The sequence below is a fragment of the Panacagrimonas sp. genome (assembly GCF_965216805.1).
In the GTDB taxonomy this organism is placed as follows: Bacteria; Pseudomonadota; Gammaproteobacteria; order Nevskiales; family Nevskiaceae; genus Panacagrimonas.
Genome location: NZ_CBDCGN010000002.1, coordinates 2,206,241 through 2,320,518 on the forward strand (window position 1 = coordinate 2,206,241; position 114,278 = coordinate 2,320,518).

Genomic DNA, 114,278 nt, shown 5'->3' on the forward strand with positions numbered 1-114,278 from the left:
CGATGTCCTCGAGCGGGATCGCGTAGGCGGGGTTTTTGTGCTGCGGCGTAACGGCGGTGTCTGCGGCATTCATCGTGTTTTCTCCTCGTTGTGGGTTTTCTGACCCGCGGTTCCGGCATCAAGCAGACCGACGACGTCGGCCATCGGGACTTTTGTCGGCGATCCGAAGTACTGACCAATCTTGCGCTGGTGCATCAATCCGAAAAGCGTGTTGAGACCTGGGATCACGATATCCAGAATCTTTTCCGCTTCCTCCGGCGTCATGGAGCGAAACCGCTCCCCCAGAACGTCTAGTTCATGCGCAACGGCCTTGTCTGCCCATTCACTGATGTGCATCAGAAATTCGGGCGGAAAACCGACTGCATCGCGGATCAAGACCCACTGCTGGACGAGAGCGGTATCGGGTTCGTACCCGTTGGGCTCAGGGTCGCGGTCCAGCCCTCGCAGGGCGGTCCGCTCCTTCTCCGTCAAAGGCCCTCGCTCCGCCAAGACAGGCGTTGCAGTTACCGCAGCCGACACCGTCGGGCCGGATTGCAGACGCAGGCGCAGATGTTCCAGCCGCTCATCGTCATCGCCGGTGAATTCCAGACTCTCGTTGGCCTGCACCAACGTGCGTATGGTCTTGAGCGGAAGAAATCGTTCGCGTTGCAGTTTCTGAATCAGCTCGAGCAAACGCGCGTGACTGTCCGAGTACCAACCCATGTTGCGCGACGTCTTGACGGGCGCAGGTAAAAGTCGCTGAGTAACGTAAAAACGGATCGTCTGAACAGAGACGCCGCTGAGCCTCGATAACTCGCCAACCCGGTAAGCGGTCCCCGAAGGAGGTTTGGCGCGTCGGCTTTTCACTCGGCTCCTCGCAGGTTTGACGGCTTTATGTCATCAGCCTGTCGCCGCCCCGTCCGGGGCCACTTCAGGCGGCTCTTTAGTTCACCCGGCATCGGGGATTTTCCGGGGATTTTCTTGCGCTTGAGTGCGTTCTCGAAGTAGGCCTGGACGTAAGCGTTCAGACGGCGCTCGTGCAAGATCGAGAAAATTGAATTGATCGACGGAATGACCACATCAAGGAGTTTGCGCGCCTCAGTCGTAGACATGTGATCGATACGGCGCTGAAAGATCTCCAGCTCACGTGCAACGGCCGATTCAACCAGATCGATGATGTACCCCAGGTCGCGCGGGCTAAATCCACGCTCCTCGGTGAGCCCAGCTTCCTTCATCTGCAACCAGACACGGGTGACCTCCACGTCGGAAAACGTGGCGACACCGGATTCCGCAAAGCCCAGTGCACGCAATTCTTTCTGCTCTCGCCGTGAGAGCCCCATTTCCAGTGCGAGCTTGCCCGGATCTTCGCTGACCACCAGATCGCGATGGTCGGTGACGAGGAGTCGGCGCAACTCGCCGAGCACTTCCATCTGCTGTTCGGAAAACTCGAATTCCTCCGTTGCCCCCTGCATCAGGCTCTTGATCGCCTTGAGGGGCAGGAAGCGCTCGTTCTGCAGTTTGCGGATCAGCGACAGCAGTTCTAGGTGGCGGTCGGTGTACCAGCCCATGTTTAGGGAGGTCTTGACCGGCGGAGGCAACAGCCCCTGAAGAATGTAGAAACGGATGGTTTCCCGGCTGAATCCGGATGACTCGGCCAAGTCCTTGATGCGATACGGCGCATCCGCCGGTGCCTCTGCCTTCTTTCTTGCCACGTCGATATTCCTTTTGCTAACAGCCCATTATAGCCCCAAGTAAGTTGCAGACCGTGGCCTTTCCCTCTCAATAAGACAAGTCAAGGCTGCGTGTAGACCACCTTCACGCCACGATCCGTCAGGCCGAGCAGCTGCCCATTCCAGAACGCGAGTCCGCCGTAGGCCGTTGACAGCGACAGCTCCGCTTCCTTGGGCGGCGTCAGAGCCTGCGGGGGCTTTCCCGGCGCGAGCAGCGTCAGGGCTCCGCTATTGCCGCCGATAGCTACGCGACCGCCGCCAAGGTCGGTCAGACCGAACAGGGACTTGTCGGTCCCCGTATCGATCTTCTTCCACTCCGGGCAGCTCACGTCGGCTGCTTCCATGGCATTGCCGCGCATCCCTACGACCATGACGCCGCGCTCACCGCGTGGAATGGCCGAAAACAGCGAGCCCTCGTAGCCCGTAGGCCGCACCGTCCATGCCTGTCCGTCGGACGATGTCGCGACCAGACCCGCCTCGCCGACGAGGAGCAGGCTCCCATCGCTGATGCGAGTCAGCCCATTGAGGTGCGGATTATTTTCTGAAAACGCCGGGTCGGAGAAATCGCTCCAGGTCGAGCCACCGTCCTGCGTGATCTTGAACAGGCCATACGCACCGATTGCCATCCCGCGCTGGGCGTCAAGAAAAAGCACGTCCATGAAGGGCCGGTTATCCGCCGCCGAATAGGTCTGCACCGACCAAGTGGCGCCACCATCCTTGGTATGGATGATGGAAGCGTCGTGCCCGACCGCCCAGCCCGTCTTGTCGTCGACGAAGTACACCGCGTTCAACAGCACGTCCACCGGCGACTTCGATTGCTTCCACGTCTTGCCTTCGGCGGATGTGAGGACTACGCCCCGATCGCCAACCGCGACCAGAGTGCTCCCGGCCACGGCGAGATCGTTCATCTGCGCCGATACGGCCTTGGGCGCAATCTCGGCAGGCAAGGGTACTGAATCCGCCGCATCCGCAGCGCTTACTGCCTGCCCTGCCCCAAGCAACATCAATGTGACGGCCACCGCCACCACTGCTTTTGGCCTGAAAGAAGAATGATGTTTCATGAATCCTCGTATTTGGAAGGCAATTCGCTGCTGGTGGTAAACGGTGGTTGCCATTTAGAACTGGTACTTGACGAAGAACCCGGCGTTGTCGCGATCCTGGTAGACATTGTCCTGGCCGGCACCAAAAAATGCGTTGTAGATGATGTTGAAGGAGAAGGCATCCTGGTAGCGAATTTCCAGAATCGAAAACAGCGTCTTGCGACCCTCGACGAAATTTCCGCCCGGTCCCGGCGCGTTTCCGCCCACGTCGTGCTGCCAGATGAACAACGGAGCAATGCTGATGCCCGGCAGCACGGACTCGTAACGGGTCAGTGCGACCAGGCGATACCTATAGGAGAAGGCGTCCGCGAACGCATTCCTTCGCGCCTGGAAGGGGTTGAAGCGCAGGCCATCGGGTCCGACCGTGCAGGTCCGCGTGTTGTTGGCACAGGCCTGGCGCGAGCCGTCCGCGCCGCTGCCGTCCGCGCCGGCGCTGGCGTGCGTGTAGGAACTCAGCGGTCCTTCGATCTGCAACTCGTCGAAGTCCGGCATGTTCAGCACATGGGTCGCCGCGATTTCCGGCAGCAGGATGATCTGGTCGGCACCAAACCAGTTCTCGGACGCGCCGAGCACGCGGGTTGCTCCGAAGGTGTACTGCATGACCTTGCCCGGAATCCAGCCCTGCACGTAGCTGCGTGGCGCCGTTTCGCCCATCGGCACGCCGCGATACGCCTCTAGATAGCTTGGGAACGATCGTCGCGATCCGGGGAGCGAGCCCACGAATAGGTTGATCGTGTCCGGGAACGGGTTGGCACCACTGGCATCTACGAAGTCATTGCTCGGATACAGCGAGTACTGACCGCCGCCGTCTTCGGTGAAGCCGAGCGTGTTGGTGGTGCCCTGGCACTGGATACCCTCGTGATCACAACGAGTCAGCGTTGGGCCCAGCGATGTGAACAGGACATCCACCAGCGCCACCTGCAACGGCACGTTGGGTCGATACGCCAGTTCTCCCTGGAATGAATACTCGCCAAACGTGGTGTTGAAGCTGAAGCCGTACATCTGACGGTCTTCCGGGTACTCCAGGAAGATATCCGGCGAATCGAGCTGAACGGCGCTGCTGAACGGCTGCCCGGGCTTCGGAACCAGCAACCCGGCCAAGCCGTTGATCACCTCAAGCGGGGTCGTGAGTTCCCCCAGCCCAAAATCCGCGGCGGTCGCGGGGCTCTGCGCCAGCAAGCTAACAACATCATTGAGAAGGAGATTGGTCACACCCAAGGTGGAACTGGATAAGGGGAAATTCGGGCAGTCGTTGAGGGCCTCGAAGGTATTGACGGAATCACGTCCCAGCGCGTTGCCTTCCCGGCGCGCGCAACTCGCGTCCGCCGCAATCGCGCTCACGTAGGGCAATTTCGAATGGTAGTTGACGAAATAGACGCTGAGATCGGTGCCGTTGTTCAACCAGTCTGCGTAATACTTGAGCGAGATACCGTACTGACCCTGGTCGCTGGGGTTACGGTCCTTGATACGGTCGATGGTCGCGCTGGTGTTGGCCACCGTGGTCAGAGGGTTATTGAGCGGAAACCCGACGCGCTCGGTATCCACGGCCGAGCCGCCGAAACTCGCGTTGACATTGTCGATCAGGTTGTAGGAGCCCACGTCAGCAAAGGACATGAAGCTGCCCGGCGTCGGAATCTCGATCGGCTCCCACTCGTACTGGTAATAGACGTCGATACCGACACTGTCGACGAGCTCGGTGGACAGCCTGAGCATGCCCACCGGCGAGAACAGTTCTTCCAGCAAGCCGAAACCGACGCGATACAGGCTGTTGGCGTTGACGGGATTGACCTGGTTGACGCTGTTGATCACCGCGACGGTGCTTTCGCCCCAGTTGATCTGCTGACGCCCCAGGCGGACCAGCAGCTCGCGGTCGCCCGCAATCTCGAACCTGCCGAACACGTTGAAGTCCAGGATGTCGTAGCGCAGACCCAACTGGTCGAGTGCCTCGTCATCGGTCCGCTCCTCGCGCGTCGCAGCGCCGGCACCGAACACCCTCGGCAGGTAGCGGTTCTCGATCTGCTCACCGCCGAGGCCCACGACACCATCGAACGCCACGTCATCGGCGTTCTCGGGGGTGATCGCATTGGGCTGGTTCTGGATGAAGTTGTGGTAATTGGGGTGGTCATAGATCAGGACGGTGCGAAAAAACAGCCCGTAGTTGCCCGAGGTCAGCGTGAGATCCTGATTGAACTTGAACGGCGCCTGGACAATGTCGCCCTGGGAATAGTTGAGGTTGCCGTCGTCGAAGTTGTTCGACGCCGCCCCGCGCGAGCGCCGGAGCTGTTCCGCTGGATAGTTCTGAAGCCGCTGCAGGCCTTGGCAGGCCTGATAGACCCCTGCGCACACATCCGGATCCAAACTGCCCTTGCCGATCAAGTAATCCTTGCGGTTCTCCAGCCGCCATGCAGCCCCTAAGGTCGCGGTATTGTTGAGCACCGTTTCCACAGTATGGCCACCGACGTCGAAATTGAAATCGATCGCCGATCCAAGCGTCGGCCACAGCGCCGACGAGGTTACCAAGGCCATCGCCGTGTTCCTGAAACTGCTCCCGATCCCCAGTTCTCTCATTGGTCAGCTCCTCGCACTGAATTTTTTGGTTGGGCTGATGCCCAGGCTCATATCCGCGGTCCGCTGCTCGCGGGTAACCATGGCCCGCCGACGCCTCAGCGCCGACGGACCACGCCTGCTATATGTCTGTATGGACGACGAAGCGAAACTACGCGCGATTACTTCGATGCCTTCTTCTGCACAGAATCCGCCTCGAAGAACTCACCCGAGTAATCCACCGTGGTGTCGAAGGGTTGGTCTTCGTTGAACATCGCAGTGACGAAGTACCGGCCGGAGTTAAGGTGGTAAATCACCTCGGGCACCGTCGACGACGCCAGGGTTGCCGAGAATTGCACCAGATGACCTTCCTGGAACTGCATGATCTGACCCTGCTGGTCGTAGTCCGCGATCATGGTGATGTTCCAGGTGTCCTCATCGAAATACATGATTCGCTTCTTGAAGGTATGCCGGGATTCCGGCTTGTTGTCCGCCTCCAGCACCCACATGCGATGCAGCTCGTAGCGCGGCAGTTCCTGGTTGATGTGCTTGGGCTTGGCAATATCAGCGTACTTGATGGAGTTGCCGGCGATCTTGTGAGAGTTGTATGGCGTGTAGATTTCCTTTTTGCCCACCAGCTTCCAGGTGAAACGCTCCAGCACGCCGTTGTACATGTCCACCTGGTCGTAGAACTGGTGTCCGTCGGTGCCTTCGTATGGGTTGTCGCAGCACACGGCCGGAGCGCGCCGGATGCGCTTCAGCGCAGGGGCATACAACCAGGCCGCACGACCTTCCGGCCCGAAGCCCGCCTTCTCGTGCACCAGAATGTAGGTGCCCGCGATTCGCGGCGGCGAGATGGTCTGCGACAGGTACTTGATGAAGGTAACGCCGGGCTTAAGTTCCGCTGGGCTGTCTCGCTTGATGCTCGAATAGTCGAACTGCACGTCCTCGACGATCTTGGTAAGCGAGAACTTGCCGTCCTGCTGCACGATCATCTGGTTGTTGTAGCGACGCACATTCTCTCCACGCCACTTGGAGCGATGATTCCAGGGCAGCTCTGCTCCAGATGAGGGAATCGGGAACGGGAAACCCACATAGGCACCCTTCGGATTGTCCACCCCATTGAGTTCGGCACGGGTGGCGTTCTTGATGGTCTCTTCGTAGATCTTGTCCGGGAAAGCCGCGACACGACGGCTCGGATACACGATCATCTTGTACGTGTCCGGGTAACGCTTGAACAACTCCTTATGGCCTTCGGAGAGGTTGTCCGCGTACTTGGCTACGTCCTTAGCGGTGATGGTAAAGAGCGGCTTGTCCTTCTCCACCTCGGGGTTTTTCGGGAACTCGCCTTTGGGATCGCCGAACGCCTTGATCGGCGTCCACTCCGGAATCGTGCCGGCCTTGTTGCCCGCGCGCTCCGCACCCACCGGCGTCAACCCTTGCCCAGTTTCGCAGCCTCTTCGGGCGATGCTTTTGCGGCGACCATCTGCGGAGAGCTCAGCAGCAGCGACGCTACCGCTGGAATCCACCATCCTGCGTGTTTCATGTATTTCTCCTGCTGTGTTCCGAAATGATTTGAGATGCTCACGACGCCGGCGGCCACCGCTCTCCACGCCATGCCTTCAGTCAACGCTACGCGCATACCGCATAGCGACACTATGCACTTTACACTCTTTGAAAAGCAGAACGCAACAGGAGCTGCATGGCGGGGGTTTCACTGCCCGCCCCTCGTTTTGCGAAGGCAGTACGCGCGTTGATTCCGGCGGGCAAGCCGGACATTTGAGCCCAATGACTAGTGCAATCTGGCAGGTGTAACGCAACCGCGATGTGCGCGCTGATGGCGCCACGCTGCGCCCTGGAAACCTCCGCACCCCGATCCCAAAGTACCCGACAGGGCGTCGTCATGCGGATTGCAGACACACGCTTGACGGCGAATCGTATGCGGAATAGCCTTGTGTGGTTATCTGCACTCTGCACTATGCACTATGCACATACGAAGTGCTGTTTTCCGAATGCGCATCACCCGGGGCGCCAATGATGGCCAGCACGGGTGAGAGCGCGACTATTCAAAATTCTGTCGAGAGGCGCGTCAATGCACGGTGAAGCCAAGCGCGGGTTCGCGAAGTGGTATGTCGATGTCACGGTCCCGATCATCTTTCACAAGCGCGCGCGAACGCTGATCACCATCATTCTGGCCACCCTCTTCCTGGGCTGGCAGGCCACGCAACTTCGGCTTGATGCCGGTTTCGAGAAGCAGCTGCCGCTCGGCCATCCTTATATCCAAATCTTCAAGCAGTACCAGAAGGAGTTTGGCGGTGCGAACCTGGTGCTGATGGCCATCAAGCAGAACGAGGGCAAGGGCGACATCTACAACGCCGAGTTTATGAGCACCTTGCGCAAGGCCACCGATGCGCTCTACTTCCTGCCCGGCATGGACCGTTCGCGCGTCAGCTCGATGGTGACACCGGACGTGCGTTACCTGGAAGTGGTGGAAGACGGCTTTCAGGGCGGCAACGTGGTGCCCGCGGATTTCACGCCGACGCCCGACATGCTCGACAAGGTGCGCCAGAACGTGGAGAAGGCGGGCATCATCGGCCGCCTGATCGCCAACGACCAGACCGGCGCCATGATTTTCGGCGAGCTGCTGGAACGCGATCCGGTGACTGACGCGAAGCTGGATTACTTCGTGACCGCCGACCGAATGGAAGAGATTCGCCAGCGGTTCATCAGCCCCAAGCGCTGGGAGTACAAGCTCAAGCAAGATTCTGAGGTACTCAAGGCCGGATCGGTCGTTCACCTGGGATACCACAATCCAAACGGGATGCTGTTCTCGTTCGCTGATGTTGAAGTCGTTTATAAGGACGACACCGGCAAGCTGCTGTCGCAGGTGTTTAAGGGGCGTGACTTCGAAATCACCGAAGCGACCAACCCAGAGTACAACCCCAACATCGACATCCACATCATCGGCTTCGCCAAGATCGTAGGCGATGTCGCAGACAAGTCGACCGAAGTCGTTGGATTTTTCGGTCTGACCATCGTACTGGTATGGGCCGTGCTCTGGATGTACACAGGTTCCGCCCTGGTTGCGCTGATTCCGCTGTCCTGCGGCCTTCTCGCCGTCGTCTGGGAATTGGGGCTGCTGCACCTGTTCGGCTTCGGGCTTGACCCCTTCGCGATCCTGGTGCCGTTTCTAGTCATGGCCATCAGCGTCTCGCACGGCATCCAAATCGCGAGCTTCTGGCTACTAGAGATCGCCGATAATGGGAGGACTAGCTATGACGCCTCTATGGCGATGTATAAGCGGCTGGTCATTCCCGGCATCACTGCGCTGATCACCAACGTCATCGGTTTCGGCACCCTGCTGCTAATCCCCATTGGCATCGTGCAGGAAATGGCCATCAATGCTTGCTTTGGCCTTGTCGCGGTGGTGGTCTGCAAGAAGATCCTGCTGCCATGCTTGCTGACTTACATACCGATCAAGGACCCGGAGAAATTTCGCCGGCACCAACACGCACGTGACAAGGCGCTCGCGCCAATCTGGAATGTCACCTCCTACCTGGCGCTCAAGCCCTATGCGGCAGCAGTGTTGGCGGTCTCGTTCCTGGTCTGGGGCGCGGCGGAGTACATCAAGAAGGATCTGGCCATCGGCGAGCTGCACCCCGGCACCCCGGAGTTACGCCCTGACTCCCGCTATAACCTCGACACCGATGTGATCGTGAACAATTTCGCCATTGGCGTCGACGTACTCAAGATCATCGCTGAGAACGAGGCCGACGGTTGTATCGATCACTCCGTCATCAGCACCATCGATAAGCTGGCCTGGCGGATGGAGAACACGCCCGGCGTGCAGTCCACGCTGTCGCTGCCGAAGCTGCAGAAGATGGTCTTCAACAGCTACAACGAGACCAATCTGAAGTGGCGCGCGCTGCCGCGCGAGCCCGGCGCGCTGGTGGTGACGGTGCAACCCTTCCCCAGTTCCACCGGACTGCTCAACGAGGACTGCAGCGCGATGCCGCTGTTCGTCTTCACTGCGGACCACAAGGCCAAGACCATCGATACAGTCATCGAGGCGTTCGACAAGTTCGTCGCCGAACAACCTGCGGACGCCCCGGTGAAGTTCAAACTCGCCACCGGCAACGTCGGCGTGATGGCGGCGACCAACGATGTGGTCGAGGAAACCGAGCCGCGCGTGCTGCTGTGGCTCTACCTCGCCATTGCCATCAGCGTCTACGTGTCGTTCCGGTCGATCGCGAGCGTGATCTGCATCTTGGTGCCCCTCGCTGCCGTGTCGGTGTTCACCTACGCGATCATGGTGTTCCTGGAAATCGGCGTGAAGGTGTCGAACATCGCCACCGTGGCCTTCGCCGCGGGTATCGGCGTCGACTACGGTATCTACATCTACTCGGTGCTGGAGGAGAACGTCAAGGAAAAAGGCATGGCCATGCGCGAGGCCTATGCCAACACCCTGCATCAGACCGGCAAGGCGGTGGTGTTCACCGGCCTGGCCCTGGCGGCGAGCGTGTCGACCTGGATGATGTCGGGCCTGCAGTTCCAGGTGGACATGGGAATCCTGCTCACCATTATGTTCCTCGCCAATGCGATGGCCGCCATCTTCATGCTGCCGGCATTCGCGGCCTTCCTGCTCCGCCCGTCAAAAACGAGCACCTCCGATGAGGCCCCGGCGGCGCCTACGACGGTCGCGACCCGCACCGCATGAGCGGACGACGCCGACCCGAAGTCCTCTCAACTGCGTACATACCGTCATACCAAGGGGAGTCGAATGAAGAGTGGATCCATGCTGCTGGCAGCGATCATCGCCGGGATCACCGGCAACGCCTGGGGCCAGGAGGACGCATCCAATCCGGCGGGCAAAAGCGCCTCGACGGCGATTGCGAATCGTTTCTATATTTCACCCATGGCCTCCTATGTACTGGCGGACACGAACCGCGGTACCGATGACGGCCTGGGTGCCACGATAACGTTCGGCAAGCTGTTTCAGGACCGATTCGGGTTCGAACTGGAAACGCACTATTCGGCCTACGACGCGGAGAACGGCGGAGGTTCCGCAAAGCTCCTGTCCGGCGGCGTCCGCGGCCTGCTCTTCCCGGTCGAAAAGGGCAACGCGTTTGTCGTCGGCGGGCTGGGCTACGGCCGCTTCGAGGACCATCCCGGTGACGATGCCGACTACGACACCGTGCTGTGGTCCTTGGGTGGTGGTTATCTCTTCGGGCCGTTCGACGTCCTGGTACCCGACATCTCGATCCGGACCGAACTCCTGTTCCGTAGCGACTTGCACGATGGGGATCGGACCAGCGAGACCAACAACAACGCGCTCAACGAGTTCGTCGCGAGCGTCGGCCTGCTGATTCCGATTGGTGCCGGCCCGGTACCGCCGCCCCCGCCCCCGGAAGCGGCACCGGTAGAGGTGGTTCCGGTCGTCGAGCCTATCGACAGCGATGGCGATGGCGTCACCGATGACCTGGACAAGTGCCCGGATACGCCTGCCGGTACAGCGGTCGATGCGGACGGGTGCCCGCTGCCCGCGCCGAAGCCGGAGTGCAAGACGCCGGAGTCGGGTCAGCCGATCACGCTGGAGGGCTGTGCGGCGGGTGACAAGATCGTGCTGCGTGGCGTCAACTTCGAGTTCGATCGCGACGTGCTCACGGTCAACGCCAGGACCATTCTCGACTCCGTTTCCGATGCCATGAACAGTGCGACGAATGTTCGTGTCGAGGTGGGCGGTCATACCGACGCGAAGGGCACCGACGAGTACAACCAGGCCCTGTCGGAGCGGCGCGCTGCGAGCGTCGTGCGATACCTGACTGGCAAGGGCATCGCGGCGGACAGGCTGGCGTCCAAGGGCTACGGCGAGGCTGAGCCGATTGCCGACAACGAGACCGACGAAGGTCGCGAGTTGAATCGCCGCGTCGAACTGAAAATCGCCGAGTAGTAGTCAGGACAGGCTGGCGACCGGGCACTACCCGCGTCGCCAGCCCATCCGGCGTTACATCGGTTTTGAGCTGAAATCGCTGGCCACCCCGCGCATGGGAGCCACGCACGCACCCGGAGCACGCAAGAGATGAGTACTCGCCTGGTTCCCGCTCTCGATCTGGGCTGGCTGTTCCTCGAGACGCGCGACACGCCCAATCATGTCGGCGCGCTGATGATCTTCGAGCCGCCTGCGAGCGCGGGACCGACCTATATGCGCGATCTGACCGACCATCTGCGGTCGATCGATACGCTGGTACAGCCCTGGAATCTGCATCTGCGCGAGGGCCCGATGTCCGGCCTGGTGCCCATGCTGGACACCTCCGGCAAGCCCGACATGGAGTACCACGTCCGCAGGCTGGCCCTGCCGCAGCCCGGTGGGGAACGCGAACTCGGCGAACTGGTGTCTCGCCTGCACGCCAACGCGCTGGACCTGCGCCGGCCGATGTGGGAGAGCCACGTCATCGAGGGTCTGGATGGCAATCGCTTCGCCCTGTTCGTCAAGATTCACCACGTCCTGATCGACGGCGTGGCCGGCATGCGCATGTTCCAGCGCGCGATGTCGCCGACGCCCGGTGAAATCCGGCCCGCACCTTGGGCCTACGTGGACCCGAGCCGCTCGAGGGGGAAGAAGAAGGCGGCGAAGGCTCCCGTGACGGAGGCGCCCGTCCCCACACGCCGCGGCCTGGTGATGAAATCGGTCGCCAACCTGTACCCCATGCTGATGCCACGGGCGCGGCGCGTGCCTGATCTGGTCACCGCGTTCTCGGCCCCCAGCACCGTGCTGAATGGACGGATCACCGCGCAGCGGCGCTTGTCCACGCAGCGCTACCCGCTGGCGCGTCTCAAGCGCGTGGCGGATGCGGCCAAGGTTTCGGTCAATGACGTGGTGCTGGCGATTTGCGGCGCCGGCTTGCGCCGGCTGCTGGCCGAAGCCGGCGAATTGCCCGAGAAGAGGAGTCTCAATACCTGCATCCCGATCAGCGTCCGCGCCGCGGACGAAATCAGCGTCGGCACGGCGATCAGCTTCGGCTTTGCCGACCTCGCGACCAACGAGAGCGATCCCCTCGTGAGGCTCGAACGGGTCCACGCCTCCACACGCGCGCTCAAGGAGCAGGTCAGCGCGCTGCCGCGCACCACGGTCGGCGCGTTCTCCCTGGCCGTGATGGGCCCTTATGCCTTGCAGCAGGCCCTGGGCCTGGCGGGCCGCACCCGGCCGATGTTCAACGTCGTCATCTCCAACGTGCCAGGTCCACCCGAGCACCTATATCTGTTCGGTGCCCGTCTCGATGCGATGTACCCCGCATCGGTGCTTTATCACGGACAGGCCTTGAATATCACCTGCGTGCGCTACGGCGAGGATCTGAATTTCGGTTACACCGCCTGGCGCGACGCCCTGCCCCACGTCCAACGCATCTCGGTGTACTGCGCGCACGCGCTGGCCGAACTGGAAAGGGCGTTGGAACTGCCAGCCGCAGTATGACGGCGCGGGAAGCGGTCCTGAACCACTCGGGCCGGGCACGAACTTCATCATTGCTTTAGGAGAGCCTCTGTGACACGTTTTTCACCTTGCGACGGTCGCCGCGCAAGCTTACGTTTCCTGCTGTTGCTTGCGATCAGCAGCACCGCTGCGGCCGGCGGCACCGCGGTGGACGCCGCGCGCCTTGCCGCGGCCGGGGCCGAGACCGCGAACTGGATCCAGCATGGCCGCACGCAGGACGAGCAGCGCTACAGCCCGCTGAACCAGATCCGTGGCGACAACGTCGAGGATCTTGGCCTCGCCTGGTACCTCGACCTGGGCACCAAGCGCGGACTGGAAGGCACGCCCCTGGTCGTCGACGGTGTGCTCTATTTCACCGGCGAATGGAGCAAGGCGTACGCGGTGGATGCCCGCAGCGGCAAGCTGCTGTGGGAGAACGACCTGGACGTAGACCGCGACCGCGGCCAGTATGGCTGCTGCGACATCGTCAACCGTGGCATGGCGATGTGGAACGGAAAGGTCTATGTCGGCACCTTTGACGGGCGACTGGTCGCGCTCGATGCCGCAACCGGTGAGGTGGTCTGGGACACGCTCACCGTCGACCTCTCGCGCCCCTACACCATCACCGGCGCACCGCGCGTGGTGAAAGGCAAGGTCCTGATCGGCAACGGCGGCGCAGAACTGGGCGTGCGCGGATATGTCAGCGCCTACGACGCCGAGACCGGCGAGATGGCCTGGCGGTTCTACACGGTGCCCGGCGACCCGTCGAAGCCCTTCGAAAGCCCGATCCTCGAAAAAGCCGCGGCGACCTGGGATCCGAGTGGCAAGTACTGGGAAGTCGGTGGCGGCGGCACGGTCTGGGATTCGATGGCCTACGACCCCGAGCTGGACCTGCTTTACATCGGCGTCGGCAATGGCTCGCCCTGGAACAAGTGGATTCGCAGCCCGGCGGGCGGCGACAATCTGTTCCTGTCCTCCATCGTCGCGCTGCGCCCGGAAACCGGCGAGTACGTCTGGCACTACCAGACCACGCCCGGTGATGGCTGGGATTACACCGCCACGCAGCACATGGTGCTGGCCGATCTGGAGATTGAAGGCCAGACACGCAAGGTCATCATGCAGGCGCCCAAAAACGGCTTTTTCTATGTGCTGGATCGCGCCAGCGGCGTGTTGCTGTCCGCCGAGAACTACGTGCATGTGTCCTGGGCCGAGCGCATCGACCTCACGACCGGACGGCCCGTCGAAACCGACAACAGCTACAAGACCAGCCCGGTGTACCAGTTCCCCTCGCCCATGGGCGGACACAACTGGCAGCCGATGTGCTTTCACCCCGGCACCGGCTACGTCTACATCCCCGCGCGCGAACTGGCGATGATCTTCCGCCAGGACGAAACCTTCGAGTACAACCCGAAGTTCTGGAACGTGGGGATGGACGTGATGAAGGATCTCACCGTGCCGGCCTGGCTGGACCTGGAGCTTGTCAAGAAGGTCGGGGCCGCGACGGCGCAGGGGTTCCTGCTGGCCTGGGATCCGGTGAAGCAGGAGGAAGTCTGGCGCCACAACAGCGAAACGCCCTGGAACAGCGGCGCCCTTTGCGCCGGTGAAGACCTGGTGTTCGAAGGCACCGGGCGCGGCTATCTGGACGCCTACGACGCGCGCACCGGCGAGCGGCTCTGGCACTACGACGTGCAGCAGGGCGTGATTGGCTCGCCCATCACCTACACCGTCGATGGCGAGCAGTATGTGAGCGTACTGGTCGGCTGGGGCGGCGCATTCGGCATGTCCTTTGGATTCGCGAGCAACACGCGCGAGAGCCCGTCCACGGAAGGCCGCTTGATGACCTTCAAGCTCGGCGGCGACACGCAACTGCCCCCGGTGGACCGCCCGCGCCGCCTGCCCGAGCCACCGGCGGACACGGCAACGTCTGAGCAGATCGACAAGGGCAACCAGCTCTACCACAAGTACTGCGTGTACTGTCACGGACCGGGCGGCATCAGCCATCCCAACCTCGCGGATCTGCGTTACATGAGTGCTGAAACGCACCAGATGTTCGACGCCATCGTGCTGGGCGGCGCCCAGCGCGAACGGGGCATGCCCGCTTTTTCGGACACGCTCAATGCCGAGGAGTCGGCAGCGATTCACGCTTATCTCACTCGGGTGGGGCACCGCACGCTCAAAGCCGAGCAGAGCCGCGATTCCACCTGGACCAGCGTCAAGCACTGGTTCTATGGGGTGTTGGCCGCAGTGGCCGATTGGGGCGTGCGCATGATCGCCTGGTTCAAGAGCGCCGCAGGTTGAGCGCTGTGCGGGCCACCCTGGCCCGCATTCATTGATCTGGCGTTGGGTCGACGGGCAAGACTGCGGGTCGAGGAAGACCGCTGGCCGAACCGATCCAACGCCAGCCCGGATGCGCTGGCCAGGCCATATGGCCTGGGACGCTCAGGGGGCGGGCGCCGCTGGTTCCCCAGCGCTGCGCACATCAACGCGCGCGGGTGACCGCCTTGACTGCCGCAGCGGAAGATCTCCCCAAGCGCCGGTCGCGGCGAGGTACGTCACATGGGTTCCACCCATGGGGGCAGGCGCCCGGCACAACCGGGCGCGCCCTTCCGGGATCAGTCACCAAGCATTCGCGAGGCGTACGCTTGAACCGGAGACTGCGGCGAAGAAACAGCCTGCCTGCTCGCGTTGAGCGCGACACGCAGACCGCTCTTCGTGACCCCTACTTCTTGCCGCTGTCGGCGGCTTCGACGACAACCTTCACCGTCTGCATGCTCGCATCAATGGTCCGGTGCATGCCATCCGACCAGTACACCCTCAGGCTGCGCTCGCCAGGCTCGACCGGCAGGTCAAACAGAAACACGTACCGATTGTTGCCCAGCCGGATCAGCTGGTCTTCGCCGGGCATCAGCGAAATTCCATCGGTTTCGATGTGCAGGTGGGTGCCCACCACGGGCGCGCTCATGGTCAATCTTTCCATTTTGCCGGGCGTTTCGAACACCACCGCAAGCTGGGTGCCGACCTTGGCGCCGTCCTCGGGAAACAGGATGCGCAGCGGCGGCACTTCGGTCGCACCCTTCCCCGCCGCGCCGTTGGCCGCATGCTGCGCGTGCCCTCGATGATGGGCGTGATGGTCGTCTTGCGCCGCCTTGCCTTCGGCCAGCGCGCCGAAGGACAGACCGCTGCCGAACAATGCCGCCCAGAAAAGAATTTGGGGTCGTTTCATGGTTTGACTCCTATGGGTTCAGTGAATGTGCGCATCCGGTGGTGGACGCAAACGAGGCTCGGCGTTGAGCCGATCCAGGTGGGGATAAAGCATTGCGGGATCCGACCATCCCACCGCGTCATCCTCAGCAATCCAGCGCGCACGCACATAGCCAAAGCGATCGATGAGGAACTCAGCGTGTGTCCAGGCCATGCCCAAGCGGTCCGGCAGTCCGCGATCACCGACCGTGCGGGACAACAGTTCGTAGGCAGACCATGCGTCAGTTGCGCCGGACTTCAAGACCGGATACGGCAAGTCGCCGGGCAGATCAGCGTCGTCGAGCGGGACCGCAAGGACCTGTGTGCGGCGGGACTGGAGTTCAGGGAGCGCCATGGCCAAGGTCCGCGCGCGCGCTTCCGCATTGGGTCCGCCAAGAAATGCCAGCAGTACGTTATGCGTTTCGCGGTAGCCCTGAAGCTCGGTCGGTCCCGATGCACCCTCGATATAAAGGTTGACCGCACCCAGCCACGCCTGCCCTGGAACGATGCCGGCCCGCATGACCCGACTCTCGAAGCCTTGCGAGAAGGTGCGCATGAAATTGATCAGGTCCCAGCGATCGTCCTCCGAAAGCACCGCGCCGAAGCCGGGCATGCCGCTCTCTGGAATCCCGTGGCTCAGCCACCAGTACATATCGCCGGCCGTGTGCAACGCCGTGTGCGGCTCGCTCAGATTGGCGGGCGGCACGGGCAGCGTTGCGGCCAGCGGGCCGTCGCCCAGACCTCCGGTGCCGTGACAGGCCGTGCAGTGCTGCATGAACAGCTCGCGCCCGTTTGCAACCGACTGAGTCAGATACGGTACTTGCGAACGACGAAAGGTTTCGGGATAAGCCGGCACCGCAAACGCCCAGGCCAGAACGCTGACCGCGGCCACGACGAGCAAGGCGGCCGTGATGCGCAGCGATCTCGATGTCGATTCCGACGACCCGCGCCGCCAGGTTGCCGCAAAGCCCGCGGCGATCAAGGCTGCCAAAGCGCCCAGTATCCAGACCCTCAGCGACGGGTCAGCCCACGTGGCTTCGAATGACCAACGAAATGGCAGCCACCAGTATGGCTCGGGTTCGTGGAACGCCGGGGTGGTCTGTGCCAACCAGACAGCACAGAGCAGCACGCCCGTGGCGGCGCCCAGCTCGACTGCAACGTGCCGCAGCGCCAGCGCCGACCGCGCGCGGGGCTCAGCGTGATTGCCCGCCCTCTTCAGTACCGGCAGAAACCTGGTGCGCAGTCGGTTTGCAAACAACAGCGCCAAGGCCAGCAGCCCGACCTTGCCGACCAGCAGCCCCCCATAGCGCGTGCCCAGCAGGTCGCCTTCGTTCTCGATGTAAAGATCAGCCAGCCAGACCCCGGTCACGACAATGACGGCCATCAGCGCCATCGACAACTGCGAGAAGCGCTGCAGGGCGGCGGAAAGGGCGGACGTCGTCAAGGCAGACGATTGGTTGCGGGCATACGCGCTGACCGTCAGTAGCCAAGACGGCAAAGCGCCGAACCATACTGCGACGGCAAGCATATGGGCGATGTTGGGCGGCAGAACCTGCCACGGTGCTTCCGCACCTGCGCCGTGACCGCCCCAGGGTGCAAGTCCAAGGTAGAGGGCCGCCGCGATCGCGCAGGCCCAGCGTGCGCGCTGAACCGGCCGAATCACTCCCACCAGCACACACAAAAGCAGAAGGGCGGCCGCCCCGGCTCGAATCAGCCAAATCTGGCCAAAGTGCGTGCCCATCACCAGATTGCGCCAGTCGGCTGCAGTCCCTCCGAGCGGGACAAGGGTGAGCATCTGCGCCCACATCAAACCGGCATGACCGACAGCAAGCACCGAGACGCCTATTAGCAGCGTCCAGGAGCCGGGCACCGCTGGCTTGCGGAAGCCGCGCGGCACGCACCAAGCATGGAAGACGGTTGCACCGATGATCCAGGCCGCACTCGCGAAAGCCGCCAATCGGGATGCCGCAGCCAGAATTTCGATCACCCCGACCTCAGGGTGCTTCTAATTTGAATCCGTACCCGTAATCGACGACGTGACCATCGACAGAAAGCACGCGGTACTTGACCGTATAGCGGCCATTGCCGAGCGGTGACTCCAAAGGCACGACCAGGCAGGCAGGCACCTCAGGGTCGGTCTGGACTTCGCCAAGCGACTCGATTGCATCATCACCCTGAGAGAGCGTGACAGTGGAAAATTTCGGCTCGATGTTCTCGTTGAAACACAGGCGGATCGCTTCGGGCGGCACGGTCAACACCGCTCTGCGTCCAGGCTCCGAACTGACCAGTCCCGCATGTGCGTGAACGGCTGGCCCGTATGCCCCGAGCGAGACCAGGAGCAACGCGCTCCCTAACCTGTGCGCTGAAACTGCCATCACTTCACCTCGGTTGAATTATTTTTGCGACCCGTGAGGCGGTAGACAAGTGCCGCAATGGCGAAGACGATCAGGAAGGCCGGCAGATATCGCCACAGGCTGTGGACACCCACCTTGAACGGGAACACGGAATGCAGCACGGTTCCGGTTTCGGGATCCTTGGCAGTGATCATGCCGATATACCACCCGGGCGTCTCAAAGTTGTGTTCAAACGTCAATGTGCCTCTCGGGTAGACCTGAAACGGAACATGAACCAGGCTCGCAGCCTCGATGTCGGACGCGGACCCCAAGTCTTCATACCGGCCGCCAGCCCTGAGGTCGTTCACGTCTTCAAGCACGCGAAATTCAACCTCATACTGACGCAACGCCGCGCTGACGTAATCAATGACAATAATTGCGCGTCCAAGCTCCGGGATGTCTTCGCAGAACTCCTGGGTCGCGCGCTTCTCCGGCTGATAGCCGGTGAAGTGCGCGCGTAGCGTCCCGATTTTCATCACACAGTTGTCGTCTTCCATCGAGACGCCGCCATGGCCGCTGGCCCCGGCGGCCACCAGCAATGCGGCTGCGGCGAGGAGCGCGTGGACAGCGCGTCGCGTGAACATCAACGCCGCACCATGCCGAAGTCGGGAATCATCGGCCCCCCGAACTCCACCAGATGCCGTTCACCCGCGTCGTCGAAGAACGACAGCACACCCGCCACAACGGCGTCAGGGGAGGAAATCATGGTCGTCATGCGCTCGGTCTCCCACATGGCATCGTCGGCGTAGATCACCACGCGCTGGGTGGCCCCGGCGGCTACGGGCGCACCTTCGACACGCAGGGCATCAGAGGCCACCAGATCGTGTTCGTCCCTGGGCTTGACGTCGAGCACATCCGCGTTAATGAAACGCAGGTTGCCGGCCGCGAATTCACCGATGGTGACGGGCCGGTCACTGTCGTTGACGACATCAAACTCCATCCTGAAGCTACGACCCGGAATACGGTAACGCGCTTCAATGAGCTTGATCGCAATGGGGGTCGGCGGCTGATCCAGCGGCGGAACATCGATCTTGCCGGTCTGCAGCGGCGTGGTGATCGGCCACCTTTCCTGGGCATAGACGTAACCGCCCACAATCAGGCTCAAGGTGAGGACCAGGAAGATCCCTCCCATCCGACGATCCATGGTGGTGATCATCTGGTCGGCTTCGGCCCCCAGCTCCTGCGCACGCTTGAAGCGAGGCACCACGATGGGGCACTTGGTCAACCAATAGACAAACCAGGCCAGGCCGACGGCGAACCAGAGGGCTGACCACGCCATGACGTTACCCAGGCCATAGGTTTCCAGATCGATGGTCTCGCCCAACAGCGTCTCGACGGTGTTCACGAAGGCGGCTTCATCACCCGTGACTTCGACCCAGATGCCGGGGCCGATCATCGGACCAGCCCCCGCGACGTTGATCACCGTATGAACATGATACCGACCGACCTTGCGCGCCTTCATCGTGATCTCGAAGTCGTAGACCTCGCCCTTGCGGAAGGAGGTGGAGCGAATCATCGGCACGCCGTTGACGCGGGAGTCCAGTCGCACGAAGGAGGGGCCAGGGACGCCGATGTTGAGGAAGGCGGTTTCCTCAATTGAGTCCACATGGTGCGGCCAGTACTTCGACGGCATGAACTTGCCGCTGATCTTGACGATCTCGTTGACCGACAATTTCGCCGTCGATGCCTGAACGTCAATCCAATGCACCGTGCGCATGCGCAACTGGGGCATCTGTGCACGCTCACCGTGCGCCACGGAAGGCGATGGATAGATCACGCAGAACGCGATCAGAGGGAGCAGGAAGGCAGAAAGCAGTTTCATGGTCGTTTTCATCACACGATCTTCCGGATCCACAACGCTTTCGCACCCAGATACCCGATCCAGAGCCAGAACCAGTAATTCATGATGTTCAGAAAACCCGCGAACACGGCGGTCAGGGGCGTCACGGCGGCGCCGAATGTCCGCAGCGTGGACTCCTCGATGATGCGCAGGTATTCCGGGATGGCGGTGCGGATGTACTCATAGCCCATCAGGTCGGCCACCGTCAGCATCGTGCCGTTGAGCTCAAGCGGCACCTGAAACGGCGCCAAGATCGACCAGTTGAGCGGATAGATCAGAAGGCCGAAGGCGAATCCGCCGAAAAGACCGGTCCAGAAAAAGCTGCGCGTGAGCAGCAGCATGCAGTCCAGGATCAGGCCCAAGCCGATGTAGGTCGAAGGCCATACAAAGTTCATCGGAAAATCAGCGAAGAGGTGGAAATTCAGGTAGCGACTGATCCAGGCCGCCAGCGTCAGGCACAGAATCGTGAGCGTTCCGCCCAACGGCAGGCGCAGCTTGTCCCACAGCAGGAACCCGAACACCCCTGGCAATACGGTGAGTGCAAGTGGCGTTACGAGCGGCCACCAGCGGCGATCGCGCCAGTCCACCCAATAATCCCAGTCGCCGACGAGCAGCGCGAAGTGAAAACTGAAGATGCCCATGAAGAGCAGCACGATCAGAGGAATGATCAGCAAGTCCATCTGGACGTAGGCCTTTCGCTGCTCCTTCGCTGAAGTGAGCCCGTTTTGGCCTGCGCCGCCGCTATCTGGATTATTTATGGCCTTCATCAGGGATCTCCGCCTTTGGACTTACGCAGCGAAGCCCGCGCCGGGGCAAACGCTTGATTTCTTCTTTGCTGATAACACCGGTCGCGCGACAGTCCCCGAAGGGCAAGCGCCATGCATCTTGCCGTACGACTGATGGTCTGCGCTCGGCGGGGGCGCACCGCTCGGCACGCCCCCACCGTTGTACATGTCGTTAACCGTTACGCCGACACGCCAACCGCAGCAGCCTGCGGCGATTCCGCAAAATCGCTCGAGCCCACGACTTTCGTAAGCTCGACGACTCGGGTCAGGATCTGCACCACCAGCCCGCCGGCCGCAAACGTCGCCCAGCCGAGCAGCACGAAGCCCCAGTGAATGGGCGCGGCGAACAGTTCCTCTGCATAGAAGAACGTGTGCCCCCATTCGTTGAGGCCAAGATTGGGCATGATCATGATCGGGCCCGCAACCACCAGCGCGAACGGCAGGGAAATCCTGTTCGCAAACTGAGGGAGCCGAGTGCGCGCGTAAACGAACGACACCACGCCGGCCATGATGAACATCGGAATGCCGAAGTAGAACAGCACGATGTGCGTCGGCGTGAAGTCAGTATCACGGACCGTCACTTGGTGCCAAGCGGCGTCAGCCTCGGTGAAGGGCGAGGCGGTCAGGTAAGCAACCACGGCGAACACCATGATCTGCGCCAGCAACACGAAATAACGGCGCAGCTCCTCGGCCGGGGCCAACTTGTCGAGCTGGCGATCCCGCGTGTGCCAGAGCCAACCCACGATGGCGGCACCCATCCCGAACAGCACGGGCAGCTGGATATAGAGCAGTGTCATCCAGTATTTCTGGAAGTCCTCCGAAAAGTAGTCCAGACCCACCGTGAAGGAGGTTGCATGTTGATAGATGCGGTAGGAGCCAAAGAGGATGGCAATGCCCAACAGAACCAGAAAAAGTTTGGCCCAAGGCCCGTTGGGAGACTCGTATGTGGTGTTTTGCGTGACGGAACTCATGAGGTGAACCTCCAGATCTGATTAGCTACCGGGTACCGCACTGTCGCCAGTCATGAACCGGCGGGACCATGACCTTAATCGCGGCTGAGCACGAAGTCAATAGCACGTAGTTTCGCTGCGCACTTCGGCGTTTTGCCGGCTGCCCTGGGACAAGCGGTGTCGAATCACTCTTCGCGTATCGGATTGGCTGCGCGATTTCGCGGGGGGGGCACATTGTCACAGACACTTTTCTAACAAACGCTTGACTGATACACTTTGAAACGCGACCCTCAAAGCTGCCCGTTTGGGCTGGCCAGCGATGGCCGCTTCTTCAACGCTGGAGATCGACGGATGAACGCCCCCCTGCTGACCCCCTTCCCCGCGACATCCGCGTATTGCGCGCCGAACGCGCAGGCACTGGCCGCCTTCGAAGCGCAACGGTCGACGGCCCTGCGCTGGCGCAGCTCGTCCGCGGACGAACGCATCGAGCGCATCCGCAAGCTGCGCGATGCCGTCCAGGCGGCTGCCCCGGCGATCCGTGCCGCGGCTGCCGCGGACTTCCGGAAACCGGAGGTGGAAGTCGACCTGACGGAAATCTTTACCGTCGTCTCCGAAGCCAACATGGCGATGCGCCGGCTCAAGCGCTGGATGAAGCCCACGCGGGTCGGGTTCTCGCCGCTGATGGCCGGGACTCAGGGACGCATCGAGTACCAGTCGCGCGGGCGCTGCCTGATCATCTCGCCGTGGAACTACCCGGTGAACCTTAGCTTCTGTCCCCTGGTACTGGCTCTAGCCGCAGGCAATACAGCGATCGTCAAGCCCTCGGAAATGACGCCGCGGTTGTCGGCGGAGATGCAGAAGATCATCGACGCGACCTTTGCCCGCGACGAAGTCGCGCTGTTCCAGGGCGACGCGGAACTCGCCAAGACCCTGCTCGACCTGCCGTTCGATCACATTTTCTTCACTGGCGCTCCCGCCCTGGGAAAAGTCGTGATGGCCGCAGCTTCGCGCCATCTAACCAGCGTGACCCTGGAATTGGGCGGCAAGAGCCCGACCATCATCGATGCCAGCGCCGATCTGAAGGCCGCGGCTCACAACGTGTGCTGGTCGAAGTTCATGAACAACGGCCAGACCTGCATCGCACCCGATCACGTGTTCGTGCACCACTCGGTCGCCGACGAGTTCCTAGATCTTCTGCGCGAACGTCTCGCCGAGGTATACGGAAAGGACGACGAGGCCTGTTTCCGCTCGCCCGACCTTGCCCGCATCGTCAACGCACGCCACACCTCGCGCGTGCGACGGCTGCTGGATGATGCGCGCGAACGCGGCGCCACCGTCGTCGCTGGCGGCGACGTGCGGGAGGAACATTGCTACATCTCGCCGACCATCCTAGAGCGCGTGCCTGCGGATGCGGCGATCCTGCAGGAGGAGATTTTCGGACCGCTGCTGCCGGTGATCCGGTTCGGTGAACTCGAAGAGGTCATCGACCGCATCAACGCCGGTGAAAAGCCGCTGGCGCTGTACGTCTGGGGCCAGGATCGCGCACGCATCCGCCGCGTCCTCGACCGCACCTCTTCGGGCGGCGTCTGCGTCAACAACACCGTCGTGCATGCCCTCCACCCGCTGCTGCCCTTCGGCGGCGTCAACAATTCCGGGCTGGGTAGCACGCATGGCGAATTCGGCTTTCGCTCGTTCTCGCACGCCCGCGCGATCGCAGACACGCGAATCGGTCTGGTGAAGATGTTCTATCCCCCCTACACCGCGCGCGTGAAGCGCCTGATCGCGATGACCTTGCGGTGGTTCGCCTGATTCTTAAATTTCGCGGAGCCTTCCCTCCTTCATGCTCTCGCGATTGGCCTCGGCATAGAGGCCTCCTTTCTTCTCTTCGCGTCATCCTCAGCCTCCTGGAGCGTAGCCAATGAGTCAAACCGTCGTTGTTGCCGGCGTGGGCATGGTGCCCTTCACCAAACCGGGCACTTCCGAACCGTATTACGACATGGGCTCCGAGGCGGCCCGCCGCGCGCTGGCCGATGCGAGCGTCGATTACAAGCTCGTGCAGCAGGCCTACGTCGGCTACGTGTACGGCGATTCCACCTGCGGGCAGCGCGCGCTGTATCCGGTGGGCATGACCGGCATCCCGGTGATCAACGTCAACAACAACTGCTCGACGGGATCCACAGCGCTATTTCTTGCGCGCCAGGCTGTGCAGAGCGGCGCGGCGGACTGCGTGATCGCGCTCGGCTTCGAGCAGATGAAACCGGGCGCGCTGGGTTCGTACTTCCATGACCGACCGAGTCCTTTCCAGCCCTTCGACACGGTTTGCGACGAACTTGTCGGCCAGCCGGACGTGCCGCTCGCGATCCGTTACTTCGGCGGCGCCGGCATGGCGCACATGGAAAAATACGGCACCAAGGCCGAGACCTTCGCGAAGATTCGCGCCAAGGCCAGCCGTCATGCCATGAACAATCCCGTCGCCCTGTTCCGCAAGGAAGTGACGATGGAAGAAGTCATGGCTTCACCGATGCTGATCGGACCGATGACGCGCCTGATGGCCTGCCCGCCCACCTGCGGGGCTGCGGCCGCGATCGTCTGCTCGGAGAAGTTCGCCAGGCAGCATGGCCTGGACTCGCGCGCGAAGATCGTTGCGCAGGCCATGACCACCGACACGCCGGAGACCTTCGAGGCGCGCAACATGATGCAGCTCGTCGGCTTCGACATGGCGCGTGCCGCTGGCGACCAGGTCTACGCCGCCTCCGGCGTTGATCCCAAGGATGTCAGCGTCGTCGAGCTGCACGACTGTTTCGCGACCAACGAACTGCTCACCTATGAGGCCTTGCGCCTGGCGTCGGATGGCGGCGGCGAAAAGATGGTGAACGACGGCGACAACACGTACGGCGGTCGCGTCGTGACCAATCCCTCCGGCGGCCTGCTGTCCAAGGGCCATCCGCTGGGTGCAACCGGCCTGGCCCAGTGCACCGAGTTGGTCCAGCAGTTGCGCGGCACCGCCGAAGCGCGCCAGGTCAAGGGCGCCCGCACGGCGCTGCAGCACAACCTGGGCCTGGGTGGCGCCTGCGTCGTGACGATGTACCAGGCCTGACAGGGAGGGCTTTCATGATCGATACCAAGCACATCGGCCGTCAGTTGCCGAGCACCACCTTCGAAGTGGAGAAGGGGCGCCTGCGCTTCTTCGCCAAGGCCACCGGGGAAACCCGACCCGAATACATCGACGAGGCCGCAGCCAAGGCGGCTGGCTACCGCAGTCTGCCGGTGCCGCCAACCTTTCTCATGGGCGCGGATCTGGATGCCGGCATCATGTTCACACTTCTCGACGAACTGGGCGTGCCCATCGGCAACATCCTGCACGGCGAACAGAGTTTCACCTACCACGCGCAGGTCTGTGCCGGCGACGTGCTGAAAGTGGACTCGCGCATCGCCGACATCTACCAAAAGAAAGGCGGCGCACTCGAGTTCATCGTGAAGGACTCGGTCATCACGGATCAGAACGGCGTCAAGGTGATGGAAGCCCGCAGCATCATCGTGGCCCGCAACCCCAAGGAGAAGGCGGCATGAGCGTCCCCACATTCGAGCAGGTCAAGGTCGGCGACGAACTGCCGGCGTTGAAGCTGCCGCGCATCACGCGCACCACACTGGCCCTGTTTGCCGGCGCCTCGGGCGACCACAACCCGGTCCACATCGATCTGGACTTTGCCAAGGCCGCCGGCATGCCGGACGTGTTCGCGCACGGCATGTTGTCGATGGCCTACCTCGGCCGCTTCCTTACCAACTGGGCACCGCAGACGCAGCTTAGGCACTACGCGGTGCGCTTCTCGGCCATCACGCCGATCGGCGCCAAGCTCACCTGCGGCGGCAAGGTGGTGGAGAAACTCGAACGCAATGGCGAACAGGTCGTGAAGCTCGAGATTGGCGTCGTGGACGACAAGGGTGAGCTGAAGCTCTCCGGCGATGCGCTGGTCGCACTGAAGTAACCCATCCCAATTCAGACAGGAATCAGAAAGCATGAAACTCGAAGGCAAGGTTGCGCTGGTCACCGGATCGGGCCGTGGTATCGGCCGTGAAATCGCGCTCAAGCTCGCCTCGGAAGGCGCCAACCTGGTCGTCAACGATCTCGATGCAGGCCCGGCCGAAGAAACCGTCGCTGCAATCCGCGCGATGGGACGCAAGGCCATCGCGTGCGCCGGCAGCGTGACCGAAAAGGGCTTCGCCGAACGCTTCGTCAACACCGCCATCGAGCAACTGGGCGGACTCGACATCATCGTCAACAACGCCGGCTACACCTGGGACAACGTCATCCACAAGATGACCGACGAGCAGTGGCACGCCATCATGGACGTGCACGTCACCGCTCCGTTCCAGATTCTGCGGGCCGCGTCCGAGTACCTGCGCGTGCAGACCAAGAAGGAAGCCATGGAAGGGCGCGAGGTGTTCCGCAAGGTCGTCAACATCTCTTCGATCGCCGGCACCGGCGGCAACGCAGGCCAGGCCAATTATTCTGCCGGCAAGGCGGCGATCATCGGCCTGACCAAGGCGATGTCCAAGGAATGGGGGCGGTACAAGGTCAACGTCAACTGTGTGGCCTTCGGCCTCATCAAGACGCGCCTGACAGAGGCTGCGGCCGGCAGCGATGCGAGCATTGACGTTGAAGGTCGCAAGATCAAGGTCGGCGTCAATCCCGACCTGCTCAAGACGATGGAAGCCACGGTGCCGCTTGGCCGCGCCGGCACGCCGACCGAGGCGGCAGGCTCCGTGTACCTGTTCTGCATCCCGGAGTCCAACTACGTCAGCGGACAGGTGCTGGTCTGCGGCGGCGGCTTCTCGATGTGAGCAAGACGATGAAGAGACCCGAATCGGCGTGGATGAACGAGGAGCTGTCGCTGTTCCGTGACAACGTGCGCAAGTTCATCGCTGCGGAAATCACCCCCAACGAGGAGCGATGGGCCGAGCAGCAGCACGTTGACCGCTCGCTTTGGCTCAAGGCGGGTGCGGCGGGGCTGCTGTGCACGGATGTCGCCGAGGAATTCGGCGGCGCGGGCGGCACCTTCGCGCACGAAGCCGTGATCATGGAAGAACAGGCCTACGCTGGTAATACCGCCTGGGCCAAGGGCGTGCACGAGATCGTCACCCACTACATCGTGGGCTGCGCCACGCCGGAGCAAAAGAAGCGCTGGCTGCCGAAGCTGGTGTCGGGCGAGATGGTCGGGGCCATCGCCATGACCGAACCCGGCACCGGTTCGGACCTGCAGGCCGTGCGCACGCGCGCGGAGCGCGATGGCGGCGATTACATCATCAACGGCTCCAAGACCTTCATCTCCAACGGTCATCACACCGGCCTTCTGATCATCGTCTGCAAGACCGATCCCACGTCCGCGGCCAAGGGCATCTCCCTGATCGTGGCCGAGCATCCCACCAGCCTGCCCGGCTTCAAGCGCGGCCGGCTGTTGCACAAGATCGGGCAGAAGGGTCAGGACACGGCCGAGCTGTTCTTCGAGAATCTGCGCGTGCCGGCAGAGAATCTGCTGGGCGGTCGCGAGGGTCAGGGCTTCTACCAGCTCATGAACCAGTTGCCGCGCGAGCGCCTGATCATCGGCGTCGGAGCCATTGCCGCCGCCGAGGCCGCGATGCACCACACCCTGGCCTATGTGCGCGAGCGCAAGGCCTTCGGCAAGACGCTGCTGGAATTCCAGAACACGCGCTTCAAGCTGGCCGAGCGGCAGACCGAGCTCACCATTGGCCGCGTCTTCATCGACCACTGCATCCAGAAACTGATGGAAGGCAAGCTCGATGCGGCGACCGCCTCGATGGCCAAGTGGTGGGGCACGCAGAAGCAGTGCGAGATCGTTGACGAGTGCCTGCAATTCTTTGGCGGCTTCGGCTACATGACCGAGTACCCGATTGCCCGCATGTACCAGGATGCGCGCGTGCAGAGAATCTACGGCGGCACCAACGAGATCATGAAGGAACTGATCGCGCGTTCGCTGGATTGAGCCAGTCGCCCGCCGTAGCGCCCCCGCGGATGGGGCTCCCACCTACTTTTTTGATCCCTTCCCTTGCCACACGATTCCACGACACCCCTGCAGATTCGCGAGGTCCAGCTTCAGGGCCACGACGGCCAGAGCCTCGCTGCCGAGGAGGCAGGCGATCCCTGCGCTGTGCCCGTCATCCTGCTGCACGGCGGCGGGCAGACCCGTCACGCCTGGGCGGGGACGGCGCTGCGCCTCGCCGAGGCGGGCTACTACGCGCTGGCCTACGACGCCCGCGGCCACGGCGACAGCGCCTGGTCCGAGCAGGGCGATTACAGTCCCGACGCGCTGATCGGCGATCTTCACCAAGTGGTTGCCGGCCTTGCGAGGCCGCCCATTCTGGTGGGGGCCTCGATGGGCGGCCTGACCTCGATGGTGGCTCTCGGCGAGGCCGAGAGGGGTTTTGCGAGCGCGCTGGTGCTGGTGGACATCGCGGCGCGGCTCGAAGCCAGCGGGGTCGCGCGCGTGCTCAACTTCATGAGTGCGCATACCGGCGGTTTCGCCAGTCTGGACGAGGTGGTCGATGCCGTGGCCGCCTACAACCCGCATCGCCCCCGGCCGAGCGGTACCGACGGTCTGCGCAAGAACCTGCGCTATCGGGACGGCCGCTGGTACTGGCACTGGGACCCGCGCTTTCTCAATCACGCCTCCCGCACCCAGGCGGGTGAGGCGCTTGTGCAGCAGGAGCGCCGCGAGACCGCCGCGAGACGCATCCACGTCCCGACCCTCCTGGTTCGCGGCGGCAGCAGCGACGTGGTCAGCCCCGAAGGCGCACGCGCGCTGCAGGAACTGATTCCTCACGCCGAGCTGGCCGACGTGGCGGAGGCGGGACATATGGTTGCGGGAGATCGCAACGATTTGTTCAGCGAAGCAGTGATCGAATTCCTCCGTCGTCACGTCCCACCGCGACCGGGCGACTGAATACGCAGCGCTGGCGTCCCATTGTCGGACCCAGCCGAGCCGCGGCGGCCGTGCTCGCTGCGCAGACTTTCTTTTTCTCACCTTGAGGAGCATTACGTGGATCTTGATTTTTCACCGGAGGACCAGGCCTTTCGCGCCGAAGTCCGCGCCTGGATGCAGGCGAACGTTCCGCCCAAGGCCGGCCCCGAAATCGGCCTACCCAATCATCTGGAAACGCAGGCGGCCTGGGAGCGCAAGCTCGGCAAGAAGGGCTGGCTGGCTTACAACTGGCCCACCGAGTACGGCGGACCGGGCTGGACGGCGACACAGCGCTACATCTTCGACACCGAGCGCGCCGCAGCCGGCGCCCCGGTGGGAAGCCCCTTCGGTCTGGCCATGCTCGGCCCGGTGCTGATGAGCTTCGGCTCGCCGGCACAGAAGGCGCGCTATCTGCCTCTCATCGCCGCTGGCGAACAGTTCTGGTGCCAGGGCTATTCCGAGCCGGGTTCGGGCTCCGACCTCGCAAGCCTCAAGACGCTGGCGGTTCGCGACGGCGACCACTACGTGGTGAACGGCCAGAAGATCTGGACCACCCAGGCACACTGGGCGAGCTACATGTTCTGCCTATGCCGGACCAACCCTGAGGTGCCCAAGCAGCAAGGCATTTCCTTCCTGCTGATCGACATGAAAACGCCGGGCCTCGAAATCCGTCCGATCATGACCATCGATGGCCATCACCATCTCAACGAGATCTTCCTGACCAATGTCCGCGTCCCGACGGACAATCTGGTCGGCAAGGAGGGCGAAGGCTGGACGATCGCCAAGTTCCTGCTCACCCACGAGCGCACCGCCATCGCCGGCGTGGCCGACAGTCTTCACCAGATGAAGGAGTTACGCCGCGCCGTCGCGAGCGACCCCTCGCTGGCCGATGACCCGCTGGTGCGGCGTCGTCTGGCGGCGCTGGAAGTGGACCTCATGGCCCTCGAGTACACCAACCTGCGCACCCTGGACCGAATAGCGAGGGGGCAGGCACCGGGTCCGGAATCTTCCGGTCTCAAGGTCAAGGGCGCCGAGATGCAGCAGGCCATTTCCGAGGCACAGGTCGAACTCGGCGGCCTCAGCGCACTGCCCTGGATGAGCGACCACGCGGCTGGCCACGAGGTGTTCCGCGGCGCCACGCAGCGTTACAACTTCCTGCGCGCCAGCAGCATCTACGGCGGCACCAACGAAATCCAGAAAAACGTCCTCGCCAAGCTGCTGCTGGGCGTGGGCTGAATACTCGAAAAACATAATCCAATGGACTTTTCCTACTCGTCCGAGCAGAAACTGCTGCAGGACAGCGCCAACAAATTCGCCCTCAAGGGCTATGGCTTCGAACGCTACAAGCAGACGCTGACACTCCCCGGTCAGCTCGATGCTGCGGCCTGGGCACAGATGGCCGAGTTCGGCTGGCTTGCCCTTCCGCTGCCGGAATCCGTGGGCGGACTCGGCGGCAGCGGCACCGACATCTCGCTGGTGGCCGAAGCGCTCGGTGCCGGCATGGTGCTGGAGCCCTTCGTCTCCGGACTGGTGTTGCCGGGCAAGCTGCTGGCGCTGGCCGGCAGCGAGGCACAGCAGAAGCGCCTGCTGGAACCGCTCGCCGAAGGCCAGTTGCAGCTTTCCGTGGCCTGGGCCGAGCCGGGTGATCGCCAGAACGCCGCTCACTGCGCAACCCAGGCGAAAGCGGACGGCCAGGGCTACTTCATCAGCGGCCGGAAGCTGTGCGCGCTCAATGCGCCGAACGCACAGCGGCTGATCGTCAGTGCCCGCAGCGCCGAATCTGCCGGCGAGTCCGCCGGCATCAGCCTGTTCGAGATCGATCCAGCCGCCCGCGGCGTCACCCTGACGCCCTACGCGGTGATGGGTGGGGGCACGGCGGCGGATGTGGTGCTCGATCAGGTCCGGGTATCGGCCGACGCGCTCATCGGCCCGGCTGGCAAGAGCTTCGAGGCGCTGGACGCCGCGCTGGATCACGCTACCGCCGCATCCTGCGCGCAGGCCCTCGGCGCGATGCACGCCCTGCTGGAACGTACCGCGAATTACCTGAAGGTGCGCAAGCAGTTCGGCGTCGTCATTGGCAGCTTCCAGGCCTTGCAGCATCGCCTGGTGGACATGTTCATCGAGATCGAGCAGAGCCGCTCGATGGTCCTGATGGCCAGCGTGCGCGTGGACAGCACGGATGCAGACGAACGTCGTCGTGCCGTGTCCGCCGCGAAAGCCTATCTCGGCCAGGCCAGCAAGCTCGTCGCGCAGCAGGCGGTGCAGTTGCACGGCGGCATCGGCGTCACCGAAGAGCTCGACGTGGGTCATTTCTTCCGCCAACTCACTGCCTTTGGCACGCTGTACGGTGATCGCGAACGGCATCTTGATCGCGTCGCCGGCCTGCGACGCGCAGCCTGATCCAATTACTCCGAGCGCACCATGACCCACACCGGCGCACCCCACCCGTTCCTCACCGAAGATCATGAGACCTACCGCAGCCAGCTGCGGCGCTTCGTGCAGAAGGAGTGCGATCCCCATATCGAGGCCTGGGAGCAGGCCGGCGAGCTGCCGCGCTCCTTGCAGCTCAAGGCGGCTGAAGCCGGTGTTCTCGGCATCGGCTTTCCCGAGGAATACGGCGGCACTGGCGACGATGACCCGTTCTACCAGACGATCATGGCCGAGGAACTGGCGCGCTCGGGGTCCGGTGGTCTGATTGCGAGCCTCGTCAGCCATCGCATCGGCAGCCCGCCGATTGCGGCCAACGGCACCCAGGATCAGAAGGAGCGCTTTCTGCGCCCGGTGATGGAGGGCACGAAGATCGCAGCGCTCGCCATCACCGAGCCCGGCGGCGGTTCGGACGTGGCCAGCCTGCGCACCACCGCGCTACTCGACGGCGATCACTACATCGTCAACGGCTCCAAGACCTTCATCACCTCGGGCATGCGCGCCGACTTCATCACCGTCGCCGTGCGCACCGGTGGCAGCGGAATGGGCGGCGTGTCGCTCCTCGTGGTCGAAGCCGGCACACCGGGCTTCACGCGCAGCCCGCTGCAGAAAATGGGCTGGTGGTGCTCGGATACCGCCACGCTGTATTTCCAGGACTGCCGGGTGCCGGTCGCCAATCGCATCGGCGAGGAAAATCGCGGCTTCAAGGCGATCATGGAGAACTTCAACAACGAGCGCCTGATGCTCTGCGCGCAAGCCTGGGGCTTCGGCCAGGTCTGCTACGAGGAAGCCTTGGCCTACGCCCGGGATCGGCAGACCTTCGGTCAGCCGCTGATCGCACGGCAGGTGATCCGCCACAAGCTCACCGACATGAAGATGAAGCTGGACGCGATCAAGGCCCAGCTTGACCTGTTGTGCTGGCAGATCCGCCAGGGACACATGCCGGTCGCAGAAATCTGCCTGCTGAAGAACCTTTCCACCGGCGCGCTGGAATGGATTGCCGGCGAATCGGTACAGATTTTTGGCGGCGCAGGCTACCTTCGCGGTGCCAAGGTCGAGCGCATCTTCCGCGAAACCAAGGTGCTGTCCATCGGCGGTGGCGCGACCGAAATCATGAAGGATCTCGCCTCGCGCCAGCTCGGATACTGATCGCTGCAGTTTCATCAAGACCCTGCGCCTCGCAAGCGGCGCAGGGTTTTTTCGTTACAGCTTGCCGGTTATTTCCGGCACGATCTGGAACAGGTCACCGACGATGCCGAAGTCGGCGATCTCGAAGATTGGCGCTTCGGCGTCCTTGTTGATGGCCACGATGGTGCGCGCATCCTTGATGCCGGCCAGGTGCTGGATCGCACCGGAAATGCCGATGGCGATGTACAGCTCCGGTGCAATGATCTTGCCGGTCTGGCCCACCTGCATGTCGTTGGGGCAGTAGCCGGAGTCCACCGCAGCGCGCGAGGCACCGACACCGGCGTTCAGCTTGTCAGCCAGTTCATAGATGATCTTGAAGGCATCGCTGCTGCCCAGCGCACGGCCGCCGGAGACCACGCGGTTCGCAGACTGGAGTTCGGGACGCTCCGACTTCTGCGCGGCCAGCGACACGAAGCGCGTGTGCGTGGGCAGCGTGGCGTTCACGCTCGCGGCTTCGACCGGCGCGCTGTTGCCGCTCGCGGCGGCCTGGAACGAGGCTAGACGCACGGTGCCGAGCACCAGCGGCGATGCCGGCGCTTCGACGGTGCAGATCGCGTTGCCGGCGTAGGTCGGGCGATCAAAGGAGGTCGCGTTGTGCACGTGCATGATGTCGCTGACCTGCTGCACGTCGAGCTTGGCGGCCACGCGCGGAGCCAGGTCCTTGCCGAACGTAGTGCCGGGGAACAGCACGTGGCTGTAGCCCTTGGCGAGTTCGACGACCTGCGGCGCAAGTGTGGCGGCCAGCGCGTGGTTGTTCGCCGCATTGTTGACGGTCAGCACCATGGTGACGCCAGCGATCTGCGCAGCCTGCGCAGCAACGGCGGCGCCGTCTACGGCGAAGACGGCGACGTGCACTTCACCGCCGATCTGGGCAGCGGCGGCAACGGTCTTGGAGACGGCGGCGGACAGCTTGCCGTCGGCGTGTTCTGCAATGACGAGAATCTTGCTCATGAGTTCGTATTCCTGATTCTGGCGGTCGCTTAGACGAGGCCCTTGGCCTTGAGCGCGGCGACGAGTTCATCGACGGTCTTGACCACGATGCCCTTGGAGCGCTTTGGCGGTGCCGAGGTCTTCGTGGTCTTGAGACCGGCACCGGGCGTCACGCCCAGGCTGGCAAAGCTCTTCACGTCGATGGGCTTCTTCTTCGCCTTCATGATGTCCGGCAGCTTAAGGTAGCGCGGCTCGTTCAAGCGCAAGTCGGCGGTGATGATCGCGGGAAGATCGACTTCCAGTGTTTCCAGGCCGGCATCGACTTCACGCGTCACGACGGCCTTGTTGCCGTCCAGCTCGACCTTCGAGGCGAACGTCGCCTGCGGCAGATCGAGCAAGGACGCAATCATCTGGCCGGTCTGGTTGGCGTCATCGTCGATCGCCTGCTTGCCGGCGATGAACAGTTGCGCGCCCTCGGCCTTGAACGCTGCGGCCAGCGCCTTGGCGGCGGTCAGCGGCTGGATCTCGCCTTCTTCCTTGATGTGGATCGCGCGATCCGCACCGAACGCGAGCGCCGAGCGCAGCGTCTCTTCGCTCTTCGCACCGCCCACGGTAATGGCGATGATCTCGGTGAGCTTGCCCTTTTCCTTCAGACGCACCGCTTCTTCCATCGCGATCTCGTCGAAGGGGTTCATCGAGTGCTTCACGCCCTCGGTGACCACGCCCGAACCGTCCGGCTTGACCTGGATGCGGACGTTGTAATCCACCGCACGCTTGACACTAACCAATACCTTCATCGTTATCTCTCTAGCGTTTGTTAGAACAAAGTATCTCGCTTGTGAAAATCTAAATCACGCACCGTTCAAATCACTGGCCTTCCAGAGGGCCTACCCAGCGCAGCCCTCAACCTCGCCCACTCACGAACACGCCGTCAGAAATCAGCGATGCAATCTGCCTGGAGACTTTCTCGACCGAGCCCTGCTTGGGGTCGTACCACTCCACCGTCCAGTTCACCGCGCCCAATATCACCAGGCGGACGATGTGCAGATCGACGCCCGTGCGAAGCCCTCCACGCTCTGCGGCTTCTGTAAGCAAGCTGTCCCAAAACGCACTGTAGTCCTTGCGGCGCAGCTGGTTTGATCGTTTCAGGTGTGCCGGTAGTTGTCCGAAGGTCCGGATGCTGGCCGACGTGAAATCACCATGTTGGAGCAACCCGATCAGATGTCCCTCAATTCCTGCGGCAATCTTTTGCCTCGGCGTTGCATTCTTGGGCAAGGCATCTAGGCGATTCCCGACCGACTTCCGCACTTCGTCTATTCCGGTGTCGAGGATCTCGGCCAGGATCTCGTCCTTGGAACGAAAGTGGTAATACACGCTTCCGGCCTGGATGCCCGCGGAATCCGCGATCTGGCGCAGGGTCGTCGCCACGTAGCCCTGGTCGCGAAACAGCTTCGCCGCCGCTTTCAGGATATATCCGCGAGTGAGTTCGGCAGGCGCTTCCGTGCCCTTCTTCGTCAGTCGAGCTTTTCGCTTCGCTATCGCCATCACCATGTCCGCAGTCCCCTTTCCCGCCTCAATTCTGCCACGTCAAATGGAACCGCCGACCCTTTGGCTAACATTTGCCCACGGCTGCCCGGCCCGGACCACGCTTGGATATCGGTCGGTGAAGGGCATGTCCAATTCCACACTTCTCTAACTACCATTCGGTAGAATGATGCGCTAATGTTCGCTGCGTCAAGCATCCTGCCGATGCCCCAGCTTGACGATGCTCGCGATCAATCAACAACCCGGAGAATTCAGTGGATCTCGGACTCAAGGACAAATCCGTCGTCATCACCGGCGGCGGCTCCAACATTGGCCGGGCCCTCGTGCTCGGTTTCGCGGCCGAAGGTGCGCGTATCACCATCGGCGACATCGACGAGACCCAGGCCAGCAAGGTGGCGGACCTGGCGCGGGCGGCCGGTGCGGCCGACGTGCAGGTGGTGCGCACGGACGTGACCCAACTCGACCAGGCCCATGCGCTGATGGACGCCGCCATGACCCGTTACGGCGCCATCAACGCGCTGGTGAACAACGTGGGCTGGGACCAGTTGATGTTTTTCATGCAGACCACACCCGAGTTCTGGGAAAAGATCATCCGCATCAACTTCCACGGCGTACTCAACTGCACGCGCGCTGCGCTGGAAAAAATGATTCCTGCGCAGGGCGGCGGCAGCATCGTCTCGATCAGCTCCGACGCCAGCCGCCAGGGCGAGCCGAAGGAAGCGGTATACGGCGGCATGAAGGCGGCCGTCAACAGCTTCATGAAAACCATCGCCAAGGAGAACGGTCGCTACGGTATCCGCTGCAACTGCGTCTGCCCGGGCGTGACCATTCCGGAAACCGAGGATGAAGTCGGCAAGGGCAGCATGTGGGCCAAGCCGCTGTTCACCCCCGATCAGCTTGAGAAAGTCGCTGCGTCCTTGCCGCTGAAGAAAGTCGGACGTCCGCGCGACATCGCCAATTCTGTTGTCTTCCTGTCCTCGTCCGTCGCCGCCGGCCACATCACCGGGCAGGTGCTCTCGGTGTCTGGCGGCTACAGCATGATCGGCTGAAGCGGCAGTGGAGTCGACGACACGGCGCAGCGATGTCGGCACGGTGCTGGGCAGCTACGAGCAGGCGCGCGAGTGGATCGGCCGCCGCAGCGAGCTGCGCCTGACCGACGTTGCGGTCGATGAATCCCGCTGCAAGCTGTTCGCCGCCCTGTCCGAAGACGGCAACCCGGCGTACTGGGACCGGCAATGGGCCACCGCGCAGTTCGGCGCGCCGCTGGCGCCGAGCGGCATGACCATGAGCCTGATCATGTCGCTGCCGTGGAAGCCTGGCGGCGCGCCGACTTCCCCACCCTCGCTGGCGGTGGATGTGCCCCTGCCGGGACAGACGTTCATCAACGTGGACACCGACTGCGAATTCCTGCGTCCGATCCTTTGGGGCGATCACTTCAGCGTGTACGAAGAGATCGTGGACATCAGCCCGGAAAAAAACACGCGCCTGGGCCGCGGCCACTTCGTCACGACGTGCATGAACCTGCTCGACACCCAGGGCCGGCTGGTCGCGCGTCTCACCAACGTGCTGTACCGCTATGAGACGGCCGCGTCATGAGTACGACGGCGATCTACCCGCAGCGGCTCTGGTCCGAGATCAAGGTCGGCGACGTCCTGCCGCCGATCGAGCTCCTGGTGGAGTACTCGCGCATCATCCTGAACGCCGCGTCCACCTGGGATTATTTTCCGGGTCATCACAACCCCGAGTACGCGCGCGCGCAGGGCCAGCCGAATATCTACGTCAGCACCATTTTCTTCCACGGCTTCGTCGACCGCCTGATCACCGACTGGGGCGGCCCTTCGAGCTTCATCTGCCGTCGACGGCTGCGCATGGTCGCCAGCGTGCACCCCGGCGACACCATGCGCGCGGAAGGTCACGTTCTGCGTCACTACCGCGACGATAGCGGCCACGGCCTGGTGGATCTCGACATTCACATCGACACCGCGCGCGGCCTCTGCGTGCCCGCCTCGGCCACCGTCCGGCTTCCCCTGGAGCACGGCGAACGTCTGTTTTCGCCGGAATAAACCTTCACCTGGATCTTCACCATGAACGATATGCATGCCCCCACCGTAGAACCCCTGAGCGTCCGCATTCGCCAGGTACAGGAAGCCACGCGCGGCATCTCCGAGCAATACCCGCGTTCGTACATTCGCGAATGCATCGATAAAGACGTTTTCCCCGAGGCCATGTGGAAGGCGATGGGCGAGTACGGCCTGCTGGGTCTTTCCGTGCCAGAGAAATTTGGCGGTACCGGCGGCGGCGTGGTCGAAATCGTCGCGCTCGCCGAGGCACTCGCTCTGGGTGGCGTGCCGACGCTGTTCCTGGTCGTGACCGGCCTCGGTCGCGTGCCTATCGTGCGGCACGGAACGCCGGAGCAGATCGCGAAGTTCGTGACGCCGACCTGCGACGGCTCTGTGAAGCTCTGCTTCGCGATCACCGAACCCAACGCCGGCACCAACAGTTTCAACATGAGCAGCTTCGCCGCCCGCGACGGCGACGAGTGGGTGCTCAACGGCCAGAAGGTGTTCATCTCCGGTGCCCGAGACGCCGACATCATGCTGGTGATCGCGCGCACGCAGAAGGCCACCGAGGTCAAGCACCGAACCGAGGGCATGTCGCTGTTCGTTCTCGACATGAAGACGCCCGGCATCACGCTGCAAACGCTCAACATCCAGGTCGAAACCGCCGAGCGCCAGTACATGGTGTTCTTCGACAACGTGCGCATGCCGGCCGACGCGCTGATCGGCGAGGCCGGCAAGGGCGCCAAGCTGATGTTCGAAGGTCTGAACTCCGAGCGGCTGCTCGCCGCTGCAGCAGCACTCGGCATCGGCGAATACGCGCTCAAGAAGGCGGTGGCCTACTCGCTGGACCGCAAGCCCTTTGGCAAGCCCATTGGATCCTACCAGGCCCTGCAGCACCGCATGGCGCTGGCCAAGGCGGAACTGGAAGCCGCGCGCCTGATGACCTACAGCGCGGCCGAACGCTTCGATGCCGGCGAAGACGCCGGCGCGCACGCCAACATGGCCAAGCTGCTCGCTTCGCGAGCAGCGGTGTCGGCAGTGGAAGCGGCCATCCAGACCCACGGTGGCTATGCCTTCGACCGCGACTACGACATCGTGACCCTGTGGCCGATGGTGCGTCTGATGGAGATTGCGCCCATCAACAACGAGATGCTGCTCAACTACATCGGCGAGCACGTGCTGGGCCTGCCGAAAAGCTACTAGGGCCAGGCGATGGAAAGCGCGAGCAATCGGCGCCGCTCAGAGCGCCGCGCGCGTCGCGTTCTCGGCCGCGACGCATGATCGGCATTACAGCGATCACCTACGAATTACCGCCGCAGCGCATACTCAACACGCCGCGCGCGGTGGCGCTCGGCATCCAAGCGGAAACGCTGGACCGACGCATCGGGGTCAGGAGCATCTCGCGCAAGGCTAAGCATCAGGACACATCCGATCTCGCGGTCGCCGCGGCGCTCAAGCTGTTTGAGAGAAACTTGGTCACACCAGAGGTCGTGGATTGCCTGGTGGTGGTAACTCAGAACCCGGACGGTCACGGGCTGCCACAGACCTCGGCCATCGTGCACGCCAAACTCGGGCTCCGGCGAAGCTGCGCCTCGTTCGACATTGGTCTTGGATGCTCCGGGTATGTCTACGGTCTGTCCGCGATCCGCAGCTTCATGGAGGCCAACGGCCTGCTGCATGGCCTCCTGATCACTGCCGATCCCTACTCAAAGGTGATCGACCCGGATGACAAGCGCACCGCACTGCTGTTCGGCGACGGAGCAGCCGCCACGCTGCTGAGCGACCGACCTCAGTGGCGGATCGGTCGTTTCGACTTTGGCACCGATGGCAGCGGCGCGGGTTCGCTGGCGGTACAAGGGAGTGATAACCGCCTCCACATGGATGGGCGCGCGGTGTTGCAGTTCTCCATGAGCTTCGTGCCGGACAGCCTACGTCGCGCGATGGCGCTCAATGGCCTGACGCCGGACCAAATCGACCGCGTGGTGCTGCATCAAGGCAGCCGTGTCGTGGTGGAGAACATCGGCAACTCGCTGGGAATGCGGGATCGCACCGGCTTCCATATCCAGGACTACGGCAACACCGTGAGTTCCTCCATTCCCATCGTGCTGGCCGACCACGTTCAGGCAACTGATCGCCATGTGGCGATCTCGGGCTTCGGGGTCGGCCTGTCATGGGCATCCACCGTGCTGAGTCGCGCGGAATGCGCCTAGCGTCTGTCATGAGTCACGCGCCTGGGGCTGGCGCGCGCATGGTCTTCGCATCGCGTTCAGCCGGGCCGCAGTGCTTGTGTTCCGTCGGACTGTCTACCCAGAAAATCCAGCACCTGATGCGGCTCGCCGGCCCAACGCCAGTGACTGCGCGGCGCTTCGCAGTAGACCGTTTCCGCCGCGCAGCCGGTGTAGCGGCGGCAACCTGCGGCGTCCGGCTCGCGCTCACCGCTACAGGTATTGCAGGACGACCACCAGCGCGCCGCATCGCGCCCGAAGCCGGGAAAGTGGGCGTCCTTGGCGCCGTGCAGAATCATCACCGGCAGCGGCGGCGGGCAGTCCAGGCCGATGAAGTCGGTAGCCTGCCAGCCGGCTCCGCTCACGGCGATGGCATCCACCGTGCCCCGATGCGCTTCCAGCGCCGCGAGCGCCAGCGACACGGTGCCGCCATCCGAATGGCCGGTCGCATAGATGCGGCCGGGCGCAATGCACCACTGCGCTGCGACTTCCGCTGGAACCGAGGCCATGCGCTTGACCGCTTCGGGGGTCAGCGGTGGCCCACTGGCGACGAAGGCCAGCACATAGCCCGCCGTCGTGGCCTCGTGCGTAAGGCCGGCAAAACGCTCGGACAGGCCGGCGCTGAACCCGGCCGGTGCGTACACCAGCAGCAGCGGATGCGCGTGCTGCGGCCGGTAGTTGAGCGGCGTGACCACGACATACGGAACGCCGTCGCGCGAGCGCAGCCGGTGGCGTCCCGCCGATCCGGGTGGCGTGCCGGAGGCGCACACCGCGTTCGCAGCGGCGTCGTAGATCGTATCGGCAGGTTCTATCGCCCGCCCCCAGTGCAGCAGGCTCGCAAGCGCGGCGCCGGCTACCGTCATCAGCAGCCCCGCCACGATCCAGTACGTGCGCAGTGCGCGGGATGCAGACACCGTTTTTCTCTTCATGTTCGCGTGCCCGCAACGCGGGCTGGATGAGTCACTCAAGGAGATTTCAAGCATGGCCGAGCAGGACGAACTTCTCTACACCCTCAACGACGGCATCGCGCTCGTGACCCTCAACCGGCCGGAGCGGCGCAACGCACTCACGCCCAAGCTCACCCACCTGCTGGCCGATACCTGGAAGCGCATCGACGCCGACCCGGAAGTGCGCGTGGCCGTGATTACCGGCACCTACTGCGGCACCTTCTGCGCCGGCATGGATCTGCAGGAAGCTGCGCGACTCAAGAAGGAAACCGGCAAGGACATCCTGGAATTCTTCGCGGACCTGCGCAATGACGGTCTGCGCGTGGTGAGCAAGCCGCTGATCGCCGCGATCAACGGCCACTTCCCTGCCGGCGGCATGATGCTGTCGCTGAACTGCGACATCCGCGTGGGGCTGGCCGGCACGCGCGGCGGCATCACCGAGGTCAAGGTCGGTCGCGGCTCGCCCTGGGCCGTACCCCTGCTGTGGATGATGCCGCAGGCGCTGCTGATGGAAACCGTGCTCACCGGCGACATGATTCCCGCCGAGCGCCTGCACCAGGTCGGCTTCATCAACTACCTCGAACAGACGCCCGAAGCGGTGCTGGCGCGCGCGATGGAACTGGCGCGCAAGATCGCCGACGCGGCGCCGCTGTCGGTGATGGCCGGCAAGAAGGTGCTCAAGGACGCCACCACGCTCGGCTGCGTGCCGGGCCTGAAGGCGGCCTGGGATCACTACGTGCCGGTGTACGCGAGCGAAGACGCCATCGAGGGCCCCAAGGCCTTTGCCGAAAAGCGCAAGCCGCAGTGGAAAGGGCGCTGAAGGAGACCCCACATGACCACGAACGCTGACACACAGGACCCGCCCAAGTTTGGTTTCACCGACGCCGATCTTGCGGCGCTGCCCACCGTCTACGCGCCGGGCCTGTTCGCGGGGCAGCGCGTGCTGGTCTCCGGTGCGGGCAGCGGCATCGGCAAGGCCATCGCCTTCCTGTACGCGCGCCTCGGTGCCACGCTGGTGATCTGCGGGCGCAAGCCGGACGCACTGGAGGCCACCGCCGAATGGCTGCGCAGGCTCGGCAGCCCCGAGGTGCTGGCACTGCCCCTGAATATCCGCGACCCGGAGGCCGTGAGCCAGGCGATGGACGCGGTGTGGGCGCGCCTCGGCGGACTCGATGTGCTGGTCAACAATGCCGGTGGACAGTTCCCGCAGGCGGCGCTGGATTTCAGCGTCAAGGGCTGGAACGCGGTGATCGACACCAACCTCAACGGCACCTGGCACATGATCCAGAACGCCGCGAAGCGCTGGGTGCGCGACGGCGTTCCCGGCAGCGTGGTGAACATCGTCGTGGTCACCGAGCGCGGCCAGCCCGGCATCTCGCACTCGGTGGCGGCGCGTGGCGGCGTGATCGCGCTGAGCCGTTCGCTGGCGCTGGAATGGGCACCCCATCGCATCCGCATCAACTGCGTGGCGCCGGGCACCATCGAGAGCAATGGCTTCAACAACTACCGGCCGGAAAACGCCGAAAACTTCTGCAACTCGAACCCGATGAAGCACAACGGCGACGTGCAGGACATCGCTGAGGCCGTGGTCTATCTCACCGCTGCCAGCGGCAAGTTCCTGACTGGCGAAACCCTGCGCGTCGATGGCGGCGGCACGCTCTGGGGCGAGGCCTGGACCAATGGCCGCCCCGACTACTTCAAGGTGACCTGATGAACACAAGCAGCGAACACGACAGCCCGGTGATCTCTTTCAAGAGCCATCGCCGCACCATCACCGAAACCGACATCGTCAACTTCGTGAACCTGCTCGGCCTGCACGAGCCCTTCTTCATCGACATGGAGTACATCAGCACGAACCTTGCCGAAGGGCACCGCAGCCGCTTCGCACCGGGACCGATGGTCATCTCGCTGGGCATGGGCCTGGTCGCGACCATCATCAAGGACGTGATCGACCGCGCGCTGGTCGGCGCCAATGCCGGCGAGTTCGGTGGCATGACCGGCGTCAACGCGCGCCTGGGCGCGGCGCTGTTTCCCAACGACACCATTCACGTCGAAGGCGAGGCCCGCTGCAAGCCCAAGACCAGTCGCGGCTACACGCTGCTGGAGATTCGCCACCGCGTGATCAACCAGCGCGGCGAACAGGTCGCGGATTTCACCGAGACCGTGTGCTTCCTGCCGCCCAAGCCGTCCGCATGAGCGCCCTTGCGGGCGTCACCGTCCTCGACCTGTCGCGGCTCATGGCCGGGCCCTACGCCGCGATGGCGCTCGCGCATTACGGCGCGCGGGTGATCAAGGTCGAGTCCCTCGCCGGCGAGGAAGGCCGCGGCTTCGGCCCGCCGTTCTGCGGCGAGGTGGCCTCGCTGTTCATGATGAGCAACCGCGGCAAGGAATCGCTGTGCCTGGACTTCCGCAAGCCCGCCGGCCGCGAGGTGCTGGAGAAACTGGTGGCGCGCGCCGACGTGCTGATCCACAGCTTCAGGCCCGACTTCGCCGAGCGTCAGCGCCTACGCTTCGAGGACCTAGCGCCGATCAACCCGCGCCTGGTGCATTACTCGGTCTCGGCCTACGGCAGCGACAGTGCCTACCGGCTCAAGCCGGCCGTGGACAGCGTGATCCAGGGCGTGGCGGGCGGCTTCTACGGCGCGGGCGAGGAGCAGGACCCGCCGATCCGCAACAGCCTGCCGATCGTGGACGTGGCCTCCGGCATGTGTGGCGTCAATGGCATCCTCGCCGCGCTGATGGAGCGCGAGAAAAGCGGCCGCGGCCAGGCTGTGGAACTCACGCTCATGTCGACGATGCTCAACTTCCTCGGCAGCAAGATCGCCGAAGCCAGCATCGACGGCCATTGCGAACGCGAGATCAATCCCGCCATTGTCGCCCCCAGCCGGCACTTCCAGGGTTCGGATGGGCGCTGGTTCGCGTTCACCGTCATCAACGACGTCGCGTTCGCCCGGTTCTGCCAGGTGGTCGGGCATTCGGAATGGCAAGCCGAGGCACGTTTCCGCGACAACGCCGCGCGCATTCGCCACCGCCCCGAACTGCTGGCGACGCTCGCCGACATTTTCCTGAGCCGCACCGCGCAGGACTGGATCGACGCACTGGACAGCGCCGACATCCCCGCAGGCCCGGTCAACACCGTGCCGGACATGCTGGCCGACCCGGTGCTGCGCGCGCTGCTCATCGAACAGGCCGACGTGCCGGGACTGCCGCAACCGCAATTTCCGGTACGCAGCCAGCGCGGCACGGCTGACGTCGCCGCGCTGCGACGCGCACCCGGTCTTGGCGAACACAGTGGGGCCGTGCTCAGCGAGCTCGGCTACGACGCGGCGCAGATCGAGCAGATGACCCGCGACGCCATCACCCGCCTCGGCGGGCCACCTCGGCTTCAGGACTGAAGCACTCCTCTCAACAGCGGACAAGATCCAACATGAAGAAACGCGAAGCGGTCATCGTCGGCGTCGCCGACGTTCCCCTGCAAAACGGCAAGGTGACAGAGTCACTCTCGGTGCTGCAGGTCCAGGCGCGCGCGGCGCGCGACGCCCTGAACGACGCCGGTCTGTCGATGCGCGATGTCGACGGCCTGCTGACGGCCGGCATGTGGGGCGTGCCCGGCCCCGGACAGTTGCCAACGCTGACCCTGGCCGAATACTTCGGCATCACGCCGCGCTACATGGATGCCACCAACATCGGCGGCTCGGCGTTCGAGGCCTTCGTGGCGCACGCGGCAACGGCGATTGAAGCAGGCCGCTGCGATGTGGCATTGATCACCTACGGCAGCACCCAGAAGAGTGAGAAGAGCCGCAACCTCGCGGGCCGCCCGTCGGTGCTGACCATGCAGTACGAAACGCCCTGGGGCATGCCGACGCCCGTCGGCGGCTATGCCATGGCCGCAATGCGCCACATGCACGAATACGGCACCACGTCCACGCACCTGGCCGAAATCGCGGTCGCGACGCGCAAGTGGGCGCAGCGCAACCCGGCCGCGACGATGCGCGACCCGCTGACCATCGACGACGTGTTCGCCAGCCCGATGATCTCGGACCCGCTGCACCTGCTGGATGCCTGTCTGGTCACCGACGGCGGCGGCGCCATCGTCATGACCACGGCCGAGCACGCCAGGGCACTCGGCCGCCCGCCGGTCTACGTGCGGGGCTACGGCGAGTCGAACACGCACTGGACGATGTCCGGAATGCCCGACCTCGCGCGCCTGACGGCGGCGGAAATTGCCGGACGCGAGGCGTTCCGCATGGCCGGCATCAGCCATGATGCAATCGACGTCGCGCAGATCTACGACTCGTTCACCATCACCGTGCTGCTGACTCTGGAGGCGCTGGGCTTCTGCAAGCGCGGCGAAGGCGGGGCCTTCGTCTCCGGTCAGCGCACCGCCCCCGGCGGCGCCTTTCCGCTCAACACCAGCGGCGGCGGCCTGTCCTGCTGCCACCCCGGCATGCTCGGCATTTTCCTGCTGATCGAGGCGGTGCGGCAGCTGCGCGGCGAGTGCGGCGAACGCCAGGTGCAGAACGCGCGCACCGCGCTGGTCCACGGCACCGGCGGCACGCTATCCAGCGGCGCCACCTGCATCCTTTCGCAGAGCTGAAAACCATGTACGAAAAACCCCTGCCGGTCATTGACCCCGAAAGCCAGCCCTACTGGGACGCCCTGAAACAGCATCGGCTGCTGCTCAAGCGCTGCCGCGCCTGCCAGCGCAGCCATCACTATCCGCGCGAACTGTGCCCGCACTGCCATTCCGACGACCTGGAATGGTTGCAGGCCGCCGGCACCGGCCGCATTTACAGCTACACGGTCGCGCGGCGCCCGGCAGGCCCCGCGTTCAAGGCCGACACGCCCTATGTTGTTGCCCTGGTCGAACTCGATGAGGGCGTGCGCCTGATGACCAACATCGTCACGGCGGACGTGGAGTCCGTGCGCATCGACCAGCGGGTCACGGTGCAGTTCGACGATGTGACGCCGGACGTGACCCTGCCCAAGTTCCGGCTGGTCTGATTCCAGCACCGCCATGAACGACATTTCGGGTTCTCCGGAGTCTCCTGCTTCCGGTTGGCAGCCGCTGGCCGGCCTGCGTGTGCTGGATTTCTCGCTGCTGCTGCCGGGGCCGTTCGCGACCGTGACCTTGGCCGACCTCGGCGCCGAGGTCATCAAGATCGAGCCGCTGACCGGCGACTTCGCGCGGCGCATGGCCGGCCCGATGTTCGCGATGGCCAACCGCAACAAGCAGATCCTCGCGCTCGATCTGAAAAATCCGGCGACGCGACCCTTGATCGAACGCCTCGCGCGATGGGCAGATCTGGTCGTGGAAGGCTTTCGCCCCGGCGTCGCCGCGCGCCTGAAGGTGGATCACTCTTGCCTGTCGGCGCTGAACCCGCGCCTGATCTATTGCTCGATCTCCGGCTACGGCCAGGATGGGCCCGCACGCGATGCACCCGGCCATGACCTGAACTACATCGCCGCCTCCGGTGGACTGATGTTCGCAGGGCACTGGAGCGGCGCACCGCGTCGCTCCGGCATGCCGGTTGCGGACCTGGCGGGCGCCAGCTTCGCGATCATCGCCATGCTCGCCGCGCTGCACGAGCGCAACCGTACCGGCAAAGGGGTGTACCTCGACCTGGCCCTGGCCGACGCCGCGTTCGCCTTCACCGCCGCACGCCACGGACTGGAAGCAGAGACATCTTCGCGAGCGCACCTCTATCCGACCAACGACGTGTTCGAGACCAGCGACGGCCGCGCGCTCACCTTGGGCATCATCGAACCGCAGTTCTGGCAGGGCTTCGTCGCCGCCACCGCCGATCTTGCGCCCGACTTCGCTGCGCCCGCCTGGGCCGAGGAAACGGGTCGCTTGGCCGATGGCGACGCCCTGCACGCTCGCATCGCCGCCGTCATGCGCACCCGCAGTTCCAGCGAATGGCTGCAACGCCTGGCGCGCCACGACGTGCCGGCGCAGCTCGTGCTGTCACCCGCCGAGGCCGCGCGCGCGCCGCAGACCCGCGCGCGCGAACTGGTGATGGAGCACCAGGGTCAGCGCCACCTGCCCTTTCCGGTGCGCGCCGACCACCGCCGCGGTGCGCGCTTTGATCGCGTGGCCGGCCCCGTCGGTGCCGATGCCGACCAGGTTCTGCTCGGTGTGGGCCTTGCGGCTAAGGAGATCGACGCGCTGCGGACCGCAGGCGCGCTCGCCGCGGCACCGGGCTGATACGGCCGACCGGCCCGCTGCCCCGCTCTCTTCCTAAAAATCTTTCCCCACTTTCGAGACTTCTCCATGTCTTCTGCAACTCCAAGTGCCACCAGCACGACCCGCCTCGCCGCCACCATCCTGATGCTGCGCGACGGCGCCGAGGGCCTGGAGGTCTTCATGGTTGTGCGTCACCACGAGATCGACTTCGCGGCCGGCGCCCTGGTCTTCCCCGGCGGCAAGCTCGCGGCGGGCGATGAAGATCCGCGCGTGCGCCTGCGCTGCACCGGCATCGCGGGCCTGGCACCCGAGCAGATCACCCTGCGCGTCGCCGCGATCCGCGAGGCCTTCGAGGAGTGCGGCGTGCTGCTCGCGCGTGCACGCGGCGAGCAGCGCCTGCTCGGCCCTGCCCGCCTGGCCGTACTCGGGCCACGCTACCGCAAGGCGCTGGACAAGGGCGACCTCGGCATCGCCGACATGCTCGAGACCGAAGACCTCGAACTGGCCTGCGAAGAACTGGTGCCCTTTGCGCACTGGATCACGCCGGCCTTCATGCCCAAGCGTTTCGACACGCACTTCTATCTCGCCGTGGCGCCGGCCGAACAGCTCGCGGTACATGACGGCACTGAACTGGTGGACTCGCTATGGCTGCGTCCCGCGCACGCCCTGTCGCAGGCCGCGGCCGGTCTCCACACCCTGGTGCCGGCGACCGAACTCAATGTGAAGAAGCTCGGCTTCTCCAATAGCGTCGGTGCCGCTCTCCGGGCCACGCGTGCGCAACCGGTCGTCACGGTGGTGCCGGAAGTCGTCAAGAAGCCGCAGGGCATGCGGCTGGTCATTCCAGCCGAGGCCGGTTACGGCGTCACGGAATTCGCACTACCCCAGGCGCCGCGCAAAACCTGACGCAGCCGAGCACGCCGTCTCTTCAGCCCGGCGTGCTCAGACCGCCGTTGACGCTGAGTGTCTGCCCGGTGATCGCGGCGGACTGCGGCCCGGCGAAAAATGCCGCCGCGTTGGCAATGTCCCGGCAGGTGACGTCGAACAGCATGCGCTTGCGCAGGTTCTCCAGCATGCCGCCCTTGCCCTTATCGGCCATCAGGGCAGCAGACCCGGCACCCCAGCGCGGGATGGCGTCCGAGATGAAACTCATCGCCACGACGTTGATGCGAATCTTCTCGCGGCCGAACTCTCGCGCAAGCACGCGACACATCTGCATCATGCCGCTGGTCGAACCTCCCAACACGGATTCACCCACCGTCGCCACGCGACCAGCGTCGGTGCCGATCATGACCATGCTGCCGCCACCGGCATCGCGCAGATGCGGCTGCATGGCGCGAATCGCGTACACCCGCGAGAGAAAATGCGCGCGCAGATACTGGTCGTAGTGCGCGAGATCCATGTCCTTGAACAGGCGGAACGAAGGCGAATCGTGGCTGGCACCCGCACCGCTGGCCACCAGCACGTCGATACGTCCGAAGCGCGCCGCGACGCGATCCGCCATGGCCTGCATCTGCCCGGCGTCGAACAGGTCCGCCGCTTCGAAACAGGCGCGGCCGCCCGCCGCTTCGATCTCCGCCACCACGGCCGCGCCCGCTTCCGCATTGCGACCGCTGACCACCACGGCGGCGCCCTGTTCGGCCAGCCGGATCGCGCAGGCGCGGCCGATGAATGCCGTCGCGCCCGTGACCACCGCCACCTTGTCTTTCAGTTCCAGGGTGTTCATCCGCATCTCCTCTCGGCGGGCGACGAGCCGTTTCAGCGGAAAGGGCTGAAGTCGGGCTTGCGCTTCGCGAGGAAGGCCGCAGCGCCTTCGGCCTGCTCGCCGGTGCGGAAGTAGTCGGGGGCAATCTCCGTGAGCATGTCGTTCATATCGCGCTGCATGATCGGCTCCATCTGGTAGTAGAACGAGCGCTTGAGAATCTTCAGACAGGTGGGGCTGACCGCGAGCAGTTCGTCTGCCCACTTGCGCACTTCCGCGTCGAGCTGCGCCATCGGCACCACGGCGTTGGCGAGGCCCCATTCCAGGGCCTGCGCGGCGGTGTAGCGGCGGCACAACATCCACAGCTCGCGCGCGCGCTTGTGGCCGAGCACATTGGCAGCGTGGCTGACGATATAACCGCCCGCCGGCGAGCCGACGCGCGGACCGTTCTGGCCGAAGATGGCGTGATCGGCGGCGATGGTGAAGTCGCAGAAGTACGCGATGTGATGTCCGCCCCCGATCGCGTAACCATTGACCCTGGCGATGACGGGCTTCAGGCACTCCGCGATCTGTCGGTTGAAGACGAAATTCAGGTCCTCCAGCCCGCTCTTGCCATCGCCATTGCCCTTCTCCCAATTGATGTCGCCACCGACGCAGAACGCGCGCTCGCCAGTGCCGGTGAGCACGATGACGCCGACATCGCGGTCGTTGGTTGCCCTATCCATCAGCTCCTGCATCTGCTTGATGGTGTCGCCTGTAAAGGCGTTGAGCGTCTTGGGGCGATTGAGGGTGATCGTGGCAACGTAGTTGTCCACGCTGTACTGCACTTCGGCTTCCGACACGGCTGTGCTCCTAGAGGGTGCGTTGAGATGGGACGCGCGCCGGGCAGCGCATCAGGTCATGCAGCCGGCGTGCAAATCGAACATATGTTAGTTAGATTATACGACACTCAGAAGCCACCGCGAGCCCCCCATGAACTTCGAGTTAAACGATGAACAGGCCGAACTGCGCAACGCCGCGCGGCGTCTGGCGCAGGACCGGTTCAGGGACAAGGCGGCCCGCTGGGACCGCGACCAGGAATTCCCGGAGGAGAACAAGCATCTCATGGCTGAGCTCGGCTACCTGGGCCTGTCCATCGACCGCGAATACGGCGGCAGCGGCGCGGGGCTGGTCAGCACCTATCTGGTGGTCGAGGAAATCGCCAAGGTCGACATGCTCACCGCCCTGATCGTGCACGACCAGAATGTGTCGCCGCGCATCATCGCCAACCACGCGCCGGCTGCGCTGCGCGCGCGACTGCTGCCGAAAGTCGTCAGGGGCGAACTGGAAATCAGCATCGCCTGGACCGAGCCGCAGGCCGGCTCCGACGGCACCGCCATCCGCACCACCGCCACGCGCGACAGCGACCACTACATCGTCAACGGCCAGAAGATCTTCACCACCTTTGGCGACCGCGCCGACATGCACTTGGTGTACGCGCGCTTCGCGCCCGGCACCGACGCGCGTGGCATCGGGACGATTCTCGTCGAGCGCGACCGACCCGGCGTCACCGTGCACCGGCTGGAGAACAAGATGGGCGTGCGCGGCGCCTCGGAGTGCGAGCTGTTCTTCGACCAGGTGCGTGTGCCGGCCAGCAATGTCGTCACGCTTGGTGAGGCCGGGCATTCGCGCGCCTTCGTGCAGCCGCTGAACATCTACAACGGTACCCGTGTGGGCATGGGCGTGATGGCCCTGGGCGTCGCCGAAGGCGCCTTCGATCTGGCCCGCGACTACATGATGGTGCGCGAGCAGTTCGGCCAGAAGCTCTGCGAGATGCAGGGCCTGCGCTGGATGATGGCCGACATGCTCATCGAGATCGAAGCCGCGCGCTGCCTCTGCTACAAGGCGCTGGCGCTGGTCGATGCCGGCCGGCCCGATCCCTGCCTGTCGTCGATCGCCAAGGTGCAGGCCACCGAGATGGCGCAGAAGGTCACGCTGCAGTGCCAGCAGATGTTCGGCGGCTACGGCTACTTCGGGGCGCTGCCGCTGGAGCGCATGGTGCGCGACGTGCGCATGCTGACCATCACCGGCGGCACCACGCAGACGCAGAAGAATCTCATCGCCAGCCACATCTTCAGAGCACAGGGAGCAGCTTCATGACCGTTCGCCTCGAACGCACAGGCGCCATCGCGCGCATCGTCCTCGACCGCCCCGATGCGCTCAACGCGCTGAACGGCGAGATGAAGGATCGCATTGGCGATTTGGCCCTGGAACTCCAGCGCGATACCGATGTGCGCTGCGTGGTGCTGTGCGGCACCGGACGCGCGTTCTGCTCGGGTTCCGACATCGGCACGATGACCGGATTCGATGTCCGTGCCGGCCGTGCGCGCCTGCAGCAGGCGCATCGGTTCATCCTCGGCATCGCCAACCTCGACAAGCCCGTCATCGCGGCGGTGCGCGGCGCCACCGTCGGCGTCGGCTTCAGCCTTGCGCTGGCCAGCGATCTGGTGGTCGCCTCCGACACCGCGCGCTTCGGCCTGGTGTTCAAGAAGGTCGGCCTGGCACCGGACGGCGGGATGGCCTACTTCCTGACGCACGCTGTCGGTGCGCGCCGCGCCAGGGAGCTGATGCTGTCCGCGCGCCTGTTCGATGCCAAAGAAGCACAGTCGCTGGGTCTGGTCGCCGAAGTCGTGGACGACGCCAGGCTGGACGCGCGCGCGATGGAACTGGCCGAAGAGATGGCTTCGTCGGCGACCTTTGCGCTGGCCATGGGCAAGCGCATGTTCCACGCCGCCGCCAGGCCCAGTCTCGAAGAATTCCTGGAACTGGAATCGCACATCCAGACCGAAGTACTGCAGACCCAGGACCACCGCGAGGGCGTGGCCGCCTATCGCGAAAAGCGCAAGCCCCTGTTCCACGGCCGTTGATACGGTTCACGATTGCCACGTCACTGGAGTGACCATGTTTCAACTCGACCCCGAACTCGAATCCTTTCGTCAGGAAGCCCGCAAGATGGCCGAACGGGCCTTTGCAGCCAAGGCCGCCTACTGGGACGAAGAGGAAATCTACCCCACCGAAAACCTCAAGCTGCTGGCCGAGCTGGGTTATCTCGGGCTGGTGATACCGGAGGAATACGGCGGCTCCGGCGCGCCCATCATCCAGGGCACCATCCTGCTCGAAGAGATTGCGCGGGTCTGCTTCAACACCGCGCTGGTGGCACAGGTAGGCATCAACGGTCCGTCGCGGGCGATCACCATTCTGGCCAACGAGGAACAGAAGAAGCGCTGGCTGCCGGGCTGCGTCAGCGGCGAGAACATCTTCGGCATCGGCATCAGCGAGCCGGGGGCCGGCTCGGCGATGACCGACATGATCACCAGTGCCACGCCCGACGGCGATCACATCATCCTCAACGGCCAGAAGTGCTTCTGCACCGGCGGCCACGTGGCGACGCACATCCTGGTGTTCGCGCGCTGGGGCAAGACCCAGGGGCCGCGCGGCATCGGCGCGCTGGTGGTGGAAAAGGGCACGCCAGGCTTCGAGATCGGCCATCCCGGTCCGAAGATGGGCGGGCGTGGTGTGGCGGAAGTGGAGCTGTTCTTCGATCACTGCCGGGTGCCGGTGGAGAACCTGATCATGGCCGGCGACCCGAACTCCACGCGCAGCTTCAAGCGCCTGATGAGTTCCTTCGGCCCCGAGCGCGTCGGCAATGCCGCGATGTGCCTGGGCGTAGCACAGGGTGCCTACGAACTGGCGCGCAGCTATTCGCTGGAGCGCAAGCAGTTCGGCAAGCCGATCTGTGAATTCCAGGGCATCCAGTGGAAGATCGCGGACATGGCCACGCAGATCCATGCCGCGCGCCTGATGATCTATCGCGCCGCAACGAATCTGGTGGACGGTTTTCCAGACCCGCTGGAAGCGGCCTACGCCAAGCTCTACGCCAACGAGATGGTGCAGCGCGTGACCAACGAAGCGCTGCAGATTCACGGCCATTACGGCTTCACGCGCGAGTTCCCGCTGGAACGCATGGTGCGCGACTCGCGTGGCTTCTCGCTTGGCGGCGGCACCACGGAGATCCTGCGCAACACCATCGCGGCCATGGTCTACGGCAGAGCCTTCGATCAGCGGAAAGGCTAGTTACTCAGTTCGCAGAGAATCTTCCAGTCAACGACCAGCTCCTGTCGCACGCAAGTTCATCCACTCGTTTTTATGAGCGCACACCCATGATGATGAAAACCACCCGCTTCGCGGCTCTGATCCTGATGGCATCGGCGACCGTGTCCGCCAACCCGCCACCGCGGGACGCACCGCCTTCGGTCGCGGCCTACCTGGACCAGGTTGCCGCGATTGAAAAGCCGGGGCCGAGGACGTCGCTGGAACCCGTGTACAACGCGGCTCTCGCCGCACAGAACGATCTGATGACCATCACCAAGGATCAGGCCTGGATCGAGTACCTGTCGGATGCCGAGTTCGCCGACCTGCGATCCCGCCTGAAAGGCTTCGTGCTCAGCCGCGGACTCGACATCTTTGCCGACCCTGACCCCAAGTTCTTCCGCGCCTTAGCCGAGAAGCGTGGCGAACCGGCCGACCTGGCGTTCTTCACCCTGATGGAAAAATCCATCGCGCCGGACTACCTGCCGATCTATGTCAAACCGCAGGGTCGCGGCGTGTGCGTACGCTACGGCGAAGACCTGATCGCGCCGTATTACGCCAGCTGGCTCGAGTACCAGCGTCAGTCGCCCGGGCGCTACAAGGACAAAGTCACGGAATCACTGGCGAACGTCGAGGACGCCATCAGTCTCGGTACCTGCGCCTGTGGTGAGATCCAGAGTGTGCAACACGAGCTAAGCGGATTCTTGAACCGGTTCCCGACCGCACCGGTGAACAACAAGATTCGCGACCGCATCGAGCAACTGGACAAGGACCCCTGGAAGCTGCCGGTGCGCTGCACCTGAAGCGTTTCGGATACCTGTTGCAGGTCAGCCCAGCGGCCGCTCGATAAACCGCGCAAACCCGGCTACGGGTTCGCGCTCCGTCACCAGACGGTTGGCGATGTGCGCGTTGTCGGCGTAGCCCAGTGCCATGCCGCAGACCAGCATCTCTTCCGGGGGCATGGCGATGTGCCGCGCGATGATGCCGTGGAAAGGTGTGAACGCCGCCTGCGGGCAGGTATCCAGCCCCCGGCCGCGCGCCGCGACCATGATGTTCTGCAGGAACATGCCGTAATCCATCCAGCTTCCACGCGCCAGACTGCGGTCAATGGTGAACATCAGGCCGACCGGGGCATCGAAGAAGCGATAGTTGCGCGCATGCTGCGCATGCATGCCCTGCTTGTCCTGCTTGCCGATGCCGAGCAGGCCGTACAGATCCCAACCCACCTTGCGACGCCGGTCGATGAACGGCGACTTCCACTCGGTCGGGTAGTAGTCGTACTCGTCACGATGGGTATGCACCCAGTCGGGCTGGTCGAAGGCGTCGAGGATTTCGCGGCTCAGGGCATCCCGCGCGGCACCGCTCAGAACGTAGACTTTCCACGGCTGCGTGTTGGTGCCCGAGGGTGCGCGCGCGGCGACCTGCAACAAGTGTTCGATCACCTCGCGGGAAACCGGCTGGTCCGTGAACGCGCGGACCGAGCGGCGGCTTTCTATGGCGCGGTCGACCGCATGCCCGTCGGGAAAATCGAAACCATCACTCATGACGCATCCAGATGAAAAGCGCAGGCCACGCGCCCAATCGTCGCGCCGATCAATTGACGGACTTGCTGCGACCCGCCCAGTACGGCTTGCGCAGGTCGGTCTTGAGGATCTTCCCGGCGCCACTGACCGGCAGCGGCTCCTGGCGAAGTTCGACGCTGCGCGGCACCTTGTAGCCGGCGATCAGCGTGCGGCAGTGGGCGATGATCTCTTCGCCGGTCACGGTGGCACCATCTTTGGGCACCACCACGGCGAGTACCGCCTCGCCCCATTGCTCGCTGGGAATACCGATGACCGCGCATTCCTGTACGGCCGGATGCTGGTAGATGGCCCCTTCCACCTCGACGCTGAAGATGTTCTCGCCGCCGCTGATGATCATGTCCTTGGCGCGATCAACCAGGAAGATGAAACCATCGGGGTCCATGTAGCCCAGGTCACCGGTGTGCAGCCAGCCGTTGCGCAGTGTCTGCCGGCTCTGCTCTTCCAGTCCCCAGTAGCCGCGCATCACATTCGGGCCGCGGGCGCAGATCTCGCCGACCGTGCCGCGCGGCACCTCCACGTCGTCCTCGTTCATGACCAGAACTTCGACGCCGTAGGCCGGCCGGCCCGCGCTGGTGAGCTTGGTGCCACCCGCAACATGGAACTTGGCCTCCAGAAAGCTTACCAACGGGGCCGCCTCGGTCTGGCCATAGCCCTGCGTGAAGCCGACGCCGGGCAGCGCCGCCATCGCCCGCAGGAGCACTGCCTCCGGCATCGGTGAAGCGCCGTACAACATGCGCCGCAGGCTGGAGACGTCATGCTCCGCAATCTTCCCGGAGCTGACCAGCAGATTGATCATGGTCGGCACCAGCACCGTGTGGGTCACGCGTTCGCGGGCGACGGTGGTGAGCACATCATCCACGTCGAAGCGTGGGATGGCGACATGGGTGCCCCCCGCCATGGTCACGGCGAAGGTATTGGCCATGTCGGCCAAGTGGAACATCGGCGCCGCGTGCAGGTAGATGGCGGTGTCGTCGTAATGCAGCGCCGGAATCACGTTCAGGGCATTGAACACCACGTTGTCGTGCGTGAGCATCACGCCCTTGGACTTGCCGGTGGTGCCGCCGGTGTAGAACAGGCCGGCCAGCGCGCCGCCGCCGACATTGGCGTCGGCCACGGGCGCGTGATCGGCAATCAGGGCTTCGTAAGACAGGCAGCCCTCGGGCAGCGCCCCATCGCCCATGAACACGACGTGCTTGACCGTTTTCATCAATGGACGCAGCGCCGGCAACATTGCTGCGAAGGCATCGTCCACGAACAGCACGGCACTGGCGGAGTCGTCGAGCGTGTAGGCGATCTCTGGCGGCGCCAGGCGAATGTTCACCGGGTTGGCGGCCGCACCGATCCAGGCCACCGCGTAAAAATACTCGACGTAGCGGTCGCTGTTCAGTGCCAGCACCGCCACGCGATCTTCAGAGCCCACCCCAAGCGACTTCAGGGCAGCGCCCAACCGGGCAATACGCTGCTCGAACTGAGCCCAGGTCTGGCGACGATTGCCGCAGATCGTGGCGGTATCGTTGGCGCGGATCTGCACCGCGCGCCGCAGGGTCTGAGTGATGTACACGGGGTTCTCCTTCGAAGGACTTGACTGCAGCCTCGCGAGACAGTGCTTCGCGGGTGCTTGCGACGATTGTCTAACGGATGTTAGTTTGATTAAGAACCCGTGACAAGAGCTTCACCCGACCATGTCTGGCCCCGATCATCCACTTAAAACGCCGTTTGCGCCCGCACCTCAGCGCTTCGAACCGGGCGCTCTCCTGGCAGACGCAAAAGCCTGGGACCAGACGCCTTTTTTCAGCTGGATGGGCATGCGTGTGCTCGACGCCGCAGACGGCCGCGGGCGCCTGGTGCTGGACGTGCAGGAGCATCATCGCGGTGGCGGCGGAACCATGGCGGTCAATGGTGGTGTGCTGGCCTACATGCTCGACGCCGTGGTCGGCCTGGCAGTGCATTCCAGCAATCCGCCGGACACCGTGGGCCAGGTCACGCTTAGCCTCAACGTGGAGTATCTCGCGCCGATGATGGTCGCGACCCAGGTCGTCGGAGAAGGCGAGGTCGTGCGCCGAGGCGGTAGCCTCGCCTTCGTCGACGGGCGCCTGTATGCCGACGACGGCAGCGTGGCCTGCAGGGCGCACGCGGTGCTGCGCGTCTTCCGCCGCCGCGCTCGAATCGCATGACCCAACAGAACCTGCATATGGCGGCGAAGTTCACCGCCACCGCGAAAGCGATCCCGGACTATCCCTGCCTGATCCAGGGCCAGCAGCGCCTGAGCTGGCGGCAGGTGGACGAGCGCAACAACCGCATGGCCAACGCACTGCTCGAAGCGGCCGCCCTGCAGCGCGGGGATCGCGTCGCGGTGATGGAACGCAACTCGCCGGCCTACATCGAGAGCTACCTGGCGGCGATGAAGCTGGCGCTGGTGCCGTGCAACGTCAACTACAAGTACCGGTCGGAAGAACTGCTGTACCTGCTCGAAGACTCCGGCGCAGCCGTGCTGGTGATCAACGAAGATTTCCTGCCGACCTTCGAGCCGATCGCCGCACAGTGCCCGCGGCTGAAACTGGTCGTGGTGATCGGACCCTCGGCGCAGGCCGCGCTGCCCACCGGGCGCAGGGCCTACGCGGCCTGCCTTGCCCACGGCGCGGCCACGCCGCCAAAGCTGTCCTGGGCCGCGCCGAACAACGACGACCTCCTGTTCCTGCTCTACACCGGCGGCACCACCGGCTTTCCCAAGGGCGTGATGTGGGACACCACGGTGTACCGCGAGATGCACCGTCTGCTGGGGCCCATGGTGCGCGGCATCATTGATCGTCTGCCGCGCGCACCGGCGTCCATGTTCCGGTCGCGCACCGGGCACGAGAACGCGATTTCCCGCTTCATGCAATCGCCGGTGTTCCGCTGGCTGATCGCACGCGAACCCGTGCGCGAAGCGCTGGGTCGATATGCCGAGCGCTCGTTCCGCGAGCGTGCCAGCGGGCCGCTCGATGTAGCCGCCCGAAAGGCCCGGGCGATGCGCCGCTTTCCCAATCCCACCCTGGTGGCCTGTCCGCTGATGCACGGCACCGGCTGGCTCACCGCGATGAACACGCTCACCGCCGGCGACGCGGTGATCTTCCTCGAAGGCACGAGGTTCGATGCCGCAGAGGTCTGGCGCACCGTCGAACGCGAGAAGGTCTGCACCATCATCATCGTCGGCGACGCTTTTGCCGTGCCGCTGCTGGAAGAACTGGAGCGCCATCCCTACGACACCGCGTCGATGCTGATGATGAACAGCTCCGGCGTGGTGTGGTCGCCCAAGGTCAAGCAGGGTCTGCTGAAGAAGATCCCGCAGCTCATCATCGTCGACTCGCTCGGTGCCTCCGACGGCCTGGGCCGCTCGGAACCGATCACCGCGCAGGAGGGCGAGATCAAGCCCATGCGCTTTCGTCTGTCCTCGCACATGAAGGTGTTCGACGACCAGGATCGCGAGGTCGTGCCCGGCTCCGGGATCACCGGCCAGCTCGCGATCTGCGGACTGATTCCGCGCGGCTACTGGCGCGACGAGGCCAAGACCGCGAAGATTTTCCGCACCATCAACGGCGTGCGTTACTCGATCTTCGGCGACGTCTGCACGGTCGAAGCGGATGGCTCGCTGACCCTGCTAGGCCGCGGCTCGGGCGTGATCAACACCGGCGGCGAAAAGGTGTTCCCGGAAGAAGTGGAGAACGTGATCCATGACCAGCCAGGCGTCGCCGACTGCGTCGTGGTGGGCGCTCCCGACGCCCGTTACGGCCAGGTGATCGCCGCGCTGATCGAGTTCCATCCGGGCCGCAGCGGCTCGCTGGACGACATCGCCCATCAATGCTCAGCGCGCCTGGCCAACTACAAGAAGCCCCGCCACCTGTTCGTGGTGGACAAGATTCCGCGCAAGGACAACGGCAAGATGGAATACGCGCGTGCGCGGGAAATCGTCGCCGAGCGCATCCAGCAACTCACCCCCTCCGCATGAAAACCCTGCATGCCCCGACCTACACCTGCCCCGAGGATTTTCTCTCCGGCCTGACAACGCAGCAATACATCGCCAGCAAACGCATCGGCACGGCCGTGTACCTCGGCCTGCACCTGGAAAAGCCGCTGCTGGTCGAAGGCCCCGCCGGCGTCGGCAAGACCGAGTTGGCCAAGGCGCTGGCGTCCCTGCTCGAAGTGCCACTGGTGCGCATGCAGTGCTACGAGGGCCTGGACGAATCCAAGGCCCTGTACGAATGGAAGTACGGCAAGCAATTGCTCTACACGCAGATCCTGCGCGACAAGCTCGGCGAGCTGATGCAGGGCGCCGGCACGCTGGAAAAGGCCCTGGAGAAACTGCACGCGCACGACGACCTGTTCTACTCCGAGAGCTTCCTCGAACCGCGCCCCCTGCTGCGCGCCCTGCGCGAACCGGCGGGCTGCGTGCTGCTGGTGGACGAGATCGACAAGGCCGACCCGGAGTTCGAGGCCTTCCTGCTCGAACTGCTGTCCGACTACCAGATCTCGGTGCCGGAGCTCGGCACGGTGAGCGCCAAGGTGCGCCCGATCGTGCTGCTGACCAGCAACGGCGCGCGGGAGCTGTCCGACGCACTGCGCCGCCGCTGCCTGCACCTGCACATTCCTTATCCCGAGGCCGCGCTGGAACGGCAGATCGTTCAGACCCGCGTGCCCGAGCTGGCACCGTATCTGGCGACCAGCCTGGTCGCTTTCGTGCATGGCCTGCGCGCGCTGGACCTGAAGAAGCATCCCGCGGTCAGCGAGACGCTGGACTGGGCGCGCACGCTGGTGCTGCTCAACGCCGACGAACTCGGCGAAGACCTGGTGCGCGACACGCTCACCACCCTGCTCAAGCACGAGGAAGATGTCGCCACCGCGCTGGCCGCCCTGCCCCAGGTGATGCAGGCGACCCGCAACGCCGCGCAGGTTCATGCAGCGCGCGCTTGAGGAGTTCGTGCTGGCGCTGCGCGGCAGCGGCCTGGAGCCGGGGTTGTCGGAATGCGTGGACGCCTATCGCGCCGCCCGCATCGTCGGGCTGGACGATCGCGACCGCCTGCGCGAAGCCCTGGGCGCCACGCTGGCGAAGACCGAGCCGGGCCGCGCCATTTTCGACGACGTGTTCGAGCGCTACTTCTCGTTCACGATGTTCGGCGAGCGCTTGCCCGGTGCCCCCGAATCCGAGCCGGACGACGGCAATGACGCGGATACCGATGCCCCGCCGTCGCGCGAGACCCGGACACCCACCGACACCCTGCTGCGCATGATCGAAACCGCCGCCCGCGCGGGCCTGGCGGTGCGCCTGCGCGCTGCCGAGCAGCAGGTCGGCATCACCGGCGCCTGGCTGCCGACGCAGCGTGGCCTGTACACGCGGCGCATGCTGGAGGCCATGGGCGCCGGGGATCTGATCGCCGAAGAACACGCCCTGGCCGCCCAGCCCTCGCCGAGTGCGGCGACTGTTTCGCGCATCTCGCGCTTGAAAGCGGCGCGCGAGCGCCTGTTCGAGGAAGTGCGCGACCATGTTTCGCGTCGCCTGGTGCTGTACGGCAAGTCCGCCACCGAGAAGCTACGCGACACCACGCTGAGCACGCAGCGCCTGTCGAACATCGAGCGCCGCGACTTCGACCGCATGCTGCGCCTGATCCACAAGCTGGCGCGCCGACTGGCCACGCGACACGCCCTGCGCCAGCGCCGCCAGCGGCGCGGCGTGCTCGACGTGCGGCGCACCCTGGCGCGCAATGTCGCCTACGGTGGCGTGCTGTTCGAGACGCGCTGGAAGAACCGGCCCATCTCCAAACCCAAGGTCATCGCCATCTGCGACGTGTCGCGCTCGGTGGCGTCCTACGCGCGGTTTCTCCTGTTGCTGCTCTATGGCCTGCGCGACGTGTTGCCCGATGTGCGCAGCTTCGCGTTCACGCACCGGCTGGTGGATGTCTCCGGGCACTTCGACCGCGATCCGCCGCACATCGCCATCGAGCGCGTGCTCGACCAGGTGGGCGGCACCGGCACCAACTACGGCACCATGCTGCGCGACTTCGCGACGCAGGAACTGCCCAAGGTCGATCGACGCACCGCCGTCATCATTCTCGGCGACGGCCGCAACAATCGCGCCGAACCGGAAGTGGAGGTGATGCGCGAACTGCACAAGCGCGCGCGCCGCGTGGTCTGGCTCAACCCCGAGCCCCGCAGCTTCTGGGCCCTGGGCGACTCCGAAATGCCGCGCTATGCGCCCTGCTGCCACACCGTTCGCGAGTGCGGCACCCTGGTGCAACTCGAGCGCGCCGTGGACAACCTGCTGCGCAACACTGGCAGCAATGGCTGAATCCCAATTTCACACATGGATGCCATGACGCCTCCCTTCCCCACAACGGACGCGGTCGCGGAAGTGCTTGGCGTGCTCGATCTGCGGGCGCTCGGCAAGGACCGCTTCCGCGCGCAGCCGCGCGAATTCGGTCGCCGTCGCCTCTACGGCGGCCAGATCTTCGCGCAGACCGTCATGGCCGCGCAGCTCACCGTGGAGGATCGCGCACCCCACGCGCTGCACGCCTGCTTCCTGCTGCCGGGCACCCCGGACGATCCCGTCGACTTCGAGGTGGAGCGCCTGCGCGACGGCGGCGCCTTCTCGGCGCGGCGCGTCAATGCGCTGCAGAACGGGCGGGTGATCCTGAGCCTGATGGCCTCGTTCCATCGCAAAGAAGAAGGCTTCGAGCACCAGATCGAAATGCCCCCCGCGCCCGAGCCGGAGACACTGGCCAGTACCAGCAGCCTGCTCGCCGACTGGGTGCAGCAAACCGGCACGGTGCCGCACTCGATGCTGGAAGTCAGCATGACCCAGCGCATGGGCCTGGACGTGCATCCGCTGGAACCCGACAGCGTGTTCGGCGACAAGGTCCGCCCGCCGGAATACGCGCACTGGTTCCGCGTCTGCCGGACGGTGCCCGACGACCCCCGGCTGCACTACGCGCTGCTCGCCTTCGCCAGCGACCTGTGTTTTCTCGGCACCTCGCTGCGGCCGCACGGGGTGCCGTGGTACGTCCCCAGCATGCAGCCCTCCACGGTCGATCATTCGCTGTGGATCCACCGCCCGCTGCGGGCCGACGAATGGCTGCTCTACGTGATGGACTCACCCACCGCGCAGAACGCCCGGGGCTTCGTCCGCGGCGCCATCTACGATCGCGCCGGCCGGCTGGTGGCCTCCAGCGCCCAAGACGGGCTGATCCGCCCCCTGAAAGCCCGTTAAGGCCCTAAGCCCATGACCTCGACCACCGCTGCACGCCCCTGGTGGCAGTCCCTGCCTGCGGATTACTACCGGCATCCCTACGCCACCCTGCTCGACCGCAGCGACCCACTGAAGGTGCTTACGACTGCGGCCGTCGATCAGGTGGCGCGCACCGCCCTGGGCTCGGTGATGGCCCTGGCCCTGATGCGCAGCCTCGGCACGCCGCGCGCCCGCGCCATCGAGCGCGAGCGGCTCCGCTTCTATGCGCCGCTGGCCGACGCCGACGCTGACGCGGTCTACATCGCGCCGCCGGCCGTGCCGGTGCGGACGCGCAAGACCTCGGGCTGGGGTCTCGGCTTTGGCGAGGCGGTGTGCGAACGCCTGAGCTTCGACAGCCCCTTCGAGCCGCTCAATCCGGCGCTGCGCGCGGATTACGCCCGCAACGAACGCAACCGCCGCGCCACCGCGCTGTACATCCGCCGGCCGATGGGCAAGCCGCGACCGACGCTGATCTTCGTGCATGGCTACCTGCTCGACGATCCGCGTGTGAACAGCCGTGCGTTCTGCCTGCCGTGGCTGTTCCGCATGGGCTACGACGTGCTGCTGCCCAGCCTCCCCTTCCATGGGCCGCGCGCCGAGCGGCTGCACCCCTACAGCGGCTACGGGTTTTTCGGTGGCGGCCTGGCGCGCACCAATGAATCGATGTTGCAGGGGGTCAGCGACCTGCGGGTGTGGACGCAGGAGCTGTTGAGCCGCGGTGCACCGCAGGTGGGCATTTCCGGCCTGAGCCTGGGCGGCTACATGACCGCCATGCTGAGCACGGTCGAATCGCGCCTGGCGTTTGCGATTCCCAATTCGCCGGTGGTCGCGGCGGCTGACATGGCGATGGAATGGCAGCCCCTGGGCGCGCTCATGCGCCGCTCGGTGCTGACCGACGGCTGGACCTTTCCCGAGCTGCGGCAGAGCATGGCCCTGCACAGTCCGCTCAGCCGTCCACCCCGCCTGGATGCGGGGCGCCTGATGGTGATTGGTGGCGCGGGGGACCGCTTCACCTCACCGCGCTTCGTCAGCCTGCTGCACCAGCACTGGGCGGGCAGCGATGTGCACTGGTTTCCCGGAAATCACCTGCTGCATCTGCAACAGGGCCGGTATCTGCGGCTGATGAAGAAGTTCATGGACCGCAACGTGTATCCGAACGCCGCGGATCAGCCCCCGCCCGCCCCGCACTGATCCGCCTGCACCGGCCGCACTGCCGCGCAACACGACGCGGCAGTGCCGGGCCGCGATTCAGGGGGCGCGTGCGATGCCCTGCTCGATCATCGCGTCGACCTCGGTGCTGGAATATCCCAGCCCCAACAACACCTCGCGCGTGTGCTGGCCCAGGGTGGGGGCCGCCGCATGCACCGATCCCGGCGTGCGCGACAGCTTCACCGGAATGCCCAGCCCGCGCTGCCCGTTGTCGAACTCCACCACCATCTCGCGGTGCAGCGTGTGCGGGTGCTGCAAGACCTGCGGCAACTGGTTGACCGGCCCTGCCGGGATGCCGGCCTTCAGCAGGCCTTCGCACAGTTCTGCGGCATCCCGATCTGCCAACAGGGTTTCGATCGAGGCGCGCAGCGCAATACGATTGCGGTTGCGCTCGCCGTTGCTGGCATAGCGCGGGTCGGTGGCCAGCTCCGGGGCGCCCACGAACGCGCAGAACTTGCGGAACTGCCCGTCGTTGCCGATGCCCAGAAACACTTCGCCGCTGCGGGTCTCGAACTTGTCGTAGGGCACCACGTTGGGATGGCCGCTGCCCGCCAGCACCGGCACCTGGCCGTTGACGAACCAGTTGGCGGCGTGCGGATGCAGCAGGCCCACGGCGGTGTCGAACAGCGTGGCCTCGACAAACTGCCCCTGCCCGGACCGCTGCCGCTCGGCGAGCGCCAGCAGTATGCCGATCACCGCGTTCAGCCCGGTGGTCATGTCCACGATGGGAATGCCGATGCGCGTCGGGCCGCTGGCGGGGTCACCGTTGACGCTCATCAGCCCCCCCATGGCCTGGGCCACCGCGTCGTAGCCCGGCGCACCGCCCAGCGGACCATCGCCGCCGAAGCCGGACACGCGACAATGGATCAGTCGGGGGAAGCGTTCACGCAGCACGTCCTCGAAGCCCAGGCCCCACTTCTCCATCGTGCCGGTCTTGAAGTTCTCGACCAGCACGTCAGCATCGGCAAGCAGGCGCAAAACCGCCTCGCGGCCTTCGGGCCGCGAGAGATCCAGCACGATGTCCTGCTTGTTGCGATTGACGCCGAGAAAATACGAGGCCGTGCCCTCGACGAAAGGCGGTCCCCAGGTCCGGGTCTCGTCGCCCATCGGCGGCTCGACCTTGACCACACTGGCCCCGTGATCGGACAGGATCTGCGTGCAGTACGGCCCGCCCAGAACGCGTGACAGGTCAACCACCCGGATGCCGGTGAGCGCACCGCCGGGGGATTTTGGCGAAGCCTTGGGCGACAAGGTGGGCATCAGTACGAGCGCGGCAGGCCCATGACCTTTTCGCCGATGTAGTTGAGCACCATCTCGCGGTTCAGCGGCGCGGTGCGCAGCAGGCGCACCATCGGGTACAGATCGAAGATGCCGTATTCCTTGGTGAAACCGTTGCCACCGAAACATTGCAGCGATGCGTCCACCGCGTGGATGCCGGCCTCGGCTGCCGCGTACTTCGCCATATTGGCGAATTCGCCGGCAGGCAGGCGGTTGTCGAAGGCCCAGGCGGCCTTGTGCGTCATCAGCCCGGCCATCTCGATTTCGGAGTGGGCCACCGCCAGCGGATGCTGCAGACCCTGATAGGCGCCGATCGGCACCTTGTTGAACAGCTTGCGCTCGTTGGCATAGGCCACGGCCTTGCGCAGGGCGAAACGGCCCACGCCGACGCACAGCGCGGACAGGATGATGCGTTCGGGATTGAGCGTGTCGAACAGGATCTTGAAGCCTTCGTCGACGCTGCCCAGCGCGTCGGCCTCGGTCAGTTCCACGTCGTCGAAGAACACCTGCCACTGCGACTCCGGCATGGGGATGCTGACCGGAATCACCGTCTTGCTCACGCCCTTGGCGCGCATGTCGACGATGAACAGGGTGAAGCCGTCGGTCTTGCGGCTGACCTCGCCGTGCGGCTTGGTGCGGCTGACCACCAGGGCGTAATCGGCAGAATTGGCGTCGGTGATGTAGGTCTTCTGGCCATTGAGCTTGAAGCCCTTGCCGTCGCGCCGCGCAATGGACGTGATTTCCATGGTGTTGGATCCGGCGTCGGGCTCGGTGATGGCGAAGCAGAACTTGATCTCGCCGCGGCAGGCGGCCGGCAGATATTTCTGCTTCTGCTCTTCGGTGCCGTGCATGGCGATCAGCGCCAGCGACATGGTGGAATTGACCACCAGACTGAGCAGCGGAATGCCGTTATTGGACAGGCCCTCCATGAACAGGGCCATTTCCATCATGCCCTGGCCGGCACCGCCGTAAGCCTCCGGCACCATGAGCCCCAGAAAGCCATCGGATGCCACCTGGGCAAGCAATTCCTTGGGCGGCTCGTGCTTTTCCGCGTAGCTCATCCAGTAGCGGCGGTCGTACTGCTGCGAGACCTTGTCGCCATACTCCAGAATCATGCGCTGCTCGCTGCTCAGTTCAAAGTTCACGTTCGATAATCCTTCAGGAAAAATAGAGTCCGGCTCTCGACCCGCCGCCTGCACCAGACTGCGGTGCCCAATCCGGTGCAGGGATTGTTGGATTTGCGGCCGACCGCGACATGGCGCGCGGTCGGCCGCAACGCCTTACTGCGCGGAGGGGAATTTCGGGGCACGCTTCTCGCGCACGGCCTTCACCCCTTCGGGGGCATCCTCGCCGAGGAAGCAGAGCATCTCCATGGCCAGCGAGCTTTCGAAGATCGGGCGGGCCATGTTCATCCAGCCGTTGAGCGAACGCTTGGTCAGGCGGATCGCGCCCTGGCTGCCGGCGGCCAGCTTGTCCGCGACCGACAAGGCCTTCTCCATCAGCTGAGCGCGCGGCACGCAGGCACTGACCAGGCCGATGCGCTCGGCTTCCTTGCCGTCGATGAACTCGGCGGTGAGCAGGTAGTACTTGGCCTTGGCCATGCCGCAGAGCAGCGGCCAGATGATGGCCGCGTGATCGCCCGCGCCGACACCGAGCTTGACGTGACCGTCGGTGATCTTGGCCTCCTCGGCCATGATGCTGATGTCGGCGAGCATGGCAACCGCCAGACCGGCACCCACCGCAACACCGTTGATCGCGGAGATCACCACCTTCTCGCAATTCATGATGCTGTAGACCACTTCGGCGGCCTCCTGCATCACGACGCTGATCTCCTTGGGATTGCCGACCATGTTGCTGATCCATTCCAGATCGCCGCCGGCCGAGAAGGCGCGGTCGCCGGAGCCGGTGATGACCGCCACCTTGGTCTTGGCGTCGTCATGCACCACCTGCCAGATCTTGGTCAGTTCCCAGTGCAGGCGCGCATTGGTCGCGTTCATGACTTCGGGGCGGTTGATGGTGATGACGAGCACGCCGTTGGGGCGGTGTTCGAAGCTGAGGAACTGGAAGTCTTCGTAGGTCATGGCAATCTCAATGTTTCGTGTGGATGAATATGGGTACAGGGGAACAACTTCAGACGATGCGGTAGATCATCGAGCCGGTGGCCACAAGGCGACGCGCGTCGCTGTCTTCGACGATTTTCACGTCGCAGAAGATCAATTCCTTGCCGCGGCGGCGGACTTCGCCGGTGGCGAGGATGGCGGTGCCCATCGCGGCGCCGACAAAGTTCACGGTGAGCGTGACGGTCGAGGCTTTCATGCCGCGGGCGATGTCGTGGCCGGACCAAGCCGCCAGCGCGCCGGTAAGGTCGAGCATGCTGGAGATCACGCCGCCATGCAGCGCATTGCCGCCGCCGCACAGGTCCATGCGATGCGGCAGGCGCACCACGGCGCGGTCGGGCACGGTCTCCACGACCTCGATGCCCAGTACTTTCTGGAAGCCGATCTGCGGAAACATCTTGATCAGTTCGGCAATCTGCGGGGCGACTTCGGGTTGATCGGACACAGTAAAACTCCCGGATGGGTGACAGGGTTCAGGAATGAAGCTGCAGGCGGCCGTTGCCAAGCACGACCAGGTCGCGGGCCGCGACCCGGGTGCGGAATGACCACAACGTGCCGTCGCGCCAGATGTCGGTGGTCAGCGACTCGCCCGGATAGACCGGCGCGGTGAAGCGCGCATGCATCGAGGCGATGCGGCTGGCGTCGTAGTCCAGCGCCTTGACCAGTGCATGGCCCGCCACCCCGAAGGTGCACAGCCCGTGCAGGATGGGACGATCAAACTTGGCCGCGCGTGCCACCTTGGGGTCGGCGTGCAGCGGGTTGTCATCGCCCGACAGCCGATAGATCAGCGCCGCCTGCGGCAGGGTGTCGAGCGTAATCGACACATCCGGCTCGCGTGTCGGGATTTCATGCACCGGCGGCGTCGGGCCGGTCGGCGCGCCGATGCCGCCATCGCCACGGCAGAACGTGGTGTTGGGCAGGGTCGCCAGAAGCTCGCCGGTGGCGGCGTCGGTAAGGGTGCGTTCGGAGTAGACGAGGATGCCCTTGCCGGCCCCCTTGTCGACGATGCCCGTCACCCGCGTGCGGCCGATCAGTTCGCCTTCCGGCGGCGGCAGCTTGTGAATGATCAGACCCTGCTCGCCGTGAACGATGCGCACCCAGTCGACGCCGGTATCCGGTTTCTTCCACCAGAAGCCGGGATGCCCGAGCACCACCGGATAGGTCGGCAGCACCCGCAGGCCGTCTTCGTAGACGTAGCGCAGTTGCTGTTCGTCCATCGGGTCTGCGCCCAGCCCGATGCCCAGCGCATAGAGCATGGTGTCCTTGCGCGTGTACTTCTGCCGGACCTCCGGAATCGGATAGTGGAGCAGGTGCTGGTAGTCGACCGCCATGGCTTAGACCGGGTCCCAGGAGAACACTTCGCCGCTGGTTTCCAGGGCGAAGAAGTCGGCCTTGAGCGCGGGCATGGCGTGTTCGGCAACGGTCTGCGGCGTCCAGCCCTCCCCGCGATGCACGCCGCGGATGGGACGCGGCTGGCTCATCAGGAAGATCTCGTTGGCGCGCACGGCGAAAATCTGCCCGGACACCTCGTGGGCCGCGTCGCTGGCCAAATACACCGCCACCGGCGCGATCTTGCCGGCTTCCATCTTCTTGAGCTTTTCCACCCGCGCCTTCTGCTGCGGCGTCTCGGTGGGAATAGAACCGATCATGCGGCTCCAGGCGAACGGCGAGATGCAGTTGGAGCGCACGTTGTAGCGCTTCATATCCATGGCGATCTGCTTGGACAGCGAGGCGATGCCGAGCTTGGCCGCGCCGTAATTGGCCTGGCCGTAGTTGCCGATCAGTCCGGAGGTGGACGTCATGTGTACATAGGCGCCCGAGTTCTGCGACTTGAAATGCGGCGCAGCGGCGCGCGAAACGTAGAACGTGCCGTTGAGGTGCACGTCGATGACGCTGCGCCACTCGTCCACGCTCATGTTGAAGAAGTAGCGGTCGCGCAGGATGCCGGCATTGTTCACCACCGCGTCGATGCGCCCGAAGGTGTCCATCGCGCACTGCACGATGCGCCCGGCTGCCACCCAGTCCGACACGCTCTCATAGCTGGCGACCGCGCGGCCGCCGCGACTCTCGATCTCGCGCACCACTTCGGCGGCCGGCGTTTCAGCGGATTCGCTGCCATCCACCGAAACGCCGAGGTCGTTGACCACCACGGCCGCGCCCTCGGCGGCCATCAGCAGCGCCATGTCGCGCCCGATGCCGCGGCCGCTGCCAGTGATGACCACCACCTTGCCTTCCATCATCTTGCTCATCTCGTACTCTCCCTGGAATTGGTGTTGCGCTCAGGACGTCAGACCCAGCACCTGCGAGGACAGGATGTTTCGCTGGATCTCGTTGGACCCGCCGTAGATCGTCGCCGGCCGCGCGTTGTAGTAGCTGGTCAGCCAGTCGAAGGATTCGCCGCCGATGTCCACATCACCCACCAGGCCACCGGCGCTGCCCGCAGTCTCGACCAGCAACTGGGAGATCTTCTGGTAGTTCTCGGTGCCCATGATCTTGAGCATGGAGACGTCGGACCCCAGCGTTTCGCCGCGACGCACCTGATCGACGAAGCGCTCGTACAGCGCCGCATGATCCAGCACGTCGAGCTTGTAGCGCGCATAGGTGTCCATGAAGCCCTGGTCTTCGGTCAGACCCAGTTGCAGCGCCAGTTCTTCGAGTCGCGCCATGGCGTACTGGCTCTGCTTGGGGCCGCCGATGCCGATGCGCTCGAAACTGAGCAACGCCTTGGCGATGGTCCAGCCACGGTTCATTTCGCCCACGATGTTTTCCTTGGGCACGCGCACGTCGCGCAGGAAGGTCTCGCAGAATTCCTCGTGGCCGGCAAGGTTGCGGATCGGCCGCAGCTCGATGCCCGGCGTGCTGGTTTCGGCCAGCAGGAAGCTGATGCCTTCCTGCTTCTTGGCCTGCTTGTCGGTGCGCACCAGCATGAAGATGTGCGTGGCGTCCTGGGCCAGCGAGGTCCAGGTCTTCTGGCCGTTGACGATGAAATGATCGCCGTCGAGCACGGCCTCGGTGCGCAGACTGGCGAGGTCGGAGCCGGCGTTCGGCTCGGAATAGCCCTGGCACCAGACATGCTCGCCGGAGAGGATCTTCGGCAGGTAGTAGGCCTTCTGTTCCTCGGTGCCGTGCTGGATCAGCAGCGGCCCGACCATGACGATGCCCATGTCCGGCGCGCGGCCGATGCCGTGCAGCTCAAGCTCCTCCATGAAGATGACCAGCTTCGAGGGCGTCAGCCCCATGCCGCCGTACTGCTGCGGCCACGCCGGGGCCAGCCAGCCCTGCTTCGACAGGGTCAGGTACCAGTCCTTTACCTGCGCCCAGCGCAGTCGGGTCTTGGGGTAGCGCAGGTGTTCCGGGTAGTTGGCGTGAAAGAACGCGCGCACCTGGCTGCGGAAGTCGTCGTCGGTGAGGGTGTTCCAGTCGGTCTTTTGCATGGTGTTCAGCCCTCGCTTCCGGCCACGGGAGGATTCAGGCGCACATAGCGCCGACGGTGTGCCTGGGCATTGCCCAGCCAGGGCGCCAGCGACAGCACCCGGTTGACGTAGAGACTGAGGTCGTATTCGTCGGTGACGGCAATGCCGCCGTGCATCTGAATCGCCTCGCGCGCGGTGGACATGGCCACCTCGGCAGCACGCGCCTTGGCGCGACTGGCCATGCTGGTGCGCTTGTGCCGGGTCACGTCCGCATCGAGCGCGGCGACCGCCTGGCCGACCACGGCACGGGTCAATTCTTCCTGCATCAGCATGTCGGCAGAACGATGCTGCAGCGACTGGAAGCTGCCGATGGCCTTGCCGAACTGCATGCGCGTCTTGAGGTAGTCGAGCGTCATAGCGCGCATGCGCACGATCAGCGCGAGCAACTCGACCGCGTTCATCACCAGCGCCTCGTCGAGCGCGGCGGCCAGGTCGGCGCGGTCCAGGGTGAGCATCGCGGCAGCGTTTACCGACAGCTTGGTGGCTTTGAGGCGTGCCAGCGAGGTGCCGTCGGCCTGGGCCTCGTGTTTCACCTCAAGCCCGCTGCGGTCCGGCGCCACGGCGAACAGCGCGACCCCTTGCGGCGTGGAGGCCAGCAACAGATACACGGTGGCGCCGCTGCCCGGGCGCACGAAACGTGCCTCGCCGTCCAGCGTCCAGCCGTCGCCTGCAGGCACTGCAGTGAACGGCGGCGAATCAAGCTCCAGGCTGCCGGCCACGTCCTGCCAGACCAGGCCCGGCACCGCGGTGCCGGCCGCAACGGCGCCGAGCAGTTCATCGCGCTGCACCGACTGGGCACACCGCCGCAGCGCCCCGGCCGCCAGCACGGCAACCGGCACCATGGGCTCAGGCGCGAGCTGCGCGGCAAGTCCCTCGATCACCACGCGCGCTTCGGCAAAGCCGAGGCCAAAACCGCCAAATTCCTCGGGCAGCAGCAGGCCGGTCCAGCCCTGCCCTGCCAGCTCCTCGAACATCGCCGGGTCGAATTCCGGCTGCGCCTTGCGCAGCTTGCGCGCGCGCGACAGCGGCAGGCGGCCTGCCGCGAAGGCGGTGACGCTGTCCTGAAGCAAGCGAACCTGGTCGTCGCGTTCAGCCTGCGCAATCGCGTCAGGCGTGGGTTGGGCACTCATCGTTTTGAATCCCTCAGTAGCTTTTCGGAAGGCCGAGCACTTTCTCGGCGATATGGCACAGAATCAGTTGCGGGCTGATCGGCGCGATGCGCGGAATCATCATCTCGCGCAGGTAGCGTTCGACGTGGTACTCCTTGGCATAGCCCATGCCGCCATGCGTGGCGACCGCACGCGTGCAGGCGCGGAAGCCCACCTCGGCAGCGTAAAACTTGGCGGCATTGGCATCCGGCCCGCAAGGCAGGCCCTGGTCGTACTTCCAGCCGGCACGGCGCGCCAGCAGCTCGGCGGCTTCAAGTTCGATCCAGCTTTCGGCCAGCGGGTGCTGGATCGCCTGGTTCTTGCCGATGGCGCGACCGAACACCTCACGCTCCTTCGCGTAGTTCACCGCGCGGTTGAGGGCGGCGCGCCCCAGGCCCACGGCCTCGGAGGCAATCAGCACCCGCTCGGGGTTGAGTCCATGCAGGATGTATTCGAAGCCACGCCCTTCCTCGCCCACGCGGTCTTCGTCGGAGACCGGCAGGCCGTCGATTGCCAGCTCATTGGAGTCCACGCAGTGACGGCCCATCTTGTCGATCTCGCGGATGTCGACGTAGCGGCGATCCAGCGGCGCATAGAACAGGGTCATGCCCTGGGTGGGCTTCTTGCACTGCTCGATGGGCGTGGTGCGGGTCAGGATCAGGATGCGGTCCGCGACCTGCGCGGTGGAAATCCACACCTTGCGCCCGTGCAGCACGTAGCCGCCCTTGACCCGCTCGGCGCGCGTCTTCAGGTGCGTGGTGTCCAGGCCCGCATCGGGCTCGGTCACACCAAAACAGGCCTTCTGTTCGCCCTTCACCAACGGCGGCAAAAACCGCTGCTTCTGCTCTTCGGAGCCGTACACCACCACCGGCTGCAGGCCAAAGATGTTCATGTGGATGGACGACGCCCCCGACAGGCCCGCACCGGACTCGGCGATGGTCTGCATCAGGATGCTGGCCTCGGTGATGCCCAGCCCCGAGCCGCCATAGGCTTCGGGCGTGCAGATGCCGAGCCAGCCGGCATCAGCCATCGCGCGGTGGAAGTCGAGCGGAAAGCCTCCGTGCTTGTCCTTCTCCAGCCAGTAATTGGCATCGAAGCGCGAGCACAGGGTGCGCACCGCCTCGCGGATGCTGTCGTGCTGCTCGTTGGGCTGGAAGTTCAAGGGGGGTCAGGGCTCTCGGGTCTGGGTCGGCGGCGGCCGACACGCCGGCGATCTAACAAGCGTTCGACAGTTTAACGGTCTATGGACCATGCCTGCAATGCGTTGAGCGCGCCCCGCACCCCGCGCCGCATCGACGCGGGTCCGCCAACAATCAGGCCGCGCGGCAGCGCACGCGCAGGCCCTCGAGCCCGCGCACGATCATCGAGTCGCTGAACCGCGGCGTCTCCACCAGTTCGATGTCGCGCAATTTTTTCAGCAGGATCGGCCAGCCGATGCGCGCCTCCATCCTGGCCAGCGGCGCGCCGAGGCAGAAGTGGATGCCATAGCCAAAGGTCAGGTGCGGATTCGGATCGCGCGATATGTCGAAACGGTCGGGATCGGCGAACACGCCGGGATCGCGGTTGGCCGCGGCCACGAACTGGAAGATGCGACTGCCCGCCGGCACCCGCTGTCCGTGCATTTCGACGTCTTCGTTCAGCACGCGCACACCGGCCAGACCTGGCCCATCCCAGCGCAGGATTTCCTCGACCGCGTTCTCGACCTGCCTGCGGTCGTGCAGGCCGTCGCGCAGGCGCTGCAACTGCTCAGGCCAGCGCAGCAAGGCATAAAGGCCGTTGCCGAACAGCTGTGTCGTGGTTTCGTGACCGGCGAACAGCAGCAGCACGCAGGCGGCGACGAGCTCGTCCTCGGAAAGAAAATCACCCTTTTCCTCGGCAGCGACCATGCGCGCGACAATGCCGCCGTCCGGATGCCGGCGCAGCCGTTTGGCCATCTGCCCGAAATAATCGTGCATCTCGCGGATCGCGGCGTCGGCACGGCCGTAGCGATCGGGCGACAGACGCGAGGTCAGCACGAAGGAGGCCAGTTCATCGGACCAGCGCTTCAGGTGCGCCACGTCTTCGCGCGGCACACCGAGGATTTCGGCGATGACCATCGCCGGCAGCGGGTAGGCGAAGGCGCGGATGAAATCGACTTCGCCGTCCTGCTCCGCGAGTTCGTCCACCAGCGATTCCACCATCTCGGCAATGCGCCCTTCCATGTGCGCCAGAGCCGAGGTGGTGAAGGCCTTGTTCATCAGATTGCGCACGCGGCCGTGATCGGGCGGATCGTTGAATACCGCCCACAGCGAAAGGTTCTTCTCCAGCGCCGCCAGGCGCTCGCGCCGCGTCGGGTCCATGTGCGCGAAGAACGGCCGCAGGCGGTTGGCCGAGTAACGCGGATCGCGCATGGAATTGCGCACGTCCTCGTAGCGCGTGATGACCCAGCCCGCCATCGCCTCGCTGTAGTGCAGGGGTTCGTGCTCGCGCAGCCGCGCCAGCGCCGGGAAGGGGTTCTGGATCACCTCCGCGTCGCGCGGGTCGAAGTGCTCGGACGAGGTCATGGTCGCGATTGAGGTGGTGCCCGGCCGCTCATACGCGCTCGACGATCAGCGCAATACCCTGGCCTACGCCGATGCACATCGTGCAAAGGCCATAGCGTCCGCCGCTGCGTTCCAGTTGCGCTACCGCCGTCATGACCAGGCGCGCGCCGGAAGCACCCAGCGGATGACCGAGCGCGATCGCGCCGCCGTTGGGATTGACCCGCGCATCGTCGTCGGCCAGCCTCAGGTCGCGCGTCACCGCAAGACCCTGCGCGGCAAACGCTTCGTTGAGTTCGATCACGTCCATCTGGTCGATGCGCAGGCCGGTGCGCGCCAGAAGTTTCTTCACCGCCGGTGCCGGCGCAAAGCCCATGATGCGCGGCGCGTTGCCAATGGTGGTGGCCGCCACCACGCGCGCGCGCGGCTTGAGCCCGTGACGCTTCGCGCCCTCGGCCGAGGCGATCAGCATCGCGCAGGCGCCGTCGTTGACCTGCGAGGCATTGCCGGCCGTCACCGAACCGTCCGGGCGCACGATGCCCTTGAGCTTGGCCAGGCCCTCAAGGCTGGTGTCGGGACGCGGCGGCTCGTCGCTGTCCAGGCGCAGCGCGTCGCCCTTCCGTTGCGGCAGCAGCACCGGCTCGATCTGGTTCCTGAAGAATCCCTCGGCCAGCGCGCGGGCATAACGCTGCTGGCTGCGCAGCGCGAACGCATCCTGCGCAGCGCGTTCGATCCCGAACTGCTCGGCCACGTTCTCGGCCGTCTCGGGCATGCTGTCCACGCCGTAGCGCGCCTTCATCAGCGGATTGATGAACCGCCAGCCGATGGTGCTGTCCTCGATCTTCACGGCACGCGGAAACGCACTGTCGGCCTTGGCCATGATGAAGGGCGCGCGCGTCATGCTCTCCACCCCGCCGGCAATCAGCAGATCGCCCTCGCCAGCCTTGATGGCGCGCGCGGCCGTGGCCACCGCGTCGAGGCTGGACCCACACAGACGGTTGACGGTGCCGCCGGGCACCTCCTGCGGCAGGCCGGCCAGCAGCAGGGCCATGCGCGCGACATTGCGGCTGTCCTCGCCGGCGCCGTTGACGCAGCCGTAGATCACGTCGTCGAGCGCGGACCAGTCAACGCCGGTGTTGCGGCGCATCAGCGCCTGGATCGGAAGTGCCGCGAGATCGTCGGCGCGGATGCTGGCGAGAATGCCGCCGTAGCGGCCGAAAGGCGTGCGCACGGCATCGCAGATGAAGGCATCGATCATGTTGATACTCGGTGTTGGTGTGGTGATGGACGCGTCTCAGCTGTCGCTGTGCGTGCCGAGCGCGTGGTCGCGCGCCTCGTCCTCGGCTCGGGTCCAGATTTCCCTGGCGATGGGCGAGTGCATTTCTTCCATGATGTGGCCGACCAGCCCAACGGCGCGCGCCAGCACGCCGATGCCGCGGCAGGCGGTCCAGGCGATGCCGAGTTCCGAGCAGCAGGCGCCGATGGCGCCGGTGGCGTTGATCGGCAACACCTTGCCGTAGACCCGTGCGGCCTCGGCGGCGACACGCTCCATCAGTGCGATGTACGGGCCGTCGAAGCCCTGCTCGCGGGCGATGGCGAACAGGCGCGGGGTGCGCGGATCGATCGGCTTGTGCAGCGGATGTCCGATGCCCGGCAGGATGGCTTTGCGCGCGTGCCAGTCGGCGACGATCTTCTGGGCCAGCGCATCAAGATCGCCAGGGTTCTTCGGGTCGGGGATCGCTTCCTGCAGCAGCTTGGCGGAGCCTTCGGTGGTGCCCACGAACACCGTGCCCAGGCCGCCAAGGCCGGCGGCGACAGCGCCTTGAATGGATTCGGGGGCGCCGGCGTAGGTGAGCCTTGCGGCCAGCGCGCTGGGCGTCAGGCCGTGCTCGACCAGGGTCACTGCCAGCGCGTTGAACAGCACCGATTCCTGCGATGTGGGAATTCGCCCCATCATCTCCAGGAAGGCCATGTCGCCCAAATTGATATGGCCGAGCAATTCGCCCGGCAGGTCGAACCCGCGAACGACGATGCGGTCGGGCGTTGAATAACCCATCGCGGTGCGTATGGGCTTGCGTTTACTGGACATCGGAACTCCGTAAGTTGAAAAGAAAATCTCAGGAAAACTTTGGCTTGCGCTTCTCGCGGAACGCGGTCACGCCCTCGCGCGCATCCGGCGTCATGAACAGGAACGGAAAGCCGTCGCGCGCGGCACGCAGGTCATCGCCGCCGAGACCGCGGTTATAGAAGGATTTGGCCATGCGTACCGCCATTTGCGGCTTGGAGGCGATCTTCTCGGCCATCGCCAGCGCTTCTTCCATCAGGCGCTCGGGCGCCACCGCGCGGAGTGCGATGCCCAGCCGTACCGCCTCGTCGGCGCTGACGGGATCGCCGAGCATCGACATCTCCTTGGCCTTCGGTCGGCCGACCATCTCGGCCAGACGCACCACCGCGAAGCCCGGCAGCAGGCCCAGCTTGATCTCTGGCACACCGAAGGTCGCCCGCTCCGAGGCCAGGATGAAATCGCAGGCGATGGCCAACTCGAAGCCGCCGCCAAAGGCCATGCCGTTGACCGCCGCGATCAGCGGCTTGCTGCACGACTCGGGGGAGGCGAGGAAGGTGACGATTTCCTCGATGAACTGCTTCACAGCATCGGCCGAGAAATCGAAGCCGCTGATGTCTGCGCCCGCACAAAAGGCCTTTTCACCACTGCCGGTGATGATGCCGACGCGGATATCCGGATCGGCCTCGATACACGCCAGGCTCGCGGTCACTCCGTCGCGAATGCCTGCTGACAATGCGTTGAGCTTGCCCGGTTCATCCAGGGTCACCAGTGCAATGGCGCCCCGCTTTTCGAACTCCACACTTCCCAATCTCATCATTTTGTCTCCTCGGTTCAAGTTGCACTTGCAACGGTGTTTTCTGTGTGCCCCGCCTGACCCGACGGGGTTTTCATTGCCGCGAATATCACGAGCGCGCGGGTCGACGGTGATTCGACGATTGCGTCTCAGCAGGCGCGCCCCGCGATCAGAATCAGAAATCCTGCGGCGCGCGGGCCGGGCGCAGCCCGTCGGGCATCCAGTCTTCGAGGCCCTCTTCCAGCGGAATGCGCAGCGTCAGCAACAACTGCGAGAACATGCGCCAGTTGCCGATGGCCACCACCAGTTCCAGCCGCGCCTCGACGCTTTCGATGTGACGCTCGCACTCGGCCCAGGTGGCGTCCGAGATGCGGCCCGATTCCATGGTCTCGTCGGTTGCGCGCAGCACTGCGCGGTCCGCGGGCGTGAGCACCGTGGCGCTTTCCCACGACCGGCAGGCCAGCAGCACCGCCTCGGGGATGGCCATGTCGCGGGCGTAACGCCAGTGCTGGGTCCATTCGTAGTTGGACCCGGTGAGCCAGCCGATGCGCATGATGATCAGCTCCCGCAAGCGGCCATCGAGGTGATTGCCCTCCAGCAGCAGCATCTTCAGCAGGCCGCCCAGCGAGCGCGCCAGGGCCGGGTGGTGCAGCAGCACGCGGAACACGCTGAGCGGGGCCATGATCTCGGGGAGGCCCTCGCGCGCGGCGATCGTGCGGGCCTCGTCGACACTCATCATGGGAATACGCAGCGCGCTGCCGCGGGCCGGGGAAGTTGCGGTCATCGTGGAAACTCCTGTGAGCGTTGGAACATCTGAATCCGGGAGAAACGGCAGGCCGCGCATCGTCGCCCTTTCCCTAACAACTGTTAGACAGTATGCTGGCCCGAGGCAGATTTCAACTTCTGAGCGAGGAGATCGGCATGCTTCCCAAAAGCAGTCTTGCGATGGTTCTGACCGCCAAACGCCGGTTGCAGAAAATGGATATTCCCCTGCCCGACATCGACGAGGACTCGGCGATCCTGCGGGTCGAGGTATGCGGCATCTGCGGCAGCGACTACGAACAATTTGAAGACGTGCTGGGCATGCCGATGCCGGTGGTGCCCGGTCACGAACCCCTGGGCATCATCGAGAAGATCGGTGATCGCGCCGCGAAGCGCTGGAAGGTGGACGTGGGTGATCGCGTGGCGGTGGAGACGATGATTGCCTGCCACTGCTGCAACACCTGCCTGTCGGGCCGCTATCACCTGTGCGGCGATCGGCGCATCTATTCCTATATCCCGCTGAGCGACGCTCCGGGTTTGTGGGGCGCGTATTCGGAGTACATGTACCTGCATCCGAACGCCATCGTCCACAAGATGAGCAAGGCGCTGAAGCCGGAGATTGCGGTGATGTTCAATCCGCTCGGCGCGGGCTTTCGCTGGGCGGTGGAGATTCCGCGTACCAAGCCGGGCGATACCGTGGTCATCATGGGTCCGGGTCAGCGCGGCCTGTCCAGCGTGATCGCCGCTCGCCGTGCAGGTGCGAAGAAGATCATCGTCACCGGCCTTGCGGCCGATGCAAAGAAGATGGAAATCGCCAGACAGTTTGGCGCCGACCACTGCATCGACGTCGAGAACGAAGATGCGCGCAAGCGCGTCGCCGAACTCACCGACGGCGTCGGCGCCGAAGTGGTGGTGGACGTGTCCTCGTATTCCACACGGCCGGTGCTCGACTCACTGTACTTCGTGCGCCCTGGCGGCACCGTCGTGCTGGCTGGCGTCAAGGGCTTCAAACCGATTCCGGACTTCGTCTCCGACCACATCGTGATGAAGGAGATCACCGTCAAGGGCGCCATCGGCGTGACCTCCAGCGGGTATCGCAGCGCCATCGACCTGATCGAATCCGGCAGCGTCCCGGTCGAGAAGATGCACACCCATGACTTCGACCTGGTGGACGCAGAACTCGCCATCAAGACGCTGGCGCGACAGGTTCCCGGCGACGAGTCCATCCACTCCTGTCTGGTGCCCGGACGCCACTGAACCCCGGCCCGCCGCGTCGGCGGGCCGTCGTCACCTCACGATCACCATGAATTCCGCTGTCCTGGTTGCGGACCGTATCCGCATGAGTCATCGCGGCAGCCTGGCTCTGGCCGCGGCCGGTGCCGTCCTGCTGTCGGCGAAGGTCGTCTTCGTCAAGCTGCTGTACCAGCATGGCCTTGACGCGGTGGACGTGATCACCCTGCGCATGCTGACCGCGGGCCCGCTGTTCCTGGCAGTCGCGGTGTGGACCTGGCGTCAGACGCCGCGTCTGCGCGCGGGCGATCTGCTGCGCGTCGCCGGGCTCGGCTTCATGGGCTATTACGCCTCAAGCATGCTCGACCTGATCGGCCTGCAATACGTCAGCGCCGGCCTCGAACGATTGATCCTGTTCCTCACACCCAGCTTCGTGCTGCTGCTCGGCATCCTGTTCCTTCGGCGCCGCGTGCGGCCTGTGCAATGGCTGTCGCTGGTCGTGGCCTACGCCGGGATCGCCCTGATCTTCCAGCATGAGCTGAGCGTCATCGGACACCCGAACATGGTCTGGGGCGCCACGCTGATCGGCATCAGTGCCGTCATGTACGCGGTGTACCTGCTGCTCAGCGAGGGCCTGATGCAACGCATCGGCGCACTGCGCCTGGTGGCCCTGGCCCTGTGCGTCTCCACGTTGCTTTGCCTGACCCAATACCCGCTGCTACGCCCGGTTGGCCGCTTGCTGGAGCTGCCCGCGCCGGTGTGGTGGCTCGCGCTGCTCAACGGAACAGTGTGCACCGCGCTGCCGATTTTCATGACCATGGTCGCGGTGCGGAATATTGGCGCGGGTCACGCAACGCAGGCCGGCATGGTCGGCCCCGCCAGCACGCTGCTGCTGGCGGCCTGGCTGCTGGACGAGCCGATCACCGCGATCCAGCTTGCCGGCACCGCCCTGGTCACCGCCGGCATCCTGATGCTGTCGTCCGCGCAAGCGGCACCTCGACCCGAGCCTCTCGCTCCGTAATCGACCCGGGCCAGACCGGACGACGCCACCCGTCTGCCAATTCGGGCCTCTCGTCATTCCAGAATCCGAGATCGCAATGAGCGCGTTGTGCGCAGTCCCACAACGCATTACGCTTGACTACTCTCAATCAGCGACCTGCTTGCAGGTTTTTCTCATTTCCCCCCATAGGAGTTTCAGATGTCTTCCCCGCTTCCTCTTCGCACGTTCACCATCAGCGCCGTTTTTGCCGCCACGCTGGGCCTTTCGGCCTGCGATTCAGGATCTGACTCCTCCGGAGATAGCTCCTCCGCGCCCCCTGACATCCAGACGCGCGCGGACCTCGGATGCGCCGGCGTTGCCGGCACGCTGGACGGCCTGCAGACGACGCTCGCCAACTCGCTGACCTCGGGCCTGAGCGGCCAGCCTGCGGTGGCCGCCACTACCGCCCAGCTCACCGCGCTGGTCAACGACGTGCTGGACCTCGTCGATGCAACGGCCGGTGGCGCCGCTTCGCTCCAGGCCTTGAGCAGCGGCGGCGACCCGCAACTGGTCGCGCCAGTGCTGGATCAGCTGCTGTGCGTCACGGCCGCCGCCGGTGAGATCCTGTTGTCCGTCACCATCGCTGCCAGCACGCCTGTTGCCGACCGGGTCGAGCTCAATGGCCTGCTCGATACCGTCGTGGCCCTGCAGGCGCAGCTCTCCACGGCGCTCGGGCAGATTGCGGCCGGTGGGGCGGTTGGACCCGTTGCCGGCATCCTGCAGCAGGTGACCAACACGCTGTCGGGGGTCCTCAGCAGTCCACTCGGTCTCACCAGCCTGCCCGGCGGCGGCGTGGTGGCGGGCGTTCTGGCGCCCGCATCCGATCTGCTCTTCGACGTCAGCGGGTCGTTCGGACTGCTGCAGGGTGGAGACGAGCAGGGTTTTGCCGATGCGCTGCTGGGATCGGTGACTCACCTCGTTGACGGCCTGGTCGCGAGCCTCGGCCCGCTGGGCGTGGTGCTGACACCGGTGCTCAACCTGCTGAGCCCGGTCGTGGCGCTTCTTTCGCAGTTGCTCGCCGGCCTGCTCGGTCTCGCGCTGTAAGTTCTGCGGGGCGGTTGGCAAAGGCCAACCGCCCTGTTCTTGATCGGACGCAAGAGGCCCAGGGCGGACTCCACCGGGCTGACGCGTCAAACGCTGCGCTTGCGTTCAGCCCCATCGAAGGCTCAAGCCCGCCCGGTCAACCCAGCTCGAACGCTTCCAGCTTTGGTTCTCGCAGGGCTTCGTTGAATTCGCGCGGGCGGCGCGGCCAGACTTCCGGCAGACCATCTTTTCCGATGTACCAGTTCTGGCAGCCACTGACCCAGACCGTGCCCTGCATCGATTCGCGCAGGCCGTCGTAGAACGCATCGGTCGCATCCTGCCGCGGCGCCAGGGTGTTGAATCGCCCCTGGCCGTAATGCCCGATGCACTGCATGACGTAGGCGACCAGTGCCTCGGTGTAGCGGATCACCGAGCCGTTCGCCAAGGGGCTGTGCGGCCCACCGAGCAGGAAGAAATTCGGGAAGTCAGGAATCGCAAGGCTGTAGTAGGCATGCGGACCGCGCTCGTTCCAGGCCTGGCTCAGCGTCAGCCCCTTGGCGTTGGTCAGTTCCAGCGGGCGCATGTATTCGTGCGTGTTGAAGCCGGTGGCCAGAACCAGCACGTCCAGCGGATGCAACTGCCCGTCGCTGGTACGGATGCCTTGTTCCTCGACGCGCTCGATACGGTCGACGACCAGCTTCACGGAGGGGCGCTGCATGGCGGGGTAGAAATCCCAGGACATGATGATGCGCTTGCACATGGGTTGATAATCCGGCGTCAGCTGCCGGCGTAGCAGTGGATCCTTCACCCGATCAAGATTCCACTGGCACAGCGCCTCCACCATCCGCCGCTGCCAGCCCGGCTGAATCATCGCCTGGGCCAGCACCCGGTCGAAGCTCTGATCGAAAAACTTGTACGCGGTGCGCGCGATGATCGGGAAGCGCTTCAGCAGCTCGCGTTCGGCCAGCGGATACTCGCGGTCCGGGAGCGGGAACACCCATTGCGGGGTGCGCTGGAATACGTTCAGCTGGCACGGCAGTTTGGACACCGCGCTGACGATCTGCGCGCCGGTGGACCCGGTGCCGATCAGGCCAATGCGCTTGCCCTTCAGATCCACGCTCATGTCCCAGCGCGCAGAGTGGAAGCGCTTGCCGGCAAAGCGCCCGAGCCCTGGAATCTCCGGCTCGCGCGGGTGATGCAGGAACCCGCAGGCCGACACCAGGAATTCGCCGCTGTCCTCGCGCCCGCTTTTCATCGTCACCTGCCAGCGCCGGCCGTCGAACCTTGCGTCCGCCGCTTCCTCGCTGAACACGATATGGCGTCGCAGATCGTACTTGTCGGCGATATGCCGCATGTAGTTCTGGATCTCCGGCCCGCGCGCGAACCGGTGGTGCCATTCGGGGTTGGGCTCGAAGCTGTAGGTGTAGTAATGCGCCGGCACGTCGCAGGCCAGACCCGGATAGCGGTTCTCGCGCCAGGTGCCGCCCACTTCCTCGCGCTTCTCGTAGATCGAGAAGTCCTCGATGCCGGCGCGCTTGAGCTGGATGGCCATGAGCAGGCCGGACATGCCGGCGCCCAGGATCACGACGCGCGGCTTGCGCGCCCCGGCGGGCAGTGGCGGAATCAGCGGTGCGTTCATTGACCTTCTCCTGTCAAATCGATTTTGCGTTGACGGCGCAGGCCGCAGGCTCCAACCCAGCGCGCAGGAAGCGGCCGAGCGTATCCAGCGACTCGTCAGCCTCCGGCATCAGCCCGGCCTGGAGCTGGAAGTCATGCCAGAGATCCTGGTACACGCGGCTCTGCACCTCCACGCCGGCGGCGCGCAGCGCGGTCTCCAGCCGCTGCGTGTCGGACAGCAGCACCTCGTCGCTGCCGACGTGGATCAGCACCGGCGGCAGCCCGGCCAGCGGCGAGAACAGCGGCGAGAGCATGGGATCGTCCAGATTCCGTCCGTTCGCGTAATGCGCGGCTGCCCAGGCCAGCCAGTTGCGGCTGAGCAGGGGATCGGCGGCCGCCAGGGTCTGCATGCTCTCGCCCGAGAGCGTCAGATCGACCCAGGGCGAAATCAGCGCCAGCGCCCGCGGTGCGACGAGCGCGGCGTCGCGCAGCGCAACCGCCGTCGCCAGCGCCAGACCCGCACCGGCCGAGTCGCCGGCCAGCGCGACCGCGCCGTGCGAGGCGGTCAAGGCCTTCCAGGCACTCACCGCATCGTCGAGGGCGGCCGGCGCGGGATGCTCCGGCGCCAGCCGGTAGTCGATCACGAAGACCTCGCAGCCCGAGGCCAGGGCAATGCGCGCGGCGATCCCGAAGTGCGTGCCCGGTGAGCCGAGCACGTACGCGCCGCCGTGCAGGTACAGGATCGCCCTCCCGTCGGGGGCACCCTCGGGGATCAGGCGACGGGCGAGCACGCCGTCCAGGTAATGCTCCACGTCACGCACACCCTGGGGCCGAGGAAAGAACCGCGAGGCCGCACTGATGACGCTGCGCTGCACCAGCAGCGGCAGGCGGGTGGAGAACACCGGCTTGAGTCCGGCGCGCGTGACCAGGCGCAGGGTCTTGGACACGAGGCGCGCGCGGTTTCCTTCCTTCATGCCCTGGCTCACTTCCCCGCCGAGACCTTCATCAACAGGCCAATCTCTTCCATCGCGTTCTTCGGGATCACGAACTTCGAGGTGTCGCGGATCTCAGCAAGATTGTCGCGCACGTCCTCCACCGAAAGCTGCGGCTTGTAGTAGCCCGGCACCACGCCGACGAACACGCGCCCCACCCGCCCGCCGCCGCAGCTGTAGGTCTCGCCACTGACTTCGCAGCTCTCGTGCGCAAGGTAGGCGACGACCGGCGTAACCAGCTCCGGTGCGAGCTTTTCCGCCATCGGCCCGAGCAATTGTTCGGTCATGCGCGTGCGGGCAGCCGGGGCGATGACGTTGACCTTGACGTTGGCCTTGGCGCCTTCGATGGCGGCGACGTGCGAGAAGCCCACGATGCCCATCTTCGCCGCGCCGTAATTGGTCTGGCCAAAATTGCCGAACAATCCCGCGGCCGACGTGGTGTTGACGACACGACCGTAGCCCTGCTCCAGCATCAGGTTCCAGGCCGCCAGCGTGCACCAGATGGTGCCGTAGAGATGCACGTCGATGACCGGCTTGATCTCGGCCTCGCCCGCATTCTTCAGGGCTTTGTCGCGCAGGATGCCGGCGTTGTTCACGAGAATGTCGATGCGGCCGTAGGCCTTGACTGCCGCGTCGATGATGGCGCGCGCACCGGCCTCGCTGGAAACCGAGTCGTAATTCGCGACGGCAGTTCCGCCGGCCGCCTTGATCTCATCGCAGACTTTCTGCGCCGGGGTCTTCGAGGCCCCGCTGCCATCGGTGCTGCCACCGAGATCGTTGACCACCACCTTGGCCCCGCGAGAGGCCAGGAACATCGCGTGGCTGCGGCCCAGCCCCTGTCCTGCGCCGGTCACCACCGCCACCTTGCCGTCGTATCGCATATCGCTCATGAACTGCTCTCCGGTTGGTTTTTCCTGAACCGTACTCTAACGGTTGTTAGTTATTATTTGTTCCGCTCTGCGCACGAGGCAAACTCCCTCGCGCACGCACGCGGGCCGAGTGGTCCTCCTGCCCGCTGGAGCAGGCCGGCACCACGGTCCTGACGCTCGCTGGCACTAAATAATCATTTTTTTCCGACTGTTACGTGATGTTCACTGGCAAGTGAGTTGACACCATGGACTCGGATTGATCAATATTCGTTATGCGTAGTGTCACACCGCACTCTGCAACGAACACGAAGCCAGGTCCGCAGTGCAGCAAAGCGCGCAGCGGGCCTTGCCGAACCCCGACACCCATCATCGAGACCACCCCATGAGCAACGCTCTCGCACGTCGAAAACTGGTCCCTCGCCACCCGCGCGAGCTGGATTTTGCAGAAGGCATTCCGGTCAACTGGGCGAACGGCGATGTGTTCCGCTCCCGCTTCTTCGACGCCTTCTCCACCACCCTGCCCGAGGGCGAGAAGTTCTTCATCGTCTCCCTGCGCCAGTTCAAGGACCGGCTGCAGGATCCTGCATTGCAGCAGGAGTTGAAGGACTTCATCCGACAGGAGGGTCTGCACGGAATCCTGCACAACGCCTACAACAACCGGCTCGGCCGGCAGGGCGTGGACATCGAGCTGATTACCGAGGTGCTACGCAAGTTCTTCGCAGCGCACACAAAGATCCTGTCGCCGCGCATGCAGCTCACCTTGACCGCCTGCGCCGAGCACCTGACGGCGTCCATGGCGCACGCCATCCTGGGCCGCAGCAGCCATCTGTTCGACGGCGCCGACGAACGGGTTCGCGCGCTGTACTTCTGGCACGCCGCCGAGGAAATCGAGCACAAGTCGGTTGCGTTCGACCTGTTGAAGAACCAGGCCAAGGTCGGCTACATCCCGCGCGTGCTGATGATGGCCTACATCAGCATCGTGTTTCACGCCCTCGTATTCCCCATCCTGGAACACGTCCTGCGCAACGACGGCTACACGGCAAGGGAGCGAATCGGGCTCTGGGGCAAGGGCCTGTGGTGGATGTTCAAGCCGCGGCGAGGCGGGTTCTATTTCGACCTCATGGGCCACTACCTGAGCTGGTTCAAGCCCGGCTTCGAGCCCTGGAGTCACGGCGACCTCGAAGCCTACGACCGCTGGATCGAGACCTACGCAGAATCCGGCGATGTGCGTCCCGCCACGGAAGCCGCCTACGCGGTGCTAGGCAAGGCCGCCTGAGTCTGCGCGCAGGACTGGACACGCAAAAACCATTCACAAAATCGTAGAGGAGACGCAGTGAAATCACTGAAAGGCAAACTCGCCGCAGTCACCGGCGCCGGCAGCGGCATCGGACGGGCGGTGGCCGTCGACTTGGCGCGGCGTGGCTGTCGCGTCGCGGCATCGGACATTCAGGCGGATGCAGTCGCCGAGACGGTGCGGCTCATCAAATCGGCGAACGGAGACGCGAAGGCCTACAGCTTCGACGTCGCCGACCGCGAGGCGTTTTACAAGCATTCCGCCGCGGTGAAGAAGGACTTCAAGGCGCCCGCCAACCTGGTCATCAACAACGCAGGTGTCGGATTGGCCGCCTCTGTACAAGAGATGAAGTGGGAAGATTTCGAGTGGCTGATGGGCATCAACTTCTGGGGCGTGTGCTACGGCACTCAAGCCTTCCTGCCGCAACTGATCGAGTCGCGTGACGGACATGTGGTCAATGTCTCCAGCATGTACGGCATGATTTCAGGGCCCCTGACCAGCGCCTACAACGCGGCCAAGTTCGGCGTGCGGGGCTATACCGAGGCCTTGCGGATTGAGATGAAAGCGGCGCGGCTGCCGGTCGAGGTCAGTTGCGTTCACCCCGGCGGCATCCGTACCAATATCGCCAAAACCTCGCGCTTGGCCACTGCCAGTGCCAACGCCGACCGCGCCAAATTCGAGAAGTGGTTCGCGCGGATGACGCTGACGACGCCCGAAAAAGCGGCGCAGATCATCATCAGCGGAATTCTTGGCAACCGTCCGCGCATCCTGGTGGGTCCGGATGCCCACGTCATCGACGTCGTGCAGCGCACGGTGGGCATCCGCTACCAGTGGCTTGCGCAGACCCTGCTCAATCCCCTGATGGCTGGCATGAAGTCCTAGCGCGCTTCCAGAAATCCCCCCAGCACAACCGGCCGCGCCCCGTGGTGCGCGGCCACTACACACGGAGTTCAAGACAATGGCCGATGGATCCCCGAAAAACCGTCCCGCCCCGCCCAGGTCCAAAACCCGGTCCGGCACCGACCTTGGCTTGGTGGAAATCGAGCACCGCGCATCGTCACGGCGCCAAGGCAAGCCCGACTACGAGGTCATCATCGTCGGTGCCGGCTTCGCAGGCATGGGAGCGGCCATCGAATTGCAGAAGAACGGCATCGACTCCTTCGTAATTCTGGAACGTGCCAAGGATGTTGGTGGGACCTGGCGCGACAACCGGTATCCCGGCATTGCGGTGGACATCAGTTCCTTCGTCTACTCGTTCTCTTTCGAACAGAATCCCAACTGGTCGCGCGTTTTCGCGCCCGGTGACGAGTTGCAGCGCTACGCGCAGCGCGTGGCCGCCAAGTACGGCATCTACTCCAAGACACGCTTCGGCGTGGACGTGCTGAAGTCGGTGTTCGATGAGGACCTGCACCTGTGGCAGGTACACCTCAAAGACGGCAGCATGCTGACGTCCCGCTACATCATCAGTGCCAGCGGCGGCCTGATTGCTCCGAAGAAGCCCGACATCCAGGGTCTGGACACGTTCAAGGGCCTCGTCGTCCACACCGGCTACTGGGACGACCAATACGACTTCACCGGCAAGCGAGTCGCCGTCATCGGCACCGGCGCCACGGCAGTGCAGATGGTGCCGGAACTCGCTCGCAAGGTGTCTCACTTGGACGTCTACCAGCGCACTCCAATCTGGGTGCTGAAGAAGCCCGACGCGGAGATCCCCGCCTGGATGAGGTCCACGTTCCGGGCGATACCCCTGGCTCAGCGTGCAGTGCGCCTCGTCGCCGACGCATTGACCGAGTCGCTCATGGTCGGCGCCGTACTCTATAACCGCCAGATCCCGGGTCTTGTTCGCTGGGCAGAGAGCGGAGGCAAGAACAACCTGCTCGAGCAGATTCCCAACGACCCGGAACTGAGAGAGAAGCTCACGCCCAAGTACGGCTTCGGTTGCAAGCGCCCCACCTTCTCCAACGAGTATTTCAAGACCTACACCCGCGACAACGTGGAGCTGGTTACCGATCCCATCGAGTGCATCACCGAAGATGGCGTGCGCACCCGTGACGGCAAGGAACGCAAGATCGACGTCCTCATCACGGCCACGGGTTACAAGGTGTTCGAGAAGGGCAACCTGCCCTCGTTCGAGGTCCATGGTCGTGGCGGTCTCGAACTGGGCCAGTTCTGGGAGGACCAGCGCTATCAGGCCTATGAAGGCACGACCATTCCGAACTTCCCCAACTACTTCGGCATGCTGGGGCCCTACGCGCTCACCGGCTCTTCGTACTTCAAGATGGTAGAGAACCACTCCCTGCATGCGGTGCGCTGCATCAAGGAGGCCCGCAAGACCGGCAACACCTGCGTCGAAATCCGCCAGGGACCGCACGAGCGCTATTTCACCGACATCCAGCGCCGGCAGCAGAGAACCGTGTTCGTGAATCACAGTTGTTCGGGTTCCAACAGTTACTACTTCGACCGTCACGGCGACGCGCCGATGCTGCGTCCCTCGACGTCGGTCGAGGCGCAGTGGCGCGCCAAGCATTCGCCGATGTCGCACTACCACTTCACGCGAACAGAAGTACTCGTCCCGGCCGCAGCCTGATCACGGTTGAGGAGCCAGCTCTTTGCAGAACGTACATGCGTAGCGCGTGCCTGTACCCCGCAGGTAGCTCCGCATTCCACCAGCAACATCACGCAACCCAAAGGAAGGTGAAACATGGCATTGGCAAACCGCAAGATCGGCTACGACGAAGTCAAGCCGCGAGACCTGCACTTCGACATGACCAACGTGCCGAAATACTGGATGAACAACGATCCGTGGAGCACCCACTGGTGGAATGCCTTGCTCGCCGCGGTGCCCGATGGCGAACGCTGGGTGATGCAGTGCGTGCGCAAGAACCTGGTGAAGCTCAGCGATGAAAAGGTGCGCAAGGCCGGCATCGACTTCATCAAGCAGGAGCATTACCACGCCCGCGAACACGACATCATGAACCAGGCCGTCATGGCCCACGGCGTGCCGGTGGACCAGGTGGAGGCCGCGTTCAAGCGCATGCGCATCTTCTTGCAGAAGATCCTGAGCGAGGACATGCAGCTCTCCACCATGGCTGCTGCCGAGCACTTTACCGGCACCATCTCCGCGGTATTCGTCGAGAACCCGGAAATCTTCAAGGACTTCGATCCGGCGCTGGGCTCGATGATCGCATGGCACATGATCGAAGAGACCGAGCACAAGTCGGTGTCCTTCGACGTCTACCAGGATGCCGTAGGCAGCTATCCCAAGCGCATCGCCGGGATGGTGTTGATGACGGGCATTTTCCTCGCCATCAGCGAGTACCAGCGCCTGGTGCTCGTGGCCAAGGACGGCCACCTGTTCAACTGGCGTTCGGCGCTCAAGGGGCTGAAATTCCAGTTCACCAAGCCGGGGTTCATGAGCTTGCTGGTCAAGCACTACCTCCCCTACTACTCGCCCAACTTCCATCCCTGGGACCACGACAACCGCGCGCAGCTTCGCAGCTGGAAGGACACCTTCGAAGCCACCGGCGACACCACGAAGGCATTCAAGGCCTTCATCGGCGAAGTCCCGGTGACCAAGCTCAAATCGGTTGCCTGAGAACCATGGCGTCGGCGGGCGTTGCGCGCTGTTTGGCGCCGCGCCCGGCCAACCCTTTCCGTCATTGATTCGAAGTGGAGAGATGCAATCGTGAGTCGCCCCAAGAGTTTGAAGTTGAGCCAGTGCGCCGCAGCCATCGTGACTGGCGCCGGCAGCGGCATCGGCCGCAGTTTTGCGCTGGAGCTGGCGCGCCGCGGCGGCACGGTGTTGTGCGTAGACATCAATCAGGAGCGCGCCGCGCAAACGGCGAGCCAGGTCGATGATCTCGGCGGCCGTGGCCTTGCATATACCTGCGATGTCGGAGACGAAAAGCAATTCGCAGAACTGGCCACCAAGGCCGACGGATTGTTCGGACGTGCCACCACGGTGATCGTCAACAACGCCGGCGTCGGCGTGGGCGGACGCATCGGCGATGTCTCGCTGGAAGACTGGCGCTGGTGCCTGTCGGTGAACCTCTGGGGCGTCATTCACGGCTGTCACGAGTTCGCGCCGCGCTTTCGCAAGCTCGGTTACGGGGGAATCATCAACACGGCGTCTGCGGCTGGCTTTGCGGCGGCACCGGAGATGACTACCTACAACGTCACCAAGTCGGCGGTGCTGTCGCTGTCCGAGACCCTGTCAGCCGAGTTGTCGGGCACCGGCGTTCACGTCAGTGCCTTGTGTCCGACGATCGTGCCCACCAACATCATCAACGACAGCCGTTTCCCCAACGACCGCAAGACGTTTGCAGCCAAGGCGATGGAGAAGTGGGCGTTCACCAACAGCGGAGAAGTGGCCCGCCTGACCCTGGACGCCATGGACCGCAACCAGCTTTACGTGCTCCCGCAGTGGGATGGTCGCCTGATGTGGCGTGCCAAGCGCGCCTTTCCGCAACTCTACGCGCGCGCCTTGGGCCTGGGCTATCGCCTGGCCGCGGACTGACGGGACGGCCAACATGACCAGCCTCAGCGCCATCGCCACCAAGCGCCTGTTCCGCGCGATGCTCAAACGCGAGTTCGCGTCCAAGGAGCACGCCGTCCGTCATTTCCGCCGCGTGCTCGACGACGCGCCCTTTCCGTCCTACCTTCCGCTCGGGGTATCGGCGCGCAAGATGAATTTTGCCGGCGTACCCTGCGAGCGCCTCGCGCCGCGCAAGGCGGGCCTGACCATCCTGCACCTGCATGGAGGTGCCTTCATCGGCGGCAAGCTTGGCACTTACCATCCCTTCTGTGGGGCAATGGCCCGGCGCCTGCAGGCGCAGGTGATCCTCCCGGACTACCGCCTTGCGCCTGAGCATCCGTTCCCCGCCGCACCCGACGATTGCCTCGCGGTTTACCGGGAACTGATCAACTGTGGGACCGACCCTGCGGACCTGGTCGTCAGCGGCGACTCGGCCGGCGGCAACCTGACCCTGGCCACGCTGCAATGCGCGCGCGCGGAGGGCCTGCCCATGCCCCGTTGCGCCGTGCTGATTTCGCCCGGCGCCGATCTCAGCGGCGACGCGGCTAGCTGGGCGGAGAACGACCGCAGTGACGTGATGCTCTCGCAGAACGTCATCCGGATGATGGGCGAGGTGTATTTGCAGGGTCACGACCGATCAGATCCCCGGGGCTCGCCGCTGCGTGGCGAATTCGAGGGCCTGCCACCCCTACTGATCAGCGCCAGCGACGAGGAATGCTTGCGCGACGACGCCTACGCGGTCGCAGCACGTGCTCGCGCCGCCGGCACCAGCGCTCGCTTGCTCATGCGGCCCGACATGCCGCATGCATGGCCCATCTTCTATCCGCTGGTGTCCGAGGCGCGCGCCGACATGAAGACGATCACCCAGTTCATCTTGAATGCGCGTCATTAATCTGACGAACGTTCGTTTGGTAGCAGGATCAAGCTGGAACACGGATTCGATCTGTGCACGCCGTATTCCGGGCACAACCACAATTCAAGGAGACTCATAATGAGATTGATACAACTCGTTGGAACGGCGCTCACCGCGTCGTGCCTGCTCGTCGTGCAGCCGAGCGTGGCCAAGGCCACACCCGAGGAAGCAGCTCGACTGGGCAAGGACCTGACACCGGTTGGAGCCGAGAAGGTCGGGAACAAATCCGGGACCATTCCCGAGTGGACACCGATGTCGCAGAGCGGCGCGCTAAAGGATTTCTAGCCGAGCAATCCAGCGATCGACGCCGAGAAGCCCTTGTTCACCATCACCGCCGCCAACATGGCGCAGTACGCTGACAAATTGACCGTCGGCCACAAGGAGCTGCTCAAGCGTTATCCCGACACCTACAAGATGAACGTCTACCCGACGCATCGAAATGCCACCTTCCCCAAGGAGATCCTGGACGCAACCGTCGCCAATGCGACCACGGCAAGTCTTGAAGGGGTGGACTTCCCGCGTGGGGCAAAGCTCGGAATTCCGTTCCCCGTCCCGCAGTCTGGCGCGGAACCGATCTGGAATCACAAGCTGAAGTACCGCGGGGCGACGGCCCGCCGTTACAACAACCAGATGATCGTGCAGCTCGACGGAAAATTCAACCTCACGAAAATCGTCGAGGACGTGAATTTCTACTATGGAAATCTGACTCTGCAGCCGGCCGTGATCCTTGAGCCGGGCGTGCCCTTGATCAAGTACGTATCCGAGACCCTGGCGCCGCCGCGACTGGCTGGCACGTTCATCGTTGCGCACGAGAAAGCCGGTACCGGACCCGAGGGGCGCGCCGCCTGGCTGTACGCCCCCGCACTCAAGCGCATCCGGCGCGCGCCCGCGGTGTGCTGCGACAACCCCTACGAGGGCACCGACGGCCACCAGTTCTACGACCAGGTGGACATGTTCAACGGCGTGCTCGAGCGCTTCACCTGGAAATTGGTGGGCAAGCGAGAGATGTACATGCCGTACAACTCGCATCGCATCGCGGGTAAAAGCATCAAATACTCCGATATTGCTCACGCCAAGCATGTGAACCCGGCACTGCCGCGCTACGAATTGCATCGCGCCTGGGTGGTGGAAGCGGAGAACAAGTCCGACCTGCGCCATACCTTCAAGAAAATCGTCTTCTACATCGACGAGGACAGCTGGTCGATCTTTGCGCGGGACAACTACGACCATCAGGGACAGTTGATGCAGTTGCAGGAAGGGCACCTGATCTCCGCGAGCAACGTGCTCACCACCACTGCCGTCCCGGAAGTGGTCTATCACTTCAACAGCGGCCGTTACTTCGTGACGGCGATGGCCAACGAAGACAAGCCCACCGACGCCTCGATGAAATTTGACGAAGCTTATTTCGAGGCCACGTCGGTCCAGAAGCGGGCCGCCAAGTAATACGGGCAGGCGGTGGTCCGAGCCGCAACGAGCCAGGAGCGATTCACGAAAACAAACCGTGCCAGGCCCTGCACCGCAGCGGCCTGGACTTTATCAACCCGTCACACAAACCTGGACCGCGATCGGCGCCTTCAAGGACGCAGACGACGGCAAAGGCAAAACGCATTGGAGGAAAGACATGCGGATCCGTTCATTTACCGTGTCGTTGGTTGGCGTATTGACTTTTTGTGGTTCGGCTCAGGCCGGCATCTATCGTTTCGAGCTGTTCGGCGAAGAGTTCGAGGCCATCGCGAACAATTCCTTGAGCGCCGGCGTGCAGTTCCGTCTCGAAGAGCGTTCAGATGACCTGGTAGGAAAGTCGAACCTCAATCCGGATCTCTGCGCTGGGATATTCCAGCTCTGCCAGGGCGTCGTCCGCGAGCAGGTCTATCCGGCGGAGCGCCTCCGTGATGCCCCCGGACAGGGCTCGTTGAATTTCGACAATGGCAATCTGAACTACGACAGGGGCGACATCACGCAGGCACCCTTTGTCCTCACCACCGACATCAAGCTGCGTTGGAGGGATTACGAATTGTTCGTCCGTGGTCGGGGCGTGTACGACCCCGCGAACTACGACTTTACGGAGACTCACCCCAACAAGGTGACGCCGGAAAACTTCGAATCGGTCCTGACCCGGGGCGACCCCTTTGCCAACCGCTACTTTCCGGCCACGCTCGGCCGCGGCGCGTTCGAGCGGCAGAAACGCTCCAAAGAGATCTCTAGGGAGTACCGCTTCTACGACCTGCTCGACCTGCACCTCACCAAGCCGATCGACGTGGCGGGTCAGGACGTGGTGGTCCGGGTCGGACGCCAGGTCGTGAACTGGGGCGAGAGCACCGTCACGATCCTCAACAGCCTCAGCCAGGCCAATCCAGTCAACGCCAACAACATCTTCCGCCTGGGCAACGCGCTGCTGGAGGACCTGTTCATCCCGGTCAACATGATCAGCCTGTCCACGGCCTTCTCCACCAACCTGGCGGTCAGCGCTTTTTACCAGCTCGAATGGAAACCGGTGGAAATTCCTCCGCCCGGATCGTTCATGTCCTTCATTGATCTCGGCGTCAACAATCAGGGCGAGGACGTACTCAACGCCAGTTTCGGCTCCGCACCGGACGACTTCGACAAGCTGGGTAGGCGCCTCGCCAATCCCCTGGGCCTGGTAGCGCGGACAACCCTGACGATCGGGCGCGAGCGCGACGACGAACCCGGCAGTGCGGGTCAGTACGGGATCAACCTCGAATATTTCGCTGAGGATCTCAACAACGGGACGCAGTTCGGCGCGTACTTCATGAACTATCACTCCCGGCTGCCGTATGTCGATGCCTATTCGGCCAACGCAAGCTGCATGCGGGCCGCCGGGAATCCAGAAGGTCGGGACGCGCTGAACACCTTCGAGATTCTCGACCTCTGTCCGAACCTTTCGCTGGTCGAGCACACGCCCGGTGTCGCGCAGGCGGTCTTGGACTTCGCCAATGTTTTGGCCCAGCGCCCTGCGCTCCTGGCTCAAGTCGGCGTCGACGGCACCCCGCTGGACGCAGTCACGGGTGTTGCGAACCTGCTGGTGTTCCAGCCGGGACAGCCGTTGAGCGAAATCGTTCCCTTCGACAGCGCCAAGGTGCAGCTCACCTATCCCAGGAACATCCAGCTTTTTGGGCTGAGCTTCAACACCACGTTCGGCGAATATTCCTTCCAGGGCGAAGTCGCCTACCGACCCAATCTGCCGATGCAGGTCTCCGTGGTTGATGTCGGATTCGCCGCCCAGGGCCCCACGCTCGCGAGCTGCACGTCAGACACCGTGCAATGCGCGGGCACCGCGGCGGCACTTTCGTTCGCCGAAGACAGCACCGGCACCCCGACGGCGACGGGACAAAACACCACCGGCGAGGTCGTCGTATACGACAACGCAAACTTCGTCGATGCCAATGGCGAGACGCCTTATCAGGACACCGTGTTCCTGCTGCTGGCCGGCGTACCGAATTCGGCACGCGCCTTCCCCAATTCATCATCCCCTACCGCGGCGGCGTGCTCGGGGAGAACCCGCCGAATACCCGTATCAAGGGCTACATCCCGGCCCACGCACTGCAGTACACGCTCGGGGCGACGCGCCTGTATGGCGCATCCGAAAACTGGATCGGCGCCGGCCAGGTGCTCTTCGCCTACGAGGTGTCGGCCATGCACGTCGTCGATTTTCCGGACTTCGACGAGCTGCAGATCGAAGGCCCCCTGACCGCCTATACCCATGCCAGCGCAGGCGCGGACGGTAGCGGCGCGAACGGATCAAAGCTCGCCTGCTCGGCAAATCCGGCCTGCACCGTCGGCCCCGATGGCATCCGTTTCAATCCCTACCAAGCCTCGCGCGATCAGTTCGCGCATGCCTTCTCCGGCGGCTATCGGATCGTCAGCCGCATACTCTACGAATCGGTTTTCCCATCGATCAGCATTGCGCCGCTGTTCTTGTGGCAGCACGACGTGCACGGCAATTCGCCGGCGCCCAATTTCAATTTCGTCGAGGGACGCTACTCGCTGACCTCGATCCTGGAGTTTCGCTACGAGAAAGCCATGTCCTTGAGCATCGTCCACAACCTCTTTGGCGGCGCCGGGACCAACAATCTGCTGGCGGATCGCGACAACCTCGGCTTCTTCATCAAGTACCAGTTCTGAAACGGGATTTGGGTGCTCCGCGCACCCCTGTCGAAGCCCGCGTCATCCCTTGTCGGCGAACGGCCTTGCGCGCCGGAGAGGGCATTGCTATCTTGCGTAGTATGACAACGCACTTAGCACGAATGCCTCCCCGGTTTTCCTGCGACTGCCGGGGTCATGCGCGGGAGGTGACCGAAGAAAATCCCGCAAACCGTTGCATTCGGATTAACGAATAACCCGAATGCGTTGCACGTAGTCCCACACTGCATGAGGAAAGACCATGGCACTTGAAAACCGTAGCATCGGGTACGACGAGGTCGAGGCACGCGACCTGCGGTTCAATCTCGACAAGGACAGCGTTCCGCGTTTCTGGATGAATGGCGATCCGTGGAGCACGCACTTCTTCAATTCCATTCTGGCTGCCGTACCCGATGGCGAGCGCTGGGTGATGCAGTGCGTCCGTCGCAGTCTCACGCGCCTCCAGGACGAGAAAGTGCGCAAGGCGGGCATCGCCTTCATCAAGCAGGAGCACTACCACGCGCGCGAACATGACGACATGAACAACGCGCTGATCGAGCAGGGCGTACCACTCGACGTGGTGGAACGCAGCTTCAAGCGTATCCGCGCGACACTGGAACGACTGACGCCGGAGGACATGCACCTGTCGATGATGGCAGCGTTCGAACATTTCACCGCGACGTTTGCGGCGGTGTTCATCGACAATCCGGACATGCTGGATGATTCCGACAAGAAGGTCGCGGCGATGCTGTACTGGCATTTCGTCGAGGAAACCGAGCACAAGTCGGTGACCTTCGACGTGTTCCAGGACGCCGTCGGCAGTTATCCGCAGCGCGTCGCCGGGATGCTGATTGCCAGCGCGATCTTCCTGCCGATGGTCGAGGGCCACATGCTCTACCTTCTCTACAAGGAAAAGCAGTTGCTCAACTGGCGCTCGATGCTCAAATGCCTGAAGTTGCAGATCGGTCCCAAGGGCCTGCTCACGCGCTTGTTCACGGGGCATTACTTCCCGTACTACCTGCCCAGCTTCCATCCCTGGGACGACGACAACCGCAGCCAGATCCGCAAGTGGAAGGAAGTGTTCAACGCCACCGGCGATACCGCCAAAGCCTACGAGGCATTCCGCAACAGTGCCGACTCGAAGGGCTCTGGCTTCAAGGCCGCCCTCGCCGCCTAGCCCCGCGACCGAGCCGTTTCGACACCCAGCCTTGCCAGGCAGCCGCGCCGCGAACGCGGCAAGGCTGCCTGGCAGGTTTCGCCTCCAGTTTCCTGCTTGCCGAGTCCGTATCGCATGAGCTCACCGCTACCTGCCCCCGCCGAGTGCCCTTACGACGTGATCATCGTCGGCAGCGGCTTCTCCGGCATCAACATGGGCATAAGCCTGAAGCAGGCGGGGATAGCGAATTTTCTGATCCTGGAACAGGCCAGCGAGGTCGGCGGCACCTGGCGCGACAATACCTATCCTGGCTGTGCCTGCGACGTGCCCTCGCAGCTCTATTCCTATTCGTTCGAGCCGAACCCGGACTGGAGTTCCGTGTTCTCCGGCTCCGCCGAAATCCAGGCCTACATCCAGCGTTGCGCAGAAAAATACGGCCTGCGGCCGCATCTGCGCTTCGGCCAGAACGTCGTCAGCGCGCGCTTCGACGAGGAAGCGGGCCTGTGGACGCTGCGCACCGCCGCGCAACTCACGTACTCGGCGCGCGTGCTGGTGTCGGCCGCTGGCGGACTGGTCACGCCAAGCTGGCCCGAGCTTACCGGCCGCGAGGATTACGCGGGTCCGGTCATGCATACCGCGCGCTGGGACCACGAAGTGGACCTCGCCGGCAAGCGCGTAGCGGTGGTCGGTACTGGCGCCAGCGCGATACAGGTCGTGCCAGCCATCCAGCCGCAGGTCGCGCAGCTCAAGCTGTTCCAGCGCACCGCACCCTGGATACTGCCCAAGTTTGATCGTCGCCTGCGCGCCAGGACCAAGGCCCTGTTCCGCCGTGTTCCGCTCGCGCAGCGGGCCGTGCGCAACGCCATTCTTGCGTTGAGTGAGCTGGTTTTTGCGCCGATGGTGATCCTCGATTCGCCCTTGCAGAAGGGCCTGGAGTTGCTGGCCCGCAACAACCTCTGGCAGGTGCGAGACCCGGCGCTGCGCCGCCGCCTGACCCCCAGCTTCAGCATTGGCTGCAAGCGCGTGCTTATTTCCAGTGACTACTACCCAGCGTTACAGAAGACCAATGTCGAACTGATTTCCGACGGCATCACCGGTTTTACCGCCCGCGGCTTGCGGACCGCCGATGGCCGCGAGGTGGAAGTCGACGCCGTGGTCATGGCTACCGGCTTTCGCGTCGGAATCGCCGAACCGCCGTTCGAAATGCTCGGGCTCGGTGGCCGGAGCCTGACCCAGTTGTGGTCGGCTGCCGGCGCCAAAGCCTACAAGGGCGTGGCCATCAGCGGGATGCCCAATTTCTTCATGATGCTGGGCCCCAATACCGGGCCAGGTCATACATCGGTGCTGATCTACACCGAGGCGCAGGCCGCGTACATCGCCCAGGCCGTCCAGGCGCTGCTGCGCGACGACCTGCGCTACCTGAACGTCCGTCGCGACGTCATGACCGACTACCACCGCAAAGTGCAGGGACGGATGCGCTACACGACCTGGACCTCCGGCTGCAACAGCTGGTACCTCGACGCGCACGGCGAGAACCACACGCTGTTCCCTGGCCTGGCCACCGAGTACGCCCTGAGCCTGCGCCGCTTCAAGTCGGAGGAATACGAATCCGCCGCCTGGGCCGATGTGTCCCAGGCGGCCCGAGTGCCGGTGGACAGCGCGGCATTCGATCCACTCGCAATCGCAGGGGAAACGACACCATGAATCGGGGACTCGACGTAGGGCTCTCCCTGGCCGCCTCGCTGGCAGCCGGCGGACGCGGAGTGAAGGTGGCCGCCGACGCTCGGCAGCCGGCGCAATTGCTGGAGCTGTACGACATCGAGAACTGTCCGTATTGTCGTATTGTGCGCGAGGCGTTGACCGCGCTCGATCTGGATGCTGTGATTTATCCCTGTCCCAAGGGCGGCACGCGCCACCGCCCGCTCGTGCAGCAGCGCGGCGGCAGGCAGCAGTTTCCGTTTCTGGTGGACCCCAACAACGGTACGCAGATTTACGAGTCCGCCGCCATCGTGGATTACCTGTCCGCCACCTACGGCGACGGCCGCAGTCGCGGACCCCTGGCACGTGCGCTGACAACCGCCAGCTCGCTCGGAGCATCGGCCTTGCGCCTGGGCCGCGGCGAGCGTTGCGCGAGCGCCACGCGGCCACCGCCGCAGATGCTGGAGCTGTACAGCTTCGAAGCGAGCCCATTCGCGCGTTTCGTTCGGGAGTACCTGTGCGAACGGGAAATCCCCTACATCCTGCGCAACTGCGGCCGCCGCCAGGGGCTGGACTGGCTGCCGATTCCTCCGCTTCGGGCGAGGCTGGCACCTGGGTACGCGCCGGTGCAGCGCAACCGCAAGTTCCTGAGCGAAGCGGCGGGCAAGGTGCAGATGCCCTACCTGGTCGATCCGAACACGGGCGTCACCCTGTTCGAGTCTGCCGATATCGTCGCCTACCTCGACCGCAGCTACGGCTGAGCGTCTCCGACCATGCCTTCCAGCAGCAGCTACCGTTTCCGCTTCGAACGAACCGGCGAGCAGATCAACCAGGCCTACTCCGACCCCTGCTACTTCGAGCGGATGGCGCAGGTGATCGGTGGACTCAAGGTTCAAGTACTGGAAGGACGCGTGGAGGCGCAGCGCATGCGCGCCGTGTTGCGCATGAACCTTGATCCGCTCACGCCGCTGCCGGGTTTTGCCCGCAGGGTCATCAATGGTGCGATCAGCATCACCCATACCGTGGAGTGGAACGCAGCGGATGGCAGCGGTTCAATGGAAGTGGTCGCCGCGCACATCCCCTACCGAGCGACGTCGCGCATTCGTCTCGAAGCGGCCGCGGGAGAGGCCACCGATGTCGTCTCCGACTGGTGCATGGAGTTCCGCCTGCCGCTGATCGGGAGTGCGCTGGAACGCATCGCCGCCGAGGAGATTCGCCTTCGGCTGCAGGCCGAGTGCAAGGCCTGCGATCAGTTGATGGCGGGGTGCTGAACACGCGTCTGCGTCTGCTGCGCAACTCGCAGGAGTAGCGGAAACCCTCTCCGCGGCCGCTTTCAGCCATAATATGAGCGTTCAAGACCGACTCGACCTCATGACCCAGCGACTGCAAATCTGCGAAACCCTCTCCCTACCCGTCGAACTGGCATTCTCTCGGCTGGCCGACCATCAGCGCCTGGGCGCGGCGCTGGGCGTGCCGGTCCGGCGCACCCGCGACGGCGAGGGCGACGTCAACGGCCTCGGCTCGGTGCGCACCATCGGACTTCGCCCGCTGGAAGTCGACGAAACCATCACTCGGTTCGACCCTCCCCGCCGCATCGACTATCGCATCACCCGTGGATCGCCGTTGCGCGACCATCGTGCCAGCGTCATCTTCTCAGCGAACGGCGGCGCGACCGAGGTCACCTGGAACATCGAGTTCGACACCGCCCCGCGTCTGCTCGGACCTGTGCTCAAGCGCGCGCTTGGCCTCGGACTCCGTCACGCCCTGCGCAAGATCGGGCGGGCCTCTTGAGGCTGCCCCGGCGGCGGTTGCCACTGTGCGCACGGGCCCTGGGCATCGCATGAGCCAGGAATTCCCCTATCGCATGGCCGAAGTGATGCAACTCACCGGCGCAAGCCGGGAAGCGGTGCGCTTCTATGTCAACGCAGGTCTGCTGCCGGAACCGCGCAGAACCGCGCGCAACATGGCCTGGTACTCGCAGCAGCATATCGAGATCATCAAGCTGGTTCGTGCCCTGCAGGAGGAACAGTTCCTGCCGCTCAAGGCGATCAAGGCGCTGTTCGACGACGACAAGAACTTCGATTTCACGGCCAGGCAGCGCAGCATCTTTGCGAGCATGCGCGAGGAGATGGAGATTCGCGCCCGCCGCCAGCTACCCGGCCCGAATTCGCATGGCATGGTCGAGGCCCTGGGGCTGAGTCAGGAAGATTTCCGCGAGCTGCAACAGGTTGGTGCCATCCGCACCCACGTTGACCAGCTGACCGCAGACGAGGAAGAAATCCTTCGACAGTTCGCCATTCTCCGGCATAGCGGCATGACGGCGGCGAGAGGATTCTCCGCGCGGCACATCCAGATCGTCCAGTCATCGACCGATCTGCTGTTCGCCGAGGAGCTCAAACTGTTCCAGGAGTTGCTGGTGGATTTGCGCGACGATGAAATCCCCGTGCTCATGACCCGGGCGATTCCGGCCATCAATCGAATCTTCGCGGTGCTACACGAACAAAAGCTGCGTGCATTTGTGGCGATCTACGCCCGGCAGGACGCCGCGCGGCATGCCAACGAGGCCAAGGCCGCGTCGAAAGCGAAAACGAAAACGAAAACGAAAACGAAAACGGCTATACGCATCAAGGCGCGAAGATAGTTCGCGCCCTGCGTGGCGCGGCGCGAATGGGCCCGTCGAGTGCTCATTTTCAGGGCATTGATTTATTCGCTTGGTCCGGATTGCTGAGTCCTCGACGACACCGACCGCGTGAGTCCTCCTGATCAAGTCGAGCGCCCCCTCCCCCGCTTGCGATCAATCGGGACAGCACCTATCGACCACCTCGAATCGAGATTTTTCTAACGGTTGTTTGTTATATTGAATGCTCTCCGCACGGCGCCCCGATGCCCCATGCCGTGCTTGCCCGGAAGTCGCACAACCTCAAATGATCCTCACCGACGACCAGCGCGCGCTGCGCGACACCGCCCGGCGTTTCGCCGAACAGAAACTGCTGCCGGACTACCAGAAGCGTGAAAAGTCCGAACGCCTGGACCGCAACCTGGTGCGCGAGATGGGCGAACTGGGCCTGATCGCGCCCGACCTGCCGGAGCAGTACGGCGGTCTCGGTGCCAGCGGCCTGACCACCGGCATCCTCATCGAACAGGTCGGCTGGGGCGACATCAACGTCAGCTACGTGCCGCTGATGGCCTCGCTGACCGGCAAGGTGATCGCGGCGCACGCAAAACCGGCGCTGGCCGAATACTGGCTGCCGCGCATGATCCGCGGCGAATCCATCGTCGCTCTGGGCCTGACCGAGCCGCGCGGCGGCTCGGACGCCGCCAACCTGGTGCTCAAGGCGCGGCGTGATGGCGATTCCTGGGTGCTCAATGGCGAGAAGACCTCGATCAGCTTCGCCGACCAGGCCGATGCCATCGTGCTGTTTGCCCGCACCGGCGCGGTCGAAGACGGCGCGCGCGGCATTAGCGCCTTCCTGGTGCCGCTGACGCTGCCCGGCGTGCAGCGCACGCACTTCAACGATTCCGGCAGCAAGATCATCGGCCGTGGCTCGGTCTTCTTCGACGATGTGCGCATCCCTGCCGATCACCTGCTGGGCGACGAGAACAAGGGCTTCGTGCAGGTGATGCAGGGCTTCGACTACAGCCGGGTACTGATCGCCCTGCAGTGCATCGGCTCGGCGCAGGCCTCGCTGGACGAGGCCTGGGCCTACACCAAGGAGCGCATGGCCTTCGGCGCTCCGCTGGCGCAATACCAGGGCGTGAGCTTTCCGCTGGCGGAGTACGACACGCTGATCGCGGCCACGCGCCAGCTCTGCTACCACGCGCTGGAACTGCGCGATGCGGGCGAGGCGCATACCGCCGAAGCGGCGATGGTCAAGTGGCTCGGCCCCAAGACCTCCGTCGACACCATTCACCAGTGCCTGCTCACCTTCGGCCACTACGGCTGGTCGATGGACCTGCCACACCAGCAGCGCCTGCGCGACGTGATGGGCCTGGAGATCGGCGACGGCACCGCACAGGTGATGAAGCTGATCGTGGCGCGTGAGCGCGCCGGCCGCATTGCCGTGCAGTACGCCAAGGACAGCAAGCGATGAGCGAGGCCGTCAGCGTCCGCGTCGAAGCGGGTGTCGGCATTCTCGAACTGGCGCGACCGGAGAAATTCAACTGCCTGTCGATGGCCGCCTGGGGCGCCATCGGCGCTGCGCTGACGCGCTTCGAGCAGCCGGGTTCCGGCGTCGGCGCCGTGCTGATCCAGGCCCAGGGCAAGCACTTCTGTACCGGCGCCGACCTCGACGAGGTACGGGGCCTGCGCGGCGACAAGGCCCTGCTGGCGGGTTTCCTCGCCAGCGGCCACCGCGTGCTGCGCGCGATGGAAGCCAGCCCCCTGCCCATCGTCGCCGCCTGCCAGGGCCTGTGCCTGGCCGGTGGGCTGGAACTGATGCTCGGCGCCGACGTGGTGTTCGCCGCGCGCGGCGCGCGCTTCGGCGATCAGCACGCGCAGTTCGGGCTGGTGCCCGGCTGGGGTGGCAGTCAGCGGCTGACGCGGCTGGTCGGTCTGCGCCGCGCGATGGACCTGTATTTCAGCGCCCGCTGGATCGACGCCGACACCGCTGCCGCCTGGGGCCTGGTCAGCGAGGTGGTCGAACCCGAAGCCCTGCATGCGCATGCGCTGGCCTGGTGTACCACCGCCGCCGAGCGCAGCAGTTCCGGACTCGCGCTCATGAAGCGCCTGGCACGCCAGGGCCTGGACCTGCCCCTGGCGGATGGGCTGGCGCTAGAAGAAGACCTGGCCGCGCAGGCCTTGCTCGACGATGACGTCAGCGAGGGGCTCGCCGCCTTCAGTGCGCGACGCAAGCCGCAGTTCAAGGGGCGCTGAAGCCGATGGGCATCCTGTCGTCGCGTGTCGCCACGCGCAGCGAAAGTTTCGCACTCAACCAGGCCGCCTACGCCAAGCGCATCGCCAACCTGCACGCGCGTCGTGCCGACGCGCGCGCCGGGGGTCCGGAAAAAATGCGCGCCAAGCACCTGGCGCGCAACAAGGTGCTGCCGCGGCATCGCGTCGAACTGCTGATGGACCCGGGCTCGCCCTTCCTCGAACTCGGCGAACTCACCGGCGATGGCCGCTACGAGGGCGTATCGCCCGGTGCCGGCATCATCACCGGTGTCGGCATGGTGTCGGGGCGGCCGTGCATGATCATCGCCAACGACGCCACCGTGAAAGGCGGCACCTACTTCGGCCTGACCTGCAAGAAGCACGTCCGCGCGCAGGCCTTCGCCTGGCAGCACCGCCTGCCCTGCATCACCCTGGTGGACAGCGGCGGCGCGTTCCTGCCCGACCAGGCCAACATCTTTCCGGACGATGGCCAGTTCGGTTCGATCTTCCACAACCAGATCGGCATGTCCGGCGACGGCATTCCGCAGATCGCCGTGGTGATGGGCCCCTGCACCGCCGGCGGCGCGTACATTCCGGCGCTGTGCGACGAGGTGGTGATCGTGCGCGGTCAGGGCTTCATGTACCTGGGCGGCCCCGAACTCACCTTCGCGGCCACCGGCGAGACCGTGGACGCCGAATCACTCGGCGGCGCGGCCATGCACTGCGGCAAGAGCGGCGTCACCGACCATATCGCCGAGGATGACCGTCACGCCCTGCTGATCGCGCGCAATATCGTGCGCGAACTGGGACAGGTGCCGCCATCGAGCCGCAAGCAGGAGCCCTCGCGGCCGCCGCGCTTCGATCCGGCCGAGATCCACGGCATCGTCTCGCGCGATCCGAAATTCCCGACCGACACGCGCGAGATCCTGGCGCGACTGGTGGACGACAGCGAGTTCCAGGAATTCAAGCCGCTCTACGGCGAAACCCTGCTGACCGGCTTCGCGCGCATCCACGGGTACGAGATCGGCATCCTGGCCAACAACGGCGTGCTGTTCCCGGAGAGCGCGATGAAGGGCACGCACTTCATCAACCTGTGCTGCCAGCGCAACATCCCGCTGCTGTTCATGAGCGACGTCACCGGCTTCATGGTCGGACAGGATGTGGAGCAGGCCGGCATCGCCAAGCACGGCGCCAAGATGATCACCGCGATGAGTTCGGCGCGCGTGCCCAAGTACACGCTCAACATCGGCGCTTCGTTCGGCGCCGGCTATCTGGCGATGTGCGGGCGCGCGTTCAAGCCCACGGCCATGTTCGCCTGGCCCAATGGCCGCTCCGGGATCATGGGGCCGGACCAGGCCGCGATGGTGATGTCGCTGGTGCGCGAAACCAATCTCAGGATCGAGAAGAAGACCTGGACCGACGAGGAACGCGAGGCCTTCAAGGCCCCGGTGCGCAAGATCTACGAGGACTTCCAGGACGCCCACAACTTCGCCGCCCACGGCTGGATCGATGGCGTGATCGAGCCGCTGGAAACCCGCGGCACGCTGGCCCTGCTGCTGGAACTCGCCGCCCGCGTACCGGCGCAGAAGACGCAGTTCGGCGTGTTCCGGTTCTGATGGGCACGCCGATGAAACCCATCCAGAAACTGCTCATCGCCAATCGTGGCGAAATCGCCTGCCGCATCGCCCGCACGGCGCGGCGACTCGGCATTGCCGTCGCCGGCATCCATTCGCAGGCCGATGCGCGGGCGCGCCACGTCCGCGAACTCGGCGAATCGGTGCTGGTCGGCGCCGCCGCGCCGGCCGCGAGCTATCTCAACATTGCCGCCATCATCTCGGCAGCAAAGAGAGTCGGTGCCGGCGCGATCCATCCCGGCTACGGCTTCGTGTCCGAGAACCCGGAGTTCGTGCGCGCGGTGGAGGCGGCGGGGCTGTGCTTCGTGGGCCCGACGGCCGAAACCATGGAACGCCTGGGCGGCAAGGCCTCGGCCAAGCGCGAGGCCGCGAAGCTCGGCATTCCCACCGTGCCCGGCGACACCGCCGGCCTCACCGATCCGGCGGCAGTGATCGAAGCGGTGCGCGCCTGCGGCCTGCCGGCGCTGCTCAAGGCCGTGGCCGGCGGCGGCGGGCGCGGCATGGCCCTGATCGAGAGTTTCGAGAACCTGCCGACGCGGGTGGACAGCGCGATGCGCGAAGCGGCGCAGGCCTTCGGCAGCGGCGAGATGATCGTCGAACGCTACCTGCCGAGCGTGCGCCACATCGAGGTGCAGATCGCCGGTGACGGCCGTGGCGAGGCGATCCATCTCTACGAGCGCGAATGCTCGCTGCAGCGCCGCCACCAGAAGGTGATCGAGGAAGCACCCTCCGCCGGCCTCGAACCGGGCCTGCGCGCGCGCATCCTCGAAGACGCGCGCCGTCTCGCCGCCGCGCTGCACTATCGCGGCCTGGGCACGGTGGAGTTCATCGTCAGCGGCAGCGATTACTACTTCCTCGAGGTCAATCCGCGCCTGCAGGTCGAGCATCCGGTCACCGAGGAAATCACCGGGCTGGATCTGGTCGAACTGCAGTTGCGCATCGCCGCCACCGGCACCCTGGGCCTGAAGCAGGAACAGGTACAGGTGCGCGGCCATTCCTTCGAGGCACGCGTCTACGCCGAGGACGCCGACGCCGGCTTCCTGCCTGGTGCCGGCGCGCTGCGCTGGCTGCGCTTTCCGACCGAGTCCCTGCGCGTCGAAAGCGGCGTGGATGCGGGTGACGAGATCACGCCGTTCTACGATCCGATGATCGCCAAGCTGGTCAGCCGCGGTGCCAATCGCATCGAGGCCCTGGACCGCCTGTCTGCGGGACTGGCGACCTGCGAGGTGGTGGGTCTGACCACCAACCTGGGCTTTCTGCGCGAACTGCTCGGCTGGCCGGAAACCCGCAGCGGCGAGATGCACACGCGCCTGATCGACGCGCGCTGGCAGCCCGCTGCGCGCCGCGTCGAGACGCCCGCCGAACACGTCGCCGCCGCAGCACTGTGGTGGCTGGCGCGAGAGCGCCGCCGCTGCGACTGGGGCGTGTGGACACAACCCGAGTTCAGCGGCTGGCGCACCCTGGCCGGGCCGTCCCTGCCCTCGCCGCAACCCTCGGTGATGCTTGCTGCGGGCGGCGTGAGCTGGGCGGTGCATTTCTCGGCACCCGATACACAAGGCTTTACCCAGATCGCGCTGGCCGCGGACGCACAGGCCACGGTGAACCTGCGTGCCTGCCTGTCGGCAGCGACCGACGGTGCGCAGGTACTGGAATGCGGCGACACCCGCCTGGAGCTCCGCCTGTTCGCGGACGGCGCGGCAGTGGAAGTTCACAGCGCACGCGGCACCAGCCGCTTCGATGCGATCCCGCCGCTGGCCGCGTCCGCAGCAACCGCCGTGATCGGCAGCGAACTCAAGGCACCGATGATGGGCAAGGTGGTTGCGGTGCTCGCCGCCGAGGGCGATGCGGTGCAAGCCGGGCAGACCGTGATCGTGCTGGAGTCGATGAAGATGGAATTGCAGGTCGTGGCCGAGCGCGATGGCGCGGTGAGCGGCCTGCGTTGCGCCGTCGGCGACATGGTCGGCCGTGGCGACGTGCTGTGTGAAGTGACGGCGTGAAGACGCGAAGCGGTACTACCGGAGCAAGGCAATGAGCGATTTCCCGAAGTTCGTCGAATTCCACGAGGAAGGTGTGCGCGAAGGCTTCCAGATGGAGCCCGTGACCTATCCGCGCGCACAACGCGCCGCGCTGATCGATGCGCTCTCCGAAACCGGTCTGCGGCAGATCCAGGTCGGATCGCTGGTCAACCCGGCCAAGGTGCCGCAGATGGCCGACACGCTGGAGCTGTACGCGGACATCAAGAAGAATCCGAACGTGCGCTACACCCTGCTCTGGCTCAACGAGTCGGGCTACCGCAGGGCGCGCGAGGTCAAGGGCGCGTTCAACCATGCGCCGCTGATGTACTACCTGACCGATGCCTTTGCCATGCGCAACAACAACCGCACGGCGATGGAGATGCGCGCCGAGCAGGAGGCCTGGCTGGATCGCTACCTGGCCGACGGCGCGTTCCCGCAGAAGGTCTACGTGATGACCGCCTGGGGCTGCAATCTGGGTGGACCGGTGTCGCAGGAAACGGTCGTGGATGCCTTCCGCCACGCCATCGGCATGTTCCGCGATCGCAAGCTGCCGCTGCCGCCGCTGTATCTGGCCGACACCATGGGCTGGGCCAGCCCGGAGGAGGTCAAGCGCCGCATCGGCGCGGTGCGCGAACTGGCGCCCGAAGCGAAGATCGGCCTGCACCTGCACGACACGCGCGGACTGGGCGGCGCCAATGTCTACGCCGCGCTGTCGATGGGCGTGAGCCTGCTCGACGGCTCCATCGCCGGCCTCGGCGGCTGCCCGTTCGCCGGCCACAAGGCGCGCCAGACCTCGGGCAACGTCTGCACCGAGGACATGGTGTTCATGTGCCACGAGATGGGCATCGAGACCGGCATCGACCTGGAGAAAATGATCGAGGCCTCGCGCATGGCCGAGGAAATCATCGGCCGTCCGCTGATGGGTCGCGTGATGCACAGCGGCTCGCTAAAGGCGTTCCGCGAAGGCAGGCAGGCCGACAGCGCCTGCGTGTCGGTTCCGTAACCAAGGCACGAGGAGAACGACGATGGGACGTGTACAGGACAAGGTGATTCTGGTCAGCGGCGGCGCCATGGGCATGGGCCGCACGCACTGTGAACTGCTGGCGCGCGAAGGCGGCCGGATCATCGTCAGCGACATGAACGCCGAACTCGGCGAGCAGGTTGCAGCCGGCATCAGGAAGGCCGGTGGCCGCGCGGAATTCCAGCCGCTCAACGTCACCGACGAGGCACAGTGGGCAGCCGTGGTGGACGGGGCCATCGCGCGCTACGGCCGCATCGACGTGCTGGTCAACAACGCCGGCATCCTGCTGATGAAGCCCGTGCACGAAACCACGACGGAAGAATGGGACCGCGTGTTCAATGTCAACGTGCGCGGCTGCTTCTTCGGCATCCGCGCCGTGGTCCCTGCGATGCAGAAGGCCGTCGCCGGTTCGATCATCAACATTTCCTCGATCTATGGACTGATCGGCGCGCCGGGTGCCACCGCCTACCAGGCCTCGAAGGGCGCGGTGCGGCTGATGGCGAAGTCCTGTGCCGTGGACCTGGCGCCGTTCAAGATCCGGGTGAATTCGGTCCACCCCGGCGTCATCGACACACCGATGACCAAGGATCTTCTGACCCAGCCCGAGTTCCGCTCGGCAGCCGTGGCCATGACGCTGACCGGTCGCCCCGCCCGTCCGGAGGAGGTCTCGCAGGCCGTACTGTTCCTGGCCTCCGATGAATCGTCCTACGTCGTCGGCGCCGAACTGGTCGTCGATGGCGGCTACACCACGATGTGAATCCCCTCCTCCACTACAGACGCCTCACATGAACGAGATGTCGTTTCTCACCGAAGACCACCTGCGCTTCCGCGACAGCCTGCGTCGCTTCATCAACACCGAAGTGGTGCCGAAGGCCGACGCCTGGGAGGAATCCGGCATGGTGCCGCGCGAGGTGCTGCGCCAGCTCGGTGAACTCGGCTATCTCGGCATCCGCTACGCGGCGACCTATGGCGGCGCGGAGCAGGACACGGTGTACAGCGCCATCCTGGCCGAGGAACTGGGCCGCTCGAGCTATGGCGGCTTCGCGGTGACGGTGCTGGTGCACACCGACATGGCCTCGCCGCACCTCGGCAACTTCGGCAGCCCCGAGCAGCTGGCGCGCTGGATGCCGGGCATCATTGCCGGCAAGACCATCTGCGCAGTGGCCGTCACCGAGCCGGATGCCGGCTCCGATGTCGCCGGCATCAAGACCCGTGCGGTGCGCGACGGCGATCACTACGTGCTCACCGGCAGCAAGATGTTCATCACCAACGGCGTCCACGGCGATCTGTACTTCGTCGCCGCCAAGACCGACTCCTCGGTCAAGGGCTCGCGAGGCATCTCGATCTTCGCGGTGGAAAAGGGCACGCCGGGCTTCAGCGTCGGCCGCAGCCTGAAGAAGACCGGCTGGCTCAGTTCCGACACCGCCGAACTGGTGTTCGACGGCTGCCGCGTGCCGACCGCGAACCTGATCGGCGGCGAGAACAAGGGCTTCTATTCGATCATGCGCAACTTCCAGAACGAGCGCATCGTGCTGGGCGCGCAAGCCATGGGCGAGGCGCAGAAAGCGCTGGATCTCACCGTGGATTACGTGCGCAACCGCAAGGCCTTCGGCGCCGTGTTGTGGGACAAGCAGACCATCCGCCAGCGTCTGGCGATGCTGTCGGCCAAGGTCGCGGCCGGCCGCCAGCTGGCGTATCACTCGGCCTGGCTCGATGCGCAGGGTCGCGAATGCGTCAAGGAAGTCTCGATGGTCAAGGCCTACTGCGGCGAACTGGTGAACGAGGTGATGTACACCTGCCAGCAGTTCCACGGCGGCATGAGCTACGTGCGCGAAACCGCCATCGAACGCATGGCGCGCGATGCGCGCATCCAGTCCATCGGCGGCGGCGCCACCGAGGTCATGCTCGAAGAAGTGGCCAAGCGACTTTGAACGCGACGACCGCCCAGACAGCCGTGGAGTCGGACGACCTCGTCGAGGTCGCGCCGGACATCCTGCGGCTGCGCCTGCCGCTGGACGAGGGCATCGATCACGTCAACCTGTACCTCGTACGCGACGGCGCGGGCTGGCTGCTGTTTGATACCGGCGTCGATAGCGCGGACGCGCGTGCCTGCTGGGAACGGCTGCTTTCCGGCCCTCTGGCAGGCGGGCTGACTCGCATCGTGGTGTCGCATCATCATCCCGATCACCTGGGTCTCGCGCGCTGGCTGCGCGAGCGCACCGGCGCCGTCGTCTACCTGCGCCCGGAAGAACGCGACTCGGCCGAGCAGACCGCACTGCCCACGCCCAAGGCGATGGACGCCTGCCGCGGCTACTTCGGGCTGCACGGCATGGACGTGGACGACGTCACCGCAATCACGGGCGACCTGCTGCGCCGATTCATGGCCTGTGACACACGCTTCCAGTCGCAGACGCTCGAACACGGCGAGGTGCTGCACGTCGGCCGCTACCGCTTCAATGTGCTGGTGCAGGGCGGGCACAGCGTCGCGCAGTTCTGCCTGCACGAACCCACGGCCGGCCTGCTGCTGACCGGCGACCAGTTGCTGGAACGCATCACGCCGAATCTCAGCCTGCTGCCTTGGGGCGACCGTCATCCGCTGCGCCACTACCTCGCGAGTCTCGAGCAAACGGCAGCACTGGACCTGCGATGCGTGCTGCCCGCGCATCACGGCGAGTATGCCGGCGGCGTGGCCCGCGCGCGTGGACTGATCCGCCATCACGAGCGCGCGCTGGAACGCTTCCGCGCGCGTCTGCTGCCCGGCATGAAGGCCATGGACGTGGCGAACGCCGTGTATGGCCGGCGCCGCGACGTGCTCGACCGCTTCCTCGCGCTCACCGAATCCCTGGCCCACCTTCAGTACCTTGAAGAGCAGTCGGAAATCAGACGGGGCGCTGACGCGTGCTGGCATCCACGGCTCCCCAAGACTGAAGGCACTAGCACCGTCCCCTCATGAAGATTCCACACGACGTTACAGCCTGGGCCCAATTTCTGGCTTTCTCCCCTTACACCGTCCGGCTCGGCATCGAGGCCGTTGCGGCAGAAGACGGCGGCTGCGTTCTCGCCCTGCCCTATGCCCCGGAATTTATCGGCGACCCGGACAGTGGAGTGCTGCACGGCGGCGCCGTGACGGCGCTGATCGACACGGCTTTCGGTTTCGCTGTGTTCTTCCGCATCCAGGCTTTCCGCCCCATGGCCACGCTGGACATGCGCATTGACTACCTTCGCCCGGCCAGGCCCGGTATGAAGATTCACACGCGGGCACGGTGCTACAAGCTGACCCCGGAACTGGCCTTCGTGCGCGGCTGCAGCTACGAGGACGATGTCGAAGATCCCTTTGCCTCCTGCGTCGGGGTGTTCATGTTCACGGTCGGCCAACCGGCCTTCGGAAAGGCTGCGAAAGTCCCATGAGCCTGTCCGACACTCTCGCCGACATCCGTCGGCGCAACGACTGGACCCTGCTGGCTCAGGCCATTCCCTTTGCCCGCATGCTCGACCTGCGGGTCGATGTGAGGGGCGAGTCCTTCACCTGCGTGCTGCCTTACCAGCCCAGCCTGATCGGCAACCCCATGGTGCCGGCGCTGCACGGCGGCGCCGTCGGCGGTTTCCTGGAGTGCGCCGGCATCCTCCACATGCTGTGGAGCACGGAGGCGCAGTCCATTCCGAAGACCATCAATTTCGGCATCGACTACCTGCTGTCCTGCCGCGCGCAGGACACTTACGCAAACGTCTACGTGGTGAAGCTCGGCAAGCGCGTCAGCAACCTGAGAATCGAAGCCTGGCAGACCACGCCGGACAAGCCGGTTGCCGTCGCCACCATGAACCTGCTGATGCGCTGAGCACCGCGCGCGGCCACCCGATAAACGTTCAATCCGGAGAAACAATGACGTACCGTTCCGTATTCAAGCCCGATCTGTTCGAGGGAGAAACCCACATCGTCACCGGAGGCGGCAGCGGAATCGGCCGTTGCACAGCACACGAACTGGCCAGCCTCGGTGCCCACGTGGCCATCGTCGGTCGCAAGATCGAGAAGCTGGAAACCGTGAAGGCCGAAATCGAGGCGCTGGGCGGCAAGGTGAGCTGCCATGTCTGCGACATCCGCGAGGAGGCAACGGTCAAGCAGATGATCGGCGATGTGATCCGCCAGCACGGCGCGATCCACGCGCTGGTCAACAACGCCGGCGGTCAGTACCCCTCACCGGTGAAGGATCTCTCGGTGAAAGGCTGGGAAGCGGTGATCCGCAACAATCTCACCGGCGGCTTCATCGTGGCGCGCGAGGCCTACAACCAGTGGATGGCCGCGCACGGCGGCAGCATCGTCAACATCATCGCCGACATCTGGGGCGGCATGCCGACGATGGCGCATACCGGCGCCGCGCGGGCGGGCATGCTCAATTTCACGGAGAGCGCGGCCTGCGAATGGGGACAGTCGGCGGTGCGCGTCAACGCGGTCGCGCCTGGCTGGATCGCGTCCAGCGGCTTCGACACCTACGACGAGCCCATGCAGGTCGCGTTGCGCAGCTACAAGGACAAGGTCCCACTGGGACGCTACGGCAATGAGGCCGAAGTCTCCGCCGCCATCGCCTTCCTGCTCTCGCCCGGCGCCGCCTTCATCACCGGTTCCTGCATCCGTGTCGACGGCGGCGTGCCCAACGCGCGCCACACCTGGGCGCCGGTTCCAACTGATCGCTCCAAACCATTCGATGGCTTTCCACTCTCGGTGATGCCCAAGTGCCTGTCGTGACCAGTCCCGAGGAGTTGCACTTCTATCTGCAAGCGGGGCCGCATGTGGACTCGGACCATCCCGCAGTGCAGGCGCTGGCGCTGCAGACCACGAAAGACATTGGCTCGGTGCGCGAACGCGCGGTGGCGCTGTACTACGCCGTGCGCGATGGATTCCGTTACGACCCTTACGCCATCCAGGCCGTCGATCGCTGCTTCACTGCCAGCGTCGTGGTCGAAACCGGCAGCGGTTTCTGCATCTCGAAGGCGGCCCTGCTCGCGGCAACCGCGAGAGCCGCGGGCATTCCAGCGCGCGTGGGATTTGCAGACGTGAAGAATCACCTGACCAGTCCGCGCCTGCGCGAGCTGATGGACTCCGACGAATTCGTCTACCACGGCTACAGCGAACTGTGGATCGATGGGCGCTGGGTCAAGGCCACGCCCGCATTCAACCGGACTCTGTGCGACAAGGCGAACGTGCGGCCGCTGGAGTTCGACGGCCAGACCGACTCGCTGTTCCATCCACTCGATCAGTCCGGCCGCAAGCACATGGAATACCTGCGCGATCACGGCTGCCGGCCAGACATTCCGGCAGCGGAAATCCTCACGGCTTGGAAAAAGTTCTACCCGAAGATGGCAACCTGGGGACAACACAAAACTGGTTCGAACTTCGAGCAGGAAGTTGTCCGGGAAGTTACTGCGGAGTGAACCCCGGAAGCTGGACCGTTTGAGGTCACGGATTCACGCAGTGAACCGAGCGGGGCGATGGACTGCTCGAATTGATTGGTGAGACGTAGCAGAGCGGCGATCAACGGCGGTGAGTCGATGCAGTTATTGATCCGGCGTCAACGACCTTGAATCAAGCTGCATAGCAGAAGGGACCATGTTCGAAGTATTTGCGAATTCGGGCTGACGCTGCACGCTGCGCACGTGGCGTGCGGTGGCTTTGACTGTATGAAGGGCCAACCTTCAAGTACGGTTCTGAGGGGGGCGACGGTCAGTAATGGCCGTCGCCTACCCGACCACGTCGAACAGACCCTCGGGGAACCATGAGTCCGCTCGATCGGTGGTGAGACGATCTACACCAACGGCGAGACGATTTCGAGATGCCTCAGGGTCCGTGCGGCGCTTTGGCTACTTCCAACATCAGCGGTTCCAGGAGCAGAGTCCAGACGTCGTGCTGCGCTTCGATCCGGGATCCGGGATTGGGCCACAGCTCGATCGGAGGGTGTCGCATGAGATCGCTGGCTAGCGTGACGATGTAATGGTCATCGTTGAGGTGGCCGCCGGCGTGACAATGCAGGCCCGTGCAGGCACGCCGGGGATGACACTCGCGGAATGAGCAGGTTCTGCCGAGGTACTGATAACTGGGGCTGCAAAGAAAGATATCAGCGCCGCGGTTGTGTCGCTGTGTCGCACCCTTGAGCTTGCGTCCCAACTCGGCAAAATCGGCGAGATGATCGAGGCTGATCAAAGTCTCTAGGACGTCAGCGTCCTTGGGTTCGGGTTTGTCTCTGGTCAGCGATCCGATGAGGGCGATCCGCTGGACCTCAGGCCGATGTCGGGCGGCGCGAACAAACTGGAGCACGGCCTGCAGCAGGGGCACACGGATGGGACTCGAGGCAGATGACCGGGTGTGCGACATTCGCGAATGATGGCGCGGCGAGCGGAGGAACGGGATGGGAATTTTGCAGGTGCGAATCGGTTTGCGCGGTATCGCGCCCCTGATCTGGCGACGTCTCCAGATTCCGGACACGTATTCATTCTGGGATCTGCACGTCGCGATCCAGAACGCATTCGGCTGGAACGATTCACATCTGCACGAGTTCACGGTGCAGGCACCGGTCGCTGGCAGGCCGCCACTACGATTCGGTATCCCGTTGTCGGACGATGACCTGCGGCGACCCGAGGATCGCCCCCTGCCCGGTTGGGAACATCGTGTGTCGGATCATGTGGCCGTGGGCCGCCTCGACGTCACGTATCTGTATGACTTCGGGGATCACTGGGAGCACGAAGTGCTCCTGGAAGAAGCGCTGGAACCGTCACCGGGGAGGCGCTATCCGCGATGCGTCGCGGGCGAGCGTGCCGGACCTCCGGACGATTGCGGAGGCCCGCACGGATATGCCTCGCTGCTCGAGGTCCTGGCGGATCCGGAGGCAGAGGATCATGCGGAGATGAAAAGCTGGGCCACGAGCATCAAGGGCCTGCGTGGTGCCTTCGATCCAGAGGCGTTTGATGAGCAGCGGATCAGGTTCGCCAATCCGGCGACAAGACTCAGGCGCATGCTCAGTGAAATCGGATAAACGCCGACAGCCCCAGCCATGTTCGCAATTCCGAACTCACACATATTTGCGGTTCCCGCCGTGCGCGAGCCCTCACGGATTCCCTTCGAACTGAACCGCCCCGGGAATCTCGGAGGCTCCCTCACTTGAGAGAATGGAGCCATGACCAGAGCGTCGAAGTATTCCCCGGAAGTGCAGGAGCGCGCGGTCCGGATGGTGGCGGAGCACGCGGCGCAGCACACCTCGCAGTGGGCAGCGATTGAATCGATTGCTGCCAAGATTGGTTGTACAGCCGAGACGTTGCGGCGCTGGGTGCGCCAGGGCGAGCGTGACGCCGGTGTACGGCCCGGCCTGACCACGGCCGAGGGCGAGCGGATCAAGGCGCTGGAGCGCGAGGTCCGTGAACTGCGCCAGGCCAATGAGATTTTGCGCAAGGCATCGGCGTATTTTGCGCAGGCGGAGCTCGACCGCCCGTTCAAACGATGAAGGCGTTCATCGACGAGCATCGCTCGGTCCACGGGGTCGAGCCGATCTGCAAGGTGCTGCCGATTGCCCCGTCGACGTACTACGCCCACGCGGCTCGCGAGGCAGACCCACAGCGCCGTTCTACGAGGGACCAGCGAGATCGAGCGCTGGTGCCGGAGATCGAACGGGTCTGGAACGAAAACTTCCAGGTCTACGGCGTGCG

Annotated in this window: 108 protein-coding genes, 2 pseudogenes and 1 other annotated feature (2 of these 111 running past the window's edge); of the genes and pseudogenes, 70 read left to right on the forward strand and 40 right to left on the reverse strand. The window is 64.5% G+C overall.

The window, feature by feature from the left end; translation table 11 throughout:
- The 6 genes from ACOOHP_RS10530 to ACOOHP_RS10555 form a co-directional block, all read right to left on the reverse strand.
- Positions 1–73: the 5' end (the start) of a cytochrome P450 gene (locus ACOOHP_RS10530; RefSeq protein ID WP_420466376.1), read on the reverse strand. It extends 1,193 nt beyond the left edge of the window; the window shows 73 of its 1,266 coding nt (coding positions 1–73); it begins with the start codon at positions 71–73; its stop codon lies beyond the left edge, outside the window.
- Positions 70–846: a MerR family transcriptional regulator gene (locus ACOOHP_RS10535; protein WP_420466377.1), complete on the reverse strand. Its 777-nt coding sequence runs from the start codon at positions 844–846 to the stop codon at positions 70–72. The genes ACOOHP_RS10530 and ACOOHP_RS10535 overlap by 4 nt, the downstream gene beginning before the upstream one ends.
- Positions 843–1,691 carry a MerR family transcriptional regulator gene (locus tag ACOOHP_RS10540; RefSeq protein WP_420466378.1) on the reverse strand — a complete coding sequence of 283 codons (849 nt, stop codon included), beginning with the start codon at positions 1,689–1,691 and terminating at the stop codon, positions 843–845. The genes ACOOHP_RS10535 and ACOOHP_RS10540 overlap by 4 nt, the downstream gene beginning before the upstream one ends.
- A gap of 80 nt (positions 1,692–1,771) precedes the next feature.
- Positions 1,772–2,824 (reverse strand): WD40/YVTN/BNR-like repeat-containing protein, encoded by a 1,053-nt coding sequence (locus tag ACOOHP_RS10545; protein WP_420466379.1) that lies wholly within the window; start codon positions 2,822–2,824, stop codon positions 1,772–1,774.
- Positions 2,825–5,335 carry a DUF1302 family protein gene (locus ACOOHP_RS10550; RefSeq protein WP_420466380.1) on the reverse strand — a complete coding sequence of 837 codons (2,511 nt, stop codon included), beginning with the start codon at positions 5,333–5,335 and terminating at the stop codon, positions 2,825–2,827.
- 200 nt (positions 5,336–5,535) lie between these two features.
- Complete coding sequence (locus ACOOHP_RS10555; protein WP_420466381.1) at positions 5,536–6,885, reverse strand: DUF1329 domain-containing protein; 1,350 nt, start codon at positions 6,883–6,885, stop codon at positions 5,536–5,538.
- A 560-nt stretch (positions 6,886–7,445) separates the two neighbouring features.
- On the opposite strand from ACOOHP_RS10555, the gene ACOOHP_RS10560 reads away from it, so the two are divergent.
- The 4 genes from ACOOHP_RS10560 (at position 7,446) to ACOOHP_RS10575 (ending at position 15,119) form a co-directional block, all read left to right on the forward strand.
- A complete protein-coding gene (locus tag ACOOHP_RS10560; RefSeq protein ID WP_420466382.1) occupies positions 7,446–10,070 on the forward strand; it encodes an efflux RND transporter permease subunit in 2,625 nt (874 codons plus the stop codon).
- Positions 10,071–10,148: 78 nt separating this feature from the next.
- Positions 10,149–11,303, forward strand: a complete 1,155-nt coding sequence (locus ACOOHP_RS10565; RefSeq protein ID WP_420466383.1) for an OmpA family protein — start codon at positions 10,149–10,151, stop codon at positions 11,301–11,303.
- Between the two features lie 129 nt (positions 11,304–11,432).
- Positions 11,433–12,824 (forward strand): wax ester/triacylglycerol synthase family O-acyltransferase, encoded by a 1,392-nt coding sequence (locus ACOOHP_RS10570; RefSeq protein WP_420466384.1) that lies wholly within the window; start codon positions 11,433–11,435, stop codon positions 12,822–12,824.
- A gap of 69 nt (positions 12,825–12,893) precedes the next feature.
- A complete protein-coding gene (locus ACOOHP_RS10575; RefSeq protein WP_420466385.1) occupies positions 12,894–15,119 on the forward strand; it encodes a PQQ-dependent dehydrogenase, methanol/ethanol family in 2,226 nt (741 codons plus the stop codon).
- Positions 15,120–15,540: 421 nt separating this feature from the next.
- Here ACOOHP_RS10575 and ACOOHP_RS10580 read toward each other — a convergent pair whose 3' ends face one another.
- The 7 genes from ACOOHP_RS10580 to ACOOHP_RS10610 all read right to left on the reverse strand — a co-directional run bounded on the left by ACOOHP_RS10580 (position 15,541) and on the right by ACOOHP_RS10610 (position 22,050).
- Entirely contained in the window at positions 15,541–16,044 is a 504-nt protein-coding gene (locus ACOOHP_RS10580) for a hypothetical protein (RefSeq protein ID WP_420466386.1), read from the reverse strand.
- 18 nt (positions 16,045–16,062) lie between these two features.
- Positions 16,063–18,048, reverse strand: a complete 1,986-nt coding sequence (locus ACOOHP_RS10585) for a CopD family protein (protein WP_420466387.1) — start codon at positions 18,046–18,048, stop codon at positions 16,063–16,065.
- A gap of 7 nt (positions 18,049–18,055) precedes the next feature.
- Entirely contained in the window at positions 18,056–18,310 is a 255-nt protein-coding gene (locus tag ACOOHP_RS10590) for a copper resistance CopC family protein (protein ID WP_420466974.1), read from the reverse strand.
- Between the two features lie 125 nt (positions 18,311–18,435).
- Positions 18,436–19,038, reverse strand: coding sequence for a hypothetical protein (locus ACOOHP_RS10595; RefSeq protein ID WP_420466388.1), 603 nt, complete (start codon positions 19,036–19,038; stop codon positions 18,436–18,438).
- Positions 19,038–20,276: a bacterial ammonia monooxygenase, subunit AmoB gene (gene amoB / locus ACOOHP_RS10600; protein WP_420466389.1), complete on the reverse strand. Its 1,239-nt coding sequence runs from the start codon at positions 20,274–20,276 to the stop codon at positions 19,038–19,040. Before amoB ends, ACOOHP_RS10595 begins: the two co-directional genes overlap by 1 nt.
- Positions 20,277–20,287: 11 nt before the next feature.
- Positions 20,288–21,061 carry a methane monooxygenase/ammonia monooxygenase subunit A gene (locus ACOOHP_RS10605; RefSeq protein WP_420466390.1) on the reverse strand — a complete coding sequence of 258 codons (774 nt, stop codon included), beginning with the start codon at positions 21,059–21,061 and terminating at the stop codon, positions 20,288–20,290.
- Positions 21,062–21,258: 197 nt separating this feature from the next.
- Entirely contained in the window at positions 21,259–22,050 is a 792-nt protein-coding gene (locus ACOOHP_RS10610; protein ID WP_420466391.1) for a methane monooxygenase/ammonia monooxygenase subunit C, read from the reverse strand.
- A gap of 330 nt (positions 22,051–22,380) precedes the next feature.
- Here ACOOHP_RS10610 and ACOOHP_RS10615 point away from each other — a divergent pair, with 330 nt between their 5' ends.
- The 10 genes from ACOOHP_RS10615 (at position 22,381) to ACOOHP_RS10660 (ending at position 32,582) form a co-directional block, all read left to right on the forward strand.
- Complete coding sequence (locus ACOOHP_RS10615; RefSeq protein ID WP_420466392.1) at positions 22,381–23,838, forward strand: aldehyde dehydrogenase family protein; 1,458 nt, start codon at positions 22,381–22,383, stop codon at positions 23,836–23,838.
- A 109-nt stretch (positions 23,839–23,947) separates the two neighbouring features.
- On the forward strand, positions 23,948–25,126 hold the full coding sequence (locus ACOOHP_RS10620; RefSeq protein ID WP_420466393.1) for a lipid-transfer protein: 1,179 nt from the start codon (positions 23,948–23,950) through the stop codon (positions 25,124–25,126).
- Positions 25,127–25,140: 14 nt separating this feature from the next.
- Entirely contained in the window at positions 25,141–25,599 is a 459-nt protein-coding gene (locus ACOOHP_RS10625) for a MaoC family dehydratase N-terminal domain-containing protein (protein WP_420466394.1), read from the forward strand.
- Complete coding sequence (locus ACOOHP_RS10630; protein ID WP_420466395.1) at positions 25,596–26,015, forward strand: MaoC family dehydratase; 420 nt, start codon at positions 25,596–25,598, stop codon at positions 26,013–26,015. The genes ACOOHP_RS10625 and ACOOHP_RS10630 overlap by 4 nt, the downstream gene beginning before the upstream one ends.
- A gap of 31 nt (positions 26,016–26,046) precedes the next feature.
- A complete protein-coding gene (locus ACOOHP_RS10635; RefSeq protein ID WP_420466396.1) occupies positions 26,047–26,871 on the forward strand; it encodes an SDR family NAD(P)-dependent oxidoreductase in 825 nt (274 codons plus the stop codon).
- Between the two features lie 8 nt (positions 26,872–26,879).
- Positions 26,880–28,031: an acyl-CoA dehydrogenase family protein gene (locus ACOOHP_RS10640; protein ID WP_420466397.1), complete on the forward strand. Its 1,152-nt coding sequence runs from the start codon at positions 26,880–26,882 to the stop codon at positions 28,029–28,031.
- 63 nt (positions 28,032–28,094) lie between these two features.
- A complete protein-coding gene (locus ACOOHP_RS10645; protein WP_420466398.1) occupies positions 28,095–28,988 on the forward strand; it encodes an alpha/beta fold hydrolase in 894 nt (297 codons plus the stop codon).
- Between the two features lie 96 nt (positions 28,989–29,084).
- Positions 29,085–30,242, forward strand: coding sequence for an acyl-CoA dehydrogenase family protein (locus ACOOHP_RS10650; RefSeq protein WP_420466399.1), 1,158 nt, complete (start codon positions 29,085–29,087; stop codon positions 30,240–30,242).
- Between the two features lie 21 nt (positions 30,243–30,263).
- Positions 30,264–31,406: an acyl-CoA dehydrogenase family protein gene (locus ACOOHP_RS10655; protein WP_420466400.1), complete on the forward strand. Its 1,143-nt coding sequence runs from the start codon at positions 30,264–30,266 to the stop codon at positions 31,404–31,406.
- Between the two features lie 21 nt (positions 31,407–31,427).
- Positions 31,428–32,582 (forward strand): acyl-CoA dehydrogenase family protein, encoded by a 1,155-nt coding sequence (locus tag ACOOHP_RS10660; RefSeq protein ID WP_420466401.1) that lies wholly within the window; start codon positions 31,428–31,430, stop codon positions 32,580–32,582.
- Positions 32,583–32,636: 54 nt separating this feature from the next.
- Here the strand turns inward: ACOOHP_RS10660 and ACOOHP_RS10665 are convergent, their stop codons facing one another.
- The 3 genes from ACOOHP_RS10665 to ACOOHP_RS10675 all read right to left on the reverse strand — a co-directional run bounded on the left by ACOOHP_RS10665 (position 32,637) and on the right by ACOOHP_RS10675 (position 35,102).
- On the reverse strand, positions 32,637–33,572 hold the full coding sequence (locus ACOOHP_RS10665; RefSeq protein WP_420466402.1) for an electron transfer flavoprotein subunit alpha/FixB family protein: 936 nt from the start codon (positions 33,570–33,572) through the stop codon (positions 32,637–32,639).
- Positions 33,573–33,601: 29 nt separating this feature from the next.
- Positions 33,602–34,348 (reverse strand): electron transfer flavoprotein subunit beta/FixA family protein, encoded by a 747-nt coding sequence (locus tag ACOOHP_RS10670; protein ID WP_420466403.1) that lies wholly within the window; start codon positions 34,346–34,348, stop codon positions 33,602–33,604.
- 106 nt (positions 34,349–34,454) lie between these two features.
- On the reverse strand, positions 34,455–35,102 hold the full coding sequence (locus tag ACOOHP_RS10675; RefSeq protein WP_420466404.1) for a TetR/AcrR family transcriptional regulator: 648 nt from the start codon (positions 35,100–35,102) through the stop codon (positions 34,455–34,457).
- A gap of 248 nt (positions 35,103–35,350) precedes the next feature.
- On the opposite strand from ACOOHP_RS10675, the gene ACOOHP_RS10680 reads away from it, so the two are divergent.
- From ACOOHP_RS10680 to ACOOHP_RS10700, 5 genes are all read left to right on the forward strand, one after another.
- Entirely contained in the window at positions 35,351–36,145 is a 795-nt protein-coding gene (locus tag ACOOHP_RS10680) for an SDR family NAD(P)-dependent oxidoreductase (RefSeq protein ID WP_420466405.1), read from the forward strand.
- A gap of 7 nt (positions 36,146–36,152) precedes the next feature.
- Positions 36,153–36,692 (forward strand): MaoC family dehydratase, encoded by a 540-nt coding sequence (locus ACOOHP_RS10685; protein WP_420466406.1) that lies wholly within the window; start codon positions 36,153–36,155, stop codon positions 36,690–36,692.
- Positions 36,689–37,159 carry a MaoC/PaaZ C-terminal domain-containing protein gene (locus tag ACOOHP_RS10690; RefSeq protein ID WP_420466407.1) on the forward strand — a complete coding sequence of 157 codons (471 nt, stop codon included), beginning with the start codon at positions 36,689–36,691 and terminating at the stop codon, positions 37,157–37,159. Before ACOOHP_RS10685 ends, ACOOHP_RS10690 begins: the two co-directional genes overlap by 4 nt.
- A 21-nt stretch (positions 37,160–37,180) precedes the next feature.
- Positions 37,181–38,359 carry an acyl-CoA dehydrogenase family protein gene (locus ACOOHP_RS10695; RefSeq protein WP_420466408.1) on the forward strand — a complete coding sequence of 393 codons (1,179 nt, stop codon included), beginning with the start codon at positions 37,181–37,183 and terminating at the stop codon, positions 38,357–38,359.
- Between the two features lie 74 nt (positions 38,360–38,433).
- Positions 38,434–39,366 (forward strand): 3-oxoacyl-ACP synthase III family protein, encoded by a 933-nt coding sequence (locus ACOOHP_RS10700; protein WP_420466409.1) that lies wholly within the window; start codon positions 38,434–38,436, stop codon positions 39,364–39,366.
- Between the two features lie 56 nt (positions 39,367–39,422).
- Here ACOOHP_RS10700 and ACOOHP_RS10705 read toward each other — a convergent pair whose 3' ends face one another.
- Positions 39,423–40,295, reverse strand: a complete 873-nt coding sequence (locus ACOOHP_RS10705; RefSeq protein WP_420466410.1) for a poly(3-hydroxybutyrate) depolymerase — start codon at positions 40,293–40,295, stop codon at positions 39,423–39,425.
- Between the two features lie 67 nt (positions 40,296–40,362).
- Between ACOOHP_RS10705 and ACOOHP_RS10710 the strand changes: the two genes are divergently transcribed.
- The 8 genes from ACOOHP_RS10710 (at position 40,363) to ACOOHP_RS10745 (ending at position 47,418) form a co-directional block, all read left to right on the forward strand.
- A complete protein-coding gene (locus tag ACOOHP_RS10710; RefSeq protein WP_420466411.1) occupies positions 40,363–41,148 on the forward strand; it encodes an enoyl-CoA hydratase/isomerase family protein in 786 nt (261 codons plus the stop codon).
- Between the two features lie 12 nt (positions 41,149–41,160).
- The gene (locus ACOOHP_RS10715) at positions 41,161–42,039 is read left to right on the forward strand and encodes an SDR family oxidoreductase (RefSeq protein WP_420466412.1); all 879 of its coding nucleotides are present in this window, start codon (positions 41,161–41,163) and stop codon (positions 42,037–42,039) included.
- The gene (locus tag ACOOHP_RS10720; protein WP_420466413.1) at positions 42,039–42,524 is read left to right on the forward strand and encodes a MaoC family dehydratase; all 486 of its coding nucleotides are present in this window, start codon (positions 42,039–42,041) and stop codon (positions 42,522–42,524) included. Before ACOOHP_RS10715 ends, ACOOHP_RS10720 begins: the two co-directional genes overlap by 1 nt.
- Positions 42,521–43,723: a CaiB/BaiF CoA transferase family protein gene (locus ACOOHP_RS10725; protein ID WP_420466414.1), complete on the forward strand. Its 1,203-nt coding sequence runs from the start codon at positions 42,521–42,523 to the stop codon at positions 43,721–43,723. Before ACOOHP_RS10720 ends, ACOOHP_RS10725 begins: the two co-directional genes overlap by 4 nt.
- Before the next feature lie 32 nt (positions 43,724–43,755).
- Positions 43,756–44,925 carry an acetyl-CoA acetyltransferase gene (locus tag ACOOHP_RS10730; RefSeq protein WP_420466415.1) on the forward strand — a complete coding sequence of 390 codons (1,170 nt, stop codon included), beginning with the start codon at positions 43,756–43,758 and terminating at the stop codon, positions 44,923–44,925.
- Positions 44,926–44,930: 5 nt separating this feature from the next.
- Complete coding sequence (locus ACOOHP_RS10735) at positions 44,931–45,332, forward strand: Zn-ribbon domain-containing OB-fold protein (RefSeq protein ID WP_420466416.1); 402 nt, start codon at positions 44,931–44,933, stop codon at positions 45,330–45,332.
- A gap of 13 nt (positions 45,333–45,345) precedes the next feature.
- Positions 45,346–46,536: a CaiB/BaiF CoA transferase family protein gene (locus ACOOHP_RS10740; RefSeq protein WP_420466417.1), complete on the forward strand. Its 1,191-nt coding sequence runs from the start codon at positions 45,346–45,348 to the stop codon at positions 46,534–46,536.
- Positions 46,537–46,602: 66 nt separating this feature from the next.
- On the forward strand, positions 46,603–47,418 hold the full coding sequence (locus ACOOHP_RS10745; RefSeq protein WP_420466418.1) for an NUDIX hydrolase: 816 nt from the start codon (positions 46,603–46,605) through the stop codon (positions 47,416–47,418).
- 22 nt (positions 47,419–47,440) lie between these two features.
- Here the strand turns inward: ACOOHP_RS10745 and ACOOHP_RS10750 are convergent, their stop codons facing one another.
- Together ACOOHP_RS10750 and ACOOHP_RS10755 are read right to left on the reverse strand one after the other, a co-directional pair.
- Positions 47,441–48,238 (reverse strand): SDR family NAD(P)-dependent oxidoreductase, encoded by a 798-nt coding sequence (locus ACOOHP_RS10750; RefSeq protein WP_420466419.1) that lies wholly within the window; start codon positions 48,236–48,238, stop codon positions 47,441–47,443.
- A 32-nt stretch (positions 48,239–48,270) separates the two neighbouring features.
- On the reverse strand, positions 48,271–49,056 hold the full coding sequence (locus tag ACOOHP_RS10755; protein ID WP_420466420.1) for an enoyl-CoA hydratase-related protein: 786 nt from the start codon (positions 49,054–49,056) through the stop codon (positions 48,271–48,273).
- A gap of 130 nt (positions 49,057–49,186) precedes the next feature.
- Between ACOOHP_RS10755 and ACOOHP_RS10760 the strand changes: the two genes are divergently transcribed.
- The 4 genes from ACOOHP_RS10760 (at position 49,187) to ACOOHP_RS10775 (ending at position 53,145) form a co-directional block, all read left to right on the forward strand.
- Positions 49,187–50,353 (forward strand): acyl-CoA dehydrogenase family protein, encoded by a 1,167-nt coding sequence (locus ACOOHP_RS10760; protein ID WP_420466421.1) that lies wholly within the window; start codon positions 49,187–49,189, stop codon positions 50,351–50,353.
- Positions 50,350–51,120 carry an enoyl-CoA hydratase/isomerase family protein gene (locus ACOOHP_RS10765; protein ID WP_420466422.1) on the forward strand — a complete coding sequence of 257 codons (771 nt, stop codon included), beginning with the start codon at positions 50,350–50,352 and terminating at the stop codon, positions 51,118–51,120. The genes ACOOHP_RS10760 and ACOOHP_RS10765 overlap by 4 nt, the downstream gene beginning before the upstream one ends.
- Before the next feature lie 34 nt (positions 51,121–51,154).
- Positions 51,155–52,327, forward strand: coding sequence for an acyl-CoA dehydrogenase family protein (locus tag ACOOHP_RS10770; RefSeq protein ID WP_420466423.1), 1,173 nt, complete (start codon positions 51,155–51,157; stop codon positions 52,325–52,327).
- A gap of 86 nt (positions 52,328–52,413) precedes the next feature.
- Positions 52,414–53,145, forward strand: coding sequence for a hypothetical protein (locus tag ACOOHP_RS10775; RefSeq protein WP_420466424.1), 732 nt, complete (start codon positions 52,414–52,416; stop codon positions 53,143–53,145).
- Between the two features lie 24 nt (positions 53,146–53,169).
- Here ACOOHP_RS10775 and ACOOHP_RS10780 read toward each other — a convergent pair whose 3' ends face one another.
- The gene (locus ACOOHP_RS10780; protein WP_420466425.1) at positions 53,170–53,886 is read right to left on the reverse strand and encodes a nitroreductase; all 717 of its coding nucleotides are present in this window, start codon (positions 53,884–53,886) and stop codon (positions 53,170–53,172) included.
- A 49-nt stretch (positions 53,887–53,935) separates the two neighbouring features.
- On the reverse strand, positions 53,936–55,486 hold the full coding sequence (locus ACOOHP_RS10785) for a long-chain-fatty-acid--CoA ligase (protein WP_420466426.1): 1,551 nt from the start codon (positions 55,484–55,486) through the stop codon (positions 53,936–53,938).
- Between the two features lie 121 nt (positions 55,487–55,607).
- Between ACOOHP_RS10785 and ACOOHP_RS10790 the strand changes: the two genes are divergently transcribed.
- Genes ACOOHP_RS10790 through ACOOHP_RS10815 form a run of 6 tightly spaced genes read left to right on the forward strand, consistent with a single transcriptional unit; the run spans position 55,608 to position 62,371 of the window.
- A complete protein-coding gene (locus ACOOHP_RS10790) occupies positions 55,608–56,099 on the forward strand; it encodes a PaaI family thioesterase (protein WP_420466427.1) in 492 nt (163 codons plus the stop codon).
- Positions 56,096–57,910 carry an AMP-binding protein gene (locus ACOOHP_RS10795; protein WP_420466428.1) on the forward strand — a complete coding sequence of 605 codons (1,815 nt, stop codon included), beginning with the start codon at positions 56,096–56,098 and terminating at the stop codon, positions 57,908–57,910. Before ACOOHP_RS10790 ends, ACOOHP_RS10795 begins: the two co-directional genes overlap by 4 nt.
- Entirely contained in the window at positions 57,907–58,872 is a 966-nt protein-coding gene (locus ACOOHP_RS10800) for an AAA family ATPase (protein WP_420466429.1), read from the forward strand. The genes ACOOHP_RS10795 and ACOOHP_RS10800 overlap by 4 nt, the downstream gene beginning before the upstream one ends.
- Entirely contained in the window at positions 58,856–60,244 is a 1,389-nt protein-coding gene (locus ACOOHP_RS10805) for a VWA domain-containing protein (RefSeq protein WP_420466430.1), read from the forward strand. The genes ACOOHP_RS10800 and ACOOHP_RS10805 overlap by 17 nt, the downstream gene beginning before the upstream one ends.
- A 24-nt stretch (positions 60,245–60,268) precedes the next feature.
- Positions 60,269–61,162, forward strand: coding sequence for an acyl-CoA thioesterase (locus ACOOHP_RS10810; RefSeq protein ID WP_420466431.1), 894 nt, complete (start codon positions 60,269–60,271; stop codon positions 61,160–61,162).
- Between the two features lie 12 nt (positions 61,163–61,174).
- Positions 61,175–62,371, forward strand: coding sequence for an alpha/beta hydrolase family protein (locus ACOOHP_RS10815; protein ID WP_420466432.1), 1,197 nt, complete (start codon positions 61,175–61,177; stop codon positions 62,369–62,371).
- A 57-nt stretch (positions 62,372–62,428) separates the two neighbouring features.
- On the opposite strand, the gene ACOOHP_RS10820 is transcribed toward ACOOHP_RS10815, so the two are convergent.
- The 14 genes from ACOOHP_RS10820 to ACOOHP_RS10885 form a co-directional block, all read right to left on the reverse strand.
- Complete coding sequence (locus ACOOHP_RS10820) at positions 62,429–63,649, reverse strand: CaiB/BaiF CoA transferase family protein (protein WP_420466433.1); 1,221 nt, start codon at positions 63,647–63,649, stop codon at positions 62,429–62,431.
- Positions 63,649–64,812 (reverse strand): acyl-CoA dehydrogenase family protein, encoded by a 1,164-nt coding sequence (locus ACOOHP_RS10825; protein ID WP_420466434.1) that lies wholly within the window; start codon positions 64,810–64,812, stop codon positions 63,649–63,651. The genes ACOOHP_RS10820 and ACOOHP_RS10825 overlap by 1 nt, the downstream gene beginning before the upstream one ends.
- Positions 64,813–64,947: 135 nt before the next feature.
- Positions 64,948–65,748, reverse strand: coding sequence for an enoyl-CoA hydratase/isomerase family protein (locus ACOOHP_RS10830; protein WP_420466435.1), 801 nt, complete (start codon positions 65,746–65,748; stop codon positions 64,948–64,950).
- Positions 65,749–65,797: 49 nt separating this feature from the next.
- Positions 65,798–66,229: a PaaI family thioesterase gene (locus tag ACOOHP_RS10835; protein WP_420466436.1), complete on the reverse strand. Its 432-nt coding sequence runs from the start codon at positions 66,227–66,229 to the stop codon at positions 65,798–65,800.
- Positions 66,230–66,257: 28 nt separating this feature from the next.
- Complete coding sequence (locus tag ACOOHP_RS10840; protein ID WP_420466437.1) at positions 66,258–67,115, reverse strand: MaoC/PaaZ C-terminal domain-containing protein; 858 nt, start codon at positions 67,113–67,115, stop codon at positions 66,258–66,260.
- A 3-nt stretch (positions 67,116–67,118) separates the two neighbouring features.
- Entirely contained in the window at positions 67,119–68,033 is a 915-nt protein-coding gene (locus ACOOHP_RS10845; protein WP_420466438.1) for an SDR family NAD(P)-dependent oxidoreductase, read from the reverse strand.
- A gap of 30 nt (positions 68,034–68,063) precedes the next feature.
- Positions 68,064–69,218: an acyl-CoA dehydrogenase family protein gene (locus ACOOHP_RS10850; RefSeq protein WP_420466439.1), complete on the reverse strand. Its 1,155-nt coding sequence runs from the start codon at positions 69,216–69,218 to the stop codon at positions 68,064–68,066.
- A 5-nt stretch (positions 69,219–69,223) separates the two neighbouring features.
- Positions 69,224–70,387, reverse strand: a complete 1,164-nt coding sequence (locus tag ACOOHP_RS10855; protein WP_420466440.1) for an acyl-CoA dehydrogenase family protein — start codon at positions 70,385–70,387, stop codon at positions 69,224–69,226.
- 13 nt (positions 70,388–70,400) lie between these two features.
- Positions 70,401–71,567 carry an acyl-CoA dehydrogenase family protein gene (locus ACOOHP_RS10860; RefSeq protein WP_420466441.1) on the reverse strand — a complete coding sequence of 389 codons (1,167 nt, stop codon included), beginning with the start codon at positions 71,565–71,567 and terminating at the stop codon, positions 70,401–70,403.
- A 151-nt stretch (positions 71,568–71,718) separates the two neighbouring features.
- On the reverse strand, positions 71,719–72,948 hold the full coding sequence (locus tag ACOOHP_RS10865; protein ID WP_420466442.1) for a cytochrome P450: 1,230 nt from the start codon (positions 72,946–72,948) through the stop codon (positions 71,719–71,721).
- Between the two features lie 28 nt (positions 72,949–72,976).
- Entirely contained in the window at positions 72,977–74,182 is a 1,206-nt protein-coding gene (gene pcaF / locus ACOOHP_RS10870) for a 3-oxoadipyl-CoA thiolase (RefSeq protein ID WP_420466443.1), read from the reverse strand.
- 36 nt (positions 74,183–74,218) lie between these two features.
- Positions 74,219–75,013, reverse strand: a complete 795-nt coding sequence (locus ACOOHP_RS10875; RefSeq protein ID WP_420466444.1) for a citryl-CoA lyase — start codon at positions 75,011–75,013, stop codon at positions 74,219–74,221.
- Between the two features lie 28 nt (positions 75,014–75,041).
- Complete coding sequence (locus tag ACOOHP_RS10880; protein WP_420466445.1) at positions 75,042–75,803, reverse strand: enoyl-CoA hydratase/isomerase family protein; 762 nt, start codon at positions 75,801–75,803, stop codon at positions 75,042–75,044.
- 154 nt (positions 75,804–75,957) lie between these two features.
- Positions 75,958–76,566, reverse strand: coding sequence for a carboxymuconolactone decarboxylase family protein (locus ACOOHP_RS10885; protein WP_420466446.1), 609 nt, complete (start codon positions 76,564–76,566; stop codon positions 75,958–75,960).
- A 137-nt stretch (positions 76,567–76,703) separates the two neighbouring features.
- Here ACOOHP_RS10885 and ACOOHP_RS10890 point away from each other — a divergent pair, with 137 nt between their 5' ends.
- From ACOOHP_RS10890 to ACOOHP_RS10900, 3 genes are all read left to right on the forward strand, one after another.
- A complete protein-coding gene (locus ACOOHP_RS10890; RefSeq protein ID WP_420466447.1) occupies positions 76,704–77,801 on the forward strand; it encodes a zinc-dependent alcohol dehydrogenase in 1,098 nt (365 codons plus the stop codon).
- Between the two features lie 46 nt (positions 77,802–77,847).
- Positions 77,848–78,795 carry a DMT family transporter gene (locus tag ACOOHP_RS10895; RefSeq protein WP_420466448.1) on the forward strand — a complete coding sequence of 316 codons (948 nt, stop codon included), beginning with the start codon at positions 77,848–77,850 and terminating at the stop codon, positions 78,793–78,795.
- 177 nt (positions 78,796–78,972) lie between these two features.
- Entirely contained in the window at positions 78,973–79,857 is an 885-nt protein-coding gene (locus ACOOHP_RS10900) for a hypothetical protein (protein WP_420466449.1), read from the forward strand.
- 136 nt (positions 79,858–79,993) lie between these two features.
- Here the strand turns inward: ACOOHP_RS10900 and ACOOHP_RS10905 are convergent, their stop codons facing one another.
- From ACOOHP_RS10905 to ACOOHP_RS10915, 3 genes are read right to left on the reverse strand one after another with little or no spacing between them, the layout of a single operon-like run.
- Complete coding sequence (locus tag ACOOHP_RS10905; RefSeq protein WP_420466450.1) at positions 79,994–81,475, reverse strand: flavin-containing monooxygenase; 1,482 nt, start codon at positions 81,473–81,475, stop codon at positions 79,994–79,996.
- Positions 81,476–81,488: 13 nt separating this feature from the next.
- A complete protein-coding gene (locus tag ACOOHP_RS10910; RefSeq protein ID WP_420466451.1) occupies positions 81,489–82,427 on the reverse strand; it encodes an alpha/beta hydrolase in 939 nt (312 codons plus the stop codon).
- 8 nt (positions 82,428–82,435) lie between these two features.
- Positions 82,436–83,335, reverse strand: coding sequence for an SDR family NAD(P)-dependent oxidoreductase (locus ACOOHP_RS10915; RefSeq protein WP_420466452.1), 900 nt, complete (start codon positions 83,333–83,335; stop codon positions 82,436–82,438).
- Between the two features lie 361 nt (positions 83,336–83,696).
- Here ACOOHP_RS10915 and ACOOHP_RS10920 point away from each other — a divergent pair, with 361 nt between their 5' ends.
- From ACOOHP_RS10920 to ACOOHP_RS11055, 28 genes and pseudogenes are all read left to right on the forward strand, one after another.
- A complete protein-coding gene (locus ACOOHP_RS10920; protein ID WP_420466453.1) occupies positions 83,697–84,590 on the forward strand; it encodes a metal-dependent hydrolase in 894 nt (297 codons plus the stop codon).
- 57 nt (positions 84,591–84,647) lie between these two features.
- Positions 84,648–85,490: an SDR family NAD(P)-dependent oxidoreductase gene (locus tag ACOOHP_RS10925; RefSeq protein ID WP_420466454.1), complete on the forward strand. Its 843-nt coding sequence runs from the start codon at positions 84,648–84,650 to the stop codon at positions 85,488–85,490.
- Between the two features lie 151 nt (positions 85,491–85,641).
- Entirely contained in the window at positions 85,642–87,195 is a 1,554-nt protein-coding gene (locus ACOOHP_RS10930; protein WP_420466455.1) for a flavin-containing monooxygenase, read from the forward strand.
- Between the two features lie 114 nt (positions 87,196–87,309).
- Positions 87,310–88,203: a metal-dependent hydrolase gene (locus tag ACOOHP_RS10935; protein WP_420466456.1), complete on the forward strand. Its 894-nt coding sequence runs from the start codon at positions 87,310–87,312 to the stop codon at positions 88,201–88,203.
- 90 nt (positions 88,204–88,293) lie between these two features.
- The gene (locus tag ACOOHP_RS10940; RefSeq protein WP_420466457.1) at positions 88,294–89,124 is read left to right on the forward strand and encodes an SDR family NAD(P)-dependent oxidoreductase; all 831 of its coding nucleotides are present in this window, start codon (positions 88,294–88,296) and stop codon (positions 89,122–89,124) included.
- 58 nt (positions 89,125–89,182) lie between these two features.
- Positions 89,183–90,034, forward strand: a complete 852-nt coding sequence (locus ACOOHP_RS10945) for an alpha/beta hydrolase (RefSeq protein ID WP_420466458.1) — start codon at positions 89,183–89,185, stop codon at positions 90,032–90,034.
- A 99-nt stretch (positions 90,035–90,133) separates the two neighbouring features.
- Positions 90,134–90,340 (forward strand): hypothetical protein, encoded by a 207-nt coding sequence (locus tag ACOOHP_RS10950; RefSeq protein WP_420466459.1) that lies wholly within the window; start codon positions 90,134–90,136, stop codon positions 90,338–90,340.
- A gap of 33 nt (positions 90,341–90,373) precedes the next feature.
- Entirely contained in the window at positions 90,374–91,498 is a 1,125-nt protein-coding gene (locus ACOOHP_RS10955; RefSeq protein WP_420466460.1) for a DUF1329 domain-containing protein, read from the forward strand.
- Between the two features lie 178 nt (positions 91,499–91,676).
- Positions 91,677–93,314, forward strand: a pseudogene (locus ACOOHP_RS10960) (DUF1302 domain-containing protein); the annotation flags it as partial.
- Positions 93,315–93,337: 23 nt separating this feature from the next.
- Positions 93,338–94,198 (forward strand): DUF1302 family protein, encoded by an 861-nt coding sequence (locus ACOOHP_RS10965; protein ID WP_420466461.1) that lies wholly within the window; start codon positions 93,338–93,340, stop codon positions 94,196–94,198.
- 259 nt (positions 94,199–94,457) lie between these two features.
- A complete protein-coding gene (locus ACOOHP_RS10970) occupies positions 94,458–95,372 on the forward strand; it encodes a metal-dependent hydrolase (protein ID WP_420466462.1) in 915 nt (304 codons plus the stop codon).
- Between the two features lie 114 nt (positions 95,373–95,486).
- Positions 95,487–97,055, forward strand: coding sequence for a flavin-containing monooxygenase (locus tag ACOOHP_RS10975; protein WP_420466463.1), 1,569 nt, complete (start codon positions 95,487–95,489; stop codon positions 97,053–97,055).
- Positions 97,052–97,810, forward strand: coding sequence for a glutathione S-transferase N-terminal domain-containing protein (locus tag ACOOHP_RS10980; protein ID WP_420466464.1), 759 nt, complete (start codon positions 97,052–97,054; stop codon positions 97,808–97,810). The genes ACOOHP_RS10975 and ACOOHP_RS10980 overlap by 4 nt, the downstream gene beginning before the upstream one ends.
- 12 nt (positions 97,811–97,822) lie before the next feature.
- The gene (locus ACOOHP_RS10985; protein WP_420466465.1) at positions 97,823–98,320 is read left to right on the forward strand and encodes a DUF2505 domain-containing protein; all 498 of its coding nucleotides are present in this window, start codon (positions 97,823–97,825) and stop codon (positions 98,318–98,320) included.
- Between the two features lie 100 nt (positions 98,321–98,420).
- On the forward strand, positions 98,421–98,840 hold the full coding sequence (locus ACOOHP_RS10990; RefSeq protein ID WP_420466466.1) for an SRPBCC family protein: 420 nt from the start codon (positions 98,421–98,423) through the stop codon (positions 98,838–98,840).
- 73 nt (positions 98,841–98,913) lie between these two features.
- Entirely contained in the window at positions 98,914–99,690 is a 777-nt protein-coding gene (locus ACOOHP_RS10995) for a MerR family transcriptional regulator (protein ID WP_420466467.1), read from the forward strand.
- A 283-nt stretch (positions 99,691–99,973) separates the two neighbouring features.
- Complete coding sequence (locus ACOOHP_RS11000) at positions 99,974–101,140, forward strand: acyl-CoA dehydrogenase family protein (RefSeq protein ID WP_420466468.1); 1,167 nt, start codon at positions 99,974–99,976, stop codon at positions 101,138–101,140.
- Positions 101,137–101,922 (forward strand): enoyl-CoA hydratase/isomerase family protein, encoded by a 786-nt coding sequence (locus tag ACOOHP_RS11005; RefSeq protein WP_420466469.1) that lies wholly within the window; start codon positions 101,137–101,139, stop codon positions 101,920–101,922. The genes ACOOHP_RS11000 and ACOOHP_RS11005 overlap by 4 nt, the downstream gene beginning before the upstream one ends.
- A gap of 5 nt (positions 101,923–101,927) precedes the next feature.
- A complete protein-coding gene (locus ACOOHP_RS11010; protein WP_420466470.1) occupies positions 101,928–103,535 on the forward strand; it encodes a carboxyl transferase domain-containing protein in 1,608 nt (535 codons plus the stop codon).
- Positions 103,536–103,546: 11 nt separating this feature from the next.
- Positions 103,547–105,550: an acetyl/propionyl/methylcrotonyl-CoA carboxylase subunit alpha gene (locus ACOOHP_RS11015; RefSeq protein ID WP_420466471.1), complete on the forward strand. Its 2,004-nt coding sequence runs from the start codon at positions 103,547–103,549 to the stop codon at positions 105,548–105,550.
- A 31-nt stretch (positions 105,551–105,581) separates the two neighbouring features.
- A complete protein-coding gene (locus ACOOHP_RS11020; RefSeq protein ID WP_420466472.1) occupies positions 105,582–106,571 on the forward strand; it encodes a hydroxymethylglutaryl-CoA lyase in 990 nt (329 codons plus the stop codon).
- Between the two features lie 22 nt (positions 106,572–106,593).
- The gene (locus tag ACOOHP_RS11025) at positions 106,594–107,346 is read left to right on the forward strand and encodes a glucose 1-dehydrogenase (RefSeq protein WP_420466473.1); all 753 of its coding nucleotides are present in this window, start codon (positions 106,594–106,596) and stop codon (positions 107,344–107,346) included.
- A gap of 28 nt (positions 107,347–107,374) precedes the next feature.
- Positions 107,375–108,520, forward strand: a complete 1,146-nt coding sequence (locus tag ACOOHP_RS11030; protein ID WP_420466474.1) for an acyl-CoA dehydrogenase family protein — start codon at positions 107,375–107,377, stop codon at positions 108,518–108,520.
- Between the two features lie 23 nt (positions 108,521–108,543).
- Positions 108,544–109,542 (forward strand): MBL fold metallo-hydrolase, encoded by a 999-nt coding sequence (locus ACOOHP_RS11035; protein ID WP_420466475.1) that lies wholly within the window; start codon positions 108,544–108,546, stop codon positions 109,540–109,542.
- Positions 109,539–109,997 (forward strand): PaaI family thioesterase, encoded by a 459-nt coding sequence (locus tag ACOOHP_RS11040; protein WP_420466476.1) that lies wholly within the window; start codon positions 109,539–109,541, stop codon positions 109,995–109,997. Before ACOOHP_RS11035 ends, ACOOHP_RS11040 begins: the two co-directional genes overlap by 4 nt.
- Complete coding sequence (locus ACOOHP_RS11045) at positions 109,994–110,425, forward strand: PaaI family thioesterase (RefSeq protein WP_420466477.1); 432 nt, start codon at positions 109,994–109,996, stop codon at positions 110,423–110,425. Before ACOOHP_RS11040 ends, ACOOHP_RS11045 begins: the two co-directional genes overlap by 4 nt.
- 44 nt (positions 110,426–110,469) lie before the next feature.
- Positions 110,470–111,330, forward strand: a complete 861-nt coding sequence (locus tag ACOOHP_RS11050) for an SDR family oxidoreductase (protein ID WP_420466478.1) — start codon at positions 110,470–110,472, stop codon at positions 111,328–111,330.
- On the forward strand, positions 111,327–112,016 hold the full coding sequence (locus ACOOHP_RS11055) for a transglutaminase-like domain-containing protein (protein ID WP_420466479.1): 690 nt from the start codon (positions 111,327–111,329) through the stop codon (positions 112,014–112,016). Before ACOOHP_RS11050 ends, ACOOHP_RS11055 begins: the two co-directional genes overlap by 4 nt.
- A 151-nt stretch (positions 112,017–112,167) precedes the next feature.
- On the opposite strand, the pseudogene ACOOHP_RS11060 reads toward ACOOHP_RS11055, so the two are convergent.
- Together ACOOHP_RS11060 and ACOOHP_RS11065 are read right to left on the reverse strand one after the other, a co-directional pair.
- Positions 112,168–112,277 (reverse strand): annotated as a pseudogene (locus ACOOHP_RS11060) (IS630 family transposase); the annotation flags it as partial.
- A 142-nt stretch (positions 112,278–112,419) separates the two neighbouring features.
- Positions 112,420–112,914, reverse strand: coding sequence for a hypothetical protein (locus ACOOHP_RS11065; RefSeq protein WP_420466480.1), 495 nt, complete (start codon positions 112,912–112,914; stop codon positions 112,420–112,422).
- A gap of 73 nt (positions 112,915–112,987) precedes the next feature.
- On the opposite strand from ACOOHP_RS11065, the gene ACOOHP_RS11070 reads away from it, so the two are divergent.
- Positions 112,988–113,611: a plasmid pRiA4b ORF-3 family protein gene (locus ACOOHP_RS11070; protein ID WP_420466481.1), complete on the forward strand. Its 624-nt coding sequence runs from the start codon at positions 112,988–112,990 to the stop codon at positions 113,609–113,611.
- A 141-nt stretch (positions 113,612–113,752) separates the two neighbouring features.
- A protein-coding gene (locus ACOOHP_RS11075; RefSeq protein WP_420466482.1) for an IS3 family transposase occupies positions 113,753–114,278 on the forward strand; the annotation gives its coding sequence in 2 pieces (ribosomal slippage) (positions 113,753–114,038 and positions 114,038–114,278; 1,227 coding nt in all); it runs 700 nt beyond the window's last position.
- Positions 114,031–114,147, forward strand: a sequence feature (AL1L pseudoknot). Its footprint overlaps the gene before it by 117 nt.

Excerpts from the sequence above, each read along its gene's own strand:
- ACOOHP_RS10545 (WP_420466379.1), bottom strand. The coding sequence starts at position 2,824 with ATGGCAACCACCGTTTACCACCAGCAGCGAATTGCCTTCCAAATACGA.
- ACOOHP_RS10550 (WP_420466380.1), bottom strand. The coding sequence starts at position 5,335 with ATGGCCTTGGTAACCTCGTCGGCGCTGTGGCCGACGCTTGGATCGGCG.
- ACOOHP_RS10555 (WP_420466381.1), bottom strand. The coding sequence starts at position 6,885 with ATGGTGGATTCCAGCGGTAGCGTCGCTGCTGCTGAGCTCTCCGCAGAT.
- ACOOHP_RS10560 (WP_420466382.1), top strand. The coding sequence starts at position 7,446 with ATGCACGGTGAAGCCAAGCGCGGGTTCGCGAAGTGGTATGTCGATGTC.
- ACOOHP_RS10565 (WP_420466383.1), top strand. The coding sequence starts at position 10,149 with ATGCTGCTGGCAGCGATCATCGCCGGGATCACCGGCAACGCCTGGGGC.
- ACOOHP_RS10570 (WP_420466384.1), top strand. The coding sequence starts at position 11,433 with ATGAGTACTCGCCTGGTTCCCGCTCTCGATCTGGGCTGGCTGTTCCTC.
- ACOOHP_RS10580 (WP_420466386.1), bottom strand. The coding sequence starts at position 16,044 with ATGAAACGACCCCAAATTCTTTTCTGGGCGGCATTGTTCGGCAGCGGT.
- ACOOHP_RS10595 (WP_420466388.1), bottom strand. The coding sequence starts at position 19,038 with ATGTTCACGCGACGCGCTGTCCACGCGCTCCTCGCCGCAGCCGCATTG.
- amoB (WP_420466389.1), bottom strand. The coding sequence starts at position 20,276 with ATGAAACTGCTTTCTGCCTTCCTGCTCCCTCTGATCGCGTTCTGCGTG.
- ACOOHP_RS10605 (WP_420466390.1), bottom strand. The coding sequence starts at position 21,061 with ATGAAGGCCATAAATAATCCAGATAGCGGCGGCGCAGGCCAAAACGGG.
- ACOOHP_RS10610 (WP_420466391.1), bottom strand. The coding sequence starts at position 22,050 with ATGAGTTCCGTCACGCAAAACACCACATACGAGTCTCCCAACGGGCCT.
- ACOOHP_RS10615 (WP_420466392.1), top strand. The coding sequence starts at position 22,381 with ATGAACGCCCCCCTGCTGACCCCCTTCCCCGCGACATCCGCGTATTGC.
- ACOOHP_RS10620 (WP_420466393.1), top strand. The coding sequence starts at position 23,948 with ATGAGTCAAACCGTCGTTGTTGCCGGCGTGGGCATGGTGCCCTTCACC.
- ACOOHP_RS10625 (WP_420466394.1), top strand. The coding sequence starts at position 25,141 with ATGATCGATACCAAGCACATCGGCCGTCAGTTGCCGAGCACCACCTTC.
- ACOOHP_RS10630 (WP_420466395.1), top strand. The coding sequence starts at position 25,596 with ATGAGCGTCCCCACATTCGAGCAGGTCAAGGTCGGCGACGAACTGCCG.
- ACOOHP_RS10635 (WP_420466396.1), top strand. The coding sequence starts at position 26,047 with ATGAAACTCGAAGGCAAGGTTGCGCTGGTCACCGGATCGGGCCGTGGT.
- ACOOHP_RS10640 (WP_420466397.1), top strand. The coding sequence starts at position 26,880 with ATGAAGAGACCCGAATCGGCGTGGATGAACGAGGAGCTGTCGCTGTTC.
- ACOOHP_RS10655 (WP_420466400.1), top strand. The coding sequence starts at position 30,264 with ATGGACTTTTCCTACTCGTCCGAGCAGAAACTGCTGCAGGACAGCGCC.
- ACOOHP_RS10660 (WP_420466401.1), top strand. The coding sequence starts at position 31,428 with ATGACCCACACCGGCGCACCCCACCCGTTCCTCACCGAAGATCATGAG.
- ACOOHP_RS10665 (WP_420466402.1), bottom strand. The coding sequence starts at position 33,572 with ATGAGCAAGATTCTCGTCATTGCAGAACACGCCGACGGCAAGCTGTCC.
- ACOOHP_RS10670 (WP_420466403.1), bottom strand. The coding sequence starts at position 34,348 with ATGAAGGTATTGGTTAGTGTCAAGCGTGCGGTGGATTACAACGTCCGC.
- ACOOHP_RS10675 (WP_420466404.1), bottom strand. The coding sequence starts at position 35,102 with ATGGTGATGGCGATAGCGAAGCGAAAAGCTCGACTGACGAAGAAGGGC.
- ACOOHP_RS10690 (WP_420466407.1), top strand. The coding sequence starts at position 36,689 with ATGAGTACGACGGCGATCTACCCGCAGCGGCTCTGGTCCGAGATCAAG.
- ACOOHP_RS10695 (WP_420466408.1), top strand. The coding sequence starts at position 37,181 with ATGAACGATATGCATGCCCCCACCGTAGAACCCCTGAGCGTCCGCATT.
- ACOOHP_RS10700 (WP_420466409.1), top strand. The coding sequence starts at position 38,434 with ATGATCGGCATTACAGCGATCACCTACGAATTACCGCCGCAGCGCATA.
- ACOOHP_RS10710 (WP_420466411.1), top strand. The coding sequence starts at position 40,363 with ATGGCCGAGCAGGACGAACTTCTCTACACCCTCAACGACGGCATCGCG.
- ACOOHP_RS10715 (WP_420466412.1), top strand. The coding sequence starts at position 41,161 with ATGACCACGAACGCTGACACACAGGACCCGCCCAAGTTTGGTTTCACC.
- ACOOHP_RS10720 (WP_420466413.1), top strand. The coding sequence starts at position 42,039 with ATGAACACAAGCAGCGAACACGACAGCCCGGTGATCTCTTTCAAGAGC.
- ACOOHP_RS10725 (WP_420466414.1), top strand. The coding sequence starts at position 42,521 with ATGAGCGCCCTTGCGGGCGTCACCGTCCTCGACCTGTCGCGGCTCATG.
- ACOOHP_RS10730 (WP_420466415.1), top strand. The coding sequence starts at position 43,756 with ATGAAGAAACGCGAAGCGGTCATCGTCGGCGTCGCCGACGTTCCCCTG.
- ACOOHP_RS10735 (WP_420466416.1), top strand. The coding sequence starts at position 44,931 with ATGTACGAAAAACCCCTGCCGGTCATTGACCCCGAAAGCCAGCCCTAC.
- ACOOHP_RS10740 (WP_420466417.1), top strand. The coding sequence starts at position 45,346 with ATGAACGACATTTCGGGTTCTCCGGAGTCTCCTGCTTCCGGTTGGCAG.
- ACOOHP_RS10745 (WP_420466418.1), top strand. The coding sequence starts at position 46,603 with ATGTCTTCTGCAACTCCAAGTGCCACCAGCACGACCCGCCTCGCCGCC.
- ACOOHP_RS10750 (WP_420466419.1), bottom strand. The coding sequence starts at position 48,238 with ATGAACACCCTGGAACTGAAAGACAAGGTGGCGGTGGTCACGGGCGCG.
- ACOOHP_RS10760 (WP_420466421.1), top strand. The coding sequence starts at position 49,187 with ATGAACTTCGAGTTAAACGATGAACAGGCCGAACTGCGCAACGCCGCG.
- ACOOHP_RS10765 (WP_420466422.1), top strand. The coding sequence starts at position 50,350 with ATGACCGTTCGCCTCGAACGCACAGGCGCCATCGCGCGCATCGTCCTC.
- ACOOHP_RS10770 (WP_420466423.1), top strand. The coding sequence starts at position 51,155 with ATGTTTCAACTCGACCCCGAACTCGAATCCTTTCGTCAGGAAGCCCGC.
- ACOOHP_RS10775 (WP_420466424.1), top strand. The coding sequence starts at position 52,414 with ATGATGATGAAAACCACCCGCTTCGCGGCTCTGATCCTGATGGCATCG.
- ACOOHP_RS10780 (WP_420466425.1), bottom strand. The coding sequence starts at position 53,886 with ATGAGTGATGGTTTCGATTTTCCCGACGGGCATGCGGTCGACCGCGCC.
- ACOOHP_RS10790 (WP_420466427.1), top strand. The coding sequence starts at position 55,608 with ATGTCTGGCCCCGATCATCCACTTAAAACGCCGTTTGCGCCCGCACCT.
- ACOOHP_RS10795 (WP_420466428.1), top strand. The coding sequence starts at position 56,096 with ATGACCCAACAGAACCTGCATATGGCGGCGAAGTTCACCGCCACCGCG.
- ACOOHP_RS10800 (WP_420466429.1), top strand. The coding sequence starts at position 57,907 with ATGAAAACCCTGCATGCCCCGACCTACACCTGCCCCGAGGATTTTCTC.
- ACOOHP_RS10805 (WP_420466430.1), top strand. The coding sequence starts at position 58,856 with ATGCAGCGCGCGCTTGAGGAGTTCGTGCTGGCGCTGCGCGGCAGCGGC.
- ACOOHP_RS10810 (WP_420466431.1), top strand. The coding sequence starts at position 60,269 with ATGACGCCTCCCTTCCCCACAACGGACGCGGTCGCGGAAGTGCTTGGC.
- ACOOHP_RS10815 (WP_420466432.1), top strand. The coding sequence starts at position 61,175 with ATGACCTCGACCACCGCTGCACGCCCCTGGTGGCAGTCCCTGCCTGCG.
- ACOOHP_RS10820 (WP_420466433.1), bottom strand. The coding sequence starts at position 63,649 with ATGCCCACCTTGTCGCCCAAGGCTTCGCCAAAATCCCCCGGCGGTGCG.
- ACOOHP_RS10830 (WP_420466435.1), bottom strand. The coding sequence starts at position 65,748 with ATGACCTACGAAGACTTCCAGTTCCTCAGCTTCGAACACCGCCCCAAC.
- ACOOHP_RS10840 (WP_420466437.1), bottom strand. The coding sequence starts at position 67,115 with ATGGCGGTCGACTACCAGCACCTGCTCCACTATCCGATTCCGGAGGTC.
- ACOOHP_RS10845 (WP_420466438.1), bottom strand. The coding sequence starts at position 68,033 with ATGAGCAAGATGATGGAAGGCAAGGTGGTGGTCATCACTGGCAGCGGC.
- ACOOHP_RS10850 (WP_420466439.1), bottom strand. The coding sequence starts at position 69,218 with ATGCAAAAGACCGACTGGAACACCCTCACCGACGACGACTTCCGCAGC.
- ACOOHP_RS10855 (WP_420466440.1), bottom strand. The coding sequence starts at position 70,387 with ATGAGTGCCCAACCCACGCCTGACGCGATTGCGCAGGCTGAACGCGAC.
- ACOOHP_RS10865 (WP_420466442.1), bottom strand. The coding sequence starts at position 72,948 with ATGACCTCGTCCGAGCACTTCGACCCGCGCGACGCGGAGGTGATCCAG.
- pcaF (WP_420466443.1), bottom strand. The coding sequence starts at position 74,182 with ATGATCGATGCCTTCATCTGCGATGCCGTGCGCACGCCTTTCGGCCGC.
- ACOOHP_RS10875 (WP_420466444.1), bottom strand. The coding sequence starts at position 75,013 with ATGTCCAGTAAACGCAAGCCCATACGCACCGCGATGGGTTATTCAACG.
- ACOOHP_RS10880 (WP_420466445.1), bottom strand. The coding sequence starts at position 75,803 with ATGAGATTGGGAAGTGTGGAGTTCGAAAAGCGGGGCGCCATTGCACTG.
- ACOOHP_RS10885 (WP_420466446.1), bottom strand. The coding sequence starts at position 76,566 with ATGACCGCAACTTCCCCGGCCCGCGGCAGCGCGCTGCGTATTCCCATG.
- ACOOHP_RS10890 (WP_420466447.1), top strand. The coding sequence starts at position 76,704 with ATGCTTCCCAAAAGCAGTCTTGCGATGGTTCTGACCGCCAAACGCCGG.
- ACOOHP_RS10895 (WP_420466448.1), top strand. The coding sequence starts at position 77,848 with ATGAATTCCGCTGTCCTGGTTGCGGACCGTATCCGCATGAGTCATCGC.
- ACOOHP_RS10900 (WP_420466449.1), top strand. The coding sequence starts at position 78,973 with ATGTCTTCCCCGCTTCCTCTTCGCACGTTCACCATCAGCGCCGTTTTT.
- ACOOHP_RS10905 (WP_420466450.1), bottom strand. The coding sequence starts at position 81,475 with ATGAACGCACCGCTGATTCCGCCACTGCCCGCCGGGGCGCGCAAGCCG.
- ACOOHP_RS10910 (WP_420466451.1), bottom strand. The coding sequence starts at position 82,427 with ATGAAGGAAGGAAACCGCGCGCGCCTCGTGTCCAAGACCCTGCGCCTG.
- ACOOHP_RS10915 (WP_420466452.1), bottom strand. The coding sequence starts at position 83,335 with ATGAGCGATATGCGATACGACGGCAAGGTGGCGGTGGTGACCGGCGCA.
- ACOOHP_RS10920 (WP_420466453.1), top strand. The coding sequence starts at position 83,697 with ATGAGCAACGCTCTCGCACGTCGAAAACTGGTCCCTCGCCACCCGCGC.
- ACOOHP_RS10935 (WP_420466456.1), top strand. The coding sequence starts at position 87,310 with ATGGCATTGGCAAACCGCAAGATCGGCTACGACGAAGTCAAGCCGCGA.
- ACOOHP_RS10945 (WP_420466458.1), top strand. The coding sequence starts at position 89,183 with ATGCTCAAACGCGAGTTCGCGTCCAAGGAGCACGCCGTCCGTCATTTC.
- ACOOHP_RS10950 (WP_420466459.1), top strand. The coding sequence starts at position 90,134 with ATGAGATTGATACAACTCGTTGGAACGGCGCTCACCGCGTCGTGCCTG.
- ACOOHP_RS10965 (WP_420466461.1), top strand. The coding sequence starts at position 93,338 with ATGCGCGGGCACCGCGGCGGCACTTTCGTTCGCCGAAGACAGCACCGG.
- ACOOHP_RS10970 (WP_420466462.1), top strand. The coding sequence starts at position 94,458 with ATGGCACTTGAAAACCGTAGCATCGGGTACGACGAGGTCGAGGCACGC.
- ACOOHP_RS10975 (WP_420466463.1), top strand. The coding sequence starts at position 95,487 with ATGAGCTCACCGCTACCTGCCCCCGCCGAGTGCCCTTACGACGTGATC.
- ACOOHP_RS10980 (WP_420466464.1), top strand. The coding sequence starts at position 97,052 with ATGAATCGGGGACTCGACGTAGGGCTCTCCCTGGCCGCCTCGCTGGCA.
- ACOOHP_RS10985 (WP_420466465.1), top strand. The coding sequence starts at position 97,823 with ATGCCTTCCAGCAGCAGCTACCGTTTCCGCTTCGAACGAACCGGCGAG.
- ACOOHP_RS10990 (WP_420466466.1), top strand. The coding sequence starts at position 98,421 with ATGACCCAGCGACTGCAAATCTGCGAAACCCTCTCCCTACCCGTCGAA.
- ACOOHP_RS10995 (WP_420466467.1), top strand. The coding sequence starts at position 98,914 with ATGGCCGAAGTGATGCAACTCACCGGCGCAAGCCGGGAAGCGGTGCGC.
- ACOOHP_RS11000 (WP_420466468.1), top strand. The coding sequence starts at position 99,974 with ATGATCCTCACCGACGACCAGCGCGCGCTGCGCGACACCGCCCGGCGT.
- ACOOHP_RS11005 (WP_420466469.1), top strand. The coding sequence starts at position 101,137 with ATGAGCGAGGCCGTCAGCGTCCGCGTCGAAGCGGGTGTCGGCATTCTC.
- ACOOHP_RS11010 (WP_420466470.1), top strand. The coding sequence starts at position 101,928 with ATGGGCATCCTGTCGTCGCGTGTCGCCACGCGCAGCGAAAGTTTCGCA.
- ACOOHP_RS11015 (WP_420466471.1), top strand. The coding sequence starts at position 103,547 with ATGAAACCCATCCAGAAACTGCTCATCGCCAATCGTGGCGAAATCGCC.
- ACOOHP_RS11020 (WP_420466472.1), top strand. The coding sequence starts at position 105,582 with ATGAGCGATTTCCCGAAGTTCGTCGAATTCCACGAGGAAGGTGTGCGC.
- ACOOHP_RS11025 (WP_420466473.1), top strand. The coding sequence starts at position 106,594 with ATGGGACGTGTACAGGACAAGGTGATTCTGGTCAGCGGCGGCGCCATG.
- ACOOHP_RS11030 (WP_420466474.1), top strand. The coding sequence starts at position 107,375 with ATGAACGAGATGTCGTTTCTCACCGAAGACCACCTGCGCTTCCGCGAC.
- ACOOHP_RS11040 (WP_420466476.1), top strand. The coding sequence starts at position 109,539 with ATGAAGATTCCACACGACGTTACAGCCTGGGCCCAATTTCTGGCTTTC.
- ACOOHP_RS11045 (WP_420466477.1), top strand. The coding sequence starts at position 109,994 with ATGAGCCTGTCCGACACTCTCGCCGACATCCGTCGGCGCAACGACTGG.
- ACOOHP_RS11050 (WP_420466478.1), top strand. The coding sequence starts at position 110,470 with ATGACGTACCGTTCCGTATTCAAGCCCGATCTGTTCGAGGGAGAAACC.
- ACOOHP_RS11070 (WP_420466481.1), top strand. The coding sequence starts at position 112,988 with ATGGGAATTTTGCAGGTGCGAATCGGTTTGCGCGGTATCGCGCCCCTG.